Origin of the sequence: Cupriavidus phytorum, assembly GCF_003254285.1 — a bacterium.
Taxonomy (GTDB): domain Bacteria; phylum Pseudomonadota; class Gammaproteobacteria; order Burkholderiales; family Burkholderiaceae; genus Cupriavidus; species Cupriavidus phytorum.
Genome location: NZ_QKZN01000003.1, coordinates 1 through 111,679 on the forward strand (window position 1 = coordinate 1; position 111,679 = coordinate 111,679).

At 68.1% G+C, this 111,679-nt stretch carries 109 protein-coding genes and 1 tRNA gene (1 of these 110 cut by a window edge); 55 read left to right on the plus strand and 55 right to left on the minus strand.

Annotation, left to right across the window (positions count from 1 at the left end):
- The 4 genes from C7416_RS08365 to gpmA all read right to left on the minus strand — a co-directional run.
- Nucleotides 1–1,067: type VI secretion system Vgr family protein (locus C7416_RS08365; protein WP_146604257.1), on the minus strand; the 1,067-nt coding region annotated here is incomplete at its 3' end.
- A gap of 257 nt (nt 1,068–1,324) precedes the next feature.
- Nucleotides 1,325–2,122 carry a HesA/MoeB/ThiF family protein gene (locus C7416_RS08370; RefSeq protein ID WP_111518137.1) on the minus strand — a complete coding sequence of 266 codons (798 nt, stop codon included), beginning with the start codon at nt 2,120–2,122 and terminating at the stop codon, nt 1,325–1,327.
- A 31-nt stretch (nt 2,123–2,153) separates the two neighbouring features.
- Entirely contained in the window at nt 2,154–3,761 is a 1,608-nt protein-coding gene (locus C7416_RS08375; protein WP_111518139.1) for a S41 family peptidase, read from the minus strand.
- A 178-nt stretch (nt 3,762–3,939) separates the two neighbouring features.
- A complete protein-coding gene (gene gpmA, locus C7416_RS08380; protein WP_111518141.1) occupies nt 3,940–4,686 on the minus strand; it encodes a 2,3-diphosphoglycerate-dependent phosphoglycerate mutase in 747 nt (248 codons plus the stop codon).
- A gap of 200 nt (nt 4,687–4,886) precedes the next feature.
- On the opposite strand from gpmA, the gene C7416_RS08385 reads away from it, so the two are divergent.
- From C7416_RS08385 to C7416_RS08405, 5 genes are all read left to right on the plus strand, one after another.
- Nucleotides 4,887–5,300: a rhodanese-like domain-containing protein gene (locus C7416_RS08385; protein WP_111518143.1), complete on the plus strand. Its 414-nt coding sequence runs from the start codon at nt 4,887–4,889 to the stop codon at nt 5,298–5,300.
- A 76-nt stretch (nt 5,301–5,376) separates the two neighbouring features.
- Nucleotides 5,377–5,634 (plus strand): glutaredoxin 3, encoded by a 258-nt coding sequence (gene grxC, locus C7416_RS08390; protein ID WP_111518145.1) that lies wholly within the window; start codon nt 5,377–5,379, stop codon nt 5,632–5,634.
- A gap of 204 nt (nt 5,635–5,838) precedes the next feature.
- Nucleotides 5,839–6,360, plus strand: coding sequence for a protein-export chaperone SecB (gene secB / locus C7416_RS08395; RefSeq protein WP_062796574.1), 522 nt, complete (start codon nt 5,839–5,841; stop codon nt 6,358–6,360).
- 114 nt (nt 6,361–6,474) lie between these two features.
- Complete coding sequence (locus C7416_RS08400) at nt 6,475–7,491, plus strand: NAD(P)H-dependent glycerol-3-phosphate dehydrogenase (protein WP_111518147.1); 1,017 nt, start codon at nt 6,475–6,477, stop codon at nt 7,489–7,491.
- Nucleotides 7,492–7,530: 39 nt separating this feature from the next.
- Entirely contained in the window at nt 7,531–8,508 is a 978-nt protein-coding gene (locus C7416_RS08405; protein WP_111518149.1) for a Bug family tripartite tricarboxylate transporter substrate binding protein, read from the plus strand.
- 24 nt (nt 8,509–8,532) lie between these two features.
- On the opposite strand, the gene trmL is transcribed toward C7416_RS08405, so the two are convergent.
- Nucleotides 8,533–9,003 (minus strand): tRNA (uridine(34)/cytosine(34)/5-carboxymethylaminomethyluridine(34)-2'-O)-methyltransferase TrmL, encoded by a 471-nt coding sequence (gene trmL, locus C7416_RS08410; protein WP_018008667.1) that lies wholly within the window; start codon nt 9,001–9,003, stop codon nt 8,533–8,535.
- An 87-nt stretch (nt 9,004–9,090) separates the two neighbouring features.
- Entirely contained in the window at nt 9,091–9,948 is an 858-nt protein-coding gene (locus tag C7416_RS08415) for a ComF family protein (RefSeq protein ID WP_240988139.1), read from the minus strand.
- On the opposite strand from C7416_RS08415, the gene C7416_RS08420 reads away from it, so the two are divergent.
- The 8 genes from C7416_RS08420 (at nt 9,937) to C7416_RS08450 (ending at nt 16,762) form a co-directional block, all read left to right on the plus strand.
- On the plus strand, nt 9,937–10,890 hold the full coding sequence (locus C7416_RS08420; RefSeq protein WP_181461189.1) for a methyltransferase domain-containing protein: 954 nt from the start codon (nt 9,937–9,939) through the stop codon (nt 10,888–10,890). The two genes, C7416_RS08415 and C7416_RS08420, sit on opposite strands and share 12 nt — an antisense overlap.
- A gap of 269 nt (nt 10,891–11,159) precedes the next feature.
- Entirely contained in the window at nt 11,160–11,669 is a 510-nt protein-coding gene (locus C7416_RS08425; RefSeq protein WP_062796582.1) for a DUF2244 domain-containing protein, read from the plus strand.
- Nucleotides 11,670–11,727: 58 nt separating this feature from the next.
- A complete protein-coding gene (coxB, locus tag C7416_RS08430; RefSeq protein ID WP_111518153.1) occupies nt 11,728–12,990 on the plus strand; it encodes a cytochrome c oxidase subunit II in 1,263 nt (420 codons plus the stop codon).
- A gap of 38 nt (nt 12,991–13,028) precedes the next feature.
- On the plus strand, nt 13,029–14,636 hold the full coding sequence (gene ctaD / locus C7416_RS08435; protein WP_018008672.1) for a cytochrome c oxidase subunit I: 1,608 nt from the start codon (nt 13,029–13,031) through the stop codon (nt 14,634–14,636).
- A 75-nt stretch (nt 14,637–14,711) separates the two neighbouring features.
- On the plus strand, nt 14,712–14,843 hold the full coding sequence (locus C7416_RS29240) for a cytochrome oxidase small assembly protein (protein WP_217449847.1): 132 nt from the start codon (nt 14,712–14,714) through the stop codon (nt 14,841–14,843).
- A 17-nt stretch (nt 14,844–14,860) separates the two neighbouring features.
- Nucleotides 14,861–15,496 (plus strand): cytochrome c oxidase assembly protein, encoded by a 636-nt coding sequence (locus C7416_RS08440; protein WP_111518155.1) that lies wholly within the window; start codon nt 14,861–14,863, stop codon nt 15,494–15,496.
- A 40-nt stretch (nt 15,497–15,536) separates the two neighbouring features.
- The gene (locus tag C7416_RS08445; protein WP_111518157.1) at nt 15,537–15,761 is read left to right on the plus strand and encodes a DUF2970 domain-containing protein; all 225 of its coding nucleotides are present in this window, start codon (nt 15,537–15,539) and stop codon (nt 15,759–15,761) included.
- A 140-nt stretch (nt 15,762–15,901) separates the two neighbouring features.
- Nucleotides 15,902–16,762 (plus strand): cytochrome c oxidase subunit 3, encoded by an 861-nt coding sequence (locus C7416_RS08450; protein ID WP_111518159.1) that lies wholly within the window; start codon nt 15,902–15,904, stop codon nt 16,760–16,762.
- Nucleotides 16,763–16,914: 152 nt separating this feature from the next.
- Here the strand turns inward: C7416_RS08450 and C7416_RS08455 are convergent, their stop codons facing one another.
- Nucleotides 16,915–17,124, minus strand: coding sequence for a twin transmembrane helix small protein (locus C7416_RS08455; protein WP_012351630.1), 210 nt, complete (start codon nt 17,122–17,124; stop codon nt 16,915–16,917).
- 90 nt (nt 17,125–17,214) lie between these two features.
- On the opposite strand from C7416_RS08455, the gene C7416_RS08460 reads away from it, so the two are divergent.
- The 5 genes from C7416_RS08460 to C7416_RS08480 all read left to right on the plus strand — a co-directional run bounded on the left by C7416_RS08460 (nt 17,215) and on the right by C7416_RS08480 (nt 21,487).
- Nucleotides 17,215–17,970 (plus strand): SURF1 family protein, encoded by a 756-nt coding sequence (locus C7416_RS08460; protein ID WP_111518161.1) that lies wholly within the window; start codon nt 17,215–17,217, stop codon nt 17,968–17,970.
- 73 nt (nt 17,971–18,043) lie between these two features.
- A complete protein-coding gene (locus C7416_RS08465; protein ID WP_111518163.1) occupies nt 18,044–18,694 on the plus strand; it encodes an SCO family protein in 651 nt (216 codons plus the stop codon).
- Between the two features lie 9 nt (nt 18,695–18,703).
- Entirely contained in the window at nt 18,704–19,807 is a 1,104-nt protein-coding gene (locus tag C7416_RS08470) for a COX15/CtaA family protein (protein WP_111518165.1), read from the plus strand.
- On the plus strand, nt 19,804–20,748 hold the full coding sequence (gene cyoE / locus C7416_RS08475; protein WP_092307488.1) for a heme o synthase: 945 nt from the start codon (nt 19,804–19,806) through the stop codon (nt 20,746–20,748). The genes C7416_RS08470 and cyoE overlap by 4 nt, the downstream gene beginning before the upstream one ends.
- Nucleotides 20,749–20,866: 118 nt before the next feature.
- Nucleotides 20,867–21,487 carry an SCO family protein gene (locus tag C7416_RS08480; RefSeq protein WP_092307490.1) on the plus strand — a complete coding sequence of 207 codons (621 nt, stop codon included), beginning with the start codon at nt 20,867–20,869 and terminating at the stop codon, nt 21,485–21,487.
- 114 nt (nt 21,488–21,601) lie between these two features.
- On the opposite strand, the gene rpoH is transcribed toward C7416_RS08480, so the two are convergent.
- Complete coding sequence (rpoH, locus tag C7416_RS08485) at nt 21,602–22,531, minus strand: RNA polymerase sigma factor RpoH (protein ID WP_092307491.1); 930 nt, start codon at nt 22,529–22,531, stop codon at nt 21,602–21,604.
- 344 nt (nt 22,532–22,875) lie between these two features.
- On the opposite strand from rpoH, the gene C7416_RS08490 reads away from it, so the two are divergent.
- Nucleotides 22,876–23,751: a pirin family protein gene (locus C7416_RS08490; protein ID WP_111518167.1), complete on the plus strand. Its 876-nt coding sequence runs from the start codon at nt 22,876–22,878 to the stop codon at nt 23,749–23,751.
- A 19-nt stretch (nt 23,752–23,770) separates the two neighbouring features.
- Here C7416_RS08490 and ybiB read toward each other — a convergent pair whose 3' ends face one another.
- From ybiB to C7416_RS08515, 5 genes are all read right to left on the minus strand, one after another.
- Nucleotides 23,771–24,760 carry a DNA-binding protein YbiB gene (ybiB, locus tag C7416_RS08495; protein ID WP_111518169.1) on the minus strand — a complete coding sequence of 330 codons (990 nt, stop codon included), beginning with the start codon at nt 24,758–24,760 and terminating at the stop codon, nt 23,771–23,773.
- Between the two features lie 84 nt (nt 24,761–24,844).
- Complete coding sequence (locus C7416_RS08500) at nt 24,845–25,648, minus strand: ABC transporter ATP-binding protein (RefSeq protein WP_111518171.1); 804 nt, start codon at nt 25,646–25,648, stop codon at nt 24,845–24,847.
- Between the two features lie 19 nt (nt 25,649–25,667).
- On the minus strand, nt 25,668–26,558 hold the full coding sequence (gene ntrB, locus C7416_RS08505) for a nitrate ABC transporter permease (protein ID WP_111518173.1): 891 nt from the start codon (nt 26,556–26,558) through the stop codon (nt 25,668–25,670).
- A 30-nt stretch (nt 26,559–26,588) separates the two neighbouring features.
- Nucleotides 26,589–27,923 carry a CmpA/NrtA family ABC transporter substrate-binding protein gene (locus tag C7416_RS08510; protein ID WP_111518175.1) on the minus strand — a complete coding sequence of 445 codons (1,335 nt, stop codon included), beginning with the start codon at nt 27,921–27,923 and terminating at the stop codon, nt 26,589–26,591.
- A gap of 402 nt (nt 27,924–28,325) precedes the next feature.
- Complete coding sequence (locus C7416_RS08515) at nt 28,326–28,964, minus strand: ANTAR domain-containing response regulator (RefSeq protein WP_111518177.1); 639 nt, start codon at nt 28,962–28,964, stop codon at nt 28,326–28,328.
- Nucleotides 28,965–29,171: 207 nt separating this feature from the next.
- Here C7416_RS08515 and C7416_RS08520 point away from each other — a divergent pair, with 207 nt between their 5' ends.
- Together C7416_RS08520 and maiA are read left to right on the plus strand one after the other, a co-directional pair.
- Complete coding sequence (locus tag C7416_RS08520; protein ID WP_111518179.1) at nt 29,172–29,873, plus strand: fumarylacetoacetate hydrolase family protein; 702 nt, start codon at nt 29,172–29,174, stop codon at nt 29,871–29,873.
- Between the two features lie 4 nt (nt 29,874–29,877).
- Nucleotides 29,878–30,525: a maleylacetoacetate isomerase gene (gene maiA, locus C7416_RS08525; protein ID WP_111518181.1), complete on the plus strand. Its 648-nt coding sequence runs from the start codon at nt 29,878–29,880 to the stop codon at nt 30,523–30,525.
- Nucleotides 30,526–30,594: 69 nt separating this feature from the next.
- Here the strand turns inward: maiA and ftsY are convergent, their stop codons facing one another.
- Nucleotides 30,595–31,782 (minus strand): signal recognition particle-docking protein FtsY, encoded by a 1,188-nt coding sequence (gene ftsY, locus C7416_RS08530; RefSeq protein WP_111518183.1) that lies wholly within the window; start codon nt 31,780–31,782, stop codon nt 30,595–30,597.
- Nucleotides 31,783–32,009: 227 nt separating this feature from the next.
- On the opposite strand from ftsY, the gene C7416_RS08535 reads away from it, so the two are divergent.
- The 5 genes from C7416_RS08535 to C7416_RS08555 all read left to right on the plus strand — a co-directional run bounded on the left by C7416_RS08535 (nt 32,010) and on the right by C7416_RS08555 (nt 36,727).
- Nucleotides 32,010–33,566 carry a M16 family metallopeptidase gene (locus tag C7416_RS08535; protein WP_111518185.1) on the plus strand — a complete coding sequence of 519 codons (1,557 nt, stop codon included), beginning with the start codon at nt 32,010–32,012 and terminating at the stop codon, nt 33,564–33,566.
- A 10-nt stretch (nt 33,567–33,576) separates the two neighbouring features.
- Complete coding sequence (locus tag C7416_RS08540) at nt 33,577–34,959, plus strand: M16 family metallopeptidase (protein ID WP_111518187.1); 1,383 nt, start codon at nt 33,577–33,579, stop codon at nt 34,957–34,959.
- 73 nt (nt 34,960–35,032) lie between these two features.
- Nucleotides 35,033–35,680: a 16S rRNA (guanine(966)-N(2))-methyltransferase RsmD gene (gene rsmD / locus C7416_RS08545; RefSeq protein ID WP_181461191.1), complete on the plus strand. Its 648-nt coding sequence runs from the start codon at nt 35,033–35,035 to the stop codon at nt 35,678–35,680.
- Between the two features lie 233 nt (nt 35,681–35,913).
- Nucleotides 35,914–36,399, plus strand: coding sequence for a pantetheine-phosphate adenylyltransferase (coaD, locus tag C7416_RS08550; RefSeq protein ID WP_062796627.1), 486 nt, complete (start codon nt 35,914–35,916; stop codon nt 36,397–36,399).
- A 67-nt stretch (nt 36,400–36,466) separates the two neighbouring features.
- Complete coding sequence (locus C7416_RS08555) at nt 36,467–36,727, plus strand: YfhL family 4Fe-4S dicluster ferredoxin (RefSeq protein ID WP_111518191.1); 261 nt, start codon at nt 36,467–36,469, stop codon at nt 36,725–36,727.
- A gap of 122 nt (nt 36,728–36,849) precedes the next feature.
- Here the strand turns inward: C7416_RS08555 and C7416_RS08560 are convergent, their stop codons facing one another.
- The 8 genes from C7416_RS08560 to C7416_RS08595 all read right to left on the minus strand — a co-directional run bounded on the left by C7416_RS08560 (nt 36,850) and on the right by C7416_RS08595 (nt 45,166).
- Nucleotides 36,850–38,709, minus strand: coding sequence for a PhoX family protein (locus C7416_RS08560; protein ID WP_111518193.1), 1,860 nt, complete (start codon nt 38,707–38,709; stop codon nt 36,850–36,852).
- Between the two features lie 207 nt (nt 38,710–38,916).
- On the minus strand, nt 38,917–39,513 hold the full coding sequence (gene pth, locus C7416_RS08565; protein ID WP_111518195.1) for an aminoacyl-tRNA hydrolase: 597 nt from the start codon (nt 39,511–39,513) through the stop codon (nt 38,917–38,919).
- Nucleotides 39,514–39,663: 150 nt separating this feature from the next.
- The gene (locus C7416_RS08570) at nt 39,664–40,281 is read right to left on the minus strand and encodes a 50S ribosomal protein L25/general stress protein Ctc (protein WP_012351653.1); all 618 of its coding nucleotides are present in this window, start codon (nt 40,279–40,281) and stop codon (nt 39,664–39,666) included.
- A gap of 132 nt (nt 40,282–40,413) precedes the next feature.
- Entirely contained in the window at nt 40,414–41,367 is a 954-nt protein-coding gene (locus C7416_RS08575) for a ribose-phosphate pyrophosphokinase (RefSeq protein WP_018008696.1), read from the minus strand.
- 96 nt (nt 41,368–41,463) lie between these two features.
- Nucleotides 41,464–41,540, minus strand: a tRNA-Gln gene (locus tag C7416_RS08580).
- 59 nt (nt 41,541–41,599) lie between these two features.
- Nucleotides 41,600–42,478, minus strand: a complete 879-nt coding sequence (gene ispE, locus C7416_RS08585; RefSeq protein WP_111518197.1) for a 4-(cytidine 5'-diphospho)-2-C-methyl-D-erythritol kinase — start codon at nt 42,476–42,478, stop codon at nt 41,600–41,602.
- A 43-nt stretch (nt 42,479–42,521) separates the two neighbouring features.
- Complete coding sequence (gene lolB, locus C7416_RS08590; RefSeq protein WP_111518199.1) at nt 42,522–43,133, minus strand: lipoprotein insertase outer membrane protein LolB; 612 nt, start codon at nt 43,131–43,133, stop codon at nt 42,522–42,524.
- Nucleotides 43,134–43,222: 89 nt separating this feature from the next.
- On the minus strand, nt 43,223–45,166 hold the full coding sequence (locus tag C7416_RS08595) for a tetratricopeptide repeat protein (RefSeq protein WP_111518201.1): 1,944 nt from the start codon (nt 45,164–45,166) through the stop codon (nt 43,223–43,225).
- 153 nt (nt 45,167–45,319) lie between these two features.
- Here C7416_RS08595 and mutM point away from each other — a divergent pair, with 153 nt between their 5' ends.
- The 3 genes from mutM (at nt 45,320) to mutY (ending at nt 49,711) form a co-directional block, all read left to right on the plus strand.
- Nucleotides 45,320–46,210 carry a bifunctional DNA-formamidopyrimidine glycosylase/DNA-(apurinic or apyrimidinic site) lyase gene (gene mutM, locus C7416_RS08600; RefSeq protein ID WP_111518203.1) on the plus strand — a complete coding sequence of 297 codons (891 nt, stop codon included), beginning with the start codon at nt 45,320–45,322 and terminating at the stop codon, nt 46,208–46,210.
- A 259-nt stretch (nt 46,211–46,469) separates the two neighbouring features.
- Complete coding sequence (locus C7416_RS08605) at nt 46,470–48,422, plus strand: dynamin family protein (RefSeq protein ID WP_111518205.1); 1,953 nt, start codon at nt 46,470–46,472, stop codon at nt 48,420–48,422.
- Between the two features lie 113 nt (nt 48,423–48,535).
- The gene (mutY, locus tag C7416_RS08610) at nt 48,536–49,711 is read left to right on the plus strand and encodes an A/G-specific adenine glycosylase (protein ID WP_111518207.1); all 1,176 of its coding nucleotides are present in this window, start codon (nt 48,536–48,538) and stop codon (nt 49,709–49,711) included.
- 29 nt (nt 49,712–49,740) lie between these two features.
- Here the strand turns inward: mutY and C7416_RS08615 are convergent, their stop codons facing one another.
- The 11 genes from C7416_RS08615 to C7416_RS08665 form a co-directional block, all read right to left on the minus strand.
- Nucleotides 49,741–50,400, minus strand: coding sequence for an LON peptidase substrate-binding domain-containing protein (locus tag C7416_RS08615; RefSeq protein ID WP_111518209.1), 660 nt, complete (start codon nt 50,398–50,400; stop codon nt 49,741–49,743).
- 92 nt (nt 50,401–50,492) lie between these two features.
- Entirely contained in the window at nt 50,493–51,371 is an 879-nt protein-coding gene (rapZ, locus tag C7416_RS08620) for an RNase adapter RapZ (RefSeq protein ID WP_111518211.1), read from the minus strand.
- 103 nt (nt 51,372–51,474) lie between these two features.
- Nucleotides 51,475–51,867 carry a PsiF family protein gene (locus C7416_RS08625; protein ID WP_111518213.1) on the minus strand — a complete coding sequence of 131 codons (393 nt, stop codon included), beginning with the start codon at nt 51,865–51,867 and terminating at the stop codon, nt 51,475–51,477.
- Between the two features lie 171 nt (nt 51,868–52,038).
- Entirely contained in the window at nt 52,039–53,010 is a 972-nt protein-coding gene (hprK, locus tag C7416_RS08630) for an HPr(Ser) kinase/phosphatase (protein ID WP_012351664.1), read from the minus strand.
- Nucleotides 53,011–53,092: 82 nt separating this feature from the next.
- Nucleotides 53,093–53,548 (minus strand): PTS sugar transporter subunit IIA, encoded by a 456-nt coding sequence (locus tag C7416_RS08635; RefSeq protein WP_018008706.1) that lies wholly within the window; start codon nt 53,546–53,548, stop codon nt 53,093–53,095.
- A gap of 350 nt (nt 53,549–53,898) precedes the next feature.
- A complete protein-coding gene (gene hpf / locus C7416_RS08640) occupies nt 53,899–54,249 on the minus strand; it encodes a ribosome hibernation-promoting factor, HPF/YfiA family (RefSeq protein WP_010814386.1) in 351 nt (116 codons plus the stop codon).
- Between the two features lie 48 nt (nt 54,250–54,297).
- On the minus strand, nt 54,298–55,776 hold the full coding sequence (locus tag C7416_RS08645) for an RNA polymerase factor sigma-54 (RefSeq protein WP_111518215.1): 1,479 nt from the start codon (nt 55,774–55,776) through the stop codon (nt 54,298–54,300).
- A gap of 123 nt (nt 55,777–55,899) precedes the next feature.
- Nucleotides 55,900–56,700 (minus strand): LPS export ABC transporter ATP-binding protein, encoded by an 801-nt coding sequence (gene lptB / locus C7416_RS08650; RefSeq protein ID WP_111518217.1) that lies wholly within the window; start codon nt 56,698–56,700, stop codon nt 55,900–55,902.
- Between the two features lie 8 nt (nt 56,701–56,708).
- Nucleotides 56,709–57,353 (minus strand): lipopolysaccharide transport periplasmic protein LptA, encoded by a 645-nt coding sequence (lptA, locus tag C7416_RS08655; protein WP_111518219.1) that lies wholly within the window; start codon nt 57,351–57,353, stop codon nt 56,709–56,711.
- Nucleotides 57,354–57,473: 120 nt separating this feature from the next.
- Nucleotides 57,474–58,103 carry an LPS export ABC transporter periplasmic protein LptC gene (gene lptC / locus C7416_RS08660; RefSeq protein ID WP_111518221.1) on the minus strand — a complete coding sequence of 210 codons (630 nt, stop codon included), beginning with the start codon at nt 58,101–58,103 and terminating at the stop codon, nt 57,474–57,476.
- 43 nt (nt 58,104–58,146) lie between these two features.
- On the minus strand, nt 58,147–59,130 hold the full coding sequence (locus C7416_RS08665; RefSeq protein WP_111519036.1) for a KpsF/GutQ family sugar-phosphate isomerase: 984 nt from the start codon (nt 59,128–59,130) through the stop codon (nt 58,147–58,149).
- A gap of 143 nt (nt 59,131–59,273) precedes the next feature.
- On the opposite strand from C7416_RS08665, the gene C7416_RS08670 reads away from it, so the two are divergent.
- A complete protein-coding gene (locus C7416_RS08670) occupies nt 59,274–61,253 on the plus strand; it encodes a monovalent cation:proton antiporter family protein (protein ID WP_111518223.1) in 1,980 nt (659 codons plus the stop codon).
- A 43-nt stretch (nt 61,254–61,296) separates the two neighbouring features.
- Here C7416_RS08670 and C7416_RS08675 read toward each other — a convergent pair whose 3' ends face one another.
- Both C7416_RS08675 and C7416_RS08680 read right to left on the minus strand, forming a co-directional pair.
- Nucleotides 61,297–61,671 carry a ribbon-helix-helix domain-containing protein gene (locus tag C7416_RS08675; RefSeq protein WP_062802030.1) on the minus strand — a complete coding sequence of 125 codons (375 nt, stop codon included), beginning with the start codon at nt 61,669–61,671 and terminating at the stop codon, nt 61,297–61,299.
- A 96-nt stretch (nt 61,672–61,767) separates the two neighbouring features.
- Nucleotides 61,768–62,346, minus strand: a complete 579-nt coding sequence (locus C7416_RS08680) for a DJ-1/PfpI family protein (protein ID WP_111518225.1) — start codon at nt 62,344–62,346, stop codon at nt 61,768–61,770.
- Between the two features lie 231 nt (nt 62,347–62,577).
- Between C7416_RS08680 and C7416_RS08685 the strand changes: the two genes are divergently transcribed.
- The 3 genes from C7416_RS08685 (at nt 62,578) to C7416_RS08695 (ending at nt 65,678) form a co-directional block, all read left to right on the plus strand.
- Complete coding sequence (locus C7416_RS08685) at nt 62,578–63,150, plus strand: adenine phosphoribosyltransferase (protein ID WP_111518227.1); 573 nt, start codon at nt 62,578–62,580, stop codon at nt 63,148–63,150.
- A gap of 40 nt (nt 63,151–63,190) precedes the next feature.
- Entirely contained in the window at nt 63,191–63,802 is a 612-nt protein-coding gene (locus tag C7416_RS08690) for a LysE family translocator (protein WP_111518229.1), read from the plus strand.
- Nucleotides 63,803–63,998: 196 nt separating this feature from the next.
- Entirely contained in the window at nt 63,999–65,678 is a 1,680-nt protein-coding gene (locus tag C7416_RS08695) for a Na/Pi cotransporter family protein (protein ID WP_111518231.1), read from the plus strand.
- A 9-nt stretch (nt 65,679–65,687) separates the two neighbouring features.
- On the opposite strand, the gene C7416_RS08700 is transcribed toward C7416_RS08695, so the two are convergent.
- A complete protein-coding gene (locus tag C7416_RS08700; RefSeq protein WP_111518233.1) occupies nt 65,688–66,173 on the minus strand; it encodes an adenosine-specific kinase in 486 nt (161 codons plus the stop codon).
- A gap of 144 nt (nt 66,174–66,317) precedes the next feature.
- On the opposite strand from C7416_RS08700, the gene C7416_RS08705 reads away from it, so the two are divergent.
- Complete coding sequence (locus C7416_RS08705) at nt 66,318–66,884, plus strand: histidine phosphatase family protein (protein WP_240988140.1); 567 nt, start codon at nt 66,318–66,320, stop codon at nt 66,882–66,884.
- A 27-nt stretch (nt 66,885–66,911) separates the two neighbouring features.
- Here the strand turns inward: C7416_RS08705 and uvrA are convergent, their stop codons facing one another.
- Nucleotides 66,912–69,776 (minus strand): excinuclease ABC subunit UvrA, encoded by a 2,865-nt coding sequence (uvrA, locus tag C7416_RS08710; protein ID WP_111518237.1) that lies wholly within the window; start codon nt 69,774–69,776, stop codon nt 66,912–66,914.
- Between the two features lie 226 nt (nt 69,777–70,002).
- On the opposite strand from uvrA, the gene C7416_RS08715 reads away from it, so the two are divergent.
- The 5 genes from C7416_RS08715 to C7416_RS08735 all read left to right on the plus strand — a co-directional run bounded on the left by C7416_RS08715 (nt 70,003) and on the right by C7416_RS08735 (nt 75,263).
- Nucleotides 70,003–71,265: an MFS transporter gene (locus C7416_RS08715; RefSeq protein ID WP_111518239.1), complete on the plus strand. Its 1,263-nt coding sequence runs from the start codon at nt 70,003–70,005 to the stop codon at nt 71,263–71,265.
- A 216-nt stretch (nt 71,266–71,481) separates the two neighbouring features.
- Nucleotides 71,482–72,015 (plus strand): single-stranded DNA-binding protein, encoded by a 534-nt coding sequence (locus tag C7416_RS08720; protein WP_111518241.1) that lies wholly within the window; start codon nt 71,482–71,484, stop codon nt 72,013–72,015.
- 270 nt (nt 72,016–72,285) lie between these two features.
- Nucleotides 72,286–73,332: a porin gene (locus tag C7416_RS08725; RefSeq protein WP_111518243.1), complete on the plus strand. Its 1,047-nt coding sequence runs from the start codon at nt 72,286–72,288 to the stop codon at nt 73,330–73,332.
- 36 nt (nt 73,333–73,368) lie between these two features.
- Complete coding sequence (locus C7416_RS08730; RefSeq protein ID WP_240988141.1) at nt 73,369–74,331, plus strand: Bug family tripartite tricarboxylate transporter substrate binding protein; 963 nt, start codon at nt 73,369–73,371, stop codon at nt 74,329–74,331.
- Nucleotides 74,328–75,263: a BMP family lipoprotein gene (locus tag C7416_RS08735; protein ID WP_111518247.1), complete on the plus strand. Its 936-nt coding sequence runs from the start codon at nt 74,328–74,330 to the stop codon at nt 75,261–75,263. Before C7416_RS08730 ends, C7416_RS08735 begins: the two co-directional genes overlap by 4 nt.
- 35 nt (nt 75,264–75,298) lie before the next feature.
- On the opposite strand, the gene C7416_RS08740 is transcribed toward C7416_RS08735, so the two are convergent.
- Nucleotides 75,299–76,471: a GGDEF domain-containing protein gene (locus C7416_RS08740; protein ID WP_111518249.1), complete on the minus strand. Its 1,173-nt coding sequence runs from the start codon at nt 76,469–76,471 to the stop codon at nt 75,299–75,301.
- Nucleotides 76,472–76,863: 392 nt separating this feature from the next.
- On the opposite strand from C7416_RS08740, the gene C7416_RS08745 reads away from it, so the two are divergent.
- Nucleotides 76,864–77,202 carry an RcnB family protein gene (locus C7416_RS08745; protein WP_111518251.1) on the plus strand — a complete coding sequence of 113 codons (339 nt, stop codon included), beginning with the start codon at nt 76,864–76,866 and terminating at the stop codon, nt 77,200–77,202.
- 60 nt (nt 77,203–77,262) lie between these two features.
- Here C7416_RS08745 and C7416_RS08750 read toward each other — a convergent pair whose 3' ends face one another.
- Complete coding sequence (locus C7416_RS08750) at nt 77,263–77,511, minus strand: hypothetical protein (protein ID WP_111519037.1); 249 nt, start codon at nt 77,509–77,511, stop codon at nt 77,263–77,265.
- 445 nt (nt 77,512–77,956) lie between these two features.
- Here C7416_RS08750 and C7416_RS08755 point away from each other — a divergent pair, with 445 nt between their 5' ends.
- From C7416_RS08755 to C7416_RS08770, 4 genes are all read left to right on the plus strand, one after another.
- Complete coding sequence (locus C7416_RS08755; RefSeq protein ID WP_111518253.1) at nt 77,957–78,961, plus strand: collagen-like domain-containing protein; 1,005 nt, start codon at nt 77,957–77,959, stop codon at nt 78,959–78,961.
- A 216-nt stretch (nt 78,962–79,177) separates the two neighbouring features.
- Nucleotides 79,178–79,678, plus strand: a complete 501-nt coding sequence (locus C7416_RS08760) for an ion channel (RefSeq protein ID WP_111518255.1) — start codon at nt 79,178–79,180, stop codon at nt 79,676–79,678.
- A gap of 107 nt (nt 79,679–79,785) precedes the next feature.
- Complete coding sequence (locus C7416_RS08765) at nt 79,786–81,231, plus strand: HdeD family acid-resistance protein (protein ID WP_111518257.1); 1,446 nt, start codon at nt 79,786–79,788, stop codon at nt 81,229–81,231.
- A 48-nt stretch (nt 81,232–81,279) separates the two neighbouring features.
- On the plus strand, nt 81,280–81,648 hold the full coding sequence (locus C7416_RS08770; protein ID WP_111518259.1) for a hypothetical protein: 369 nt from the start codon (nt 81,280–81,282) through the stop codon (nt 81,646–81,648).
- A gap of 33 nt (nt 81,649–81,681) precedes the next feature.
- On the opposite strand, the gene C7416_RS08775 is transcribed toward C7416_RS08770, so the two are convergent.
- Entirely contained in the window at nt 81,682–82,617 is a 936-nt protein-coding gene (locus tag C7416_RS08775) for a MurR/RpiR family transcriptional regulator (RefSeq protein ID WP_111518261.1), read from the minus strand.
- A gap of 399 nt (nt 82,618–83,016) precedes the next feature.
- On the opposite strand from C7416_RS08775, the gene C7416_RS08780 reads away from it, so the two are divergent.
- The 6 genes from C7416_RS08780 to C7416_RS08805 all read left to right on the plus strand — a co-directional run bounded on the left by C7416_RS08780 (nt 83,017) and on the right by C7416_RS08805 (nt 89,543).
- Complete coding sequence (locus C7416_RS08780; protein WP_240988142.1) at nt 83,017–83,433, plus strand: type IV pilin protein; 417 nt, start codon at nt 83,017–83,019, stop codon at nt 83,431–83,433.
- A 2-nt stretch (nt 83,434–83,435) separates the two neighbouring features.
- Complete coding sequence (locus tag C7416_RS08785; RefSeq protein WP_111518265.1) at nt 83,436–83,930, plus strand: GspH/FimT family pseudopilin; 495 nt, start codon at nt 83,436–83,438, stop codon at nt 83,928–83,930.
- Nucleotides 83,927–84,547, plus strand: coding sequence for a type IV pilus modification protein PilV (pilV, locus tag C7416_RS08790; protein WP_111518267.1), 621 nt, complete (start codon nt 83,927–83,929; stop codon nt 84,545–84,547). Before C7416_RS08785 ends, pilV begins: the two co-directional genes overlap by 4 nt.
- Nucleotides 84,544–85,605, plus strand: coding sequence for a PilW family protein (locus tag C7416_RS08795; protein WP_111518269.1), 1,062 nt, complete (start codon nt 84,544–84,546; stop codon nt 85,603–85,605). The genes pilV and C7416_RS08795 overlap by 4 nt, the downstream gene beginning before the upstream one ends.
- A gap of 39 nt (nt 85,606–85,644) precedes the next feature.
- On the plus strand, nt 85,645–86,196 hold the full coding sequence (locus C7416_RS08800; protein ID WP_111518272.1) for a pilus assembly PilX family protein: 552 nt from the start codon (nt 85,645–85,647) through the stop codon (nt 86,194–86,196).
- An 86-nt stretch (nt 86,197–86,282) separates the two neighbouring features.
- Complete coding sequence (locus C7416_RS08805) at nt 86,283–89,543, plus strand: pilus assembly protein (protein WP_111518274.1); 3,261 nt, start codon at nt 86,283–86,285, stop codon at nt 89,541–89,543.
- Nucleotides 89,544–89,563: 20 nt separating this feature from the next.
- Here the strand turns inward: C7416_RS08805 and C7416_RS08810 are convergent, their stop codons facing one another.
- The 7 genes from C7416_RS08810 to ilvA form a co-directional block, all read right to left on the minus strand.
- On the minus strand, nt 89,564–91,057 hold the full coding sequence (locus C7416_RS08810) for an efflux transporter outer membrane subunit (protein WP_111519038.1): 1,494 nt from the start codon (nt 91,055–91,057) through the stop codon (nt 89,564–89,566).
- A gap of 11 nt (nt 91,058–91,068) precedes the next feature.
- The gene (locus tag C7416_RS08815) at nt 91,069–92,226 is read right to left on the minus strand and encodes an ABC transporter permease (protein WP_111518276.1); all 1,158 of its coding nucleotides are present in this window, start codon (nt 92,224–92,226) and stop codon (nt 91,069–91,071) included.
- Nucleotides 92,223–93,194 carry an ABC transporter ATP-binding protein gene (locus tag C7416_RS08820; RefSeq protein WP_111518278.1) on the minus strand — a complete coding sequence of 324 codons (972 nt, stop codon included), beginning with the start codon at nt 93,192–93,194 and terminating at the stop codon, nt 92,223–92,225. Before C7416_RS08820 ends, C7416_RS08815 begins: the two co-directional genes overlap by 4 nt.
- On the minus strand, nt 93,191–94,180 hold the full coding sequence (locus C7416_RS08825; protein WP_111518280.1) for an HlyD family secretion protein: 990 nt from the start codon (nt 94,178–94,180) through the stop codon (nt 93,191–93,193). Before C7416_RS08825 ends, C7416_RS08820 begins: the two co-directional genes overlap by 4 nt.
- The gene (locus C7416_RS08830) at nt 94,177–94,914 is read right to left on the minus strand and encodes a TetR/AcrR family transcriptional regulator (protein ID WP_111518282.1); all 738 of its coding nucleotides are present in this window, start codon (nt 94,912–94,914) and stop codon (nt 94,177–94,179) included. Before C7416_RS08830 ends, C7416_RS08825 begins: the two co-directional genes overlap by 4 nt.
- A gap of 283 nt (nt 94,915–95,197) precedes the next feature.
- Entirely contained in the window at nt 95,198–96,031 is an 834-nt protein-coding gene (gene queF / locus C7416_RS08835; RefSeq protein ID WP_111518284.1) for an NADPH-dependent 7-cyano-7-deazaguanine reductase QueF, read from the minus strand.
- Nucleotides 96,032–96,060: 29 nt separating this feature from the next.
- On the minus strand, nt 96,061–97,599 hold the full coding sequence (gene ilvA, locus C7416_RS08840; RefSeq protein WP_018008744.1) for a threonine ammonia-lyase, biosynthetic: 1,539 nt from the start codon (nt 97,597–97,599) through the stop codon (nt 96,061–96,063).
- Between the two features lie 302 nt (nt 97,600–97,901).
- Here ilvA and otsB point away from each other — a divergent pair, with 302 nt between their 5' ends.
- The 4 genes from otsB to C7416_RS08860 all read left to right on the plus strand — a co-directional run bounded on the left by otsB (nt 97,902) and on the right by C7416_RS08860 (nt 102,450).
- The gene (otsB, locus tag C7416_RS08845) at nt 97,902–98,708 is read left to right on the plus strand and encodes a trehalose-phosphatase (protein WP_111518286.1); all 807 of its coding nucleotides are present in this window, start codon (nt 97,902–97,904) and stop codon (nt 98,706–98,708) included.
- A gap of 13 nt (nt 98,709–98,721) precedes the next feature.
- A complete protein-coding gene (locus C7416_RS08850; protein WP_111518288.1) occupies nt 98,722–100,587 on the plus strand; it encodes a glycoside hydrolase family 15 protein in 1,866 nt (621 codons plus the stop codon).
- A gap of 83 nt (nt 100,588–100,670) precedes the next feature.
- Nucleotides 100,671–102,062 (plus strand): alpha,alpha-trehalose-phosphate synthase (UDP-forming), encoded by a 1,392-nt coding sequence (otsA, locus tag C7416_RS08855; protein ID WP_018008747.1) that lies wholly within the window; start codon nt 100,671–100,673, stop codon nt 102,060–102,062.
- Nucleotides 102,063–102,093: 31 nt separating this feature from the next.
- Entirely contained in the window at nt 102,094–102,450 is a 357-nt protein-coding gene (locus C7416_RS08860) for a 4a-hydroxytetrahydrobiopterin dehydratase (RefSeq protein ID WP_111518290.1), read from the plus strand.
- Between the two features lie 210 nt (nt 102,451–102,660).
- Here the strand turns inward: C7416_RS08860 and C7416_RS08865 are convergent, their stop codons facing one another.
- From C7416_RS08865 to C7416_RS08900, 8 genes are all read right to left on the minus strand, one after another.
- Nucleotides 102,661–103,266, minus strand: a complete 606-nt coding sequence (locus C7416_RS08865) for a nucleotidyltransferase family protein (RefSeq protein ID WP_111518299.1) — start codon at nt 103,264–103,266, stop codon at nt 102,661–102,663.
- A gap of 19 nt (nt 103,267–103,285) precedes the next feature.
- Entirely contained in the window at nt 103,286–104,323 is a 1,038-nt protein-coding gene (locus tag C7416_RS08870) for an XdhC family protein (RefSeq protein ID WP_111518301.1), read from the minus strand.
- Nucleotides 104,296–104,862 carry an SRPBCC family protein gene (locus C7416_RS08875; protein ID WP_018008751.1) on the minus strand — a complete coding sequence of 189 codons (567 nt, stop codon included), beginning with the start codon at nt 104,860–104,862 and terminating at the stop codon, nt 104,296–104,298. The genes C7416_RS08870 and C7416_RS08875 overlap by 28 nt, the downstream gene beginning before the upstream one ends.
- A complete protein-coding gene (locus C7416_RS08880; protein ID WP_111518303.1) occupies nt 104,853–106,112 on the minus strand; it encodes a vWA domain-containing protein in 1,260 nt (419 codons plus the stop codon). The genes C7416_RS08875 and C7416_RS08880 overlap by 10 nt, the downstream gene beginning before the upstream one ends.
- 9 nt (nt 106,113–106,121) lie before the next feature.
- Nucleotides 106,122–107,018: an AAA family ATPase gene (locus C7416_RS08885; RefSeq protein ID WP_111518305.1), complete on the minus strand. Its 897-nt coding sequence runs from the start codon at nt 107,016–107,018 to the stop codon at nt 106,122–106,124.
- A 190-nt stretch (nt 107,019–107,208) separates the two neighbouring features.
- Nucleotides 107,209–108,009 carry an FAD binding domain-containing protein gene (locus tag C7416_RS08890; protein WP_111518307.1) on the minus strand — a complete coding sequence of 267 codons (801 nt, stop codon included), beginning with the start codon at nt 108,007–108,009 and terminating at the stop codon, nt 107,209–107,211.
- Between the two features lie 26 nt (nt 108,010–108,035).
- Entirely contained in the window at nt 108,036–110,417 is a 2,382-nt protein-coding gene (locus tag C7416_RS08895) for a xanthine dehydrogenase family protein molybdopterin-binding subunit (protein ID WP_111518309.1), read from the minus strand.
- Between the two features lie 11 nt (nt 110,418–110,428).
- Nucleotides 110,429–110,926, minus strand: a complete 498-nt coding sequence (locus tag C7416_RS08900) for a (2Fe-2S)-binding protein (RefSeq protein ID WP_111518311.1) — start codon at nt 110,924–110,926, stop codon at nt 110,429–110,431.
- Nucleotides 110,927–111,245: 319 nt separating this feature from the next.
- On the opposite strand from C7416_RS08900, the gene C7416_RS08905 reads away from it, so the two are divergent.
- On the plus strand, nt 111,246–111,679 hold the 5' portion of the coding sequence (locus tag C7416_RS08905; RefSeq protein WP_111518313.1) for a YqaA family protein. The gene runs 145 nt beyond the window's last position; only the first 434 of its 579 coding nucleotides appear in the window; its start codon is at nt 111,246–111,248; its stop codon lies off the right edge, out of view.

The following is a 111,679-nucleotide window of genomic DNA, read 5'->3' on the forward strand; positions in this document are numbered from 1 at the left end:
CCGCAGTGTTCCACCGCATCGAGCAGCAGCGGATACCCCGCCGTATCGTCCGGTTGGGGCGGCAGGTGCGGGCAATCCGTGACGGTCAGGCGCGTGCCGCTGCGCAGCGTGCGTACGGAGCCGCTGCCGGTGAAGACCAGCGCGCGAACCTCGATCGCTTCCATCACCTGTTCGGCGACGCGCTGCGCGCTGGTCGTGTCCGGCGCCAGCGACAGGCTCACTGAAAAATAGGGATCCGGACTCACGGCACGGCCGGAAAAGACGCCGTAGCGCGCCGGCGCATGACCACGGATCGCGCGCTTGGCTTCGGGGTCCCAGGCGCTCACCGCCACGCCGCCGACCGCGGCACGCGTCTCACAGATCAACTGCTGGATGGCGTCAGCCGATTCCTGGCTATGCGCACGGTGGTAGCGGATACCACCGCCGGCCGCGGACTCAGGGTCTTCCGGCAATTGCGCGCTGTCGGCAAAGAAGACCACGGCATGACCGAAGGGCGCTTCGTCGTCTTCCGCCACGGTATATCCGAGACCGGCCTCGGCCAGCAGGCGCGACAAGAATTGGTAGTCGGTCTCGCGGAATTGCGCGATGTGGTCGCGTTCACCGAACGCGGCGATGCGGGCTTCGGCACCGGCGGCGTAACGCCAGTGCGCATACGGCGCATAGTCCTGAAGAACGGCTTCGATGATGCTGTCGAGCGTGCGGTTCTGGAACACCTGACTGTGGTGCTGCTGCGTGGTCAGCCACAGCCAAGGGATCACGGTCAGGCGATAGCGCGCGAGGCTGCCGTCGGCACCAAGCTTCTCGGCCTGGCGGATCAGGCCGGTGCGGCGTGACTGGCCACCGCCGGCGAGCGTAGTCAGCAGCGTGGTGCGCTGCCCCATCAGACTGTCCAGCGCGATGTCGGCATTGGCGCTGACCGCCACGATGCGCCATTCGAACAGCGCCGAGATGGCTTCGCGGCCGACCCAGGCTTCGACCGCTAGTTCGCGGATAACACCCTCGCCTTCGAGTGCAAATAAGCGATGGGCCGCGCTGAAGAGCTGCTGGTAAAGGGTGGCTGCATCCATTCGCTTTCCGAACTCCCTGCGTCCATCGCAACAATCGTGCCATCAGAATAAATGGCAAATATGTCAAAAATAGTTCGCAGTATTCTAGAGCCGTGCGTTAATGCCGGGCAGCGGAAAATTCTGCGTATGCAGCAGCCGCGCCTGCCGCATGCAGGACGGCCGTGCGGGCAGCGCGATAGGGAGAAGCGGGAGAGCGGCCCCGGCCACGCTGGCGCCTGGCAGCGCCGGCCGCATCGTTCAGCGGCGAAGTGCCGGACTCAGTGCCCGCCGCACACCGGGCAATCCGGCGTCCGAGCCAGCCGCATGGTGGTCCATTCCATCGACAGCGCATTGACCATCAGCAGCCGGCCGGCGAGGCTGTCGCCCACGTCGGCAAGCAGCTTGAGGGCCTCGGCTGCCTGCACGGTGCCGACCATGCCGACCAGTGGCGCGAACACGCCCATGGTGGCGCAGGCGACTTCCGGCGCGGGTTCGGCCGGCGGGAACAGGCAGGCGTAACACGGCGCGTCGGGCTGGCGGCGGTCGAATACGCTGATCTGGCCGTCGAAGCGCAGCGCGGCGCCGGAGACCAGTGGCACCTTGTGGCGCACGCAGGCGCGGTTGACGGCCTGGCGCGTGGCGAAGTTGTCGCAGCAGTCGAGCACCACGCTGGCCGACGCCACCAGCTTGTCCAGTTCGTCGTCCCCCACGCGCGCCGGCACCGTGACGATGTCCAGGCCGGGATTGATGCGCAGCATGCCTTCGCGGGCGGAGTCGACCTTGGGCCGGCCCACGTTGGCGGTGGTGTGGATGATCTGGCGCTGCAGGTTGGTCAGGTCGACCTCGTCGTTGTCGACCACAGTGATGCGGCCGACGCCGGCCGAGGCCAGGAAGGGCAGGGCGGCGGCGCCGAGGCCACCGGCGCCGATCACCACGGCGTGGCCGGCCAGCAGGCGGCGCTGGCCTTCGATGCCCAGCTCGTCGAGCAGGATATGGCGCGAATAGCGCAGCAGTTGTTCGTCGTCGAGGCCGTCGGACGGGTCGTCCTGCGGGCCTGCGTGGGTCGCGTCGCTCATGCCGGCAGCCTCACTGAAAGGCCTGTGGAATTTACGGTGCCTTGCCAGTCGGCGTGCCCAGCGGCTCGCCGATCGGCGCGCTGGCGGGCGGCTGCTTGCCGGGGGCCGGCGCCGCCGGCTTGGCGGCCGGTGCGCTGACGCCCCTGGCGCCGCTCTTGCCCGTGGGCTTGGCGGCCTTGCCGTTATCGGCCGGCGGGTTGGTCTCGAGCTTCGACTTCGAGCGCTTGACCGGCTGGCCGTTGAGCTGGGCGATCGCCTGCTGCAGCATGAAGTCGTCGGCCGAGCCGAATTCCACCGGCTTCTTACGGCGCTCTTTTTCGCGCTCTTCCGGGGTCTTCTTGGCGTTCTCTTCTTCCAGGCGGCGCAGTTCCTCGACGCGGCGCTGCTCGCGTTCGGTCATTTCCGGTTCTTCCGATTCCTGCTTGTTGTGCAGATGGCGCTCGGTGTCGATCTCGCGCGTGATCAGCGCGTCGTCCGGGTCGCCTTCGGGGTTCTGGTCGACCGGGATATCCGGGCGGATGCCCTTGGCCTGGATCGACTTGCCGCTCGGCGTGTAGTAGTACGCGATGGTGAGCTTGATGCCGGTGTCGTTGGTGAGCGGGCGCACGGTCTGCACCGAGCCCTTGCCAAAGGTGGTCTTGCCCATGATCTGGGCGCGGTGGTGGTCCTGCAGCGCGCCGGCCACGATCTCGGAGGCCGAGGCGGAGTAGGCGTTGGTCAGCACCACCATCGGGATCTTCTTGTACAGCGCGGGCAGGTCCTTGAGCGGATCATCTTCCAGCGACGACAGGCGGTAGTTGTTGTACGTTGCCTTGTACACGCGCTTGGCATCGGGCACCTGGCCGTTGGTCGACACCACCGTGGCGTCTTCCGGCAGGAACGCCGCGGCCACGCCGACCGCGCCCTGCAGCACGCCGCCGCCGTTGTTGCGCAGGTCCAGCACCAGGCCCTTCATGTTGGGGTTCTTCTGCGCCAGCTCGGTGAGCTTGCGCGACAGGTCGGAAATGGTGCGTTCCTGGAAGCTGGTCAGGCGGATCCAGCCGATATTGTTGTCCAGCATCTTGGCCTTGACCGACTGCACGCGGATTTCGGCGCGCGTGATCGAGACCGGGAAGGTGCGTTCCTCGCTCTTGCGGTAGATCGTCAGCGTGACCTTGGTGCCGGGCTCGCCGCGCATGCGCTTGACCGCCTGCTCCAGCGGCAGCCCGCGCACGGGCTTGTCGTCGATACGGGTGATCAGGTCGCCGGGCTGGATGCCGGCGCGAAAGGCGGGCGTGTCCTCGATCGGGTTGATCACCTTGACCAGGCCTTCTTCCTGCGAGATTTCGATGCCCAGGCCGGCAAAGCGCCCGCGCGTGCCTTCCTGCAGTTCCTTGAAGTCCTTCTCGTCCAGGTAGGACGAATGCGGGTCGAGGCTGGCGACCATGCCCTTGATGGCTTCGGTCAGCAGCTTCTTGTCATCGACCGGCTCCACGTACTCGCGCTTGATCTGCCCGAAGATATCGGCCATCAGCCGCAACTGGTCCAGCGGCAGGGGCCCCGATGAATTCTGCGCGGTCGCCGAAATCTGCAGCGTGGCGAGCACGCCGGCGACGAGGCCGACAGAAACTAGGCTGATGTTCTTGAGCGTCTTGCGCATGAGGGCTGCCTGAACTTGTACGCGAAGTACGGGTGTACGGTATGGGGATTATGCCGGCTGCGGCCGCCCGGCGCGGGCGGTTTGTCCGACAGTATAAGTGCGAGTGGAGAAATGGGCCTGTCCCGTCCCGGCTCAGGGTGGGCGGCCGCACATCCTGGCGCGGCCGCCCGGGCGGATCTCAGCGTGCCTTGCCCTGGCTGGCCACGGCCGCCAGCGAGGCGGCGATGGCTTCCTGGTCACCCAGGTAGTAGTGGCGCAGGGGGCGCAGGTCGGCGTCGAGCTCGTAGACGAGGGGGGTGCCGTTGGGAATATTGAGGCCGACGATGTCGTCATCCGAAATCTGGTCCAGGTATTTCACCAGCGCGCGGATGCTGTTGCCGTGGGCGGCAATCACCACGCGCTTGCCGGATTGGATGTCGGGGGCGATGGATTCGTTCCACAGCGGCATCACGCGGGCCACGGTGTCCTTCAGGCACTCGGTCAGTGGGATTTCGTTGCGCGGCACATTGGCGTAGCGCGGATCGTCGTACGAGGCGCGCGGATCGGTCGGCTCCAGCGCCGGCGGCGGCGTGTCGTAGCTGCGGCGCCAGACCAGCACCTGTTCGTCGCCGAACTTGGCCGCGGTCTCGGACTTGTTCAGGCCGGCCAGGGCGCCATAGTGGCGCTCGTTCAGGCGCCATTCGTTGCGCACCGGAATCCACATCAGGTCCATTTCATCCTGCACGTGCCAGAGCGTGCGGATGGCGCGCTTGAGCACCGAGGTGTAGGCCACGTCGAAGCCCATGCCGGCTTCCTTGAGCAGCTTGCCGGCCTGGCGCGCCTGGGCGGCGCCGGTGTCGGTCAGGTCGACGTCGACCCAGCCGGTAAAGCGGTTTTCGAGGTTCCACGTGGATTCGCCGTGGCGGATGAGGACGAGCTTGTACATGCTGCTGCTTCCAGAGAGTAGGTAACCTGCATGCGTCCGCGCCGTCACCTGGAGGGCCGTGAAATGAGGCCAGGACGGGATTCAGTAAGCATCCCATGTCTCGGACAGGCGACAATGGCGGATGGCCGTGCAGCGGCAGGGCCTGGACGCCAAACCGCGTATTTTATAATGCCGCCGACCCAACCTACCGGAAAGCCAACGTGAATTTCTTCGCCGACTATAACAACCTCGCCCTGATCGCCCTCGCCGTGGTGTCGGGCGGCCTGCTGGCCTGGCCCGCGATCTCGCGCAGCGCGGGCGGCAAGTCGGTCAATACGGCCACCGCGACCCAACTGATCAACAAGCGCGGCGCGGTCGTGGTCGACATCCGCGAGCCCGCGGAGTACGCCAAGGGCCACCTGCCGCAGGCCAAGAGCGCGCCGCTGGCCGACCTGCCCTCGCGCGCGGCCGGGCTTGCAAAGGACAAGGCTGCCCCCATCATCGTGGTATGCCAGACCGGCCAGCGCTCGGGCAAGGCCCAGGCAGCGCTGAAGGAAGCCGGTTACAGTGAGATCTACGCGCTCGAGGGCGGCATTGCCGCCTGGCAGCAGGCCGGCCTGCCGCTGGTGAAGTAAGCGCGGCAACCTGTCGTAACCGTCGGCGTGTCCCGGCCAGGCCAGGGCGCGCCCATTGCATTCAAGGAGAACCCACATGGCCCGCGTCGTCATGTACAGCACCGTGGTGTGCCCGTATTGCGTCATGGCTGAACGCCTGCTCAAGTCCCGCGGCGTGGAAACGATCGAGAAAATCCTGATCGACCGCGAACCGGGCAAGCGTGAAGAGATGATGAGCCGCACCGGCCGCCGCACCGTGCCGCAGATCTACATCGACGACACCCACGTGGGCGGCTTCGACGACCTCTCGGCGCTCGACCGCCAGGGCGGACTGCTGCCGCTGCTGGCCGCCTGAGCCACCGCATTGGGACGGCCTCTGCGCAGAATCGTCTGATTTCGCGCGGGCTGGTCCCGCCATCCCCTCCGGCGCGGGTGAATTCGCCACTCGCGTCATGTACCATATGCGTTTTCCAACCGGGAACCGGCCGGCCCTGCACGATGCAGGCGCTGCCGCCGCCGTCCCCGACACGCATCCAGCCCATCCTCCCGGAAGCCTTTCATGAGCGACCAGCAAAACACCCAGCAGGACGATCAACCTTTCTTCAACATCCAGCGCGTCTACCTGAAGGACATGTCGCTGGAGCAGCCCAACTCGCCGGCGATCTTCCTGGAATCGGAAGCCCCGTCGGTGGAAGTGCAGGTCAACGTCGGCGCTTCGCAGCTGCAGGAAGGCATCTTCGAAGTGGTGGTGACCGGCACCGTGACGACCAAGGTGCAGGACAAGGTCGCCTTCCTGGTTGAAGCGCACCAGGCCGGTATCTTCGATATCCGCAACGTGCCGGTCGAGCAGCTGGACCCGCTGCTGGGCATTGCCTGCCCCACCATCCTCTACCCGTACCTGCGCGGCAATATCGCCGACGTGATCACGCGCGCCGGCTTCCAGGCCATCCACCTGTCGGAAATCAACTTCCAGGCGCTGTACGAGCAGCGCCTGCAGGCCGCCATGGAAGAGGCGCAGGGTGGTGCCGAAGGCGGCAACAGCGGCATCGTGATGCCCGACGGCAGCCAGGCTCGCCACTGATCCCGGCGTTCTGCGCCATCCACTGAAACGGGGCTGCGGCCCCGTTTTGCCTTTGGGCTACCATCGTTGGCGCAAGCGGCCAAAGCGCTTGCGCCAACTACTGTTCGAGCTGCCATGAAACTGACCTTCCTGGGTGCCGGGGCGTGGGGCACCGCCCTCGCCAGCCATGCCGCGGCCACCAATGACGTGGTGTTGTGGGGACGCGACCCGGCGCAGCTCGCGGCGCTCGCGGCCACGCGCGAGAACGCTGCCTACCTGCCCGGCGTGACACTGTCCGAACGGCTGGCGGTGCAGGCGGATTTCGAGCAGGCGGTGGCGCACGCCGCCGACGATGCGGACGGCATCGTGGTGGTGGCGACGCCGGTGGCGGGCTTGCGCGAGATGACGCGCCGGCTGGCCGCGCGCGGCGCGAAGCCGGTGTCGATGCTGTGGCTGTGCAAGGGCTTCGAGGCCGGCACCCACCTGCTTCCGCACCAGATGGTGCGGGCCGAGCTCGACGCCGTCGGGCGCACCGAGGGCTTTGCCTATGGCGTGCTGACCGGCCCCAGCTTCGCCCGCGAGGTGGCGCTGGGGCTGCCGTGCGCGCTGACCGTGGCCGGCACCGAGCCCTCGCTGGCGGACCGCGCCCAGGCGGCCTTCCACCATCACGCCATGCGCATCTATGGCAGCGATGACCTGACCGGCGTGGAAGTCGGCGGGGCGGTCAAGAACGTGCTGGCGATCGCCACCGGCGCCAGCGACGGGCTGGGCCTGGGGCTGAACGCGCGCGCGGCGCTGGTGACGCGCGGGCTGGCCGAGATGACGCGGCTTGGCCTGGCGCTGGGCGGCCGGGTCGAGACCTTCATGGGCCTGGCCGGCGTCGGCGACCTGATCCTGACCGCCACCGGCGATCTGTCGCGCAACCGCAAGGTCGGACAGCAACTGGCGGCGGGGCAGAGCCTGGAGCAGATCCTGGCCGGCCTGGGGCATGTTGCCGAAGGCGTGCGCTGCGCGCAGGCGGTGGCCGAACTGGCCGCCACGCATGGCATCGAAATGCCGATCGCGCGCGCCGTCTGCGCGGTGCTGTTCGACGGGCTCAGCGCCGCCGACGCGGTGGCGCAGCTGCTGCAACGCGACGCGCGCGACGAATGACAGGCCGTGTATCCACTGATTCCTGAGCTTCTGCATCGCATGTCAACACGACGCCAGGCGCTGATCGCGCTCGCTGCCGCCTGCGCCGCCGGGGCCTCCGGCAGCGCTATCGCCCAACCCTGGCCGGCGCGGCCGCTGCGCATGGTGGTGCCGTTCCCGCCGGGCTCGTCGCCCGACCTGATCGCGCGCATCCTGACCGAAAAGCTGGCCGCCGCGCTCGGCCAGCCGGTGGTGGTGGAAAACCGCCCGGGCGCCGGCGGCAACATCGGCACCGGCATGGTCGCGCGCGCGGCGCCGGACGGCTACACGCTGCTGTTCACCATCAACGGCCCGCTGGTGACCGCGCCCACACTGTCGCGCAACCTCAACTACGATCCGTTCCGACAGTTGGCCCCGGTCACGCTGGTGGCGACCTCGCCCAATGTGCTGGTGGTCGATGCAAGACTGCCGGTGCACAACCTGCGCGAGTTCGTCGCGCTGGCGCGGTCCCGGGCGGGGGAACTGAACTATGGCTCGCCCGGCAACGGCAGCGCCTCGCACCTGGCGATGGAGCAGCTGAAGGCGATGGCGGGCGTCGACCTGCAGCACGTGCCGTATCCCGGCTTTCCGCAGGTCGCCACGGCGATGGTCGGCGGGCAGGTGCAGGCGGCTTTCATGGTGCCGGCGATCGCGATGCCGCAGGTCAACGCCGGCAAGCTGCGCGTGCTGGCGGTGACCACCACGGGGCGCACCGCGGTGCTGCCGTCGGTCCCTACGGTGGCGGAGTCGGGCTACCCCGGCTTCGAGGCGATTTCCTGGCAGGCCGTGCTGGCGCCCGCGGGCACGCCGCAGGCGGTGATCGACCGGCTCTACCGCGAACTGGTGGCGATCATCGGCAACGCCGACGTGCGCGACAAGATGCGCGCGCAGTATTTCGTGCCGGCCGGCACCGCGCCGGCATCGCTGCGGCAGACCATGGCCAGCGAGAAGGCGCGCTGGGACAAGGTGATCCGCGCAGCCGGCGTGCAGCCGGAGTAAGCCGGACTGGCCCTGGGGGCAGCGTCAGCTGCCGCCCGCGAAGCCGTTCTGCCGCCAGGCTTCGAATACCACCACGGCAACCGTATTGGACAGGTTCAGGCTGCGGTTGTCCGGCCGCATCGGTAGCCGGATGCGCTGCGCGGGAGGGAACCACTCGCGGCGCTCGGGCGACAGTCCGCGCGTCTCGGAGCCGAACACGAACCAGTCGCCCGGCCGGAACGCCACCTGGCCGAACGGCGTGGAGCCGCGCGTGGTCAGGGCAAACATGCGCGTCGGGTCCGGTTGTTCGCTGGCCATCAGCGCATCCCAGCTGTCGTGCACGCGCATGGTGGCGTACTCATGGTAATCCAGCCCCGCGCGGCGCATGCGTGCGTCCTCCAGCGGAAATCCCAGCGGTTTGACCAGGTGCAGCTGCGCGCCGGTGTTGGCACACAGGCGGATCACATTGCCGGTATTGGGCGGGATTTCCGGTTCGACCAGGACGACGTGGAACATGATGCGGGGCGATGGCGGGCGCGCGGGCGCCCTTCGTCAGAACGGTGCGCAGCTTACCGCGCGCCCGTGCCCCTGTCATCCCGCCCGCTACGGCGTGCGCAGCGCGACGATCACGCTGACCCGGGCCGCGCCCCGCGCCTTGAGCACGGCGGCGGCCTCTTGCAGGGTCGCGCCGGAAGTCATCACATCGTCCACCAGCGCCACGTGCAGGCCATCGAGCCGCGTGGCGCGCGTGGGCGCGAACGCGCCGCGCAGGTTCACCTGCCGCGCGGCCAGGTCCAGCGCGCGCTGGCTGCCGGTGTCGCGCTGGCGTTGCAGCAGCACCGGGTCGGCGCGCAGGCCCAGGAGGCGCGCCAGCGGCCGGGCGATTTCCCAGGCCTGATTGAAGCCGCGCGCGGCCAGCCGTTGCGGCGACAGCGGCACCGGCACGATCAGGTCGGGTGCGGCATGCCGGGCCGCGGCCCAGGCCCCGGGCAGGCCCTGCGCCAGCCTGGCGGCGAGCCAGGCCGCCAGCGGCAAGGCGTGGCCGAACTTGAGCGACAGCACCAGCTGGTCCTGCGGCGAAGCGTAGTCGCCCAGCGTATGGGCGTGGTCGAAGGCGCGGGGCGAGGCGCCGCAGGCCGGGCAGTGGAAATGCCGCCCCAGCGCCAGCGCGCATACCGGGCAGCGCCGCACCGGGCGCAGCAGGTCGGCGGCGCAGGGCGCGCACACCACCTGCCGCTGCACCGCCCCGCACAGCGCGCAGGCGCTGGGCAACAACTGTTCGCGCGCACTGGACCAGGCGCGGCCGGCGGCGCCGGCAGCCTGCGCGGCGCGCGCGTATACTTGCCGTCCGGTCGCGGCCCATCGGGCGCGGCGGCCTTGTTCGTCCGGCGCCTTGGGCAGACCCTGCCCGCGCGCCGGTTCCTGTTTTCCTTGCTGCCCTGTCTGCCCGTGTCCCTGCATGCCGCCGATTCTCCCGATGCCTTCCTGCCGCCCGCGCGCCTGACCCGGCTCGCCTTCGACCGGCGCAGCCGCGGCTTCGGCCAGCTCGATTTCCTGCTGGGCGAGATCGGCCGCCGCATGCAGGAGCGCATGGAGGTGATCCGCCTGGCGCCGCAGCGCGCGCTCGATATCGGCTGCGGCCACGGCCAGGGCCTGGCGGGGCTGCGCGCGCGCTTTCCGGATGCGCAGATCGCCGGCCTGGACATCTCCGGCGCGATGCTTGCCGAGGCCGGCCAGCGCGATCCGCAGCGCCGGCCGGGCTGGATCGGCCGCATGCTGGGCAAGCGGCCGCTGTTCGACCTGGTCCAGGGCGATCTTGCCACACTGCCTTTTGCGCCCGCGAGCTTCGACCTGCTGTGGTCCAACCTCGCCCTGCACTGGCATCCGGAGCCGCACCGCGTGTTCCCGGAGTGGCACCGGGTGGCGCGCGACGAGGGACTGGTGCTGTTCTCGCTGTTCGGCCCGGACACGCTGAAGGAGCTGCGCGCGGCCTTCGCCGAGGTCGACGACGCGGCCCATACGTTGCGCTTTGTCGACATGCATGACATCGGCGACATGCTGGTGCACAGCGGCTGGTCGACCCCGGTGATGGACATGGAGACCCTGACCGTGACCTACGAGTCGCCCGTGACGCTGCTGCGCGAGGTGCAGGCCTTCGGCGGCCTGCGCGTGCCGGCCGGGGCGCCGCCGCAGGGTCTGCGCGGCCGCGGCTGGTACCAGGCGCTGATGCAGGCGGTGGAGCGGCGGCGCAACGCCGACGGCGTGATCCCGCTGAGTTTCGAGATCGTCTACGGCCATGCCTGGAAGCTGGCGTCGCGCGGCGCGCAGGCGCGTGACGGCGAAGGCCGCGCGGTGGTGCCGCTGGACCAGATCGGCCGTGCAAAACCGCGTCGCGCAGGTTAAAACTGAGTTAACTTGCGCCGGCTCGCGATTGCCGCAAACATAGAGCCGGCGCGGCGGGCAGGGCGATGGCAGTATTTCGGCCCATGCACAGAATCAGGCGGCGCGCAAGCCTTGCGGTCAAGTCGCGCCCTTGTCCGTGTATGGGAAGCGCCCTATAATGCGCCAGTTTGTCGCAGTGGTCCCCTGGCACAAGAACGTCCTGGTTTGCACGCACTGTGCGGTCCGGACGCCATCGTCCCGGGTGTGCATCCGATGCAGAGTGGTTGGCGATGCAAGACTTGGGTATCGCATTCCAGACGGCAGGTGGTGACTCCGGCGGAAATCTCGACGGACCTTCCTCCTCGCCCCACGACTGGCTGATGAAGCGGAACTGCTCGCTGAGTCCACGCCAGGTCGGCTGGTTTTACCTCTCGATCCTCACGGTTTCGCTTGCCATCGCGTTGTTTTTCGCCTGGCAAGGGTCGTGGCTCGTGCTGCCCTTTGCCAGCATCGAGCTGATCGGGCTGGGCATCGCCCTGCTTGTGTATGCGCGCCATGCGACAGACTATGAGCGCGTCAGCATCACCGACGGCACGCTGGTCGTGGAGACAGCCAGCGCCGGACGGGTGACGCGCCAGGAATTCAATCCGTGCTGGGTGCGGATCGAACTGGGTGAATCGTTCCGCGCGCTGGTGATACTGCGCTCGGGCAGGCGTGCGGTACAGGTGGGGTGTTACGTGGACCCGTACCGGCGACGCAAGTTCGCGCAGGAGCTCGCAGCGGCCTTGCGCCGCCTCTGAGAGGCGGCGGAAGCGGCGGCGGGGACAGATTTGAATCTGTAAATTGGGTAGATAACAAATGAAAATGTGGAAGAAGGCATCCGCAGTTTGTCTGGCCGGCGTGTCCCTGCTTGCCAGCCAGGCGGCGTCCGCGGTCAGCGACATGCCGGGCGGCCCCGCCGTGCGCCAGCTCAACCTGACCGAGCCGGTTACCAAGATCGCCGAACAGATTCACTGGCTGAACTGGATGATGCTGATCATCTGCACGGTGATCTTCATCGCGGTGTTTGCCGTGATGTTCTATTCCATCTTCACGCACCGCAAGGCCAAGGGCGCCAAGCCCGCCTCCTTCCACGAGAGCATCACCGTCGAGGTGGTGTGGACCATCGTCCCGTTCCTGATCGTGATCGCGATGGCCCTGCCGGCCACCAAGACCGTGGTCGCGATGAAGGACACCACCAACTCCGACGTCACCATCAAGGCCACCGGCTACCAGTGGAAGTGGGGCTATGACTACCTGAAGGGCGAAGGCGAGGGCATCTCCTTCGTCTCGACCCTGACCACCCCGCGCGAGCAGATCAACAACGAGCAGGCCAAGTCGAACACCTACCTGATGGAGGTGGACAACGAGCTGGTGGTGCCCGTCAACAAGAAGATCCGCATCGTCACCACCGCCAACGACGTGATCCACGCCTGGATGATCCCGGCCTTCGGCGTCAAGCAGGATGCGATCCCCGGCTTCGTGCGCGACACCTGGTTCAAGGCCGAGAAGATCGGGGTGTACCGCGGCCAGTGCGCCGAGTTGTGCGGCAAGGAACACGCCTTCATGCCGATCGTGGTGCGCGTGGTCTCTGACGCCGACTACACCAAGTGGGTCGACGGCAAGAAGAAGGAGCTGGCGGCCAAGGCCGACGATCCCAACAAGACCTGGACCCTGGACGAAGCCAAGGTGCGCGGCGAGAAGATCTACGCGGCCAACTGCGCGGTCTGCCACCAGCCCAACGGCAAGGGCGGCGGCGCGTTCCCGGCGCTGGACGGCTCCAAGATCGTGAACGGCCCGAAGGCCGGCCAGATGCACATGCTGCTGGAAGGCAAGGGCGGCATGCCGTCGTGGAAGCAGCTGTCGGACACCGAGCTGGCCACGGTCATGACCTATACGCGCAACGCCTGGAGCAACAAGACGGGTGAAGTGATCCAGCCGAGCGAATTCGTGGGTGCCCGCGCGGGCAAGTTCCCCGAAGGCGGTGGCGCGGCCGGCGGCGAAGCGCCGAAGGCCGAAGCCAATCCGGCCGCCCAGGCTGACAAGCAGGCCAGTCTCGCGGGCAACCGCGTCGCCGGCTGACCCGCTGAAGACAGAACAGGATTAGAGGAGCATTTGCGATGAGTACTGCTACCCCGGACGCACTCGCCCATCCGCACGATCACGCGCATGACGACCACGCGCACGATCACCCGCATGGCTGGCGCCGCTGGCTGTTCGCCACCAACCACAAGGACATCGGTACGCTGTACCTGCTGTTCTCGTTCATCATGCTGCTGTCGGGCGGCGTGCTGGCACTGCTGATCCGCCTGGAACTGTTCGAGCCGGGCCTGCAGTTCTTCCGCCCCGAGCTGTTCAACCAGTTCACCACCATGCACGGCCTGGTGATGGTGTTCGGCGCGATCATGCCGGCCTTCGTCGGCTTCGCCAACTGGATGATCCCGCTGCAGATCGGCGCTTCCGACATGGCGTTCGCGCGCATGAACAACTTCAGCTTCTGGCTGATGCCGCCGGCCGCGCTGCTGCTGGCCGGCTCGTTCTTCGTGCCGGGTGGCGCCACCGCCGCGGGCTGGACCCTGTACGCGCCGCTGTCGGTGCAGATGGGCCCGGGCATGGACATGGCCATCTTCGCCATGCACATCATGGGCGCGTCGTCGATCATGGGCTCGATCAACATCATCGTGACCATCCTCAACATGCGCGCCCCCGGCATGACGCTGATGAAGATGCCGATGTTCTGCTGGACCTGGCTGATCACCGCCTACCTGCTGATCGCCGTGATGCCGGTGCTGGCAGGCGCCATCACCATGGTGCTGACCGACCGCCACTTCGGCACCAGCTTCTTCTCGGCCGCCGGCGGCGGCGACCCGGTGATGTACCAGCATATCTTCTGGTTCTTCGGCCATCCCGAGGTCTACATCATGATCCTGCCGGCGTTCGGGATCATCTCGCACGTGGTGCCGGCGTTCGCGCGCAAGCGCCTGTTCGGCTACAGCTCGATGGTGTACGCCACCGCCTCGATCGCCATCCTGTCGTTCATCGTGTGGGCCCACCACATGTTCACGACCGGCATGCCGGTAACCGGCCAGCTGTTCTTCATGTACGCGACCATGCTGATCGCGGTGCCGACCGCGGTGAAGATCTTCAACTGGATCGCCACCATGTGGCGCGGCTCGATGACCTTTGAGACCCCGATGCTGTTCGCGATCGGCTTTATCTTCGTGTTCACCATCGGCGGCTTCACCGGCCTGATGCCGGCCGTGGCCCCGATCGACATCCAGCTGCAGGACACCTACTTCATCGTGGCGCACTTCCACTATGTGCTGGTGGCCGGCTCGCTGTTCGCGCTGTTCGCGGGCTTCTACTACTGGGGTCCGAAGTGGAGCGGGTTCATGTACAACGAGGCTCGCGGCCAGATCCACTTCTGGGGTTCGCTGATCTTCTTCAACGTGACCTTCTTCCCGATGCACTTCCTGGGCCTGGCCGGCATGCCGCGCCGTTATGCCGACTACCCGACCCAGTTCGCCGACTTCAACGCGATTGCGTCGATCGGTGCGCTCGGCTTCGGCCTGATGCAGGTGTATTTCTTCTTCTTCGTGGTGCTGCCGTCGTACCGCGGCGGCCAGCAGGCCTCGGACAAGCCCTGGGATGGCGCCGAAGGCCTGGAGTGGACCGTGCCGTCGCCGGCGCCGTTCCACACCTTTGAAGTTCCGCCGCAGGTCCGCTAAGGCGGCATCCGCGTAACCAGGCCGTGGAGGGGCGGCAGCGTCCGCCCCTCCGCGCCGGCAGGTATCAAGACCGTTATGCAGTCTCCAGACAAAAGCCCGTCACGCCCGGACCACAAGGCCGCCAACCGGCGCCTTGGCCTGATCCTGTTGTCGATCGTGGTGGTTTTCTTTCTGGGGTTCTTCGCCAAGATGAAGTTCCTTGGCTGAGGCGGCAGGGTAGCGAGATGAGCATCGAGCAGCAGTCGCGCAGGGAAGCTGACAAGGAAGCGGACAAGCAAGCGGACAAGCGGTTCAACCGCGGCATGATGCTGCGGCTGGTGGTGATCGTTGCCGTGATGTTCGGCTTTGGCTACGCGCTGGTGCCGCTGTACAAGAAGATCTGCGAAATCACCGGCATCAACGTGATCACCACGCGCGAGCTGCATGGCGCGGTCAAGAACACGCAGATCGACAAGAGCCGCACCATCACGGTGGAGTTCGACTCCAACGCGCGCGGGCCCTTCGCCTTCCGGCCGGTCAAGAACAGCATGGAAGTGCATCCCGGCGAGATGGCGACGATCGTCTACGAGGTGGCCAACGGACAGCCGCGCGATATCTCGGCGCAGGCGATCCCGAGCTACGCGCCCAAGCAGGCGACCCAGTATTTCATGAAGCTGGAGTGCTTCTGCTTCAAGCAGCAGACGCTCAAGGCGAACGAGGCGCGCGAGATGCCGGTGGTGTTCGTGATCGATCCCGCGCTGCCCAAGGATGTAAAGAGCATTACGCTGTCGTACACCTTTTTCGAGGTGGGCACGCCGGTGGCGCAGGCGCCCGAAGGCCAGCTGGCGCCGCAGCCCGCGCCGGCCGGCAAGGGCATCTGAAGCGGACCGCGGCGGAAGCCGGTCGGGCGGAGGACGGGCGATGGACGAGATGAAAGACGCGGTCAAGCGCAAGCTGTCTTTTGCGCAGACCATGCGCGCGGTGCTGTGGTCGTTCATCGGCTTGCGCAAGGGCGCGGAGCACGAACGCGACATGGCGCGGCTGAACCCGGTACATGTGGTGATCGCCGGGTTGATCGCGGCGGCGGTGTTCATCGCGATCCTGGTGGTGATCGTGCGCATGGTGGTGAGCCAGGCGGCGGCGTAGCAGGGCAGGAAGGGTAGACAAAGCAGTCGCAGAACAAAGCAACCGCGGCGGCGGGGCGGCCCAGAGGAGGCGGGCGGCCTGCAGTGCCAAGGCGGGGACAACGAATACTGAATCAAAGACTCTGAGCTGGAGATAAAAGAATGAGTGCGAATCGCGCAAACGCTCCGTACTACTTCGTACCGGGCCCGTCGCGCCACCCCATCACCGCTAGCTTCGGCCTGCTGATGACGGGTGCCGGCGCCGCCGGTTGGGTAAACGGGCAGCCCTGGGCGCCGTACCTGTGCGGCTTCGGCCTGCTGTGGTTCCTGTTCGTGCTCAAGAGCTGGTTTGGCGACGCCATCCGCGAGTCCGAGGGCGGCATGTACGGCAAGAACATCGACCTGTCGTTCCGCTGGTCGATGGGCTGGTTCATCTTCTCCGAAGTGATGTTCTTCGCCGCGTTCTTCGGCGCGCTGTTCTATGCCCGCGCCATCGCCATGCCGTGGCTGGGCGACCTGAACAACAAGATCCTGTGGCCCGACTTTGCCGCGGTATGGCCCAACACCGGCCCGGCCGGCGTGGTGGAAAACTTCCAGACCATGGGCCCGTGGCCGATCCCGACCATCAACACCGCGCTGCTGCTGATGTCGGGCGTGACGCTGACCTGGGCGCACCACGCGCTGCTGGCCGGCAAGCGCAGCCAGCTGATCCAGGGCCTGGCGCTGACCATCCTGCTGGGCGCGATCTTCATGGGCTTCCAGGTGTACGAGTACATGCACGCCTACTCGGACCTGAACCTGAAGCTGAGCTCGGGCATCTACGGCTCGACCTTCTTCCTGCTGACCGGCTTCCACGGTTTCCACGTGACCATGGGCGCGATCATGCTGGCGGTGGTGCTGATCCGCGTGCTGAAGGGCCACTTCACCCCCGAGCACCACTTCGCTTTCGAAGGCGCGGCCTGGTACTGGCACTTCGTTGACGTGGTGTGGCTGTTCCTCTACATCGTGGTGTACTGGCTGTAACCGGCTGCCGTACCGGCCGGCGGGCCCCGCAACCGAGCGGGACCGCCGGCGCCAACGCAAAAGAGAAACGCCGCAGGGGCCTGGCCAGCCTGCGGCGTTTGTCTTTTGCGGGCCGGGACGGGACCCATCGCGGGCCGCCGCGGCGCGCCGGTTCAGGGCGCCATGCGGATGCCGGTGCTGTGGATCCAGCCCATCCAGCTCGAGAACAGGATGAACAGGAACAGCGCCACCGAGAAGCCCACGCGCAGCATCAGCGAACGCATCATGTTGGGCGTCTTGCCGCGGTCGCGCATCATGAAGAACAGGGCCGACGCCAGGCTGGCGATGATCAGGATGAAGGCAATGATGATGACAAAGCGCATGGCGGGGCGGTTTGGGGGCAGGCGCGGCGCGACGTGCGGCGCACAGGCCCATTATCGCACCGGGGCGCGCTTCACAGTGCCGCAGGGACGATGAGCTGGCGCCGCTTCGCCAGCCCGTTGCCGCTGGCGGCCGCACTGGTCGTGGTCGCGGTGACTTGCGCGCTGGGTAACTGGCAGCTCGGTCGCGCGCATGAGAAGGAAGCGCGCGCCGCACGGCTGCAGGCGCTCGCAACGCAGCCGCCGGTGGTGCTGGGCACGGCGCCGCTGTCACAAGTTGTGACCGACCGCGCGGTGCGCGTGACCGGGCGCTTCGACGCATCGCGCACCGTATTGCTGGATAATCGCCCCCACGGCACCGGCGGCCGCAGCGGCGACAGCCGCGCCGGCTTCCTGGTGGTGACGCCGCTGGTGATCGGCGCGGCGCCGGGCGAGGCCGGCGCCATGCGCGCGGTGCTGGTGCTGCGCGGCTGGCTGCCGCGCGATGCCGGGGACCGCACCCGGATCGCGCCGTTCCCGACGCCTGCGGGCGAGGTGACCGTCACGGGCACGGCACTGGCCGGTGTGCCGCGTGTCTATAGCCTGGGCCAGGAGGCAGCCGGCAGCAGTATCCGCCAGAACCTCGAGATCGCGCCGTATGCCGCCGAAACCGGGCTGGCCCTGCACCCGCTGGTGATCGAGCAGCGCAACGACAGCGGTGACGGCCTGGCGCGCGACTGGCCGCCAGCCGACGCCGGCGCCGAGCGCCACTATGGCTATGCCTTCCAGTGGTTCGGGCTGGCCGCGCTGACGGTGGTGCTGGTGGCCGTGCTGGGCTGGCGCCGCGCACGGCGGCTGCCAGCGCCCTGATCGAATGAATTGACCGCCCTTGCGCCGCGTACCGGCGTATCGGTTTGCCGAAGACAAAGGACAGACGTACTCCATGGCACAGCAAGACTCCGCCCCGGCCGCCGCGGCCTCGCCGCGCGACCCCCGCATCGACGCGCGCACGCGCCGTGGCCGCCTGCAGATGCTGATGCTGCTGCTGGTGTGCGCGTCGCCGGTGATTGCCTCCTACTTCACCTATTACGTGATCAAGCCGCGCGGCGGCGCCACCAACTACGGCACGCTGGTCGACCCGCAGCGGCCGATGCCGCCGGTGCGCGTTACCGACGAGCAGGGCCAGGCCGTGCCGCTGGAGCAGTTCCGCGGCAAGTGGCTGCTGCTCAGCGCCGATGCGTCGGCCTGCGACGAGGCCTGCGCCAAAAAGCTGTTCACCATCCGCCAGATCCGCGCCGGGCAGGGCCAGGACCGCCTGCGCATCGTGCCGGTGTGGCTGGTCACCGACGAGGGCAAGATCGACGAGCGGCTGGTCGCCGCGTACAACGAGCCCTACGCGGGCGTGCGTTTTCTGCGCATCGACCGCCAGGCAGCGCAACAGTGGCTGCCGGCCGAGCCGGGCAAGCGCGCCGAGGACACCCTGTTCCTGGTCGACCCGCTGGGCAACCTGATGATGCGTTTCCCGCAGGACCCCGACCCGAAGAAGATGAGCGGCGACCTGAAGAAGCTGCTCAAGGTCTCGCGCATCGGTTGAGGGGACGGCATGCTGCTGCAACTGGCCATCATCGGCGTCCTGATCGCGCTGTTCCCGCTGTCCTACGTGATGGTGAAGGGCGATCGCAACAAGTACCGCAAGCTTGCCTGGATCACGGCGTTCCTGACGCTGGACCTGATCATGTTCGGCAGCTTCACGCGGCTGACCGACTCCGGGCTGGGTTGCCCGGACTGGCCGGGCTGCTACGGGCATTCCAACCCGCACGCGGCGATGGAGCCGATCCGCGCGGCCGAGACCGCGATGCCCAGCGGCCCGGTGACGCTGGCCAAGGCCTGGATCGAGATGATCCACCGCTACTTCGCCATGGCCGTCGGCGTGCTGATCATCACGCTGATGGTGCTGGCGTGGGTCAAGCGGCGCGAGCTGAAGCAGTCGCCGTGGTTCGCCACCGGCGTGCTGCTGCTGGTGTGCGTGCAGGGCGCCTTCGGCGCCTTCACCGTGACGCTGAAGCTGCAGCCGATCATCGTCGTCACGCACCTGATGCTGGGCATGGCGCTGCTGGCGGTGCTGATCCAGCTGGGCTCGCGCAACGACCCGCCGCACCCGGTCGCGCCGCAGGCGGCGCGGCTGCGCTGGCCGGTGCGCATCGGCCTGCTGCTGCTGGTGATCCAGATCTTCCTGGGCGGCTGGGTCAGCACCAACTACGCGGTGCTGGCCTGCACCGACTTCCCGCTGTGCAACGGCCAGCTGGTGCCCGAGATGGACTTCCGCCATGGCTTCACGCTGTGGCGCCAGCTGGGCATGACCGCGGACGGCGACTACATCCCGCACGCGGCGCTGGTGGCGATCCACTGGGTCCATCGCGGCTTTGCCGTGATCGTGCTGGGCTACCTGGCATGGTTCGGCCTGCGTGCGCGCCGGCTCGAAGGGCTCAGCCGCGCCGCTGGCTGGCTGCTTGCGACGCTGGTGCTGCAACTGGCCACCGGGCTGTCGAATATCGTGTTCGACTGGCCGCTGGTGGCGGCGGTCGCGCACAACGGCGGCGCCGCGGTGCTGCTGCTGCTGCTGGTCCGTCTCCACTACAATATCGGGCTGACGACCCGGGCCGCCGGCGCCCCCGCTGCCGTGCCGACTGCCGCCCGCGCCACATGAAAGACAAGACTCCTTCCGTGGTTACCGCTACCCATCCCCATTCCCTGGGCAAGTTGAGCCGCATGCGGCACCTGGCCCGGCAATATGCCGCCCTGACCAAGCCGCGCGTGACGCAGCTGGCCGTGTTCTGCGCCATCATCGGCATGTTCCTGGCCACGCCCGGCATGGTGCCGTGGCCGGTGCTGATCGGCGGCGCGGCCGGCATCTGGCTGCTAGCCGGCGCGGCTTTCGCCATCAATTGCCTGGTCGAGCAGAAGATCGATGCGCTGATGCGCCGCACCGCCTGGCGCCCGTCCGCCACCGGCGAGATCACCACGCGCCAGACGCTGGTGTTCTCCGCCATCCTGGGCGGCGCGGGCATGTGGCTGCTGCACGTCTACGCCAACGACCTGACCATGTGGCTGACCTTTGCCACCTTCCTGGGCTACGCGGTTGTTTACACCATCCTGCTCAAGCCGGCCACGCCGCAGAACATCGTCATCGGCGGCCTGTCCGGCGCGATGCCGCCGGCGCTCGGCTGGGCCGCGGTCGCGGGCGAGGTGCCGGCCGAGGCGTGGTTCCTGGTGCTGATCATCTTCACCTGGACCCCGCCGCACTTCTGGGCGCTGGCGCTGTACCGCCGCGCCGATTACGCCAAGTCCGGGCTGCCGATGCTGCCGGTCACGCACGGCGAGCGCTACACGCTGCTGCATATCCTGCTGTACACGCTGGTGATGATCGCGGCGACGCTGCTGCCCTTCGTCTACGGCATGAGCGGCTACATCTACCTGGCCGCCGCGCTGGCGCTGGGCGCGGGCTTCCTGGCCTATGCCTGGAAGCTGTACCGCAACTATTCGGACGAACTGGCGCAGCGCACCTTCCGCTTCTCGATCCTGTACCTGTCGCTGCTGTTTGCCGCGCTGCTGATCGACCACTACTTCAAGTTCGTGCCGCAGGTCTGACCTGCACCGGGGCATGCCCCGGCCCCGGCTGCGGCATCTTGCCGCGCCGGCGCGAGCCCGGCAGCATGATCGGCGATACTGCATGCTGTTTCCTTCTCATCCCTGACCCGTCCCCCGCATGCCACGCCTCAGCTCCGCTTCCGGCCTGTTCGCCGCCTTCCGCCGCTTTTCCCTGCTGGCCGCGCTGGCCCTGGCCGTTGCCGCCTGCGGACAGCAGAAGGCGTCGTTCCGCAATGTCGATATCACCGGCGCTGCCGACTTCGGCAAGGACTTCTCGCTGACCGACCACACCGGCAAGGTGCGCACCCTGGCCGACTACAAGGGCAAGGCGGTGGTGATGTTCTTCGGCTACACCCACTGCCCGGACGTCTGCCCTACCACCATGGCCGAACTGAAGGCGGTCGTGGAGCAGCTGGGACCGGATGCGGACCGCGTGCAGGTGCTGTTCGTCACGGTCGACCCGGAACGCGATACGCAGGCGCTGCTGGCGCAGTACGTGCCCGCCTTCGATCCGCGCTTCGTCGGGCTGCGCCCGGCCGACGAGGCCGCGCTGCAGAAGCTGGCCAAGGACTTCAAGGTGTTCTACGCCAAGGTGCCGGGCAGCTCACCCAACAACTACACCGTGGATCACTCGGCCGGCAGCTATGTGTTCGATCCGCAGGGCAAGCTGCGGCTGTTCATCCGCCACGGCCAGGGGCCGGAACCCATTGCGCACGACCTGAAACAGCTGTTGTCCTGACGCAGCGGGGGCGAAAGGGTGCGGCATAACGTCGCACCAGCGGTCGCACCAACGCTCCGCGGGCAACAAAAAAGGCCGGTCCATGGACCGGCCTTTTGCATGGTTGCGGTGGGATCAGGCAAAGGCCTGCAGCGCGCCCTTCATCTTCTTCATCGCCGCCGCCTCGATCTGGCGGATGCGCTCGGCCGACACGCCGAACTCGTCGGCCAGCTCATGCAGCGTGGCGCCGCCCGAGCCGTCGTCCTCGACGTTGAGCCAGCGCGCCTCGATGATGCGGCGGCTGCGTTCGTCGAGCTTGCCCAGCGCTTCTTCCAGCCCCTCGACCTGCATGCGGTCGTGGCGCTTGGCTTCCATCACGCGGGTCGGCTCGTTGTGGTTGTCGGCCAGGTAGGCGATGGGGGCGAATTCCTCTTCGCCGTCGTCTACCTGCCCTTCGAGCGCCAGGTCGCCGCCCGACAGGCGGGTTTCCATCTCCATCACTTCTTCGGGCTTGACGTTCAGCTCGCGCGCGACGGCCTCGACCTGTTCCGGCGTGAAGGTGTGGCCGCCCTGCTTGTGGCTGCGCAGGTTGAAGAACAGCTTGCGCTGGGCCTTGGTGGTGGCCACCTTGACCATGCGCCAGTTCTTCAGCACGTATTCATGGATTTCAGCCTTGATCCAGTGCATCGCGTACGACACCAGGCGCACGCCCTGGTCCGGGTCGAAACGCTTCACCGCCTTCATCAGGCCGATATTGCCTTCCTGGATCAGGTCGGCGTGGGGCAGGCCGTAGCCGAGGTACTGGCGGGCGATCGACACCACCAGCCGCAGGTGCGACATCACCAGGCGGCGCGCCGCGTCGACGGAATCGTGGTCGCGCAGTTCGCGCGCAAGGCGTTGCTCTTCCTCTGCGGTCAGCAGCGGAATCCGGTGGACAGCCTGGATATAGCTGTCGAGGTTGCCCACGGTCGCCGGAAAGGTCAGCGCAAAGCTGCCCGTGTTCCGGGGCACCGTCGGCAGACGGTTGTTCGTCAGGGTTTGGTCGGCAGACAAGACTGCGTTCACTCAATGGCTCCTTTCGCGTCCGGCGGTTTGGTTGCCGGTGCGCCGCGGCCCCTCGGGGGATCGGCGGCACTGCAACACATCTTAGCACTCTGGCCGGGTGAGTGCTAATTGGAGTTCCGATGGTTCTGATAGTTCCCGGATATCACCTTTCGTGTTTGGATAGTCGGGAAGATCGTAATGAGACGGCAACGATACCGCTGTCATCGCGCACTGGTAGTTAGAGCGCAGCGTGGCAAGGGGGTTCTGCCTGCCGTTGCAATGCTCTGTTCCACCACCGGCTACACTCGACCGGCGAGCGGCGCACTGGCATGCTTGCGAGCCTCTCTTATCGGATCGGAGGAGTTATGTCTGCTATCGAACACTTGCTCAAGCCGCATGTGCGCGACCTGGGCGATTTCACCGTGCGTCGGCTGCTGCCGGCCGCGGCAACCCAGACCGTGGGACCGTTCATCTTCTTCGACCATATGGGACCGGTGCAGCTGCCGCCGGGCCAGGGCGCCGATGTGCGTCCGCATCCCCATATCGGGCTGGCTACCGTCACCTACCTGTTCGAGGGCGAGATCATCCATCGCGACAGCCTCGGCAGCGACCAGGCGATTCGCCCCGGCGACGTCAACTGGATGACCGCCGGCCACGGCATCGTGCATTCGGAGCGCTCACCCGAGCATGTGCGCCCGGAGGGCGCGCGCCTGCATGGCATCCAGACCTGGGTGGCACTGCCGCAGCAGCATGAGGGCGCCGAGCCGTCGTTCTTCCACCATCCCGCCGCGACGCTGCCGCGTATCGAGCGGCCCGGCCTGCGCATGGTGGTGATTGCCGGCGATGCGTTCGGCCAGACCTCGCCGGTCAAGGTGTTCAGTCGCACGCTGTACGTGGCGATCGAGCTGGACGCGGGCGCCAGCGTGGAGATTCCCGCCGACCACGCCGAGCGCGGCATCTATCCGGTCGACGGCGCGGTCTCGCTCGACGGCGAACCGCTGCCGGCGGAACACATGGTGGTGCTGACGCCGGGCCAGCCGGCGACGCTCACTGCCACGGCGCCGTCGCGGGTGATGCTGCTGGGCGGCGACCCGACCGACGGGCACCGCTTTATCTACTGGAATTTCGTCGCCAGCAGCAAGGTGGCGATCGAGGCCGCGGCCCAGCGCTGGGAGGACGACCAGTTCCCGCACGTGCCGGGCGAGACCGAGCGCATTCCGCTGCCCCCGCGCAAGCCCTGACGGTTGTGCCGGGGCCGGCTCAGACCGGGCTGGCCCAGGTCACGCGCGTGCCCTGGCGCAGGCACTCGCGGATGGCCTCGATCTGGATGGTGATGGGCGCCGGCACCGGCACTGCGCCGTCGAGCACGCGCCGGATCCAGGCCACGGTCAGGCCCGCATCGCTGCCCGGCGGCAGTTCCGGCACCTCGCCGATCGAGCCCCCGGCCTGACCCACCAGCGTCTGCTGGTGGCCTTCATGCAGCCAGTCGATGCGGCCCGTGCGCCGGGCATCGGCCACCACCTCGCCCTCGGTGCCGCGTGCCAGCAGCACGTTGGCGGGCTCGTGCGAGAAGTAGTCGGTCAGCGTCTCGCGGTATTCGGGGTGCGTGTAGCTGTACAGCCGCAGGCCTTCGGCGGGTGTGTGCTCGCCCACCGGCTGCAGCATCTTGGCGACCGTATGCGACGAATTGCGCAGGCCGATCACGGTGCGCCGCTCCAGCAGCCGCGACAGCCCGGGCGACAGCACGTCCACCGGCAGTACCGCCAGCGGGCCATTGGCATCGCCATCCCGCAGCCTTGCCGACGCCTCGTCGGTGCTCGCGCACAGGGGTACGCCCAGCGCCTCGAACAGCGCCATGCTGGTCACGCGCCCCTCGAACTCGCGTGTGCCGTGCACCAGTACGGGGACGCCTTCGCGGGCAAGCAGCAGCGCCAGCAGGGGCACCAGGTTGGGCTGCTTGCGCGCGCCGTTGTAGCTGGGAATCACCACCACCTGCCGGTCCTGCGGCGCCGGCAGCGGCTGGCAGTGCGCATGGGCGGCCTCGAGCATGCCGGCCAGCTCGTGCGGCGCCTCGCCCTTGATGCGATACGCCATCAGGATGGCGCCGAGTTCGAGGTCGGACACGCGCCCGGCCAGCATGGCGTCGAACAGGGCCTGCGCGTCCTCGCGCGGCAGCGCGCGCGCGCCGTTGACGCCGCGGCCGATCTCCTTGATATAGCGGGCGGCGGGAAATGGGGCGGTGGTGGTCATGGCGGCGTGGGGTAGTGTGTTCTGGGTTCATGATAGCGGAGCGCGGCGGCCGCGCCCATGGCCGCCTGGCGCGCCGCTACACCGCTACGCCGCTTCCTGCAGCGCCGGATTGCGCTGCTTGCGGTAGAGGAAGTCCAGCACCGCGGTGCGGCAGCGGTGGTAGGTCGGGTCATCCGCCAGCGCCACGCGGTCGCGCGGGCGCGGCAGGTCCACCGCCAGGATCTCGCCGATGGTGGCGGCCGGGCCGTTGGTCATCATCACGATGCGGTCGGCCAGCAGCACGGCCTCGTCGACATCGTGCGTCACCATCACCACGGTGCTGCGCGTGGCTGCCACGATCTTGATCAGCTCGTCCTGTAGGTGCGCGCGCGTGAGTGCATCGAGCGCGCCGAAGGGCTCGTCCATCAGCAGCACCTTGGGCGCCATCGCCAGCGCGCGGGCAATGCCCACGCGCTGCTTCATGCCGCCGGAGATTTCGTGTGGATACTTGCCTTCGGCGTGGCTCAGGCCCACCAGCGCCAGCGTGTCGTGCGTGCGCGCCCGGAGCTGCGCCTTGTCCTCGCTGGCCGCGAACACACGCTCCACACCCAGGTAGACGTTCTCGAAACAGGTCAGCCAGGGCAGCAGCGAATGGTTCTGGAACACCACCGCGCGCTCCGGCCCGGGTCCGGCGATTTCGCGCCCGGCGCAGATCAGCGCCCCGGTGGTGGGTGTGGCCAGCCCCGCCAGCAGGTTCAGCAGCGTGGACTTGCCGCAGCCGGAGTGGCCGATCAGCGTGATGAACTCGCCCTCGGCGATGTGCAGGTCGATGTCGCGCAGCGCGACGAACGGGCCCTTGCGGGTCTTGAAGGTCTGGCCGACGTTTTCGATGCTGACGAACTTGTCCATGGCGTTTCTCCCGGTCGGATCAATGGGTGCCGTAGCTGAAGCGCCGGGCCAGCGCCAGCAGCGCATGTTCCAGCAGCAGGCCGATCAGGCCGATGACGAAGATCGCGATCACGATGTGCTCGACCTTCAGGTTGTTCCACTCGTCCCACAGCCAGAAGCCGATGCCGGTGCCGCCGGTCAGCATCTCGGCAGCGACGATCACCAGCCAGGCCGTGCCGATCGACAGCCGCACGCCGGTCAGCATGTAGGGCAGCACCGCGGGCAACAGCACGCGCGTGAACACCTTCCACTCGGACAGGTCGAGCACGCGCGCCACGTTCAGGTAGTCCTGCGGCACGCGCGTGACGCCCACCGCGGTGTTGATCACCATCGGCCAGATCGAGCAGATGAAGATCGCCCAGATCGCGGCCGGATTGGCCGCCTTGAACAGCAGCAGCCCGATCGGCAGCCATGCCAGCGGCGACACCGGCCGCAGCAGGCTGATCACCGGCGCGGTCATGGCGTTCAGGAAGGCGAAGCGCCCGATCACGAAACCGGCCGGGATGCCGACCAGCGCGGCCAGGCCGAAGCCCGCCGCCACGCGCGCCAGCGACGCCAGCACGTTCCATCCGATGCCCTGGTCATTGGGCCCGTTGCGGTAGAACGGGTCGGCAAACAGCGGCACCGCCGCGTTCCACGTCGCGCCCGGGGTGGGAATGGCCGGGATCATGGTGGCGATGCCGTGCCAGGCCAGCACGAACAGGGCGAAGCCCAGCAGCGGCGGCACCGCCTTGAGCACCAGCGCGGCGGCGGCGTCGCGGCGTGCCGCGCGCCGGGCCTGCGCGGAGATTTCCTGTTCGCGCCGGCGTGTCCGTTCCTTGGTGTCGGGGTCGGCTGCGGCTTCGGGCGTGGTGGAGGCAATGGCATTCACGTCGGGCTCCTTTGGTCAGGGCACTGCGGTTCAGGCCGCAGGCGTGCCGGCGGCCTTGATCTTGAAACCGTCGGCGTAGGCTTTCGGGTCCTTGCCGTCCCAGATCACGCCGTCGATCAGCTTCGAGCTGCGCATGTCGCTCTTGGGTAGCGGCACCTGCGCGGCAGTGGCGGCCTGCTTGTAGATGTCGATGCGGTTGACCTGCCTGGCCACGGCAAGGTAATCCGGATGGGCCTTGAGCAGGCCCCAGCGCTTGTGCTGCGTCAGGAACCACATGCCGTCGGACAGGTATGGGAAGTTCGCGTTGCCGTCCTGGTAGAACTTCATCGCGTCGGGGTCGTCCCAGGTCTTGCCCAGCCCGTTGGTGTAGCGGCCCAGCATGCGGTCGAGGATGATGTCCATGTCGGTATTGACATAGGACTTGGCGGCGATGGTCTCGGCGGTCTTGCGGCGGTTGGAGGCCGATGCATCGATGAACTTCGACGCCTCCAGCACCGCGGCCACCATCGCGCGCGCCGTGTTGGGATACTTCTGCACGAACTCGGCCGTGGTGCCCAGAGTCTTTTCCGGATGGTTTTTCCAGATCGCCTGCGTGGTCTCGGCGGTGAAGCCGATCTTGTCGGCAATCGCGCGCGCGCCCCACGGCTCGCCCACGCAGAAGCCGTCCATATTGCCCACGCGCATGTTGGCCACCATCTGCGGCGGCGGCACCGTGATGGCCTTGGCGTCCTGCATCGGGTTGATGCCGTTGGCCGCCAGCCAGTAGTACAGCCACATCGCATGCGTGCCGGTCGGGAAGGTCTGGGCGAAGGTGTAGTCGCGCTTTTCCTTCGCCATCAGTGCCTTCAGGCTGGCGCCGTCCCGCACGCCTTTCTCGGCCAGCTTGGACGACAGCGTGATGGCCTGGCCGTTGTGGTTCAGGCTCATCAGCACGGCCATGTCTTTTTTTGGCCCGCCGATGCCGAGCTGCACCCCATAGACCAGGCCGTAGAGCACGTGGGCCGCGTCCAGCTCGCCGTTGACCAGCTTGTCGCGCACGCCCGCCCACGAGGCTTCCTTGGTCGGCGTGATCTTGATGCCGTACTTCTTGTCGAGCCCCAGCGTGGCCGCCATCACCACCGAGGCGCAGTCGGTCAGCGGGATAAAGCCGATGCGCACCTCGGTCTTCTCCGGCGCGTCTGAGCCCGCGGCCCAGGCGCCGGCGCGCACCAGCGGATCGACCAGCGTCATCACGCTGGCACCGGCGATGGTGGCCAGCGCACGGCGCCGGCCGCTGCTGGCCGGGACCGCGTCGGCGGCGGCAGTGGCGTCGGAGTGCTGGACGGCCGGGTGCAGCGGCCTGGCATGGCTGAGGCGAGAGGGCATTGCGTGGCTCCAAGAAAAAAGCGTCCCCTCGCGCGGCCGGCTTCGCCAGAAGACCGGTGCGCTGCAGGGACGCCGTTGTCCGTGGCGTGACGCGGCCCGCGTTGGCCGTGTCCGCCTGAATTGTCGATCGGCCGCCGTTGGCCGATGCCTGCATGACGCAAGGCGTATGCCAGCACTGTGCGGTGCAGCATTTCGGGGAGTGTTGTACCGGAACGGGGCGGAATGGACGAGGTCGGTGCGTAAGTGACGCGGTCTGGACACGTTCACCGCAGTCCCGCGGCAATGGATCAGCGAAGCGGGAATGCGGCGTGGTGCCACGAACGTGCAGCGCACCAGCCGCGTGCGGCGTTGCACCGCAACGGCCGCCGCCGGGCGTTCAGCCCGGACGTCCAGCCCCGACGTTCAGCCCATCACGTCGATCACGCGCTGCGCCGCATCGACCAGCTTCAGCCCGCGTTCCATCGCCATGCTGCGCAGGCGCTTGTAGGCGTCTTCCTCGCTGAGCCCGCGCGCCTGCATCAGCAGGCCCTTGGCGCGCTCCACCACCTTGCGCTCGGCCAGCTTCAGCCGCGTGGCGTCGAGTTCGGCGCGCAGCTGCTGGTCCAGCTCGAAGCGTGCATAGGCGACGTCGAGCACGGTCTTGACGCGCTCCGCGCGCAGGCCGTCGACGATATAGGCGGTAATGCCCGCGCTGAGTGCGGCCTTGATGCGCTGGCTGTCGTCGTTGTCGGTGAACAGCACGATCGGGCGCGGTGCATGCTGGGTCGAGACGCACACATGCTCGATGGTGTCGCGCGCGGCGGACTCGGACGCGATGATCAGCATGTCGGGCTGGCTAGCGGTGATCACATCGGGCAGCCGCAGGTCGGCATCGACGATCTGGATCTCGGTGAAGCCAGCGTTCACCAGCCCGCTGCGGATGGTCTCGACGTTGAGGGGATCGGCGTCGAGCGGGTCGCGTACGAGCAGGATGCGCAGCACCCGGCCGGTGGGGGCCGCGGGCGCCGGCGTGGGCGTGGGGGGCGGATGGCGTCGTGTCATGGCTGGCTCTGTTGCAGTGCGCCATGCAAGATTCGCGCCGGCAGCGCCAGGGAGGACGCCCCAGTCCGGTGCGGCGGCGCTGCGAGCGTGCCTGGATTCATTGTATGCGGCCGTACGCAGGCCCCGGCCCGCGGTGTATCCTGTTGCCCTGCTGCGCCCGGCACCGGGCCCCGTCGCAGCACCGATCAGAACTATCTGGAGAGATGCATGACCGAATTCGTGTTCGCCCCGCCCGCGCCCGTTGGCGTGCCTGTGCGCGGCAGCCACGCGAGCTTTCCGGTCCGGCGCGTGTACTGCGTCGGCCGCAACTACGCCGCCCATGCCCGGGAAATGGGTTCGGACCCCGACCGCGAGCCGCCGTTCTTCTTCTGCAAGCCGTCCGATGCGGTCAGCTACGTCGCCGACGGCGCCGAGGGCGCCTTCCCGTACCCGCCGGGCACCAGCAACTGCCACTATGAAGTGGAACTGGTGGTGGCGATCGGCAAGGGCGGCCGCGACATCCCGGTCGAGCAGGCCGCCGGCCATGTGTTCGGCTATGCCGTGGGACTGGACATGACGCGCCGCGACCTGCAGAACGAATCGAAGAAGACCGGCCGCCCGTGGGAGACCGGCAAGGCCTTCGACCGCTCCGCCCCGATCGGCCCGATCGTGCCGGTGGCGGCCATCGGCCATCCCGAGAAGGGCGAGGTCACGCTGTCGGTCAACGGCGTCGAAAAGCAGCGCGGCGATCTCTCGGACCTAATCTGGTCGGTGCCGGAGATGGTGTCGTACCTGTCGAAACTGTTCGAGCTGCAGCCCGGCGACCTGATCTTCAGCGGCACGCCCGAGGGCGTGGGGCCGGTGGTCAAGGGCGATGTCATGCAGTGCCACGTCGGCGGCGTGGGCGATCTCACCATCAAGGTAGTCTGAACCGATGCTCAAGCTTTACAGCTATTTCCGCAGTTCCGCCTCGTTCCGCGTGCGTATCGCGCTGGAACTGAAGGGCCTGTCCTATGACTACGTGCCGGTGCACCTGCTCAAGGAAGGCGGCCAGCAGCTCAAGCCGGAGTTCCGCGCGGTGAACCCCGATGGCCTGGTGCCGGCGCTGGCCGACGGCGAACACGTGCTGCAGCAATCGCTGGCCATCGTCGAGTACCTCGACGAGGTCCATCCCGAGCCGAAGCTGCTGCCCGGCACGGCGCTGGATCGCGCCTATGTGCGTGGCCTGGCGCAGGAGATCGCCTGCGAGATCCATCCGCTGAACAACCTGCGCGTGCTCAAGTACCTGAAGCACACGGTGGGCGTGACCGACGAGGTCAAGGACGCCTGGTACCGCCACTGGATCGAGCTCGGCTTTGCCTCGCTGCAAGCCAATCTCGAGCGCAGCGGCAAGGCCGGGCGTTTCTGCTTTGGCGACACGCCCACGCTGGCCGACCTGTGCCTGGTGCCGCAGGTGTTCAACGCCCAGCGATTCAATATCGACGTGGCGCGCTATCCGGCGATCGCGAAGATCTATGAAGCGTGCATGGCGCTGCCGGCGTTCCAGAAGGCGGAGCCGAAGTCGCAGCCCGACGCGGAATAGTATTGCGACCCGGCAAAACGCAAACGCCCCGGCACTGCCGGGGCGTTTTGTCTTGCAGGACGGCGGGATTTACCCCAGCAGCGCCTCGGCGAACTCCTCCGCCTTGAACGGCTGCAGGTCTTCCACCTTCTCGCCCACGCCGATGAAGTAGACCGGCACCGGGCGCTGGCGCGCGATCGCCGCCAGGATGCCGCCCTTGGCGGTGCCGTCGAGCTTGGTCACGATCAGGCCGGTAAGGCCTAGCGCGTCGTCGAAGGCACGGGTTTGCTGCAGGGCGTTCTGGCCGGTATTGGCGTCGATCACCAGCAGCACCTCGTGCGGCGCGCTCGGCATGGCCTTGCTGATCACGCGCTTGACCTTCTTCAGCTCTTCCATCAGGTGCAGCTGCGTCGGCAGGCGCCCGGCGGTGTCGGCCATGACGATGTCGATGCCGCGCGCCTTGGCGGCGTTGACGGCGTCGAAGATCACCGCCGCGGGGTCGCCGCTTTCCTGCGCCACCACGGTGACGTTGTTGCGTTCGCCCCAGATCGCCAGCTGCTCGCGCGCGGCGGCGCGGAAGGTGTCGCCGGCGGCCAGCAGCACCTTCTGGTCGTAGCGCTGGAAGTGCTTGCACAGCTTGCCGATGCTGGTGGTCTTGCCGGCACCGTTGACGCCCGCGATCATCATCACCAGAGGCTGCTCGCGGCCCAGCGCCATGGTCTTTTCGAGCGGGCGCAGCAACTGCGTCAGCAGCTCGCGCAGCGCCGCCTTGACGCCCTCGGCGGTTTCGATGCGCTCGGACCTGACGCGCTTGCGCAGTTCGCCCAGCAGGTATTCGGTGGCCTCGACGCCGGCGTCGGCCATCAGCAGCGCGGTTTCCAGTTCCTCGAACAGGTCCTCGTCGACCTTGACGCCGACGAACAGCGTACCGAGGTTGCGGCTGGTCTTGGACAGGCCGGTGCGCAGGCGCTGCATCCAGCCCTGCCGGGCTTCGGCGCTGGGGGCGGGCGGCGGCACCAGTTCCAGCGCCTCGGCGGCGACCGGCGCTGGCGCGGGCGGGGGCACTTGCGCCGGCACCGGGACGGGCACGGGAACCGGCACGGGCGCGGGGGCAGGGGTGGGCGTTGGCGTGGGTGTCGGGGACGGTGCCGGGGCGGGTGCGGGTGCGGGGACCTCCGGCGCGGGGGCCGGGGCTGGTGCGGGCGCCTCGACGGCGGCCTCCGCTGGCGCCTCGACGGGCGCCGGCTCGGCCTTGCGCTTCTTCCAGAAACTAAACATTGGGGAACGGGGTCAATACCGGGGCCGAAACCCTGGCGGCAGCCACTGCCGCAGGCAACCGGTGATTAATCAATGGGTTACGCAGGCTTCGCAAAGGCTGGGGAGAAACCGTTGTGGTCCCGGCCGGCGATTGCGTATAGTTCGCTACATGCATTCACTACATGGCAGATTCGCGCGCAGCGTCGCGCACGCGGATCGATCGGCAAAATTTTAGCAGACGGGGTCGCATGAACCATTGCGCTGTCATGACCGCAACGGGCGCAGCAGGCGCACCGGGCAGCAACGCCGCCACCCAAGCGCGCATCCAACGCCACGCACCGCCGTGGCAGGCACCTTCCGTACGCGCCGCACGGCTGGCGCGGCGGGCCATCCCCGCGCTGCTGCTGGCGCTGCTGCCCTGGTCGCTGACCGCGACGGCGCAAGGCGTGGTGGCCTCGCCGATGCCGGCGGCGCAGACCGCGCCGGCGGGCGCCACCGCCCACGGCACGACCGAGTACCGCCTGTCCAACGGACTGCGGCTGATCGTCAAGGAAGACCACCGCGCCCCGACCGTGGCACACCAGGTCTGGTACCGCGTGGGCGGCATCGACGAGGTCAGCGGCACCACCGGCGTGGCCCACATGCTGGAACACATGATGTTCAAGGGCACGCCCAAGGTCGGCGTGGGCGAATTCTCGAAGCAGGTGGCGGCCCTGGGCGGGCGCGAGAACGCCATGACCAACCGCGACTTCACCATGTACTACCAGCAGATCGGCAAGCAGTACCTGCCGAAGATGATGGAGCTGGAAGCCGACCGCATGGCCAACCTCGTCATCACCAAGGACGAGTTCGAGCGCGAGATGAAGGTGGTGATGGAAGAACGCCGCCTGCGCACCGACGACTCCGCGCGCGGCACGGTCTATGAGCAGCTGCTGGCCACGGTCTACACCGCCGCCGCCTACCGCCATCCGGTGATCGGCTGGATGGATGACCTGGTCAACATGCGCGTCGACGACGTCAAGGACTGGTATCGCCACTGGTATGTGCCCAACAACGCCACCGTGATCGTCACCGGCGACGTCAGGGCCGACGAAGTGCGCACGCTGGCCGAGCGGTACTACGGCAAGCTCAAGCCGCGCGCGCTGCCGGTACGCAAGGACCAGGAGGAGCCGGCGCAGAAGGGCATCAAGCGCATCTGGGTCAAGGCGCCCGCCGAGAACCAGTACATGGTGATGGCCTACAAGGTGCCGCGCCTGCGCGACGTCGAGAAGGACGTCGACCCCTACGCGCTCGAGGTGCTGGCGGCCGTGCTCAACGGCTACGACAACGCGCGCCTGACCCGCGAACTGGTGCGCGAGCAGCGCCTGGCCGACGACGTCAATGTCGGCTACGACAGCATCAACCGCGGCGAGTCGCTGTTCGTGCTCGACGGCACGCCGGCGGCGGGCCACAACACCGACGAGATCGAGCGCGCGCTGCGCGCGGAGATCCAGCGCATCGCCCGCGAAGGCGTGTCGCCGGAGGAGCTCAAGCGCGTCAAGGCGCAGGTGGTGGCCGGCCAGATCTACAAGCGCGATTCGGTGTTCGGGCAGGGCATGGAGATCGGCGTAGCCGAGATCTCGGAGATCTCCTGGCGCCAGATCGACCGCATGCTCGACAAGATCAAGGCCGTCACGCCGGCGCAGGTGCAGGCCGTCGCCGCGAAGTATTTCAACGACGACAACCTGACCGTGGCCACCCTGGTGCCGCAGCCGATCGATCCGAACAAGCCCAAGTCCCAGGCCCCGTCGGGCCTGCGCCACTGAGAACAAGGCGATGACCCAGTCCGTCACTTCCGCGCCGCGCCCGCTGCGCAAACTGGCCGGCGCCGCGTTGGGCGCCGTGGTGCTGCTGGCCGCGCAACTGGCGCAGGCAGCGATCCCGATCGAGCACTGGACCGCGTCCACCGGCGCGCGCGTGTTCTTCGTGCACAGCCCGTCGATCCCGATGCTCGATATCAATATCGACTTCGACGCCGGCAGCCGCTATGACCCGCAGGGCAAGGCCGGGCTGGCCACGCTGACCGCGGCCCTGCTCGACAAGGGCGCCGCCGCGCAGGACGGCCAGCCGGCGCGCGACGAGGCCAGGATCGCCGATGCCTTCGCCGATACCGGTGCCGCCTTCGGCGGCGCGGCCGGCGGCGACCGCGGCGGCATCGGGCTGCGCACCCTGACCGCGCAGCCGGAGCTGGACCAGTCGGTCGCGCTGGCGGCGCAGCTGATCAAGGCGCCGACCTATCCGGATGCCGTGGTCGGGCGCGAGAAGCAGCGCCTGATCACCGCCATCCGCGAAGCCGATACCAAGCCGGGCGTGATCGCCGACAAGGCGCTGGCCCGGGCCATGTATCCCGACCATCCCTACGGCGTCGCCGCGACCCCCGAGAGCGTGGCGTCGATCACGCGCGACGACATCGTCGGCTTCTGGCGCGACAACTACGGCGCGCAGCGCGCGGTGGTGACGCTGATCGGCGCGGTCGACCGCAAGCAGGCCGAAGCCATCGCCGAGCAGCTGACGCGCGGGCTGCCGCCTGGCCGTGCCGCCCCGACGCTGCCGCAGGTGCGGCTGAAGATCGCGCCCAGCGAGCAGCGCCTGCCGCACCCGGCGCAGCAGTCCAGCGTGGCGCTGGGCCAGCCGGCGATCGCGCGCGGCGACCCCGACTATTTCGCGCTGCTGGTGGGCAACTACGTGCTCGGCGGCGGCGGCTTCAGCTCGCGCCTGACCGACGAAGTGCGCGAGAAGCGCGGCCTGACCTACGGCGTGGACAGCTATTTCGCGCCGTCCAAGCAGCCGGGGCCGTTCGGCATCAGCCTGCAGACCAAGAAGGCCCAGACCGACGAGGCGCTGGCGCTGGTGCGCCAGGTGCTGGCGCGCTTTGTCGCCGAGGGCCCGAGCGAGAAGGAGCTGCGCGCGGCCAAGGACAACCTGATCAACGGCTTCCCGCTGCGCATCGACAACAACCGCAAGCTGCTGACCAACGTGGCCAATATCGGCTGGTACGGGCTGCCGCTCGATTACCTCGATACCTGGACCGCGCAGATCGGCAAGGTCACGCGCGAACAGGTCAGGGCGGCGTTCCAGCGCCATGTACACCCGGACAATATGGCCACGGTGATCGTTGGCGGGCCGGTGGGCAGCGCGCCCACGGCTTCGCGGCAGTGATGTCAGCGAGGATGTCGGCGGTGACGGCGGCATCGCCTGCGGCGGAGCCCGCCGCAGGCTCTACAATCACGGCATGAATTCGCGTTCCCGATTGCCCTCGCCCGCGCCTCGCGGGCGATCTCCCGTCTCTTCCGTGCCGCGCCAGGCACCCGCGCAGGTCCGCATCATCGGCGGCCGCTGGAAGCGCACGCTGCTGCCGGTGCCTGACGCCCAGGGCCTGCGCCCCACCCCCGACCGCGTGCGCGAGACCCTCTTCAACTGGCTGGGGCAGGACCTGTCCGGGCTGGAATGCCTGGACCTGTTCGCCGGCTCCGGCGCGCTCGGCTTCGAGGCCGCCTCGCGCGGCGCGGCCGTGGTGACGCTGGTCGAGTCCAATGCGCGCGTGGCCAGGCAGTTGCGCGACAACGTGACCCGGCTCGATGCCGGGCAGGTGCGCGTGCTGCAAGGCGACGCCTTCGCCATTGCCGCGCAGCTGCCGGATGCCAGCTTCGACGTGGTATTCCTGGATCCGCCGTTCGCCGAGGACTGGATCGGGCCGTCGCTGGCGCACGCGGCGCGGCTGTCGCGGCCGGGCGGGGCGGTCTATGTCGAGACCGACCATCCTCTGACCGGCGCCGATGCCCCGGTGCCGGCCGCGCTCGAGATCGTGCGGCACGCGCGCGCCGGAGCGGTGCATTTCCACCTGCTGCAGCACCGCGTGCCGGGCAACGGCGCCGGCTGATCCGCCAGGTCGGTGGCGCGGCGGTTCCGGAACGGGGAAGGGACCCTTCCTGATTGCGGAACCGGTTCTTGGGTGCACTGCCGCAAAACGGTGCCTGCGGCGACTTCCAAGCGGGGCATTTAGGGTTACACTACGCCGCTGTCACAACGCTCGCGACGCAGCACCCACGCCGGCCCGGCCGGCGCAAGAGGCGGCCCTTCCACGGCCGGCAGCGGGCAGATCAAGGAGGAAGTATGGTCAGCGCGGTCTATCCCGGCACCTTCGATCCAATGACCCGGGGACACGAGGATCTGGTCCGCCGTGCGTCGAATATCTTCGACGAACTGGTGGTCGGCGTGGCGCACAGCCCCAACAAGCGCCCGTTCTTTTCGCTCGAGGAGCGCATCAGCATTGCCCGCGAAGTGCTCGGGCACTATCCCAACGTGCGCGTCGAGGGCTTCTCCGGGCTGCTCAAGGACTTTGTCCGCAAGAACAATGCGCGCGTGATCGTGCGCGGCCTGCGCGCGGTGTCCGACTTCGAGTACGAGTTCCAGATGGCGGGCATGAACCGCTACCTGCTGCCGGATGTCGAGACCATGTTCCTGACCCCGTCGGACCAGTACCAGTTCATCTCGGGCACTTTCGTGCGCGAGATCGCGGTGCTGGGCGGGGACGTCAGCAAGTTCGTGTTCCCGTCGGTGGAGCGCTGGCTGCAAGAGAAAATCGGCAAAGCGGAATAAAATACGGCTTCAGACACGTCAGACCGCGGCCAGTCGGGCGCGGGCGTGTCCGCAGGAAGGAAACACCATGGCGCTGATGATCACCGACGACTGCATCAACTGCGACGTTTGTGAACCCGAGTGCCCGAACGAAGCCATTTCGATGGGGCCCGAGATCTACGAAATCGACCCCAACAAGTGTACCGAGTGCGTCGGGCACTTCGACGAGCCGCAATGCCAGCAGGTCTGCCCCGTCGCGTGCATTCCCAAGGACCCGAACCGCGTCGAGACCCAGGAGGTCCTGATGCAGCGGTACCGGCTGCTGACGGCTGCCCGGCACGCGGCCTGATAACGCTCGCTATCCAGTCCCCGTTACCCCGGCTTCGGCAGTCAAAAAAAAGCCCCCGGCACCGCAAGGTGACGGGGGCTTAACCTTTCCCCAATTACTACGGTTACTGCCTACTGCACTGGTCAGGCACCGATCGGCTTGCCGTCGGCACGGCGCACCACGATGGTGGACGAGCGCGGCGGCTTGGTGGCGTCCGGCCACTTGCCGGTCGGGTGCTGGATGTTGATGAAGCAGGTGGTCAGGTCCGGGGTGTAGGCGATGCCGGTGATCTCGCAACCGGTCGGGCCCGCAAGGAAGCGTTTCGACTGGCCCGTCGGCGAGATGTAATACATGCTGTTGTTGCCGAAGGTGCCGGTGTAGGTGGCGCTGGTGCTCGAATCGGTCTGCACCCACAGGCGGCCCTTGGGATCGACGCGCAGGCCGTCCGGGCTCGAGAACGTATCGCCGTTGATGTTGCCCTTCAGGTTGTCCGTGGCCAGCGACGGGTCGCCGGCCTGCAGCAGGATGCTCCAGGTGAAGGTCGTGGCCAGCGGCGAATTGCCGGCTTCCTTCCACTGGATGATATGGCCGTGCAGGTTGTTCTTGCGCGGGTTGGCGGCGTCGGTCTGCTGGCGGCCGCTGTTGTTGGTCAGCGTGCAGTAGAGCGTGTTGTCCGGTGCCGCGGTGATCCACTCGGGGCGGTCCATCAGCGTGCCGCCGGCCACGCGTGCGGCCGACTTGGTGTTGATCAGCACGTCTGCCTGGGTGGCGAAGTCGACCGTGGTCGGGGCCGGCGACACCGCCGACTGGGTCCAGTTGCCCGGGTCCGAGGCACCGACGGTCAGGCCGTTCTTGCCTTGCGACAGTTCGATCCACTGGCCGCTGCCGTCGGCATTGAACTTCGCCACGTACAGCGTGCCGGTGTCCAGCAGGTTGGCGTTGGCGGCGCGGTTGTTCGGGTCGAAGGCCTTGCTCGGCACGAACTTGTAGATGCAGCCCGGGGTGCCGTCGTCGCCCATGTAGAAGGCCACGTTGTTGTTGGCATCGGTGATGTAGGCGACGTTCTCGTGGTCGAAGCGGCCCATCGCGGTGCGCTTGGCCGGCGCGCCCAGCGTGCCGTACGGGTCGATCTCCACCACCCAGCCGTAGCCGTTGTCGGCCTGGGTCGGGTCGATGTAGTTGTCGGTGCTTTCCTCGCAGGTCAGGTAGGTGCCCCACGGGGTGTGGCCGCTCGAGCAGTTGTTGAGCATGCCGACCACGGTTGCGCCGACCACCGATGCGGCCGGGCCGCCGACGCGGTACAGCGTGTTGCCGGTGTAGCGCTTGTTGTAGACCGAGTCGCGCTTGACCTGCCACTTGCCGCTGGCGGCCAGCTCCACTTCGATCACGGAAATACCGACCGCCGACAGGGCGATGCGCTTTTGCTCCGGGCTCGCGGTGGCGGCGTCGTAGGCGGTCGGGAACAGGATGCTGTAGTCCGGCAGCTCGTGGTTGATCGCCAGCAGGCCGCCCTTCTGCGGATCGACGCCAGGCAGTGCAAAGTAGTGCATGCCGTCGTGGTTGCCGCCGGCCTGGCGTTCGGTCTCGGCCGACGACTGGAAGGCGCCGGCATAGCCGGTGGCGCCGGCTTCGACCGGGTCGCCGGCGGAGAACAGCACGTCGACGCTGTAGCCGCTCGGCACCACCACGGTATCGGCGGTGGACTTGGCGATCGGCTCGAAGGTGACCTCGTAGCTCGGCGTGGCGGGAGCCGGTGCCGGAGCGGGTGCCGGGGCAGGGGCCGGTGCGGGCGCCGGAGCCGGGGCGGGATCGTCATCGCCGCCGCAGGCGGCCAGCAGGCCGCTGCCGAATGCCGACACCAGCGACAGGCCCAGGCCGCCGCGCAGCACCCGGCGGCGGGCCGGGTTGGCGGCGACGATGTCTTCGAGCATCTGGCCGGGCACGTCAACGTCGGGCTTGGCGGCGCGGCTTGCGGCGCGCGCTTCGTCGGTCAGGTACGACATGGGCTTTCCTCCTGTGGGATGTCATGCGCATCGGCAACCATGCGATACCGACGCGATTGGAAACCCCGCAATTTAGGTGGTGCCCATGGCACTTTGATGACACTATGTCTGCAACTGCAGACCGGTGCGGCCAAACGACGACGGGCCGCGGATGCGGCCCGTTTTCATACTGCTGTCCCAGAAATATGCTGGCTGGCGTGCCGGCGCTCAGCGCGCGGTGTGCAGCTGCGCCATGGCGCGCTCGGCATCGCCGCGGGCCAGCAGGCCGAGCGGGTCGATGCAGCGGTCGATCGCGGCATCGATCGCTTCCTGCTCCTCGCGCCGCGGTGGTTTTAGCACGAAGTTGACCACGTCCTCGCGGCCCGCGCCGGCACCGCCGGGCGCATTGCGCGGATGGCCCACGCCCAGGCGCAGGCGCCAGTAGTCCTGCGTGCCCAGGTGGGCCGAGATGTCCTTCAGGCCGTTGTGGCCGCCCGCGCCGCCGCCGCGCTTGAGCTTGGCGGCGCCGGCCGGCAGGTCCATCTCGTCATGCACGGTCACGATCTCGTCGGGCAGGATCTTGTAGAAGCGCGCCAGCGACACCACCGCCAGGCCGGAGCGGTTCATGAAGGTCGACGGCTTGAGCAGCCAGATCTCCTGGTCCCAGAGCCGTGCGCGCGCGGCCAGCCCGTGGAAGCGGCCCTCGACGCGAAGCGTGGCGCCGCCCATGCGGGCCAGCTGGTCCACCAGCCAGAAGCCGGCGTTGTGTCGGGTGGCCTCGTACTCCGCACCGGGATTGCCGAGGCCGACGATAAGCTTGATCATGCGTGTGACTGTGTCGTTGGCGCGCGGGACTGCGCCACAGGCGCCAAGGATACCGAAAAACCGGCAGTCCGCTGCCGGGCGAAAAAAAACCGCCGCAAGAGCGGCGGTTTCTTGGTGGCGCGGCCCGCGGGCCGCCACCGCTGCGGCAGCTTAGGCGGCCGGGGTTTCGCCAGCGGCTTCGCCGCCTTCGGCAGCTTCCGACACGGCACCAGCCGGTTGCGAGATGCTGGCGATGGCCGGGTTGTCGTCACCGTGGGTGATCACGGTCACGCCCTTCGGCAGCTTCAGGTCCGACAGGTGCAGGGTCTGGCCCAGTTCCATCGCGCCGACGTCCACTTCGATGAACTCAGGCAGGTCGGCCGGCAGGCACGACACTTCCAGGTCGTTGACGATGTGGTTGACCAGGCCGTGGCCCAGCTTCACGCCAGGAGCGGTTTCCTGGTTCATGAAGTGCAGCGGCACCTTGACGTGGATCTTGTCGTTGGCCGACACGCGCTGGAAATCGACGTGCAGCACCAGCGGCTTGAACGGGTGCATCTGGAATGCGCGCAGCAGCGCCTTTTCCGACTTGCCGGCGACTTCCAGGTCGAGGATCGACGAGTGGAACGCTTCCTTCTTCAGGGCGTGCCACAGGGCGTTGTGATCCAGTTCGATCATCTTCGGCTCGGCGGCGCCGCCGTAGATGATGCCGGGGGTCTTGCCCGAATTGCGCAGGCGGCGGCTCGCACCCGTTCCCTGTACGCTACGCTCGAAAGCGACAACTTTCATGATGACTCCAAAAGTAAGAAGGCTGTCCGCGACCAGACAGCCTCGTTGCGGCGCAAAGGCAAAAATATGCGCCGATCAAGTCACGTTGATCACCAGACAACGATGATCAACGCAGTAAAGCCTTAGATTCTATCAGGAACCCGCGAACAGCGACATGATCGAGTCGCCCTTGATAATGCGGGTGAAGGTCTCGGCCAGCAGCGGGGCGGTCGAGAGCTGACGGATCTTGGTGCACTTGGCGGCTTCTTCCGACAGCGGGATGGTGTCGCACACCACCACTTCGTCCAGCGCCGAATCGGCGATACGGGCCGCCGCGCCGCCCGACAGCACGGGGTGCGTGCAGTAGGCGAACACCTTCAGCGCGCCGCGCTCCTTCAGCACCTGGGCGGCCTTGCACAGCGTGCCGCCGGTGTCGATCATGTCGTCCATGATGACGCAGTTGCGGCCTTCGACTTCACCGATGATGTTCATCACCTCGGCCACGTTGGCCTTGGGACGGCGCTTGTCGATGATGGCCAGGTCGCAGTTCAGTTCCTTGGCCAGCGCGCGGGCACGGACCACGCCGCCGACGTCGGGCGAGACCACCAGCAGGTCGCCGTAGTTCTTCTCGCGCAGGTCGCCCAGCAGTACCGGCGAAGCGTAGATGTTGTCGACCGGGATATCGAAGAAGCCCTGGATCTGGTCGGCGTGCAGGTCCATCGTCAGCACGCGCTCGACCCCGGCCACTTCCAGCATGTTGGCCACCACCTTGGCCGAGATCGCCACGCGCGCCGAACGCGGGCGGCGGTCCTGGCGGGCATAGCCGAAATAGGGCATGGCGGCGGTGATGCTGCGTGCCGACGCGCGCTTGAGCGCATCGACCATCACCATCAGTTCCATCAGGTTGTCGTTGGTCGGCGCGCAGGTGGACTGCAGCACGATGACGTGCTTGCCGCGAACGTTTTCCTGGATTTCGACCTGGACTTCACCGTCGGAGAAACGGCCAACCTGAGCCTTGCCCAGCGGAATGCCGAGGTGCTGTACGACAGCCTCCGCGAGTTTGGGGTTGGCGTTGCCGGTAAATACCATCAAGCCTTCGCTGCTCATTCGGGGCACCTGTCTTGCTGCTGGGGGAGCTTGGTGTCACCGGCGAAGCCGGTGACTTGGAGATATCGTGTTCCGTTAGGACACTATAGGAAGTAATGGCAGGGGAAGAAGGATTCGAACCTTCGAATGCCGGAATCAAAATCCGGTGCCTTGACCAACTTGGCGACTCCCCTACACAACCGGGCCGTTCTTCGTGGTACCAGACTGCCGTACCGCGCCGAACGAAAACTTGCTATGCGAACGTCGCGAGCGGGTGTTGTGCCAGACTCCTCACACACCTGCCATCCCATTCGGGCGGCAACCTTTCCAAAACCTGCTGCGCTGTTTTTGCGTCAGGAAAACGCGCAAACACGCAGGCTCCGGAACCGGTCATCCGGGCATGCTGATTGTGTTGCTTCAGCCATGCCAGGGCTCGGGCGACTTCGCCGAACTTCGCTGTTGCTATCGGTTCCAGGTCGTTGCGACCGAAATCGAATTTGTTTGTGCGAGCAGCGAAGACCGCAATTATGGAGATCGGTGTATCCCTTGTCAAGCACTCGTCCGAAAAAATTTCAGCGGTCGGCACGTGCTGCTTCGGGTGGATGATCACGAACCAGCTGTCGGGCAGTTCGACCGGCGTGAGCTCCTCGCCGATGCCCTGCGCAAAGGCGTTCTGCCCGAGCACGAACACCGGCACGTCGGCGCCCAGCGTCAGCCCGATCCGCATCAGTTCGGCGCGCGTCAGCCCCAGGCCCCACAGGTGGTTCAGCGCCAGCAGCGTGGTGGCGGCGTCGGAAGAACCGCCGCCGATGCCGCCCCCCATCGGCAGCACCTTGTCGAGGGCGATGTCGACGCCGAAGCTGGTTCCGGACGCGGCCTGCAACGCGCGCGCTGCCCGCACCACCAGGTCGGTCTCGGCCGGCACGCCGGGCACCTCGGTGACGCGCGTGACCACGCCGTCGTCGCGGCGCCGGAAATGCAGCATGTCGCACCAGTCGACCAGCTGGAACACGGTCTGCAGCGTGTGGTAGCCGTCGGCGCGGCGGCCGGTCACGTGCAGGAACAGGTTGAGCTTGGCCGGCGCGGGGCAGTCGCGCAGTTCGGGCGGTGGCAGGGGATGGCTGCGTGGCATGGTGGGCTGATCGGGGCAGTGGTTGGGCTTGTTATGGCGGCAGTCAAGGTGTCCGTGGATCGATCACCAGCCGCACCGACAGTGGATTGCTGCCGGCATCGCGGGCCAGGTCGATGCGACGTGGCACCTGGCTGGCTGCGGTGCCGGCGGCTGGTGTCTCCTGCCAGGCGACGTAGCGCACGGTCCAGCCGTTCTGCGCCAGCGTCTCCAGCCGGCCCTGCTGGTCGCGCGTGGCACGCGCCGGCGTGCCCTGGGTGGGACGCCCGTGCAGCCAGTCGCGCATGCCGGCCACCGGCAGCGCGAAGCCCAGAGCTTCCTCCATCAGGGTATCGACTTCGGGCGCGTTGCGCGGCGGCTGGTTGGGCAGGTCGAGCGTGGCGCCCGACGGCGTCGCGGTGACCACGGCCAGGGTCTGGCCGAGCGGCGAGACCAGGTCGAGCCGCACGTTGCGGCCCTGCTCCTCCCAGCGGAAGCTGCCCTGCACGCCCTCGTCGCGCCCGTAGCGCACGTAATTGGCGGAAAAGCGGCCGGTGTACTGCTGGCTCGCGGCGTCCTGGTCGACATCGAAATTGCGCGACGGCGCCACGCTGGCGCACGCCTGCAGCAGCAGGGGCGCGCCAAGGCAAAGCAGCGCCAGGCGTCGGGATCGGTTCATGGGCATGATCGTGAGGACGGCGGCGCGGCGGCCGCCGGGCTGACGGGAATGCGGCGCCGCGGACCGGCGTGCCGGCCGCGGCGCGCGGGCTACCTGGATGGCTGCACGTTGACCTTGTAGCGGCGCAGCGTGTCGATCAGGGTCTCGTTCTCCGGATCGATGCGCACCGCCTCGGTCCACGTCTTGCGGGCCTCGTCGTGTTCGCCGAGCTGCCACAGCACCTCGCCGAGGTGCGCGCCGATTTCAGCCTCGGGGGCCTTGGCATAGGCGTTGCGCAGCAGCGCCGCCGCGGGCTGCAGGTCGCCCATGCGGAATTTGACCCAGGCCAGGCTGTCCATGATGTACGGATCGTCCGGACCCAGCTCGGAGGCACGCTCCAGCAGCTTGAGCGCCTCGGGCAGGCGCTCGTTGCGATCCGCCAGCGAATAGCCGAGGGCGTTGTAGCCCTGCTTCTGCTGCGGCTGCAGCGCAATCACGCGGCGCAGCCCGGTTTCCATGCTGGCGTAGCGCTTCTGGCGCTCGTCGAGCATGGCCAGCTCGTAGATCCAGTCGGCGTTGTCGGGCTCCGCCGCGATGCGGTCGTTGAGCACCTTGCGGGCGCGGTCATAGGCCTTGCTCTCCATCAGCGTGGCCACTTCGGCCTGGCGGATGGCGGTCACGCGCTGCGAGCGCTGGCCGGGATCGGGGATGTCCTCGGCGTCGCTGAGCATCTCGCCGAACAGCGCCTGGGCGTCGTCGAACTTGCCCATGCGCGCCAGCAGCTGGGCACGCTTGGCGGTGGCCGCCGGCGCGAGGCGGATGTCCTCGATGCGGTCGAGCCAGCGGATCGCGCCGGCGTAGTCCTTGCGCTCCTCGGCGATCTGCGCCAGGTACTGGTAGGCGATATCGGGATTCGCGCTGGGTTGTTTTTCGACCAGCTGCAGGTATTCCTGCAGGTACTGCTCGGCCTCGCCGTAGTTCTTCGCCTGCAGGCTGGTCAGGCCCAGCGCCAGCGGCACGCGCGGGTCGGCGGGAGCCACCTTGCGCAGCGTCTCGAACTCCTGGCGGGCCGCCGGCATGTCGTTCTTCAGCAGGTACAGCCGCGCCAGCGTGATATGACCGTTGACCGATTCGGGCGACTTTTCCAGGAAGCGCTTGAGCACCGCCACGGCTTCGTCGGGCTGCTTCTCGGCACGCAGTTCGGCCGACATCAGCGCGGCCGCTTCATAACTAGGCCGCAGCCGCAAGGCCTGGTCGAGCGCGGCCAGCGCGCCCGGCTCGTCGCCGGCGACTTCGCGCGCGCGCGCCAGCGCCAGCTGGGTTTCGGGCAGCTTGGTTTCGTTGCGGGTCAGGTCCTGCAGCAGCGTGGCCGCGCCGGCCGGATCGCTGGTGCGCGACAGCTGCTGCTGCAGCTGCAGGATGGCATCGCCGCGCTGGCTGGCGGGCACCGCAGCCAGTTGCTGCTGCAGCAGCGGGCGGGCGTCGTCCCAGCGGCCGTTGAGTACCAGCAGCGTCGACAGCACCTGGCCGGCCGCCGGCGAGGACGGAGAAATCTCTTTCCACAGGCGCGCGGCGTCAAGCGCCTGCTGCGGGATGCGCGCATTGAAGGCGATCTCGGTTGCACGCTGGGCGAAGCGCGGGTCGCGGGTCTGGCGCGCCAGTTCCAGGTAAGTGCGATAGGCCGGGCCGACCAGGCCGCGCTGGATGGAAATCTCGGCGGCCAGCACCATATAGACGATATCGTCGGTCAGCTCCAGCGACGGCAGTGCCGGCCGTGCGGGCTTGGCCGCCGGGGTGTCCGCCGCGGCCAGTTGCAGCATGGGCAGCGAACCGGCGCCGACCGGCGGCGCGGCATGGCTGGTGCCCGCCGCCGCGGCCAGCAGCGTACCGGCGGCCAGTGCGCGCACGTGGCGCCGCGGCGCCTGCCACCAGCGGGCCAGGGTGCCGGCACGGCGTGCCGTGCGCGAGCCGGCGCCCGGCGATGTGGTCAGGCCGCCGCCCGCGGTGGCTTGCAACGTGGAGTCCGGCATCAGGTCCGGCATCAGGTCCGACATGTATTGAGTGCTCCGGGGCGCGCTGGCGAAGGATGGGAGTTTGCGCATTGATAAGGGCATTGTAGCCTGCCGCTACAATGCGCTGCTTGGCGCCGCAGGCCGGCGCTGCCAGGCGCTGCAGGAGTTTTGAGCGGTAACCAACGGAGAGGTTCGATGCCTGAATTGCCCGAGGTCGAGGTGACCCGGCGCGGCTTGCTGCCGCATGTGGTGGGGCGGCGCATCGCCGCGGTCACGGTACGCCACCGCGGCCTGCGCTGGCCGGTCGACCCCGAACTCGAAGCCTGCCTGGCCCAGCGCCTGGTGCGCCGCATCGAGCGCCGCGGCAAGTATCTGCTGCTTGAATGCGTCAGCGCTGACGCGGCGCAGCCGACCGGCTGGCTGCTTGTGCATCTCGGCATGACGGGCACGCTGAGGGTGCTGCCCGAGGCACCGCCGCCTGGCGCGCACGACCACTTCGACCTGGTGCTCGACGCCGGGCCAGGCGCAGCGTCGACAGCTGTGCCAGGCCAGCAGCCAGGCACCATCGTGCTGCGCTTTCGCGATCCGCGCCGCTTCGGCGCCATCCTCTGGACCACGCTGCCGGAGGCGGAACTGCCATCGCATCCGCTGCTGAGCACCCTCGGCATCGAGCCATTCGATCCGGCCTTCGACGGCGCCTGGTTGCACCGCCATACGCGCGGCCGCAATGCCGCGATCAAGACCGTGCTGCTGTCCGGCGCGATCGTGGTGGGCGTGGGCAACATCTACGCGTCCGAGAGCCTGTTCCGTGCCGGCATCCACCCGACCACCCCGGCAGGGCGCCTGAGCCGCGCGCGTTGCGACCGCCTGGCGCAGGCGGTGCGGGACACCCTGGCGCAGGCGATCGAGCGCGGCGGCAGCACGCTGCGCGACTTTGTCGGCAGCGACGGTGCCAGCGGCTACTTCCAGCTCGATTGCTTTGTCTACGACCGCGCCGGCCTGCCATGCAAGGTGTGCGCCAAACCGGTGCGCCAGATCGTCCAGGGCCAGCGTTCGACCTTCTATTGCACCAACTGCCAGCACTGACCAGCGCGCGGAGTGCTTAAGGGACCGCCCGCTGCCGCGGGTCGATGGGTCGGCGCAACAGTGGCGGGGTGACTGCCATCCAAGGGACGCGAATTCCACAAAAGCGTCTTGGAAACCTGTATCGTGTGCGCAGTCATAAAAAGTTACAAAATGGCCGGCCGCGCAAGAACGGCAGGGGGCGGACCGGCATTGCGTGAACACGGGCATGCCGCGCAGGGTGGCGGGCCCCGAGGCAAAACCAAGTCAGCCCAACAGGTCCATGACAACGCTCGCCCACCAATTCGAACAATACGGCGCCTGGAGAACCGGGGTCCTCCAGTCACTGGCCGAATTCCAGTCCTGGCTGCAGCAGACCGACCTGTACGATGCGCAGGCCGACGACCGCGTGCAGCGCATCCAGAGCGTGCTGCGCAGCGACCGCCTCAAGGTTGCCTTCATCGCCGAGTTCTCGCGCGGCAAGAGCGAGCTGATCAACGCCATCTTCTTTGCCGACTACGGGCGCCGCATCCTGCCGTCTTCGGCGGGGCGCACCACCATGTGCCCGACCGAGCTGCGCTACGACGAGGCCGAGCCGCCCAGCATCCGTCTGCTGCCGATCGAGACGCGCCTGCAGGACGCCTCCACCGCCGACTTCATCGAGGCCGGCACCTCGGCTTCGCACTGGCATTCGGTGCCGCTGGATCCGTCGTCGCCCGAGGGCATGCTCGAGGCGTTCCAGCACGTGGTGCAGACCATGCGGGTGCCGCCGGAGCAGGCCGAGGCGCTGGGGCTGTACCACGAGAACGACCCCGATGCCGCCTATGCGGTCGATGCCGAGGGCATGGTCGAGATCTCGCGCTGGCGCCACGCTGTCATCAATTTCCCGCATCCGCTGCTGCGCCAAGGCCTGGTGATCCTCGACACGCCGGGCCTGAATGCGATCGGCACCGAGCCCGAGCTGACGCTGCGGCTGATCCCGGATGCGCACGTGGTGGTGTTCGTGCTGGCCGCCGACGCCGGCGTGACCAAGAGCGACCTCGAGCTGTGGCGCAGCCATGTCGGCGCCGGGCACCGGCGCGGCTGCCTGGCGGTGCTCAACAAGATCGACGGGCTGTGGGATCCGCTGCGCCAGCCCGGCGAGATCACGCAGGAGATCGCGCGGCAGGTGTCGACCACCGCGCAGGTGCTTGGCATCGAGCAATCGCGCGTGTATCCGGTGTCGGCGCAGAAGGGGCTGGTGGCCAAGGTCACGCACGACGACACCCTGCTCGCGCGCAGCGGCCTGCCGGAGTTCGAGCATGTGCTGTCGGACCAGCTGATTCCGCGCCGGCGCGAGATCGTCTCGGACCAGGTGTACCGGCTGGTGCAGGACATGGCGCGCGCCGCGCAGCAACTGCTGCAGAGCCGCCGCCGCGATATCGTCGAGCAGCTGTTCGAGCTGCGCGGCCTGCGCGGCAAGAACCATGCGATGGTCAAGCACATGCTGATGCGGGTGCAGGGCGAGAAGGACGAGTTCGAGCAGAGCATCAGCAAGTTCCAGGCGCTGCGCCTGGTCTTCGGCCGGCACAGCGCCGACATCATCAAGAGCCTGCAATTGCGCGACGTGCGCCGCACCATGCGCAGCGCGCGCGAGCAGATGAAGGAGCGCTTCTTTTCGCGCGGCCTGCGCGAGGACATGGACGCCTTGTTCGCGCAGCTGAGCGGGCTGGTCAGCGATGCCGACAACAAGATCGGCCAGCTGCACCAGCTGATCGAAAGCATGTACCGCCGCTTCAATGCCGAGCACGGCTTCACGCTGCCGGCGCCGATGCAGTTCACCGCCGAGCGCTACCTGGCCGAGCTGCAGGAAACGCTGCGGCTGGTGCAGGCGCATTTCGGCACGGTCAACATGCTGACGCGGTCGCGCCCGCAGCTGGTGCAAAGCGCGTTCAACACCATGGCCAGCCGCGTGCTGGAGAATTTCCGCGGCCTCAACCGCGATATCGAGGTCTGGCTCAAGTCGGTGATGACGCCGCTGGAAGCGCAGGTGCGCGAACATCAGAAGCAGCTGCGCCGGCGTGTCGATTCGATCGAGCGCATCCATGAGGCCACTGACACGCTGGAAAGCCGCATCGCGCAGCTGGAGGAAGTGCTGAACGGGCTGGACGAACGCAGCGGGCACATCGAGAGCTTCGCGCAGCGGCTGATGCGGCCGGCGGCCGATGCAGACAACGCCAGCCTGGCGGTAGCGTAGCCGCGCCTGGCCCGTCCCGCCGGCCGGTATATCATGTGGCGCCGCGCCTTGCGGCGCCTTTTTCTTTGGCGCGCCGATGCCCAATGTCCGCTCGCCACGCAGTTGCCACACCGATGCCCCGCAAACCAGCCCCCCGTACCGCACCAGCCCTGCCTGATGACCTTTGTGTGCCCCCCGACTTCGGCGCGCGCGTCGTCACGTGGCAGCGCCGGCACGGCCGGCACGACCTGCCGTGGCAGAACACCCGCGACCCGTACCGGATCTGGCTGTCCGAGATCATGCTGCAGCAGACCCAGGTCAGCGCGGTGATCGACTACTTCCAGCGCTTCGTCGCGCAACTGCCCACGGTGCAGGACCTGGCCGCTGCGCCTGCGGACCAGGTGATGGCGCTGTGGGCCGGGCTGGGCTATTACTCGCGCGCGCGCAACCTGCACCGCTGCGCCATGCAAGTGGTCAGCGAGCATGGCGGGCGCTTCCCCACCGACCCCGCGGTGCTGGTCACGTTGCCGGGCATCGGCCGCTCCACCGCGGCCGCCATTGCCGCGTTCAGCGCGGGGGTGCGTTCGCCGATCCTGGACGGCAACGTCAAGCGCGTGTTCGCGCGCTGCTTCGGCATCCATGGCCATCCGGGCGAGCGCGCGGTGGAAACGCGCATGTGGCAACTGGCGGAACTGGCCTTGCCCGTGCCCGGCCCGCGGCAGGCCGACGACATGGTCGCCTATACGCAGGGGCTGATGGACCTGGGCGCGACGGTGTGCTCGCGCGGCAAGCCCGCCTGCCTGGCCGATGCCTCGGCGTGCCCGCTGTCCGCCGATTGCGTCGCGCGCCGCGACGGCCTGACCGGCGTGCTGCCCGCGCCCAGGCCGCGCGCGGCGATCCCCGAGCGCAGCACGGTGATGCTGCTGGTGCGGCGCGAGCGCGAAGTGCTGCTGCGCCTGCGTCCGGACAGCGGCATCTGGGGCGGCCTGTGGAGCCTGCCGGAGATGCCGGTCGACACCGTGCCCTTCGACGCGGAAGACGCCGAGGCCCGCGCGCTCGACTACGCGCGCGCGTTCGGCACCCCCGCGCGCGCCGTGCTGGCCGGCGAGCTGACCCATGTGTTCACGCACTTCCGCCTGCTGATCCGCGCCATCCGGGTCGACCTGAATGCGGAGGCGAACGTGGCGCGGCAGGACAGCGCGACACCGGCCGGGCAGCGCTGGCTGTCGCTCGACGATCTCGATGCGCTGGGCACCCCCGCGCCGGTGCGCCGCCTGCTGGAGGACCAGGCGCGCGTGGGTTTGTTCTGAAGCTGGGCAGGGCGGGGAGGACGGCCGCCCTAAAGCATGTGGTTCTGTCGCATGTAGCGGTGCACGATCTCGATGCGCATGCCCGCGTCGGGCAGGGCCATCAGCATCTGCTTTGCCTTCAGCGGCACCGGCAGCAGTTCGCAAAGCCGGTTGGCGACCCAGCTCGGGTCGTCCCACAGGTAGGGCTCGTCGAACGGCATGCGGTCGGGCTGCTCGGCGTGCAGCCGCGTGACGATGCGGCGCAGTGCGTCCAGGCATTCGCCCAGCAGTTCGAGCTTGCAGTCGATGATGTCTGGCGGTAGCACGTCGGCGCGCGCCACCAGCAGGCCGTCGTCGCGGGTTTCGTGGCTGATGATATGGAAGCGCTCGCGGCCGCGCGCGCGGATCAGCAGCACGCCAAGCTGCTCCATGTTGCAGTCGACGATTTCCGCGAGGCAGCCGACCAGTTCGGGCACGGTGGGCTGGTTGGGCCGGGCCACTTCCTCGCCGCTGGCGATCAGGCAGACGCCGAACGGCGCGCTGTCGCGCAGGCAGTTGCGCACCATGTCGACATAGCGCGCCTCGAACACGCGCAACGGTAGCCGTCCACCGGGAAACAGCACCGTGTGCAGGGGGAACAGCGGCAGGTTTTCGAGCGTCCGGGGCGGGTCTTCGGATCCTGCCGGACGGTAGAGGTCGGTCGAGGACATGCGGTGCAGGCTTGGGGTCGCGCAGCATTGGGCCGCCAGGCCGACGCCGCGCTCAGAGGCCCCATGCTGCCCGGGGTGCGATGCCGCGTGCGTCAGCCCGCCGGTGCGAGCTCTCGGTGTCTGACCAGCACATTACCATGTGCCCGGAAATAGTTGGCGAGCCTTTCGGCAATATAGACCGAGCGATGCTGTCCGCCGGTGCAGCCGATCGCCACGGTCAGGTAGCTGCGGTTGTCTGCAATGAAGCTTGGCAGCCACTTTTCCACGTAGGCGCGGATATCCTCGGCCATCGCCAGCACCATCGGCTGGGCCTGCAGGAAGTCGATCACCGGCACGTCGCGGCCTGTCAGCGGCCGCAGCGCCAGGTCGTAGTACGGGTTGGGCAGCGAGCGCACGTCGAACACCATGTCGGCATCGCTGGGCACGCCGTGCTTGAAGCCGAACGACTCGAACAGCAGCGTCAGGCGCTGGCTGTCGTCGCGGATCAGCTCCTTGATCCAGCTGCGCAGCGTATTGGTGCGCACATTGCTGGTGTCGATGCGGTGCGCGGCCTCGGCAAGCGGGCTCAGCAGCGCGCGCTCCATCTCGATCGCTTCCATCAGCGCCGTGTCGTTGAAGGCGCCGCCGCCGCCGGCTGCGCCGTCGGTGCGGGCCGACAGCGGATGGCGGCGGCGCGTCTCGGAGTAGCGCTGCACCAGGGCATCGGTGCTGGCGGTCAGGAAAATCACCTCGACCTGGTGCTCGGCGGCCAGCGCGCGCACGGTGTCGGGCAACTGGTCGAGCGACTCGCGGCTGCGGATGTCGGTAGCCACGCCCAGGTGCGTGTAGCCCTGAGCGTCGAGGTAGCGGGTCAGTTCAGGGATGAACTGCGCCGGCAGGTTGTCCACGCAGTAATAGCCTGCATCTTCGAGGACGTTCAGTGCGACGGACTTGCCGGAACCGGATATGCCGGTGATGAGGATGATGCGCATAGCAACTGAAGCATAGCATCAGGTGCCGGCTGCGTCATGACAGCTGTTTGACAGCAGAAAAAATGGCGAACCTCCAGGTTCGCCATTTCGCCAGTGGTGGCGCTCAGGCTGCCTTCGACAGGCATTCCTTCATGTAGGCCTTGTATTCGTCGCCCTTCTTGCCCTTGCCCGACTTGCTGCAGGCCGCCATCTTGTCCTGCTGGGTCTTGGGCGCGCCGGACTTCGACAGGCATTCCTTCATGAATGCCTTGCGTTCGTCGCCTTTCTTGCCGGAGGCCTGCGCGTTGCAGGCCTTCATCTTGTCCTGCTGGGTGTTGGCCGCGGGCTTGTCCGGGTTGGCCGGGGTAGCAGGCGTGGCCGGCACGGCAGGCGTTGCCGGGGCCGCGGCCGACGGCTTGGCCGGCGTGGCAGGGGTGGCCGGCGTGGCGGTCTGCGCAAAGGCGCTGGCGGCGAACAGCGGGGTCACCAGCGCGCACACTGCAATCAGGGTCTTCATGCTTGCTCTCCTCGGGGGTGGACAACCTTATCGCCGCGCGCCGGGGTCGGCGTTGCAGCTTCCGTAACGGGCGTGATGCCCATTACAGCACAAAACGGAGCACGCCTGAGAAACGTTGACGAATGCTTGCCACGCCGTTGTAAGCAATTGAAAACCGCGGCGGACGAAGGCTTACAGCAGCCGGCCCTGGCCGCGCGAGACCGCATCGGCCTGCATCGCGGCGCGCTGGCGGTCCATGAAGTCGCGCAGCGTGTCGATGCCGCGCAGGCGCAGGATGGTGTTGCGCACGGCGGCCTCGACCAGCACGGCAAGGTTGCGGCCGGCCGCCACCTGGATCTTGACCATGTGGATGGGGAGCCCGAGCACGTCGAGGTACTGCGAATCCAGCGGCAGCCGCTCGAATTCGCCGTCGTTGCGCCGCACCAGCTGCACCACCAGCTTGATCTTCATCTTCCGCCGCACCGCGGTCTCGCCGAAGATGGTCTTGATGTCGAGCAGCCCCAGGCCGCGCACTTCAAGAAGGTTTTGCAGCAGCGGCGGGCAGCGGCCCTCGATGAAATCCGGCCCCAGCCGGACGAAATCGACGGCGTCATCGGCCACCAGGCCGTGGCCGCGCGAGATCAGTTCCAGGCCCAGTTCGCTCTTGCCCAGGCCCGATTCGCCCATGATCAGCACGCCCATGCCGAGGATGTCGAGGAACACGCCGTGCATGGTCACGCGCGGCGCCGAGATGCGCGACAGGTACAGGCGCAGGTGGTCGATCACCGCGGCCGACGACACCGGCGTGGTGAACAGCGGCGTCGACGAGCGCGTGCAGCGCAGTTCCAGGTCCGGCGGCGGCTCCATGCCGTCGGCGATCACCAGGAACGGCGGCTCCAGCAGGATCAGCTCGCCCATCTGGCGCTTGCGGGTCTCGTCGTCGAGCCGCTGGTAGTACGTGATTTCGGGCTTGCCGAGGACCTGGATCCGGTTCGGGTGGATCAGGTTGAGGTGGCCCACCAGGTCTGCGGCGGAGGTCGCTTCGCGGGCAAATTCTACGTCAAAGGCGCGGTCCGCGCCCTCCAGGCCAGCGACCCACGAGAGTTTGAGGTCGGCTGCGTTGTCGTCGAAGATGGACTGGGAGGTGACGCCGGTGAGTTCCATGCGGTATGGCTGGTAAGGCGGTGTTCGAAGCGCGTGGCGCTTGCCCGGTCTGGTGCCGGCCCGCTGCGGGGGAGTCAGTGGATCAGGGATGCCATGCGATCAGCAGTTCGTGCACGGCATCGGGCGTGGGCAGGGTCGCCAGGCCCTCGCGCATGTCGCGATCCGACAGCAGTTGCGCGATCTCGGACAGGATTTCCAGGTGCTGCTGCGTCGCCTGTTCGGGCACCAGCAGGAAGATCAGCAGCGAAACCGGCTTGCCGTCCGGCGATTCGAACGGAATCGGCTCGGCCAGGCGCATGAAGGCGGCAAGGGGCTGCTTCAGGCCCTTGATGCGCCCATGCGGAATCGCCACGCCGGCGCCCAGTCCGGTCGAGCCCAGCGACTCGCGCGCGAACAGGTTGTCGGTGACGATGGCGCGAGCCACGCCATGGTTGTTCTCGAAGAGGAGCCCGGCCTGCTCGAACACACGTTTCTTGCTGGTGACGCTGACGTCGAGGGTGATGTTGCCGGGTGGCAGCAATTTGGCCAAACGATTCATGGGCGATGCGCAGGATTTCAGTTAGCGGGCGGATCGTTCCGCCGGGCAGCGGCTGCCTCCCTGACCGCCGCCAGCGCGGGGAAGACGTCCGGCCCATTATAGAGCAGCGGCTACCCTTGCATTGTGCGGTGCAGCGCGTGCAGGCGCGGCCACGATTTCTCTCTCTTTGTATGGCGCAGCATACACCTTGACGCTGCGCTTGCGAACATTTCGGCTTCCATGCGTGGCAAGGTTTGCTCCGCTGCCACAGCCGGCACTGTGCCAGGGCGCAAAAAAGCCGCGCTTCGTGGCGCGGCTTGCCTGTGGAATCCTTGGTTCAGCAGCCCTCTGCGGAGCTGCCGGGCACGGGTTTATTGCTGCATTTGCGCTGCGGCCATCTGGTACTTGACCGCTTCACGGTCGTGGCCTTGCACGCGATCCTTGTAGCGAATCACCTGACGGTCCAGCTTGTCGACGAGTGCGTCGATCGCCGCATACAGGTCTTCGTGATGCGCCTCGACAAAGATGTCCTTGCCCTTTAGATGCAGATTGATTTCCGCGTACTGACGCCGGTCCTTTTCCTTGTGATTGTCGACAGAGAGCAGCACGCTAACGCCAATGACTTGATCGAAATGCCTGACGATTCGCTCCAGCTTCGTTTCCACGTACTCACGCAGAGGGGGCGTGATGTCCAGGTGGTGTCCACTGATCTTGAAGTTCATAGCGCTTCTCCTTCTGAAAGAGCCTCACCAGGCAGGCGGTGGGCTCGGCTACAAAGACTTGCGGAGATTCACTGCGGGGATCTTCAGGGCTTCGCGATATTTGGCAACGGTGCGGCGTGCGACAACGAAGCCTTGCTCACCCAGCAGTTCGGCGATGCGACTGTCGGAAAGGGGATTCCTCGGGTCTTCGGCTCCTATCAGTTGCTTGATCAAGGCGCGGATGGCCGTTGATGAAGCCGCGCCACCGGTTTCGGTGGACACGTGGCTGCCGAAGAAGTACTTCAGTTCGAAAGTACCCATCGGCGTGGCCATGTATTTATTGGTCGTCACCCGGGAGATGGTTGACTCGTGTAAACCCAGTGTATCGGCAATCTCCCGCAAAACCAAGGGGCGCATGGCGATTTCACCGTGGGTGAAAAAGTTCTTTTGACGCTCGACAATGGCCTGCGAGACACGCAGGATGGTGTCGAACCTTTGCTGGATATTCTTGATCAGCCAGCGTGCCTCTTGCAGCTTCTGCTGCAGTCCCGCGGTGCCGGTCTCGCCTTTGGCGCCGCGCAGGATCTGCGCATACATATCGTTGATGCGCAGCCTCGGCATCACATCCGGATTGAGCTGTGCGATCCAACCGCCGCCGCTCTTGCGCACGAACACGTCGGGCACGACGAAATCGGCTTCGGGGCGGCTGTACGCGTGCCCCGGGTAGGGCGCCAGCGAGCGGATCAGATCATGCGCGGCCTTCAGCGCGACTTCATCGACCTGCAGGGCCTTCTTCAGTCGCGTGTAGTCGCGTACCGCAAGCAGTTCCAGGTGATGGGTGACGATGGTCAGCGCCAGTTCGCGCTGCGGGTGGGTCAGGCGGCGCAATTGCAGCGCCAGGCATTCGGCGGCATTGCGCGCGCCCACGCCGGCCGGGTCGAAGCTCTGCAGCAGCGTCAGGATGGCGTGGACTTCGTCGGGGTCGAACTCGAGTTCTTCGGGCAGTTCCGCGCAAATCTCTTCGAGCGAGGCGCTCAGGTAGCCATCGTCGTCGAGCGATTCGATCAGGAAGATGGCGAGCCCCTTGTCGCGCGCCGAGATCTTCAGCGGCGTCAGCTGCTCCATCAGGTATTCGCGCAGCGTGGGCTCGGCATCGCGCAGCTGCATCGGCGTCTTTTCGTCCTCGTCGCCTTGCGGCCGGCGGGCGAAGTCGTCCAGGCTCCAGTCGCTGTTGCCGTAGTCGTCGCCGCTACTGTTGTCGCCGTAGCTGTCATCGGCGGCGCCTTCGGCGCGGGCGTCGCCATTGCCCTGGGGCTCGGCGGGGGCGGGCGCGGGCGCGCTCTGTACGTTGACCGAGCCATCGGCGGCCACGCGCAGCGGGCTTTCGATCCAGTCGTTCTCCCGCTCGAGCAGCGGGTTTTCCGTCAGCGCCTGTTCGACTTCCTGCTGCAGTTCCAGCGTGGAAAGCTGCAGCAGCCGGATCGACTGCTGCAGCTGCGGGGTCAGTGCCAGGTGCTGGGAGAGGCGGAGCTGTAGCGACGGTTTCATGCGACCTATTTTATGCGCATCTTTCCGATGTTGGAACGGAAATTGCTATCGCTTATGCGCCGTGATCGCCGCTGGCTCTCCCCGCCGCGCGGCCATGGCTGCCCGCGCCGGGCAGCCGTCTTGTCACATGCGGAAGTTCTCGCCCAGGTAGACGCGCCGCACGGCGTCATTGGCGATGATGTCTTCGGGCTGGCCCGCGGCCAGCACCGTGCCTTCGCTGATGATGTAGGCGTGGTCGCAGATGCCGAGCGTCTCGCGCACGTTGTGGTCGGTGATCAGCACGCCGATATTGCGCGCCTTCAGGAAGCTGACGATGCGCTGGATCTCGCCCACGGCGATCGGGTCCACGCCGGCGAAGGGTTCGTCGAGCAGGATGAAGCGCGGCGACGACGCCAGCGCGCGCGCGATTTCCACGCGGCGGCGCTCGCCGCCGGACAGCGACAGCGCCGGGTTGTTGCGCAGGTGCGCGATCTGCAGGTCGTCGAGCAGGGAGTCCAGGCGGCGCTCGATCTCGGCCTTGGCCAGCGGCTTGCCCTTGTCGATCTGCAGCTCGAGCACCGCGCGGATGTTCTCCTCGACGTTGAGCTTGCGGAACACCGAGGCTTCCTGCGGCAGGTACGACAGCCCCATGCGCGCGCGCTCGTGAATCGGCAGGCCGCTGATGTGGTCGCCGTCGAGCACGATGTCGCCTTCGTCCAGCGCCACGAGGCCGACGATCATGTAGAACGACGTGGTCTTGCCCGCGCCGTTGGGGCCGAGCAGCCCGACCACCTCGCCGCTCTTGACGTCGAGCGAGACGTCCTTGACCACCGTGCGCGAGCCATAGCGCTTCTTCAGGTGGCGCACGACCAGCGTGCTGCCGCCGGGCAGGACGGAGTTGGCTTCGACGACAGGCTTGTCGGCAATGGTGGCGGTATCGGTCATGGGTACGGTCAGGGTTTGTTGGCGGGCGCGGGCGCCGACTTCAGGTCCAGCGGCGAGCCGCCTGCGGTGCCGGACTTCTGGTCCTGACGCGGCGACAGCACCGCGCGCACGCGGCCGGACGGGTTGGCCGCAGCGGCATCGCCGCTGCCGCCGCCCGCCGCGGTATAGAGTTCCTTGCGGCTGTCATAGGTCAGCACCGCGCCGCGGATCTCGTCGAGCAGCTTGGCGCCCTGCAGCCGCGCCATGCGGGCATTGCCGATCAGCTTGGAGAATTCCTGCTTGCCGTCGTACTCGATGCGGTCGCCCCAGCCGTCGATGTATTCGTCGACGCCTTCGCGCTTCTGGCGGATATAGGCCTGCTTGCCCGGCTTCGACGTCGCCACGGCGAACTGGTAGCCCTCGGGGTCGGTGCGCAGCTCGGCGGCGTCGGACTTCAGGATCATGGTGCCCTTGGTCAGCACCACGTTGCCGGTCAGCGTATAGATCTGCTTGACGTCGTCATAGCTGGCGTTGTCCGCCTCGAGCACCATCGGCTTGTCGCGGTCCGCGCGCTCGGCAAGGGCAGGCTGTGCCAGCAGGCCGAAGGCCAGGGCCAGCGCGATCAGGGCCGGGGCGGTGCGTCGACGGGACGATGTCGTCAGGGAAGCGGTCATGTTGGCAGGGTTGCTTGAGGGCGTCTGGATGCGTGGTGGTGCGGTTTGCGCGGACTTTGGCGCGTGCGCTGCAGGGCGGTGCCGGCCGGCACCGCGTGGGCGGCTGCGCCGGACCGGGAGTCAGGACCCTGGCGCACGGCCGGGGGACGGCCCGGTGATGATGGTGCCGCGTACGTTGCCGAGCAATTGTACTTCGCGGGTGACGTTGTTGAAGATCAGTCCATTGGCGGTCATGACCGACGGGCCGCGCGTCAGCTTGACCGGCTTGTCGGTCTTGACGATGTCGTCATTGACCAGCAGCTGGAAATAGCTCGATGCCGCGGTCAGCTGCGGATCCTTGGACGGATCCTTGCCCTGCTGGCGCAGCACGTAGCCATTGCCGTACAGGTCGATCACCGTGCCTTCGGCGTTCATGCGGCCGATGTCGGCGCGCGCGGTCACCGGCGGGCGGTCCGGCTCGTACGCGCGCATCGCGGGACGCGTGACCTCGTAGGTCTGGTCGTCCTCGAAATGGACCATGCGCTCGCCGGTGAAGCGGATCTTGGTGCTGCCGTCCGGTGCCAGCTCGGTGGCCGAGAAGCGGTCCATGAAGTAATCCGGCTCGTGCTTCTTGGCGGTCTGCGCGGCCTGGTCTTCCTTGGGGGAGTTGATCTGGACCAGCCAGAACGTGCTGCCCGCCACGATGGCCATCAGCAGCAGCGGCAGCAGCCGCATGACGATGCCGCTGAGGGAGGCGAGAAGTGCCTGCATGGTGTCCTTGGCGTTGTGCTGCCGGTGCCGTCGGTGCGCCGGCTCAGATGACCTTGGCGCGGGTCAGGTCGTGGATATGCAGCGCGCCGGTCAGGCGCCCGTCGTCGTCCACCACCAGCAGCTGGTTGATGCGGTTGGCTTCCATCACCTGCACGGCTTCCACCGCGAGCTGGTCCTGGTTGACCACGTGCGGGTTGCGGTGCATGACCTCGCCGATCGGCACCGTCTTCCAGTCGCGCGGGGTTTCCAGCAGGCGGCGCAGGTCGCCGTCGGTGAACACGCCGATGGCGCGCCCGTCGGGATCGACCACCGCGGTCATGGCCATGCCCTTGCGCGTGATTTCCATCAGCGCCTGGGCCAGCGGCGTGCTTTCGCGCACTTCGGGCACGGCGTTGCCGGTGCGCATCACGTCGCGTACGTGGGTCAGCAGCTTGCGCCCGAGCGCGCCGCCGGGGTGGGAGCGGGCGAAGTCTTCCTCGCCGAAGCCGCGCGCATCGAGCACCGCCACCGCGAGCGCGTCGCCAAGCGCCAGCGCGGCGGTGGTGCTGGCGGTCGGGGCCAGGTTGAGCGGGCAGGCTTCCTTCTCGACCGCCGCGTCCAGGTGGACGTCGGCCAGCTTGGCCAGATTGGAGTCCGGGTTGCCGGTGACCGAGATCAGGCGGGCGCCGATGCGCTTGACGATCGGGATGATCGACAGCAGCTCGCCGGTCTCGCCGGAATTGGAGAAGGCGATCAGCACGTCGTCGCGCGTGACCATGCCGAGGTCGCCGTGGCTGGCTTCGGCCGGGTGCACGAAAAACGCGGGGGTGCCGGTCGAGGCCAGCGTGGCCGCGACCTTGCGGCCGATATGGCCGGACTTGCCGATGCCGGAAACGACCACGCGCCCGGTGCATTGCAGGATCAGCTGCACGGCATGGGCAAAGTCGCCGTTCAGGCGGCCGGAAAGTGCGGAAACCGCATCGGCTTCGGTCTGGAGCGTGTCGCGGGCGAGCCTGAGTGCTCGATCCGCATCGAAATTAGCTATCATGGCGACGAAGTATACCAACGAATGCGACCGCACCTTGGCCGACCCACGGCGCGCGTCGCGCTCGCCCGTGCTCGCCGTAGTTCCGCCGGCAGGGTGCCCGTGCCGGGTCGGCCGCGCGCCTTGCCGGTCACCCTGACCGCCTGATGCATTCTCCGCTGGAACTGACCCTGGTGCTGCTGGCCGCCGCCGTGTTCGGCGTGGTCGCGTTCCGCATGTTGCAGCTGCCGCCGATGCTGGGCTACCTGGCCGTCGGCATCCTGATCGGGCCGCATGCGCTGGGGCTGGCCAGCGACACCGCGCAAACCAAGTACCTGGCCGAATTCGGCGTGGTCTTCCTGATGTTCTCGATCGGGCTGGAATTCAGCCTGGCCAAGCTGCGCGCGATGAAGCGGCTGGTGTTCGGCCTGGGCGGCTCGCAGGTGGTGCTGTCGATGCTGGCGGTGGTGCCGGCCAGCTGGGCCTTCAACTGGCTGTTCCCGTTGTCGTGGCAGGCCTCGGTGGCGCTGGGCGGGGCCCTGGCCATGTCTTCCACCGCGATCGTGTCCAAGATGCTGTCCGAGCGCATGGAGCTGGAAAGCGAGCACGGCCGCAACATCATCAGCATCCTGCTGTTCCAGGACCTGGCGGTGGTGCCGCTGCTGATCGTGATTCCGGCGCTGTCGCGCGATCCGGGCGACCTGGTGATGGCGCTCGGCCTGGCCACGCTCAAGATCGTGGTGGCACTGGGCGCGATCTTCTTCCTGGGCCAGCGCCTGATGAGCCGCTGGTTCCATGTGGTGGCCGCGCGCCGCTCGCAGGAACTGTTCATGCTGAACCTGCTGCTGGTCACGCTGGGCATGGCGGCGCTGACCGAGCGGCTGGGCCTGTCGATGGCGCTGGGCGCCTTCATGGCGGGCATGCTGATCTCCGAGACGCCCTACCGCCACCAGGTGGAGGAAGACATCAAGCCGTTCCGCGACGTGCTGCTGGGGCTGTTCTTCGTCACCATCGGCATGCTGCTCAATATCCGCGTGGTGCTCGACCATATCTGGCTGGTGCTGGCGCTGCTGGTGGTGCCGGTGCTGTTCAAGCTGGTGCTGATCGCGGCGCTGGCACGCGTGTTCGGCTCGCGCCAGGGCGTGGCCATCCGCACCGGGCTGGGGCTGGCGCAGGCGGGCGAGTTCGGCTTCGTGCTGCTGAACCAGATCGACGGCCTGAACCTGGTCGACCCGGTGCTGATCCAGGTGATCCTGGCGTCGATGCTGCTGTCGATGCTGGCGGCACCGTTTCTGATCCAGTACAGCGACGCCATCGTGCTGCGCTTTGCCGCCAACGAATGGCTGATGCAGTCGCTCAACATGACCCGCATCGCCGCGCAGAGCCTGCAGACGGAAAAGCACGCCATCATCTGCGGCTTCGGCCGCAGCGGGCAGAACCTGGCGCACATGCTGGAGCGCGAGGGCATCAACTACGTGGCGCTCGACCTGGACCCCGACCGCGTGCGCGAGGCCGCGGCCGCTGGCGATACCGTGGTCTACGGCGACGCGGGCCGGCGCGAGGCGCTGATCGCCGCGGGCCTGCACCGCGCCGCCGCGGTGATCGTGACCTATGCCAACACGCCGTCGGCGCTGAAGGTGCTGCACCACGTGCAGGAGCTGGCGCCGGCGCTGCCGGTGATCGTGCGCACGGTCGACGATTCCGAGCTCGACACGCTGCAGAAGGCCGGCGCCACCGAAGTGGTGCCCGAGATCATCGAAGGCAGCCTGATGCTGGCGTCGCACGCACTGGTGCTGCTGGGCGTGCCGATGCGCCGGGTGGTGCGCGGCGTGCAGCAGGCGCGCGACGCGCGCTACAGCCTGCTGCGCGGCTATTTCCACGGGCGCGACGACGAAGAAGACATGGTAGAGCGCGACTCGGTGCGGCTGCATTCGGTGTCGCTCGGCCCGCAATCCACCGCGGTGGGCAGGCGCCTGGGCGTGCTGGGGCTGGAGCGCATCGGGGTCGAGGTGACCGCGGTGCGCCGGCGCGGCATCCGCGCCTTCGACCCCCAGCCCGAGACCGTGCTCGAGCCCGGCGATATCGTCGTGCTGCGCGGCCCGCCCGAGGCGCTGGAGGCCGCGGAGACGCGCATCCTGAACGGCTGAGCGCCGGAACCGCGCTGCAGCAAGCCAATTTAAGCCGCAGGCCTTAGTGCGGGCGCGGCTCGACCCAGGATTCCGGCAGGTTGTCGAGCACCGCGCGCGGATCCAGCGAGCGGATCGGCACGTCGCGATCGGCCGGGATGCGCCCCTCGCCCTGCAGCATCAGGTAGCGCAGGCAGCACACCCGCAGGAAAGACGAGAAATTGCCCGCCACGGCTTCGCTGCCGCGGTGTTCGGTCAGTTCGTCATGCAGGCGCGTGATCAGCTGGTTGACGGTCATGCCGTCGCGCTGCGCCAGTTCTTCCAGCACTTCCCAGAACAGGCTTTCCAGGCGGATGCTGGTGGCCGCGCCGTGCAGGCGCAGCGAGCGCGACTGGCTCTGGTAAGACGCCGGATTGGCGCGGATAAAGATTTCACACATCAAGGGCTCCCTGGCGGGCGGCGCGGCCGGCAGGCTGTGCATGGCCGGCCTCGGCAAGCCATGCATCACGCGTGGGGGCGCCGCGTGCGGAAAGCACTAATGTACGATCCGCGTGCCCAGCACCGCAAGAAACTGCGCGAGCCAGGCCGGATGCGCCGGCCAGGCCGGGGCGGTGACGAGGTTACCGTCGGTGTGGGCCTGGTCGACCGGGATCTCGGCATAGGTGCCGCCGGCCAGTTTCACTTCCGGCGCGCAGGCCGGATAGGCGGAGCAGGTCTTGCCCTCCAGCACGCCCGCGGCCGCCAGCAGTTGGGCGCCGTGGCACACCGCGGCAATCGGCTTGCCGGCCTGGGCGAAGTGCCGCACGATTTCCAGCACGCGCGCGTTCAGGCGCAGGTATTCGGGGGCGCGCCCGCCGGGAATGACCAGCGCGTCGTAGCCGGCCGGGTCGATCTCGGCAAAGGTGGCATTGAGGGTGAAGTTGTGGCCGCGCTTCTCGCTGTAGGTCTGGTCGCCCTCGAAATCATGGATAGCGGTGGCGCACGCGTCCCCCGCCCGCTTGTCGGGACACACGGCATCGACGGTGTGGCCCACCATCTGCAGCGCCTGGAACGGCACCATGGTTTCGTAGTCCTCGGCGTAGTCGCCTACCAGCATCAGAATCTTTTTTGCCATCGTGGTCTCCTGTATGGTTACGGATGTCCGGCGGGTGCCGGACGCGGCAAGCCGGCGCGGGCAGCCCGTCCGGCCGGCAGGGCCATTGTGCTGGGCGCCCCGGTGGCGCGGGTGGTAATGGGTTACCGCGCCGCTTACCACGCCGATTTCCACGCCAATTACCGCGCACCCCCGCATGCCGCTGCCACCGCTTTCTGACCGGCGCGCCGCGCGCCCATCCTCCCGATTACTATGGCAGATTCCATCATCCAGTCCCCCGATCTCGGCGACGTCACCGGCTACCTGCGCGAGCGCATCCGGACCGTGCCGGACTGGCCCCAGCCCGGCGTGATGTTCCGCGACATCACGCCGCTGCTGCAGGACCCCAAGACCCTGCGCGTGCTGATCGATGTCTTCGTGCACCGCTATATGGATGCGCAGCTGGACCTGGTCGCGGGCATCGATGCGCGCGGCTTTATCCTGGGCGCGATCGTCGCTTACGAGCTGAACCTCGGCTTCGTGCCGATCCGCAAGAAGGGCAAACTGCCGTTCCAGACCGTGGCCGAGGAATACGAACTGGAATACGGCAGCGCCACGGTCGAGATCCACGCCGACGCCTGCAAGGCCGGCGACCGCGTGCTGCTGGTCGACGACCTGATCGCCACCGGCGGCACCATGATGGCCGGGCGCAAGCTGCTCGAGCGCCTGGGCGCGACCGTGGTCGAGGGCGCCGCCATCGTCGACCTGCCCGAGCTGGGCGGGTCAAAGCTGCTGCACGGCGCCGGGCTGCCGCTGTTCACCGTGTGCAAGTTCGAAGGACACTGAGCGATGCGCGCCCGCGTAAAGACCCACACAAGGAGTCTCCATGCCTGACCTGCTGCTGTTCCTGCTGACCTCCGTCGCCGTGACCGTGGCCCCGGGGCCGGACAACCTGCAGGTACTTGCGCGCGGCATGGCGCAGGGACGCCGTGCCGGGCTGGTGGCGGCGCTGGGGTTTTCGGTCGGCTGCCTGTTCCATACCGTGATCGCCGCGGTAGGGCTGGCCGCGGTGCTGCGCTCCTCGCCGCTGGCCTTCCAGCTGATCAAGTACGCCGGAGCCGCCTACCTGATCTGGATCGGCATCCAGGCGCTGCGCGCGAAGGGCGGGCTGGCGCAGGGCGGCGAGATCGATGCCGTGCCACTCGCGCGTGTGTTCCGCCAGAGCGTGCTGGGCAACATGCTGAACCCCAAGGTGACGCTGTTCTTCCTGGTGTTCCTGCCGCAGTTCGTTCGCGCCGATGCCACGCATCCCGGCCTGCAGTTCCTGCTGCTGGGCGTGGTCTTCATGCTGCAGACCGCGGTAGTGTTCTCGCTGTTCGGGCTGTGCGCGGGCTGGCTGGGCGCCTGGCTGCGCCGGCGGCCGGCCACCGGGCGCTGGCTGGACCGCGCTGCCGGGGCCATCTTCGTCGGGCTCGGCATCAAGGTCGCGCTGCCCTGAGCGCGACCCTGGCAGCGCCGCCGCATCGGCGCGGCGACTGCCGATGGCGGCGTTGCCATGTTGCCCGCGCCCCGCAGCGGGGGCCCATGCCGTTGCCGGTGCCGGGGGCCGGGCGCATAATGAGCCCTTGACAACGACACGATGACCGGGCGGAGCCTCCAGTCAGTATTCGGCACCGGTCACACAAAGGCGCACCATGGGCGTTCTCCTTCACCTGTTATCGGGCGTGGCCCTGCTCGTCTGGGGCACCAACATCGTCAAGGTCGGCATCCTGCGCGTCTATGGCGCCAATTTGCGCCACGTGCTGTCGACCAGCGTCTCCAACCGCTTCACCGCCTTCCTTGCCGGCCTGGGCGTGACCGGGCTGGTCCAGAGCAGCAACGCCACCGCGGTCATCGTCAGTTCCTTCGTCGGCCAGGGCCTGATCGCCGTGGCGCCGGCGCTGGCGATCATGCTGGGTGCCAACGTTGGCACCGCGCTGATGGTGCAGGTGTTCTCGCTGGACCTGTCATGGCTGTCGCCGCTGCTGATCTTCGTCGGCGTGATCTGCCACCTGACCTGGAAGGGCAGCAAGCCCGGCCACGTCGGCCGCGTGCTGATCGGCCTGGGCCTGATCACGCTGGCGCTGGAACTGATCTCGATCGCGACGCGGCCGGTGGTGCAGGCCGCCGGGGTCAAGGTGCTGTTTGCCTCGCTGACCGGTGATTCGGGGCTCGACATGCTGGTCGGCGCGTTCCTGACCATCCTGTGCTACTCCAGCCTGGCCGTGGTGCTGTTCTGCGGCGCGCTGGCGTCGGCCGGGGTGGTGTCGATCCACGTGGCGCTGGCGCTGGTGCTGGGCGCCAACCTGGGTTCGGGCGTGTCGGCGCTGCTGACCACCTCGGGCAACAACCAGCCGGGCAAGCGCGTGACGCTGGGCAACCTGCTGTCGCGCCTGCTGGGCTGCCTGATCGCGCTGCCGCTGCTGGGCCAGGCCGAGGAACTGCTGGCGCTGGTCGACCATGAGCCGCAACGGCTGATCGTCAACTTCCATCTGCTGTTCAACGTCGCGCTGGCGGTGCTGCTGCTCGGCGCCACCGCGCCGCTGGCGCGCCTGTGCGAAAAGGTGCTGCCCGGGCGCAATACCGGCGACAGCCAGGTCACGCCGCGCCATCTCGATACCGCCGCGCTGTCGACGCCGACGCTGGCGCTGTCCAACGCCGCGCGCGAGGTGCTGCGCATCGGCGACCGCATCGAGCAGATGCTCGACAACATGCTGCGCGTGCTGCGCACCAACGACGCCAAGCTGGCCACCGCCACCTGCCGCATCGACAACGAGGTCGACGACCTCTACACCGCGATCAAGCTCTACCTGACCCGCATCAGCCTGGAAGCGCTGGACGAGCGCGACGGCCAGCGCTGGACCGAGATCATCTCGCTCACCATCAACCTCGAACACGCGGGCGATATCATCGAGCGCATCCTGCTCGATACCAAGGACAAGAAGATCGCCCACAACCTGATGTTCTCCGAGGCCGGCATGCAGGAGATCGCCGAGATGCACGCGCGCCTGGTTGCCAACCTGCGGCTGGGGCTGTCGGTGTTTCTCAACGGCGACCTGAAGAGCGCGCAGGCGCTGATGGCGGAGAAGGCCAACTTCCGCGAACTGGAGCGCAAGTACGCGCGCACCCATTTGCAGCGCGTGGCGGTCCAGACCGCGGAGAGCGTCGAGACTAGCTCGCTGCACTTGGACGTGATCAGCGAGCTGAAGCGGCTGAACTCGCTGTTCTGCGCTACCGCCTATCCGGTGCTGGAGCAGGCCGGCGTGCTCAACCGCAGCCGCATGAAGGAAGACGACGTGACGCCGGTCTCGACCGTGCAGGCGGCGCGGCCCTGAAAGAAGCGGCTACAGCTTGTAGCCAAACTTCCGCAGCAACGCCTTTCGTTCTGCCACATCGGCCTCGGTCTCGATCCCCACGGGCGAGGCGCCGTCGATCACTCCCACCACGCCGCGGCCGGCATCGGTCTGCGCGATGATCACCTGGGTCGGGTTCGCGGTGGCGCAATAGATCCGGCAAACCTCTGGCACGGCGCGCACCGCGCCCAGCACGTTCACCGGGAAGAAGCCGTCGCCGAGGAAGATCAGGAAGCTGTGCCCAGCGCCGATGGCGCGCGCGTTCTCGCAGGCCATGTCGATCAGGTGCTCGTCGGTGCCCGACCAGCGCACCAGCCGCTTGCCCGACGCCTCGCAGAACGCCAGCCCGAAGCGGATGCCGGGCACCGTGCCAATCAGCGCCTCGTGCAGGTCTTCCACGGTCTTGATGAAATGCGACTGGCCGAAGATGAAGTTGGTGGCTTCCGGCTTGGTAACCGGTACGACCGTCAGTTCCATGGCGTGGCTCCTGTGCGATGGGTGTCGCCGTCCGCTTCATGGTAGGGCGCGAGGTAGCGAAAGCAAGCCGGCGCCTGCTATACCGGATGGGTTGGCCCACCACCCGAGGAGCCGCCCATGCCCGCCTGTTGCAGATGGCTTGCCATGCTTGCCATCGTCCCGACGCTTGCTGCCGCGCAGGTCGCTCCGGCATCACAGCGCGAGGTCGCGCTGACCGAGCTGCGGCAACCGAATGTCGTGGTGGTCTTGCGCCATGCCAGCGCGCCGGGCGTGGGCGATCCGCCCGGATTCCGGCTGGCGGATTGCGCCACCCAGCGCAATCTCGACGCGCGCGGACGCGAGCAGGCGGTGCGGCTGGGAGAGAGCTGGAAGGCTGCCGGCTTCCGGCCGACGCAGGTGTGGAGCAGCGCCTGGTGCCGCTGCCAGGACACCGCGCGTCTGATCGGGCTGGGACCGGTGCAGGTGCAGCCGCTGCTCAATTCCTTCTTCGGCGCCGATGCGCAGCGCCGCGAGACGCAGGTCGCGCAACTGTCGCGGCTGATCGACGGTCTCGACCCGCGCGGCGGGCCTTACCTGATGGTCACGCACCAGGTGGTGATCACCGCGCTGACAGGGCACGGGGCCGACAGCGGCGGCGGCGTGGTGATCGAGTTGCCGCAGGGTGGCGCGGCGCGGCGCACGCGGGTGTTGCCGGCTGGCGGATTGGATTGAGCCTCGGACTGCCGGCCAACCCGCACATCACGCGCGCTTGAGCAGCGGCGCCAGATACTTCCCCGTAAAACTCGCCTTGCTCTTCGCCACCGCCTCCGGCGTGCCGCGCGCGATTACCTGGCCGCCGCCGGCGCCGCCTTCGGGCCCCATGTCGATCAGCCAGTCGGCGGTCTTGATGACGTCGAGGTTGTGCTCGATGATGACGACGGTATTGCCCTGGTCGCGCAGCTTGTGGATGACCCTGAGCAGCAGTTCGATATCGTGGAAGTGCAGGCCGGTGGTGGGCTCGTCCAGGATGTAGAGCGTGCGCCCGGTATCGCGCTTGGACAGCTCCAGCGACAGTTTGACGCGCTGCGCTTCGCCGCCGGACAGCGTGGTCGCCGACTGTCCCAGGCGGATATAGCCCAGGCCCACGTCGAGCAGCGTCTGCAGCTTGCGCCGCACCACCGGCACCGCGCTGAAGAACTCGTGCGCCTGCTCGACGGTCAGGTCGAGCACCTCGGAGATGTTCTTGCCCTTGTACAGCACCTCCAGCGTCTCGCGGTTGTAGCGCTTGCCGTGGCAGACGTCGCAGGGCACGTACACGTCGGGCAGGAAGTGCATCTCGACCTTGAGCACGCCGTCGCCCTGGCATGACTCGCAGCGCCCGCCCTTGACGTTGAACGAGAAGCGGCCCGGATCGTAGCCGCGTTCCTTGGCCGACGGCACGCCGGCGAACAGCTCGCGGATCGGCGTGAACAGGCCGGTGTAGGTGGCCGGATTCGAGCGCGGGGTGCGGCCGATCGGGCTCTGGTCGACGTTGATGACCTTGTCAAAATGCTCCAGCCCCTCGATGCGGTCGTGCGCCGCCGGCTCCGGGGTCGAGCCGTACAGGTGGCGCGCCACCGCGTGGTAGAGCGTGTCGTTGATCAGCGTCGACTTGCCCGAGCCGGACACGCCGGTGATGCAGGTCAGCAGGCCCACCGGCACTTCGGCGGTGACGTTGCGCAGGTTGTTGCCGCTGGCGTTGACGATGCGCAGCAGCCGCTCGTCGTCGGGCGCGGTGCGCTGCTTCGGCACTTCGATGCGGCGCTGGCCAGACAGGTACTGACCGGTCAGCGAAGCCGGTGATGCCTCGATCTGCCGCGGCGTGCCCTCGGCCACGATCATGCCGCCGTGCACGCCGGCGCCGGGCCCGATATCGACCACGTAGTCGCAGGCGCGGATCATGTCCTCGTCATGCTCGACCACCAGCACCGAGTTGCCGATATCGCGCAGGTGCTTGAGCGTGCCGATCAGGCGGTCGTTGTCGCGCTGGTGCAGGCCGATCGAGGGCTCGTCCAGCACGTACATCACGCCAGTCAGGCCGGAACCGATCTGCGACGCCAGCCGGATGCGCTGGGCCTCGCCGCCCGACAGCGTGTCGGCACTGCGCTCCAGCGACAGGTAGTCCAGGCCCACGTTGTTGAGGAAGTTCAGCCGCGCGGTGATTTCCTTGACGATCTTGTCGGCGATCTCGCGCTTGGCGCCGTGCATGTCCAGCGTCAGGAAGTAGGTCAGCGCATCGCGCAGCGGCCAGCCGTTGATCTCATAGATCGCGCGCGCCTGTTCGCCGTCGCCGAGCTTGACGTGGCGCGCCTCGGTGCGCAGCCGGGTGCCGTGGCAGGCCGGGCAGGGCTGGTTGTTCTGGTACTTGGCCAGTTCCTCGCGCACCGCGACGGAATCGGTCTCGCGGTAGCGGCGTTCCAGGTTGGGGATGATCCCTTCGAACACATGCTCGCGCACCGTGGTGCGGCCGCGTTCGTTGATATAGGTAAAGGGGATTTCCTGCTCGCCCGAGCCGTGCAGCACCACTTGCTGCACCTTTTCGGGCAGGGCCTCGAACGCGGTTTCGGTGTCGAAGTCGTAGTACGCCGCCAGGCTTTGCAGCATCTGGAAGTAGAACTGGTTGCGGCGGTCCCAGCCCTTGATCGCGCCCGACGCCAGCGACAGGTTGGGGAAGGCCACCACCCGCTTCGGGTCGAAGAACGTGATCTGTCCCAGCCCGTCGCAACTCGGGCACGCGCCCATCGGGTTGTTGAACGAGAACAGCCGCGGCTCCAGTTCCTGCAGCGAGTACGAGCAGATCGGGCAGGCAAAGCGCGAACTGAAGGTGTGCTCCTTGCCGCTGTCCATCTCCAGCGCCAGCGCGCGGCCGTCGGCCAGCCGCAGCGCGGTCTCGAACGACTCGGCCAGGCGCTGCTTGATGTCGGCGCGAACCTTGACCCGGTCGACCACCACGTCGATGCTGTGCTTCTCGGTCTTCTTCAGCTTGGGCAGCGCGTCGACCTCATAGACCCGGGCCTGCGCCTCGTGCGCGGTGCCGCCGCCCGAGCGGATGCGGAAGCGCACGAAGCCCTGCGCCTGCATGCTGTCGAACAGGTCCGAGTGCTCGCCCTTGCGGTCGACCACCACCGGCGCCAGGATCATCAGCTTGGTGTCTTCCGGCAGCGCCAGCGCCGCGTCGACCATCTGCGACACGCTCTGCGCCTGCAGCGGCAGGTTGTGGTCGGGGCAGTAGGGGGTGCCGGCGCGCGCGTACAGCAGGCGCAGGTAGTCGTGGATCTCGGTGACGGTGCCGACGGTCGAGCGCGGGTTGTGGCTGGTGGCCTTCTGCTCGATCGAAATCGCCGGCGACAGCCCTTCGATCAGGTCGACATCGGGCTTCTCCATCAGCTGCAGGAACTGGCGCGCGTAGGCGGACAGCGATTCCACGTAGCGGCGCTGACCCTCGGCATAGAGCGTGTCGAAGGCCAGCGAGGACTTGCCCGAACCGGACAGGCCCGTGATCACGATCAGCCGGTTGCGCGGCAGGTCGAGATTGATGTTCTTCAGGTTGTGGGTACGCGCCCCACGGATCTTGATTTCTTCCATATGCCGAAAAGTCGTCGCCAGGCGGGCCGCCCCGGCCGGAATGCGCGCCCGGGCGCACCTCTCGGGGGCAGCCGGCATGGCCAGGTGACCCGGGAAGCGCGAAGGAGCAAACCTGTTAATATACCCAACTTCGGTTTCCGGGGTTGTCCGGCCACCAGCGGACCCGACCATTGCCGCCCAACGGCAAGCAGCCCGACCCCGAATCCCACACGATCCCACGATCGCAATGCCGTCGATCCCTTCTTCTTCCCCGGAAACTTCCCCGGAAACGGGTGCCGCCGACGTATCCCAGGCCCCCGTGCGCGAACGCATGACGCGCGCCGAACTGCGCGCGGCGGTGTCGCTGGCGAGCATCTTTGCGCTGCGCATGCTCGGCCTGTTCCTGATCCTGCCGGTCTTTGCCGAATACGCCCGGGCGCTGCCCGACGGGCAAGACGCCCAGCGCGTCGGCCTGGCCATGGGCATCTACGGCCTGATGCAGGCGTTCCTGCACATCCCGCTGGGGTGGCTGTCCGATCGCGTCGGGCGCAAGCCGGTGATGGTGGGCGGCCTGGTACTGTTCATCGCCGGCGGCCTGGTGGCGGCGTTCTCCGACACGCTGTCCGGCATCATCGCCGGGCGTGCGTTGCAGGGCATGGGCGCGATCTCCGCCGCCATCACCGCCTGCATCGCCGACCTGACCCGCGAGCGCCATCGCACCAAGGCCATGGCGATGGTGGGCGGCAGCATCGGGCTGACCTTCGCGCTGTCGCTGGTGATTGCCTCGCCGCTGCTGCACAGTATCGGCATGTCAGGCATCTTCGGGCTGATGTCGGTGCTGGGCCTGGTCGCCATCGGCGTGACCGTGTTCCTGGTGCCGACCCCGCCGCCGCCGCACCCGGTGCGGCTGCCGTTCCGCAAGGTACTGCTCAACGGCGACCTGGCGCGGCTCAACGTCGGCGTGCTGGCGCTGCATGCGTCGCAGGTGGCGATGTTCATGGTGGTGCCGGCGATGCTGGCCGATGCCGGCATGCCGCTGGACCAGCACTGGAAGGTCTACCTGCCCGTGGTGCTGGTGTCGTTCGTGCTGATGCTGGGCCCGATGATGGCGGCCGAGCGCTACGGCCGCGTGCGCCCGGTGCTGCTGGGCGCGGTCGCGCTGATGACCGCGGTCCAGTTGCTGTTTGCCGCGGTGCACGGGCTGTGGGCGATCGTCGGGGTCTTGCTGCTGTTCTTCGTCGCGTTCAATGTGCTGGAGGCAATGCAGCCTTCGCTGGTGTCGCGCTACGCCGCGGCCGCGCGCGGCGCGGCGCTCGGCGTCTACAACACCACCCAGGCGCTGGGCCTGTTCCTGGGCGGTGCCGCGGGCGGCTGGCTGCTCCAGCACGAGGGCCGCAGTGCCGTGTTCGTGGGCTGCGCGGCGGTGCTGTTGCTGTGGCTTATAATCGCCTGGAGCATGAAGGCGCCGCCGGCGCGCGGGCAGGAAGCCGCACCGGCGACCGCGGCCTGAGCCGGCGCCTGGTTTCGCATCATTTCGTAAAGCATTCGGGCCGGAAAGAGGCCTAGCATCATCGCGCCACCCGGCATTCTGGCGGGGGCGCGATGTTCGTTTACGTCGCGTGTTCGTTTACGTCGCGGCACGATCGCGTCAAACTACAACCCGCTTTCACCGTCATCGTATTGCCACGCTTTTCAACACCGCGCGTGGCTTTTGGAGAACATTCACATGGCATCGGTCAACAAAGTCATTCTCGTCGGCAACCTCGGCGCAGACCCCGAAACGCGCTACATGCCCAGCGGCGACGCCGTCACCAACCTGCGCCTGGCCACCACCGACCGCTACAAGGACAAGCAGTCCGGCGAGATGAAGGAAGCCACCGAATGGCACCGCGTGGCGATGTTCGGCAAGCTGGCCGAGATCGCCGCCCAGTACCTGCGCAAGGGCTCGTCGGTCTATATCGAAGGCCGCATCCGCACCCGCAAGTGGCAGGACCAGTCCGGCCAGGACAAGTACTCCACCGAAATCGTCGCCGACCAGATGCAGATGCTGGGTTCGCGCCAGGGCGGCGGCGGTGGTGGCGGCGAGGAAGGCGGCTACGGCGGCGGTGGCGGCGGTTATCAGCGCGAGTCGTCGGGCGGCGGCTATGGCGGTGGTCGTGGGGCCCAGGGCGGTGGCGGCCAGCAGGGCGGCGCGGCACGCCGTCCGCAGCAGCCGGCCTCGAATGGCTTCGAGGATATGGACGACGATATTCCGTTCTGAGTATCGCGACAGAAGTCCGCGAGTATTGCCCTCGAACCCCCGCGCTGCGGGGGTTTTGTTTTTTTGGGCCTGGCACGTACGAGCGTGCAGGACTTACAGCCTCTTCGCCAATTCTCGCCACGCTCAGCCGAGGCCCCCGCGCAAACCGCATGACCTCATGCGAACACATTCGTATGCGCACCATCGGGCAAGCCCTATATTTTGCGTTCTGATTTTGTATGCAAAATGGAGGTGCCCGTGGGGGTGTGGAATGCAGGACGTAGCTATGCGATGCCCGTGGCGTTGGCCGGCATGGTGGCGGGCATGGGTTGCGGTGTCAGCCATTCGGTGCACGCACAGCCGGCGCCATCGGTTTCGGTTTATGGCCTGATCGACACCATGGTTCGTTACTCTGACAACAACCGCGCGGACCAGCGGCTGGCCGAGCTGGGCGAGGGATACTTCAGCGGCTCGCGCTGGGGCATGCGCGGCACCGAGGCGCTGGGCGGAGGCTGGGCTGCGCTGTTCACGCTGGAAAGCGGTTTCGACCTCACCACCGGCACTTCGCTGCAGGCGACTGCGACCTCCAACTACGGACAAGTCGGCACGCAGGGCGCAGGCCGTTTGTTCGGCCGCCAGTCGTACCTGGGCATCGAGCACCAGAGGTGGGGCAAGCTGACCTTCGGCCGCCAGTTCACCACGGCCTACGATGCCACGTTCCGCTTCCAGCCCTATGGCCATCCCAACCTGGATGCGGTGGCCATCCTCAACGGCTACACCGGTCCGCGGCAGGACAACATGGTCAAGTACGCGGGCCGGCGGGGCGCGTTCTCGGCGGCCGCGCACTATACCTTCGGCGAAGTGCCAGGTGATGCGACGGCGGGCAGCAGCCGGGGACTGGCGCTGGCCTGGACCACGGCGCGGATCGACGTGGGAGCACTGCTGCAGCGTACCGATGCGCTGCCGACCGCCGAAGCACGCACTATCTGGGGCATCGGCGGCAGCAGCCAGCTGGGCCGCGTCAAGGTGGCGCTCGGCTACCTGGACCACCGCTACCGCCTCGGCCCGACCCGCAACCATGTGCTGACCGGCGGCGCCACGCTGCAGGCGACGCCCGCGCTGGCGCTCTCGCTCGCCGCGGGCTATGACCGGCAGAGCGCCGCCAGCGGCCATCGGCTGATGCTGACCGGCGTGGCCGAGTACGTGCTGTCGCGACGCACCAGCGTCTACGCCGAAGCCGACTTCAACCGCATCAGCGGTGCCTATGCGCTGCCAGCCTTCATGGGCGTGCGCGGCAACAAGTTTGGTGGCGGCATCGGCCTGCGCCATCGCTTGTAAGGCGAGGAATGCATCATGGTTTCCAGAAGACAATGCATGGCGCGCCTGCTTGCACTGCCGGCCCTGGCCGGGCTACCCGCGCACGCGGAGCACGGCGCGGCATGGCCGCGGCATCCGGTGCGGCTGGTGGTGACGTTCCCGCCCGGCGGGTCCAGCGACATCGTCGCGCGCCTGCTGGCGCCGCTGCTGCAGGAGCGGCTGGGACAGCCGTTCGTGACCGACAATCGCCCGGGAGCGGGATCCACCATCGGCGCCGCGGCCGTTGCCTCCGCGCCGAACGATGGCTACACGCTGCTGATGTCGAACTCGGCCGCGCTGAGCATCTCGCCCTTCCTGCTCCGGCGGCCCAGCTACGACCCGGTGCACAGCTTTACGCATGTGCATTACATCGGCGCGGTGCCGATGGTGTTCGCGGTGCATCCGTCGGTGCCCGCACGCAGCCTGGCGGAACTGGCGGCGTGGATTCGCGCGCAGCGCGATCCGGTGCCGTTCGGCAGCGGCGGCGCGGCGTCCGTGGCGCATATCGTCGGCGAACTGTTCGGCCAGCAGGCCGGGCTGAAGCTGACCCACGTGCCCTACAAGGGCGCGGGGCCGATGCGCGCCGACCTGCTTGGCGGGCGGATCCCGTTCGCAGTGGACGCATTGCCGCAGAACCTGCCGTTGCTGCAATCGGGCGACCTGCGCCTGCTGGCCGTGACCTCGGCCCAGCGCGTACCGCAGGCGCCGCGGCTGCCTACCGTCGCGCAAGCCGGCTATCCCGGCCTGGTCGCCGAAAACTTTGTCGGCGTCTCGGCGCCGGCCAATCTTCCCGAGGACATCGTGCAACGTTTGCATCAGCCCCTGCAGGACATCCTGCAACAACCGGCCGTGCGCGGCCGCCTGGAAGCCCAGGGCTTCGTGCTGGCCGAGCGTCGGCCCGAGGCCTTCGCCGCCTACGTGCGGCAGCAGGTGCAGGCATGGGGGCCGGTGGTCGCGGCCACCGGGGCGACGCTGTCATGAGCGCGCGCATCCAGGTAGTGCTGTTCGGGCCTGAGGGTCGCGGCAGCTTCAACGAGGCCGGACATGCCGGTGCCGTGCGCGCGCGGGATGCCGGCCACGATGTGGCCGTGGCATGGATTGCCGACCCTGAGCCGCAGGCGCGCGCCGCGGCCGTGCTGTCATTGTGCGAAAGCGAACCGGACCTGGTGGTGGCCCACGGCGGCCAGGGCGACTATCCGGTCGCAGTGGCCGCCGCGCGCCATCCGCTGCGCCGCTTCGTGGTCACGCAGGGCAGCGTGCTGTCCGCCAATACCGCCAGCTACACCGTGCTGCAGGAACAGTCGGCCTTCCTTGCCGGCGTGCTCACGGCAACGGATTCGCGCACCGGGGTGGTGGCGCATCTGTCCGGCGAGAAGGTGCGCCCGGGACTGAAGGGCCGCGCGGCGTTTCTCCATGGCGTGCGCAGCGCCACGCCGGGCGTGACGGCGCTGACCACCTTCTGCGGCAACCAGCATGACCCGGATCTTGCTGCCCGCGCCGTCACCGCGCAGGCCCGGGCGGGCGCCGATATCGTCTTTGCGATGATCGACGGCGGCCGCGACGGCGCCATCGCCGCCTGCCGCGCCAGCGGCATGCGCCAGATCGGCAACGTGCTGGACTGGACGCGCCGGGATCCGGAGGTCTTCCTGGCATCGGCCGTGGCCGACAGCGGCCTGTGCGTCGAGCGCGCGATCACGGATTTTGCGCGCGACCGCATCGCATGGGGCACGGCGCGCGCGTTCGGACTCGAGACGCCGGCCGCGGTGCGGCTGGCGCCGGGCCGCGATGTCAGCCAGGCCGCGCGCGTGGCGCTCGACCACTGGAGCCAGCGGCTGCTCGATGGCGGCGTGGCGGTGGACGAGGACTATGCCGGCCCCGAGTTCCAGACCGGCGGCATACCTGCGGTCGCGTAGTCATCGCATTGACGGAAGGCCACCACGCAGAGATTTCACACCAGCGCCGGCAAGCCGGCCTCCCGCTCCCACTCGACGCAGTTGCGTCCGTTGTTCTTGGCCGCGTACAGCACGTTGTCCGCGCGCATCAGCAGCGCTTCCAGGTCTTCGCCGGGCCGCAGCGTGGCCACGCCAAAGCTGGCGGTCACGTTGCGCATGCCGGGCAGGGCCTCCATGCTGGTCTGCTCCAGCGTCTCGCGCAGGCGCTCGGCCAGTTGCAGCGCCGCTTCGTGCGGGGTGTCTGGCAACAGCACGACGAATTCCTCGCCGCCCAGGCGCGCGGCGATATCGCGGCGGCGGATGCCCGCGGCGATGACGCGGCCGACTTGCGCCAGCACCGCATCGCCGGCGCCGTGGCCGTAGTTGTCGTTGATGAACTTGAAGAAGTCCAGGTCGCACAGCAGCACGCTCAGGGCCTCGCCCGGGCGCGGCGGGATCTGGCGCGCGGCCAGGGTCTCGAGGCTGCGGCGCGTGTGCAGCTGGGTCAGCGGATCGGTATCGCGTTCATGGCGCAGGTCGTCGATCACGTCCTGCGCGGTCGCCGCCAGCAGGGCCAGTCCGAGCGCCAGCAGCAGCAAGGCCAGTGTGGCCTGCAGCCATAGCCAGTAGGTGGTGGGCAGCAGCGCGGCGGCATCGTGCGCGGCGCCCGGCGCCAGCGCCAGCAGCGTGCGCGGCAGGAACTGCAGCGCGAACACCACGAACACCCAGAACAGCACCCGGTCCACGGTGCGGCCGGTGCGCAGCGGGGCCAGCGGCGCCACCCCCGCCAGCAGGATCATCGCGACGCCGACGTTCAGGATGTAGATGCGCGCGACCAGGCTGGGATGCACCAGGTCGAACCATGCCACCATGCCGAACAGGGCCAGCGGCAGCGCCACCGCCGCGCAGCGGTCGGGACGTGTGCCGATGCGGGCCAGCATGCCGCGCAACAGCAGCACGGCGCTGCCCAGGTAGAGCGCGCCGGCAACGGTGGCAGGCCCGCCGCCAGCGCGCGGCGGCCACAGTACCTGCAGGCCGATGGCCGCGGCGGCCAGCAGATAGCAGGCGCCCAGCTGCAGCAGGTGGGGCCGCGTGCGCTCATGGCGCCATGCAAACAGGAAGCAGAGCGCAAGCAGCAAGGCAATGGCGGGATTGACCAGTGCCAGGAATCGACCGGCATCGTGCAACACGGAGAGTCCCCTGTCTTGGTGTTCTCTGGCAGGGGATGAAGCCCGCGTGCGAAGCGCGTCGAAGCGCGCAAGCCAGGGAACATGGATAGCCGCAGGCGCCGCGCGGGCGCGGTGCACCGCCGCGGGCGGGCCCCGCAGTGCGGCCCGCAGCAATGAACTGGGCGGCAACTGCTGGTAACAAATTGTTTCTGTGCGAGCATTCTAGACACGGGTGGCGCCTAAGGCGCCCCCCCGAATGGGGGCCTGACCGGCAAACAATTGTGAACACGGGCGGCCCGCGCTTGCCCATCGCCGCAGCCGCCGGATGCCCGCTTGGCGGCATTTGTGACTAATCTGGTAGATGCTGTCGGATCCTCCGGCAGTTCGGTTTTCCCGTACGCAAGGAGATCACGATGAAGACCAAGAAAGCGATGCCAGTGTTGTTGCTGGCGGCAAGCGTGCTGGCGGCGCCGTTCGCGATGGCGCAGGGCGGTGCCAGGTCCAGGCCGATGACCGAACCCATGGCCGCGTCCGCGCCGATGGCGCAGAGCTCGCCCTATATGCAGGTGCAGCAGTGGAAGAAGGGCGACCGGCTGCCTACCGAGTTCCGGGACCGCCAGTATGTGATCGACGACTACAAACAGTACAACCTGCCCGCGCCGCGCAAGGGTACGCGCTGGGTCGGGATCGGCGCCGAGTATTACCTGGTGGCGCCCAACGGCGTGATCCAGCAGGTCGGATCAGGCTCCTGAGGCCACAAAAAAACCGCCACGCCCGACGCGTGGCGGTTTTTTTGTGGCCGGAATCGGCGGTCAGATGCCCAGGATCTTTTTCGCCTCGAGCAGCGACTTCATCGATTCATCGTGCTTGCCGGCCTTGTGATAGGCCTCGCCGTCGGCGCGCAGCTTGGAGACCTTGGCGGCGTCCTCGGTCGAGAGCTTGGGGTTGGTCGACAGCTTGGCATCGATGGCCTTCATCTCGTTGGGACAGTTATGGGCGAATGCCATGCCGGTGGCGCCGCACAGCACGATGGCGGTGGCGAGGGGAAGGAACTTGTACACGGTGGCCTCCACGCAGAACTGTTGGAGCCTTCAGCATAGTGCATGGCACCGCCATTGGCGGCAGGCCGGCCGGCGGCGCGGAACATACCCTCTCGAAGGGGTAAATCGCGCGGTTTTGTTTCTCGTTTGAACGCTGTCGCGCCGGCCTTTTTCCGGCCCTGCGGTGCGCCATTCATCCGATATTCAACCATTTGGCCGAAGCCGGCGCCGGGGCCCGGCAGGGCCATTCCAATGGCCTGGTCCCGCATTTTCACTGGCCTTTTTGCAGGCTGACCCGACTGCCGGGCATGGCAAGGGCCGGGGCATTCTTTGTGTTCTGGCTGGCGCTTCAGGGTTGAAACAGCCCATGCCAATGCACGATTTATCGCAATCGCCTCCCTTTCTAGATTGGAGCTACCCGGCATCGCACCGGGACTTCAATCCATGAAAACGGGGGGCTTCCACCATGCAACAGATCGACCTGAAACGGGCGGCGCTTCCGCTCGCCTGCCTTGCCATCCTGCTCGCCGGTTGCGGCGGCGGCGGTGGCGATTCCACCACCGCCGGGGCCGGCCCGGCCGCCAGCGTGCCCGGCCCCGCCGGCGCCGATGGCAAGACCATGCTGTCCGGCACCAATGCACCCACCGCGGACATGGGCAGCGATGGCGATTTCTACCTCAATGTCTCGAGCTCGACGCTGTACGGCCCGAAGGCCGGCGGCGAGTGGCCCGCCGGGGTGTCGCTGATTGGCCCGCAAGGCGTGGCCGGGGCGCCGGGCGCCACGCTGCTGCATGGCGCGGCCGATCCGACCGCGGCGGACGGCGCGGTGGGCAGCTTCTACCTGAATACCACCACCAGCACGCTGTTCGGGCCGAAGACCGCGGATGGGTGGCCGGCCGGGATCTCGGTGGTCGGCCTGACCGGCCCGGTCGGGCCCGCGGGCCCCGCAGGTGCCGACGGTGCGCCCGGTCCGGCCGGAGAGAAAGGCGAGCAGGGCGAGCAAGGCGAGAAGGGAGACAAGGGCGACCCCGGCGAGCCTGGCACGGGCGCCACCGTCTACACCGCCAACTTCGCCGTCACGGCGCCGCCGGGCGGCGTCGGCACCTATGTCATGACCGGTACCGGGCTGACGCTGCAGAGCAGCGACCCGTACTTCGGCGCAGTGATGCCGGTGGCCTGCGAGGGCGGCTTCACCCTGACCGCGATCCTGGCGGGCCAGGTACCCGCCAAGGCGGCGTACACCGTCACGGCGCACCGTGTCGCCAGCGGCACGGCGCTGGACCAGGTCAACGTGCTGCCCATCACCGACGCGTCGCAATGCATGCTCGACAACAGCGAGCGCACCTGCTCGGCGCCGGCGACCACACCGGTGGCCGCCAACGACGTGGTACAGGTCCAGGTCAGCGGCAACAACAGCTTCAACTGGGGCGGCGGGCTGTACGTGAACCTGTCGTGCAAGTCCGGTAGCTGAACCACGGCGCCGCGTCGCGCCATTCAAAAACAGCGGCCGCCAGGCCGCCTCCCGACCCTCTGCCAGGGCCGCCGGCGCACGACGCGCGCGGGCCACGTAGCGCGTCCTGGTTTTCCCCCACGCCTTCCGGTGTTATTTTGGAGGGCGTCATTTTTTTGCCCGTCCCTACCCGTACCATCCCGATTGCACCGACGTCATACGGGAGCGCCCCCGCGCATGGAAACCTCCGCCGAACATTATTCGCTGGCCCTGCTGTGCGCCGCCGTGCTGACCGTGACGGTGGTCGGCATCCATTACGAGGCGCTGCGCCTGTTGTCCGCGATGCATCCGCGGCGCTGGAGCGGGCGCATGAATATCGGCGTGCTGATCGTCTGCATCATCCTGGTCCATTGCCTCGAAGCGATGGTGTTTGCCGGGGGCTTCTGGTTTGCCGACCGCGTGCTGGGACTGGGCGGGCTGGCCGGGGTCGCCGTGCCCGGAGTCGAGGCCGCGCGCGCGCAGCCGGACGCGCTGCTCTACGCCTACTTCGCGCTGGAAACCTTTACCACCCAGAGCCTGGGCGATATCGTGCCGGTGGGCGCCAGCCGCCTGATCGCCAGTATCGAGCCGCTGGTCGGCCTGATCCTGATCGGCTGGTCCACCTCGTTCACCTACGTCATGATGCGCCGCGACTGGGAACTGGAGCGCGAGGAGGGCGGCGAGCATCGCCGCGGCTAGTATCTGACGGCATCGTTCCGGCTTCCTCGGCGCCTTGCGTCTGTGTTCAAACCACGGGCCGCGGCCAACAACAAGCGGCGGCCGACAACAAAAGGGAATAAGCGCACATGGCAAGACTGGTAATGATCCTGCTCGGCGTCGACTACCTGCGCACGCGCTGGCGCGGCCTGCTGTGGCTGGGCTGTGTGAGCGTGCTGCTGGGCGTGGTGGCGTTCGTCGATGCACTGGACAACGCCATCTACTTCCCGATGACGCCGTTCGCGGTGGTGCTGCTGCTCGAAGGCCTGGCCACGCTGGTGGTGGCGCGCAGCGGCATCGGCGGGCAGCGCACGCTGCGCCAGGTCAAGGGCGTGTCGTTCTGCTTTGCCGCGTTGCTGATCCTCGCCGGCCACCATCACGGCCACTTCGTGCTGTCGATGATCTTCGCCACGCTGTTCCTGGCCGACGGGCTGCTGCAGATCGTGTCGGCGCGGGTGGTGCGCTTCCGCACCTGGCGCCTGGCGATTGCCGTGGGCGTGTTCGAGATCCTGGTCGCGATCTTCTTCTATCAGCCGTACCCGACCCACTATGTCGGCACAGTGCCGTATTGCCTTGGCCTGGGGCTGGTCTTCGGCGGCTGGAACCTGTTGCTGCTGGCCTCGCGCCTGCGCCGGCTGGACCATAACCCCGGCATGGACCCGGCCGACGCGGCGCCGGCCGATACCGCGCCGACGCTCCATACGGCCAGCGACGCGCCCGACCTGACGCTGTGGGACGGCCCGCCCGGGCCCGGCGAGCATGCGCTGACGGTGCATGTCTGGACCCCGGTCGGCTCCGCTCGCGGCGAAGCGCGCCGCCAGCCGCTGGTGGATCGCTATATCGCCGCGGTGGACCGCGACGGGGTCATCTCCACCGGCCATGCCGCGCTGGAATCGCCCGAAGGCATCTACATCAGCCTGTACCCGGCCGAAGAGATCGACCGCGCGCCCGACGAATTCACCCGCATCCTGCGCGCCACTCGCGAGAACGACGTGCCGGGCAAGTTCCAGCCCGACTACCAGACCGAGGCGCGCGCCTGGTGCCCATCGACGGTACAGGTGCGCATCCGCAACTACGACCCCGAGCGCCTGCGCCGCTTCTGGGACGCGTACCGGCAGGACACCACCTACAACCTGACCTACCGCAACTGCTCCAGCACGGTCTCGCACGCGCTCGAAGCGGCGCTGGAAGGCGCCTCGGCCCGGGTCTGGCGTCAGGCGCGGGGCTGGCGGCCGCTGTGGCGCCTGCTCACCACGCCGGAGTTATGGGTGGCGGCGCAGATCCGCAAGCGCGCCAAGACCATGGCCTGGACCCCGGGGCTGACGCTGGATTACGCCCGCGCGCTCAGCATGCTGGCCGATCCGCGGCCGTCCGGCTGGGCCAGCATGACGCGCATGGCGCTGGGGCAGATGCGGCGCCAGCGCCAGGACTGGCGCGAGGCCGCGCAGCGTGCCGAAGCCGGAGAGGCCCCGCAGGCCGGCAATGTCGCAAGTGCCGCAAATGCCGGTAGTGCCAGGCCGCGCGGGACCGATTAAGCTCGCGGTATTTGCCAGAAACCGTCGAGCCAGAGGAGACATCGCATCATGCCAAGACGCCAGCGAATCCTGAACCGCTTTGCCGCCCTAGTCGCCCATTGCGCCCTTGGTGCCCTGGCGGTGGCGTGCGGCGCGCATGCGCAGACGCAGGACCAGGGCGGTGCCGCCGCCGCTATCAATGAAGCGGTGCAGCAAGGCACCAACCCCTATCGTCCCGACCCGTCGGCGACACCGGCCAGCATCCAGTCGGACGAGTGCCGCGCGCTGGCCGAGCAGATTGCGCAGGCGCCCAAGCGCGAGTACCGCGCCACCGAGCCGGCCATCGAAACCGCCCAGGGCCGCATGGTGCCGGAGCTGGAACGGGACCGGCCGAAGCAATCGCTGCAGCAGGCGTACCGGGAGAAGTGCACGCAGTAAGCGCCCGGCTGCGCTGTCGAACGGGCCGCGGGCTCAGCCGTGCCCGGGCGTCACATACGCCCCGGTGCGATGCAATTCGCCCTCGGCCTGCTCCAGCGCGCGGATGGCGCCCTTGCCCTTGCGCGCCAGCAGTTGTTCGACCAGCGCCTCGACCACGGCCACGCCGGCCGTGATCGACGGAAAGAACGACGGGCTTTCGACCGAGAACAGCAGCGTGCAGTCCGCGGCCAGCGCGATCGGCGCGACCGTGCTGTCGGTCAGCGCGATCACCTTGCAACCGCACTCGCGCGCGGCCTCGGCCACGCGGATGCTTTCCTGCGAATACGGGGCGAAGCTGACCACCACCACCGCATCCTTGGGCGCCAGCCCGCGCAGCTCCATCTCCAGCGTGCCGGCATCGGCGCGGATCAAATGCACGCTGCTGCGGAACAGCCGGTAGACATAGTGGAAGGTGAACGCGATCGGAAAGCATGAGCGGAAGCCCGCCACATGCACGCAGGCCGCGTGCGACAGCAGCTCGGCGGCTTGCGGCAGCGTTTTCTCGTTGCTGGTGGCGATTCGGTCCAGGTTGTGGTGTTGTGCCTCGAGCATCTCGCCCAGCATGCGGCTGGCACTGCTTTCGCGCACCACCTTGCGCGCGCGCCGCGCATACGGCTGGGTACCGCCGCGCAGCGCGTCGACAAACAGCTCGCGCATGGCTTGCCAGCCCTCGAAGCCGAGATGCTGCGACAGCCGCACCAGGGTGGCGGGCTGCACTCCGGCGCTGGCCGCGATCTTGCGCATCGACAGCACCGGCACGTCCTGCGGATGGTCGAGCAGGTAGCGGGCACCGCCCTGGAATTGCGTGCTGAGGGTGGGAAAGCCGCGGCGCAGCAATTCCAGCAGTGCCTCGAGGTCGTGGGGCGGCGCTGGTGGCGGTGTTGGCGTTGGTGTCCCGGGCCGGGAAGAGGCGGGGGGATCGGACGACATGGGTGCTCCGGCTTCAGGGATGTAACGATTGTTGCACAGGTGCGGCCGCCTGCGCACCGCGTCGGGGCGATGGCGGGCGCATTAACGTCCGCGCCGGCCGGAATCTTTACACCTCATGACACCCGGCCACGCCACTGTCACTTCGCTACAACGCCGGTCCACCGGCATCGTATTTTCCTTACCCGCTTAACGGATCGTGACTTACACTCCGCGCCATAACCTCCGGAATTCGGTCGTCCGGAACATAATGAGTAGCGGAGCGCGAGCATGGGACATAGAAGCCCGGCAGTGCGACACGGTGGGAGGGTCAACCCGCCGTTTCGGGTCATATTCAGGGTCATCCCGGGGGTCGGATCCTACGCAGGAATCCGGGCGGTCGGGACTCAGGGGGCTGCCGGCATGCGATGCCGGGGCAGGCCGCCGCATGGCTTCACGCTGATCGAAGTCATGATCACCGTGGCGGTCATCGCCATTCTTGCCGCCGTCGCCATTCCCAACTACAGCCGTTACGTGGTGCGCTCCAACCGCGCCGCGATCGAGTCCTTCATGCTGGAGGTCTCGGGCGCGCAGGAGCGCTTCCTGGTCGACAACCGCGCCTATGCCGCCAGCCTCGGCGCGCTCGGCATGTCGGTGCCTGCCGGTCTGGCCACGCGCTACGACGTTACGGTGACACCGGGCGCGGCGCCGCCGCCGCGCTACAGCATCGTCGCCACGCCCAAGGGCAGCCAGCTCAGCGACACCGATTGCGGCACGCTGACGCTGACCAGCGCCGGCGCCAAGTCCGCCTCGGGTGCGGGCACCGACTGCTGGAACTGACCATGCGGCCCAATCTTCCCCGCGCGAATCATCGCCGGCGGCGTGCGCGCCGCGGCTTTACGCTGATCGAGCTGCTGTGCGCCTTGTCGGTGCTGGCGATCCTGGCGGTCGCGGCGGCGCCTTCCTTTGCCTCGCTGATCGCCGGCCAGCGCGTGCGCAGCGCCTCGCTCGACCTGGCGTCGGCGCTGGTGCTGGCGCGCAGCGAAGCGGTCAAGCGCAATGCCACGGTCTCGCTGGCCCCGGCCGGCGCCGCCTGGACCGCAGGGTGGACCGTGAGCGTGGGCGCCGAGACGGTACGTTCGTTCGGGCCCTATGGCGGGCTGGCCATCACGCCCAGCGCGGCCGGCGGCCTGGCAGTCGGCAACGACGGCCGGCTGACCGGCGCGGCGATGACGTTCGAGTTCGCGCCCGGGGGCGATACCTCGGCCACCACGCGCGTGTGCGTGCAGGTCAGCGAGACCGGCCGCATCGCCTCCACCAACGGGGCCTGCACATGACGCGCATCGCCATATTGCGGCAGCGCCGCCCTGCGCACCGTGCGCAGGACGGCTTCCTACTGATCGAAGTGCTGGTGGCGGTGGTGATCCTGCTGGTCGCGCTGCTGGGCACCGCCGGACTGGTGGCGCGCTCGGGCCAGACCGAGATGGAGTCCTACCAGCGCGTGCAGGCGCTGGCGCTGCTGCAGGACATGGCCGCGCGCCTGAACGCCAACCGCCAGGTGGCCGCGTGCTATGCCAACGGCGCCGCCGGCATGCAGCTGGGCAGCGCGGCCGCGCCGCCGGCCGCATGCACACAGGGCAGCGCCGCGCAGAACGCCACCGCCAACGCCGACCTGCAGGCCTGGAACGCGGCCTTGCTCGGCAGCGCCGAGATGCGCCCGGGCGCCAGCTCGGTCGATCCCGCGCAAGCGGTAGGCGCGATGATCGGCGCGCGCGGCTGCATCGAGACCGTCGACGCGGTCAACCAGGTCTACCGCATCACCGTGGCGTGGCAGGGGCTGGCCACCACGGCCGCGCCGGCGCTCGGCTGCGGCAAGGACCAGTACGGCAACGACGCGTATCGCCGCGCGGTCAGCACGCAGATCCGCATCGGCACCCTCGGGACCGTGTCATGACCGCGCCGCATTTTTCCGTGCCTGCATCCCGGGCCCGCGCCACGCGCCTGCGGCGCCAGCGCGGCATCTCGCTGATCGAGCTGATGATCGGCATCACCATCGGCCTGGTGCTGCTGACCGCGCTGGCCAGCCTGTATTACGCCAACAGCCTGTCGCGCACCGAGTTCGCCAAATCGGCCGAACAGGTGGAGAACGGGCGCTATGCGCTGGAGCAGATCCGGCGCGAGGTGGAGCTGGCGGGGTTTTTTGGTGTGGGCAGCATTGCGCGCGGCGCGACCCTTGCGGGTCCGGCGCTGTGTGCGACCGATCCAGCGGCATTGGGATTCGATGCCGGCACCACCGTGCCGCTTGCGCTTGCCGGCTATGCCCCAGGCGTGGTGGCTCCGTGCCTGCCCGATATGTCGGCCAACTCGGAAGTGCTGGTGGTGCGGCGCGTGTCGACCACCGCTGTGGCGGCGCCGGTGCCCGGCGTGCCCTACCTTCAGGTCTCTGCCTGTCCCGACGACAGTGTGTCCTTCGTTTTCGACGCCAGCGCAGCAGCGGCTTTCCCGCTGCGGACCAAGGCTTGCGATCCCGGCATGCGCGCTGAGTTGCGCCAGGCCGTGGTGCGCGTCTTCTACCTTGCCGGGTGCGACCGCTGCACCAACGGCGGCGACGGCATTCCCACCCTGAAGATGGCAGAGCTGGTCAATGGCGCATTCCAGGTGCGCTCCGTCGCGCAGGGTGTGCAGGACATGCACGTCCGCTACGGCATGGATCTCGACAGCAATGGCTCCGCCGACTGCTATGTGGAAGACCCGGGCGCCAACAACGCCGCCGCCTGTGCGGTCGTGCCGGGCTACGACTGGACCAATGCGCTCGCCAACTGGGGAAACGTCACCACTGTGCGTGTCGACGTGCTGGCCCGCACGCTGCGGCCTTCCGGCGGCCAGGCGGACAACCGCACCTATGACCTGGGCCGCGCGATGGCGAGCGGACCCTTCAACGACGGCTACAAGCGCCATGTCTACGCCCAGGTGGCGCGCGTGGTCAACGTCGCCGGGCTGCGCGAGCAATAGGACGAAGGCCGTCATCACCCGATATCGTCAAGGCATGCAATGAAAAGGTCATCCGGCACGGCGCCGCGCCGCAGGCAAACCGGGGTCACGCTGGTCGTGACGCTGGTGTTCATGGTGTTGTTCCTGCTGATCGCGGTGGCGATGGTCAACTCCGGACTGATCAACGTCAAGGTGGCGGCCAACCAGCAAAACGCGATGGAGGCGCGCGACGTCGCGCAGCAGGCCATTGAACAGGTGATCTCCGACGACTTCACCAAGGCACCTGCGGCGCTTAGCGTGCCGGTGGACGTCAGCGCCGATGGCAGGGCCGACTACGTTGCCCAGGTGGCCAAGCCGGAATGCGTAGCCAGCAAGCCGATGAAGAACGTCGAGCTGGACCTGGGCGATCCGGACGATGTGTCCTGCTTCGTCGGCAGCAACGTGCAGAACACCGGCATCGTCACGGCTGGCAACAACGCCGGCAATTCGCTGTGCAATGCGACCCAGTGGGACGTCGCCGCCACGGTGAATGACGCCGCCACCACGGGTGCCGCGGCCACCGTCCACCAGGGTGTGGCGGTGCGGATGCCGACCGGCTCGGTATGCCCGTGACGTCGAAGCCGCAGCGCCACCCTTTCACCATGCCTAGCACGGGAACCCGCATGACGAACCCTGCCCGCCGCCGTTGCGCCTCGAACATGACCCTTCGCCTGCGCACCTGTTTCGCGCATGCCGGCTTCGCCGTGCTGCTGACCCTGGCCGGATCGCAAGGGGCGCGGGCGGAAGACATTGACCTGTTCACCGGCCTGCAGACCAATGCCGGCACCAAGCCCAATGTCCTGTTGCTGCTGGACAATGCCTCGACGTGGAATGCATCGACCACCATCAAGGGTTGCGATACGGTCGATTCGAACGGCGTCAGTGTGGTCAGCGCCAACAACGCGGGCACCGATGTCGGCGCGATCCAATGCGCGTTGTATCGCGCGGTCAACACGCTGGTGACCAACCCGCAGCTGACCGGCAACATCAACATGGGGCTGATGATGTTCGGCACAGGCAACAACGTCGGCGGCAGGTTTCGCCATCCGGCGGCGGCCCCGTACACGCTGCCGGTGATGAACGCCACCAACGGCGCCGAATTTCTCAAGTACATCACCACCATCGATCGCCAGGCCGACAACTCCAACAATTCGCAGGTCGGCGCCGGCATGCAGGAGGCGTGGGCCTTCTTCGGAGGCCGGAAGGGGTTATCTGGCACGCAGTACACCTCACCCATCACCAACCCCTGCCAGAAGAACTTCGTCATCTATATCGCCAACGCGGTCAACAACGGCAAGCCGCAGGACACCGGATCGGTGGCCTACGACGCGCTGGTGGCCGCCGGTGCCACGACCAGGCAGCTGACCCCGCTCAAGCTCGAGGCCGGCAAGGACAAGTACGCCAGCAACTGGGGCGACGAGTGGGCGCGGTTCATGTACGAGACCGACATCAACGGTAATCTCGACAACAACCAGAACATCATCACCTACACGATTGCGGTCACCGACGGCAGGAACCCGGACTATGTCGAATCGACCCGCAGCATGGCCGACAACGCCGGCGGCAAGCGCTATGTGGTCGAGCTCGGCGATGTCCAGGCAATGGTCGACGCCTTGCTGCAGATCTTCAACGAGATGCAGGCGATCAACAACGTGTTCTCGTCGGTGAGCCTGCCGGTCAGCGTCAATGGGCAGGGTTCGTACCTGAACCAGATCTATATCGGCATGTTCCGGCCCGACGCCACCGCGGCGCCGCGGTGGATGGGTAACCTGAAGCAGTACAAGCTCGGCTACGACAACAAGAACCAGATCGTGGTGCTGGACGCCAATCCGCCCGGGCCAAACCAGCAGAGTGCGATCAGCAGTGCCGGTACGGGTTTCATCTCGCCCAACGCCAAGAGCTTCTGGACCGCCGAGCCGCCCCAGGGGTTCAGCGGCAACAGCTATACCGGCAGCGCCGTGGCGGGATGGCCGGCCAAGGGCTTCTGGGTCAATAGTCCATCGGGCGCCGCGGGCGCGCTGGATTCAGCCGACGGTGTCAGCGGCACCGTCGGCGGCGACGGCGAGATCGTCGAGAAGGGCGGCGCGGGCGAGATGCTGCGTGCGCAAATCATCAGGGACCAGTCGGCGCGCAAACTCTATACCTGCCCCAGCGGTGGCTGCAGCAAGACCAGCAAGGCGCTGGTGTCGTTCGATACCGGCAATGCCGCGTTGACCGGCGCGACCGGGCAGTCGGCGCTGAACAGCACCGCGGGCGATGTCGCCAACCTCATCAACTGGGTGCGCGGCCGCGACGTGTACGCGCTCAAGGAAAGCACGGTGGCCGGCAAGGAACTCCAGGCGGGTCCGGGCGGGGACGTGACGGTGCGCGGTTCCGTCCACGGCGACGTACTGCATTCACGGCCGGTGGTGATCAACTACGGCGGCAGCACCGGCGTGGTGGTGTTCTACGGCGCCAACGATGGCGTGTTCCATGCGGTCAACGGCAACCAGGCCACCGGCATCGGCGGCGTGCGTCCGGGCGGGGAACTGTGGGGCTTCGTCCCGCCGGAGTTTTACGGCAAGCTCAGCCGGCTCTATACCAACGCGCCGGAGGTGCAGTTGAGCGGATCACCGACGGGCTCTGGCGCCAGGCCGCGCGATTACTTCTTCGACGGCACCACCACGGTGTACCAGGACCTGCGCGACCCGTCGAAGCCGCGTGTGGTGATCTACCTGACCGCGCGGCGCGGCGGGCGGCTGGTGTATGCGCTGGACGTGACCGATCCGATGGCGCCGCAGTTCTTGTGGAAAGCCGACAGCAGCGCGATTGCCGAACTTGGCCAGACCTGGTCGCAACCGCGCGTGATCCGCGTCAAGGGCTATGACAACCCGCTGGTGGTGATGGGTGCCGGCTACGATCCGGGCGAGGACGCGGAACCGTCGAAGGGCGGCGGCAGCGGCGCGCAGGGGCGCGGTGTCATTGTCTTCGACGCGTTCGAAGGTAATGTGGTGTGCGCCTGGCTGGCGAATTGCTCCGGCCTTGCCGACACGGTCTGCAGCACGCCGGCCGGCATGAGCCGCGCGATTCCGTCCGACGTGGCGGTGGTCGATCGCAACGGCGACGCACTGATCGACAAGGGCTATGTCGGCGACGTCGGCGGCAATATCTGGCGGCTCGATTTCGAGACCGCGGCCGGCACCGGCCCGGCGGCGTGGACGCTGGGCAGGTTCGCCGCACTGGGCGGCGCACAGGCTACCAACGACGCGCGCAAGTTCATGTACCCGCCCGACGTCATCACCACCGGGGCCTACGATGCGGTGATGATCGGCAGTGGCGACCGCGAGCATCCGCTATACACCACCAGCACCACGCCGGGACTGGCCTACAACGTCGTCAACCGGTTCTACATGCTGAAGGACACCGCACTCACCGGCGGTTTGCCGTCGACCTGGACGCCACTGACCGAGAGCAGCCTGTTCGACGCCACCAGCACCGAATATGCCGATGCGACCACCGCCAAGGGGTTCTACCTGACCCTGGGCGCCGGCGAGAAAGTGGTCAACGCACCCCTCACCGTGGCCGGCTATACCTACTTCGGAACCAACCAGCCAAGCGTTCCCAAGGCCGGCGCCTGCTATCCCGACCTTGGCATTGCGCGCGGGTATGCGGTGTCGTTCCTGACCGGCAAGGGCATCAACAACAACCGCCACGTGGTGTTCAACAATGGCGGCCTGCCGCCGTCGCCGGTATTCGGCGTGGTTGCGGTCACGGACAAGTCGGGCAACACCAGCAACGTGCCGGTGCTGATCGGTGGCGGCAACCAGACCGGTCCCGGGGGCGGCGACAATACTTCGTCGCTGGGCGCGCAGAAGATCTCGCCGCCGGGCATCGGCAAGCGCAAGCGCACTTACTGGTACACCCAGACCGACAGGAAGTGAATGCCGATGGCGCTGCCGTGCTAGCGTGATGACAGCGCCGCCGCGTTCGTATCCGGCGACTCCTGCCACCACCCACCCCCCAGCGCCTGCAGCAGCGCCGCCGAATCCGCCAGCCGGTCCGCGCGCGCCTGCGCCAGATCCAGCGCGGCCTGGCGCGACTGCCGTTCGGCGTCCAGCAGCGCCAGCTGGCTGACGCCGCCGAGGCGGTACTGCTCCGACACCACCGCCAGCGTATCGCGCGCCTGGCGCGCGCTGTCGGCGCGTTCGCGCAGCGCGGCGGCGTCGGCCTCGAGCGCGCGCAGCGCGTCGGCGACATTCTGCAGGCCCTGCAACACGGCTTGCCGGTATGCGGCCAGCGATTGTTCGTACGCGGCTTCCGCGGCGCGCTTGCGCGCCTGCAGTTCGCCGCCGCGGAATACCGGCTGCACCAGGCCGGCGGCCAGGCTCCACACGTTGAGGCTGCTGAACAGGTCGCGCGCCGCGGTAGCCTGCGTGCCGCCGCTGGCGCTCAGCGTGACCTGCGGATAGAGGTTTGCGGTGGCCACGCCGATATTGGCCGAGGCCTGGTGCAGCAGCGCCTCGGCCGCGCGGATATCGGGCCGGCGCCGCGCCAGCGTGGCGGGCAGGCTCAGCGGCAGCGTATCGGGCAGGTGCAGCGCGTCGAGGTGGAATTCCGGCAGCGCGGCCGCGGCCGGGGTCTGGCCGGTGTAGATCGCGAGCTGGTGCCGGGTGGCATCGAGCTGGCGCTGCAGCGCCGGCACCAGCGCCTGGGTTTGCGCCAGCTCGGCGCGCCGGCGCTGCACCTCGACGCGGGCGACCCCGCCCGCGCGCAGGCGGGCCTCGGTGATGCCGAGCTGGCGCTGCTGCGCCGCCACCATCGCGGCGGTGTCGGCCAGTTGCGCGCGCAGGCCAGCTTCGCGGATCGCGGCGGTGGCGACATTGGCGGCCAGCGCCAGGCGCGCGGCCTCGAGCTCGTAGCGCTGGTAGTCGACCGCGGCCAGCAGGCCTTCCAGCTCGCGCCGCTGGCCGCCGAACAGGTCCAGCGCATAGGACACCTGCACCGTCGCGCCGTACAGCGTGAACGGGCCGGGGCTGGGGATGGCGGTGATGCCCATCGACTGGAAATCGACCTGCTGGCGCGCGGTGTCCAGCTTTGCGTCGATGGCCGGCCAGCGCGTCGCGCCGGTGCGGGCGGCCAGGTTCTCCTGGGCTTGCGTCAACCGCGCGCGGGCCTGCGCCAGCGTCGGGCTGGCGGCGAGCGCGGTACGGATGGTGGCGTCCAGCGCGGGGTTGCGGAACAGCGTCCACCACTGCGCCGGGACATCGGCGCCCGCGGCCAACGTCTGCGCGTGGGCCTGCCCCGCAGCGTCGGCACCGTCCGCCGCAACGGTCGCCATCGGCTGTGGACCCGGCACGTAGCCGGCGTCGTCCGGCGGCGCGGGCACCTGGAAATCGGGGCCGACCGCGCAGCCGCACAACAGCGCGGCGGCGAACAGGGAGGTGAGACGTTGCATGGCCAGCTCCTTCAATCAAGCGTGCGCCGGTAGAAGCGCACCGCGATTGCCATCACCACCACGATAAACAGTGCCATCGGCCATACATTGGGCCACAGCTCGAACCAGCCGTTGCCCTTGAGCAGGATGCCGCGCACCATGCGGTGGAAGTAGGTCATCGGCAGGATGTTGCCGATCGCCTGCGCCCAGCCCGGCATGCCGGCAAACGGGAACATGAAGCCGGACAGCAGGATGTTGGGCAGGAAGTAGAAGAAGGTCAGCTGCATCGCCTGCAGCTGGTTCTGCGCCAGCGACGACAGCGTGATGCCCACGGTCAGGTTGGCCGCGATGAACAGCAGCGCCGCCAGGTACACCGCCAGCACCGAACCGACAAAGGGCACGCTGAAGACCCAGCGCGCGGCCAGCAGCACGATGGTCGACTGGATCAGGCCGATGAAGATGTACGGCACGATCTTGCCGGTCATCACCTCGATCGGCCGCACCGGCGTGGCGAGCAGGTTCTCCATGGTGCCGCGCTCGCGCTCGCGCGTCATCGCCAGGCCGGTCATCATCACCATGGTCATCGACAGGATCACGCCCATCAGCCCGGGAATGATGTTGTACTGGGTGATGCCCTCGGGGTTGTAGAGCCGCTGCACCTGCACCTCGAACGGCGGCTTGCCGCCGGCCAGCGGCGCCAGCGCCCCCTTCAGGTCGTGCGCGGCGACGCGGTAGGGCAGTTGCGCCAGCGCCGCGATGGCCTGGCCGGTGGCGCCCGGGTCGGTGGCATCGGCCTCGACCAGCAGCGCCGGCCGTTCGCCGCGCAGCAGCCGGCGCGTGAAGTCGGGCGGGATGGTCAGCACGAACTGCACCTCGCCCTTCATCAGCGCCTCGCGCCCGGCGCGCTCGTCGGGCAGCGTGCCGACCAGGCGGAAGTAGGTCGACTGTTCCATGCTGGCGATGAACGAGCGCGTGAACTCGCTCTGGTCGGCCGCGATCACCGCAGTTGGCAGCTGGCGCGGATCGGTGTTGATGGCAAAGCCGAACAGCAGCAGCTGCATGATCGGCAGGCCGACGATCATGCCGAAGGTGACGCGGTCGCGCCGCAGCTGCAGGAATTCCTTCAGCACGATGCTCCACCAGCGCTGCAGCGAGAAGCGTGCCGACGTTGAAGCGTTGGCCGGCGTCATGACGCGTCCTTTTGCTTGCGCGCCATGTTGTCCTCGGCGCCGCTCATCATGTGGATGAACACGTCTTCCAGGCTGGTCTGGGCCTGTTCGATGTGCCGGCCCGGGCCGGCCAGCCGCGCGAGGGTGTCGGCCAGCGCCTGCGCATCGCGCCCGGTCACGTGCAGCGCGGTGCCGAACGCCACGGTCTGCTCCACGCCGGGCGCGCCTTGCAGCTGCGCCGACAGCGCCGCGAGATCGTCGCCTTCCACGCTCCAGGTCGACAGCCGCTGGCTCGCCACCACTTCATCGGCGGTGCCCTGCGCCAGCAGCCTGCCGTAGGCGATATAGGCCAGCTTGTGGCAGCGCTCGGCCTCGTCCATGTAGTGCGTGCTGACCAGCACCGAGATGCCGCGCGCGGCCAGCTGGTGCAGCTGCTCCCAGAAGTCGCGCCGCGCCTTGGGATCGACGCCGGCGGTGGGCTCGTCGAGCAGCAGCAGCTCGGGCTCGTGCAGCAGGCAGGCCGCCAGCGCCAGGCGCTGCTTCCAGCCGCCCGACAGCGCACCGGCCAACTGCGCCGAGCGCGTCGCCAGCCCCAGCTCTTCGAGCGCGCGCTCGACCGCCTCGCGCCGGTTGGGCATGCCGTACACGCGCGCGACGAAGTCCAGGTTCTCGCGGATCGACAGGTCGTCCCAGTACGAGAACTTCTGCGTCATATAGCCGACGCGGCGCTTGATCTGGTCGGACTCGGTCAGGATGTCGTAGCCCAGGCAGGTGCCCGCGCCGGAGTCGGGCGTCAGCAGCCCGCACATCATGCGGATCGAGGTGGTCTTGCCACTGCCGTTGGGGCCGAGGAAGCCGAAGATCTCGCCGCGCGCGACCTGCATGCTGAGGTCGTTGACGACGTGCTTGTCGCCGAAGTGCTTGTTCAGGCCGCGCACGTCGATGGCAAGGCCGAGGTTGTTGCCGTTGCGGTTGGCGGTCGTGTTCATTGCCGCACCACTTCGACCGGCTGGCCCGGCCGCAGCCTGGGGGCATCGGCGGCCGACGGGCGCGCCTCGACCAGGAACACCAGCTTGCGCCGGGTCTCGTTGCTGTAGATCACCGGCGGCGTGTACTCGGCCTCGTTGGCGACATAGCTGATGGTGGCGGCCACCGGCGCGGCACAGCCGTCGCAGCGCACCTGCAGCGCCTGGCCGTTGCGCAGCGCGCCGACCACGGTTTCCGGCACATAGAAGCGCACCTTGACGTTGCCCGGCGGCAGCATGCGCACCACGGGGCTGCCTGCGGGCACCCATTCGCCCAGGCGGTAGGGCACGTCGTAGACCAGCCCGGCCTGCGTCGCGGCCACGGTCTTGCGCGACAGTTTCCACTGCGCCTGCGCCAGCGCGGCGCGTGCGGCCGCCACCTGCGCGGCCTGCGCCGCCTGCTGCGCCTCGCGGCCCGGCAGGCGCGCCACGTCGATATCGCGCTGCAGTTCGCGCACGCGCGCGGCGTCGCTGCTGGCCTGCGCGCGCGATTCGTCGAGCTGCGCCTGGGCGATGCCGCCGATCTCGTACTGGCGCTGGTCGCGCCGCAAGGCCGCGGCGCTGCGCTGGGCCTGGGCCTGCGCCTGCGCGAGCTGGGCCCGGCTGACCTCCACTTCGAGCGGGCGCTTGCCGGTCTTCAGGTCCTGCAGCGTGGCTTCGGCGGCGCGCAGCTGGTCCTCGGCCTGCTGGCGCGCGGCGCGCTCGTCGTCGGCTTCCAGCGCGAACAGCGCGGCGCCCTGGACGACCTGCTGGCCCCTCTGCACCGAGAGCGCGTCGAGGCGCCCGGCGAAGGGCGAGGCCACGCTGACGAATTCGCCTTCGACGTAGCCTTGCCAGCTATCGGTGCGGTCGTTGCCGCAAGCAGCGGCAAGCAACGCACCTCCGAGCAAGGCAGTGCCGCGCAGAGCCGTGCGCAGGCGCGAACGATGGATGGAAGCAGCGTGGTTCATGCGGACTCCGGAGAATGCCGGGCCGTGCGGCCCTTCCGTCTGGCGGCGGCTGCGGGCGTGTTCGGGTTCGCCGTTGCCGGCGCCGCGGACAGCCCATGCGTCAGCAGCGCCGTGACATGGCGCACCAGCGCGTCGGTATCGACCGCTTCCGCGCCGGGCAGCCGGCGCCAGATATGCGTGGTGGCCAGCGGCAGCAGCGTCAGCCCGATCAGCGACGGCACCACCAGCGCCGGTTGCAGCCCGGGATTGAGTTGGCCGCGCGCAATCGCCGCCGCCAGCGGCGCCATCAGCGCGCCGGCACGTTCCAGCGCAAAGCGCTTGAGCACGCGCTCGCGCAGCGCGCCGTCGTCACTGGCCACTTCGCGGATCCACAGGCCCGGAAACCAGGGGGCGTCGGCGACGGCGCGGATCAACCGGGTGGCGATGCCGACCAGCATCGCCAGCGGCGCGTCGCCGTGCTCGCTGCCGGCAAAGAAGCGGGCCACCAGCGGCTGCACTTTCTCTTCGATCACGGCATCGAGCAGCAGGTCGCGGTCGCTGAAGTAGTAGTGCACCAGTGCCGGGGTGACGCCGGCCAGCGCCGCGATGGCCTTGACCGGCGTGCCGGCCACGCCCTGCCGCGAAAACAGCTCGGTCGCCGCGTCGAGAATGCGCTCGCGCTGCCCGGGTTGGCCCGCCGCCGGTCGGCCCGGGCTGCGCCTGGGGGGCTTGGGAGAGGCGGGTTTGCGGGGCATGGCGGCTGGCTCGGGGGAACTGGGATGTTCAGCTCATATTAATTTTTTCGTTAATTAATTCAAGGACGGTTACAACTTCGGGCGCTGACGGATGGCCGGCGTTGTCAGGGGTGCTGTATCAGGGATTTCTTGAACGGGGCCAGCAAGCAACGTTGCCGCTGCACGTGGCGCAGGACGGTCCCCTCTCCCGCTTGCGGGAGAGGGAAGCAAACCGGCGCGGTAAAGAGCTACCGCCGCGAACTACGAGGAGAACTACGGTCGAGACCTACCGGAAAACGCCGGCCTACTGCCGCGCATTCCTCTTGTTATCCGGCCACGCCGTATTGAAGTTGGTGCGGAACGGGTTGATATCCAGCCCGCCACGGCGCGTGTAGCGCGCATACACCGCCAGCTTGACCGGCTTGCACTGGCGCATCACGTCCATGAAGATGCGCTCGACGCATTGCTCGTGGAACTCGTTGTGGTTGCGGAACGAGATCAGGTACTTGAGCAGGCCTTCCTGGTTGATCGGCGCGCCGACGTAGCGGATCTGCACGCTGCCCCAGTCCGGCTGGCCGGTCACCAGGCAGTTTGACTTGAGCAGGTGCGACACCAGCGTTTCTTCCACCGGCGTTTCTTCCTGGTCGGCGCTGAGCAGTTCGGGTGCGGGCTCGTAGCGGTCCACCTCGATGTCGAGGCGGTCGAGCAGCAGGCCGTCGAGCTCGCCCATCTTCTGCGTGCCGAGGTCCGCTTCGGTCACCAGCCGCACCTGCACGGTGCCGCCGGTGGCTTCGGACAGGTCGTGGTGCAGCAGCTGCTGCAGTGCTTCAGGCGACGCGATCCGGGTCTGGTTGAACGAGTTCAGGTAGAGCTTGAACGACTTGGACTCGATGATGTTGGGCGTATCCGACGGGATGATGAAGGTGGCCAGCGCCACCTGCGGCTTGCCCTTCAGGTTCAGCCACGACAGCTCGTACGCGTTCCAGATGTCGACGCCGAAGAACGGCACCGGCCTGCCCTCGGGCAGGCCGATCTCGGTGCGCTTGGGCTGGCGCGGGATCGGGAACAGCAGGGTGGCGTCGTACTCGGTCTTGTAGGCCGAGGGCTTGCCCAGCGGCGAGTGTTCGGGGAGGCTCATGGGGCGCTCGGCGGAATTCAGGGCAGCAATCAGGACAGGAACAGCTTGTACACCGGGTTGTCGGTCTCGTCCCAGTGTACGTAACCCAGCGTCGAAAGAAAGGCGCGGAAGGCGCGCTTCTCGTTCTTCGGCACCTGGATGCCGACCAGGATGTTGGAGGTGTCGGCCCCCTGGTTGCGGTAATGGAACAGGCTGATGTTCCAGTTCGGGCTCATGCTCGACAGGAATTTCATCAGCGCGCCCGGGCGCTCGGGGAACTCGAAGCGGTACAGCAGCTCGTCGTGCGCCAGCGCCGAGCGGCCGCCCACCATGTAGCGGATATGCTGCTTGGCCAGTTCGTCGTTGGACAGGTCGAGCGTGTCGAAGCCGTGCTTGCGGAAGCTGGCGGCGATCTTGTCGTTCTCGGCGCGGCTGGCGATCTGCACGCCGACGAAGATATGCGCCATGCTGGTGTCGGCGATGCGGTAGTTGAACTCGGTCACGTTGCGCGTGCCGACCAGCTCGCAGAAGCGCTTGAAGCTGCCGCGCTCTTCCGGGATGGTCACGGCGAACACGCCTTCGCGGGCCTCGCCCACCTCGGCGCGTTCGGCGACGAAGCGCAGGCGGTCGAAATTCATGTTGGCGCCGCAGGCAATCGCCACCAGGTGCTCGCCCTTGAGCTTCTCGCGCTCGGCGTACGCCTTCAGGCCCGCCACCGCCAGCGCGCCGGCCGGCTCGAGGATGCTGCGGGTGTCCTGGAACACGTCCTTCACGCCCGCGCAGATTGCGTCGGTATCGCACAGGATGATGTCGTCGACCAGTTCGCGCGTGATGCGGAAGGTCTCCTTGCCGACCAGCCGGACCGCGGTGCCGTCCGAGAACAGGCCCACTTCCTTCAGCTCGATGCGCTTGCCGGCATCGACCGAGCGCTTCATCGCGTCCGAATCGACGGTCTGCACGCCGATGACCTTGATCTCGGGGCGCACCGCCTTGATGTACGCGGCGACGCCGGAGATCAGCCCGCCGCCGCCGATGGCGACGAACACGGCATGGATCGGGCCCGGGTGCTGGCGCAGGATTTCCATGGCGATGGTGCCCTGGCCGGCGATCACCTCGGGGTCGTCGAACGGGTGGATGAAGGTCAGCTTGTGCTTCTTCTCCAGCACCGCGGCGTGGTTGTAGGCGTCGCTGTAGGACTCGCCGTGCAGCACGATCTCGACCCACTGGCCGCCGCGCTCGCGCACGGCGTCGATCTTCACCTGCGGCGTGGTCACCGGCATGGCGATGATGGCCTTGCATTGCAGCCGGGCCGCGGCCAGCGCCACGCCCTGCGCGTGGTTGCCGGCCGACGCGGCGATCACGCCGCGCTTGAGCTCTTCCGGCGACAGCGAGGCCATCTTGTTGTACGCGCCGCGCAGCTTGAAGGAGAAGACCGGCTGGGTGTCCTCGCGCTTGAACCAGACCGAATTGCCGGTGCGGGCCGACAGCTGGTGCGCATAGGTCAGTTCGGTTTCCTGCGCCACGTCATAGACCTTGGCGGTCAGGATCTTCTTCAAATAATCGGGTCGGGCGGCGGACTGGCGGGTCATGGTCTCGGGGCTGGCCGGCGCGCGCCCTGCAGGCGCGCAAAAAAGCCGGGAAATTCTGGCGGAAACCGTCAATGATAAAGGATGCCGGCCTGGCGCACCCGGGCGGGGCGACGCAGCCGCCGCCTGGCGGCAGTGCCGCGACGCGCATGCCTTGCCGGTGGAGTGGATCGGCATTCACTCGGGCATGGCACGGCGGCCCGCCGGACCGGCGCCGGACTTGCATCGGCGCCAGGTTGCGCTTGCGCCATGTAGGACGGCGCCCGGTGGACGCCGGTCAAAACGACGTGTTACGGTTTCACGCGATGCCACAGCTACCGCTAATCGAACCCAATACCGCCCTGTTTCTCGACTTCGACGGCACGCTGGCCGACCTGGCCCCGCGGCCCGAACTGGTGCAGGTCGAACCAGAACTGGTCGGCACGCTGCGCACGCTGTACCAGCGTCTGGACGGCGCGCTGGCCGTCATCTCCGGGCGGCCGATCATCGAACTCGACCACTTCCTGCAGCCGCTGCAATTACCCGCGGCCGGCATCCACGGCGCCGAATTCCGCACCGACGGCGGCATGGTATCCAAGACCCACGCCCCGGGCCTCGAACCGCTGATTCCCCACCTGGAAGCGCTGGTGCGCGCCTATCCGGCGCTGCGGCTGGAGCGCAAGTCGGTCGCGGTCGCCATCCACTACCGGCAGGCGCCGGAGCTCGCCGGCATCGTCGATGCCGCGGTCACTGACGTATTGCGCCATGCCGTCGGCCTGGAAGCGCTGCCCGGCAAGATGGTGGTCGAGATCAAGCCGGCCGGCGTCGACAAGGGCGATGCCATCGCGGCCTTCATGAAGGCCGCGCCGTTTGCCGAGCGCGTGCCGCTCTTTGCCGGCGACGACATGACCGACGAGCCCGGCTTCGCCGCGGTGCGCAAGCTGGGCGGGCTGGGCGTGCTGGTGGGCCAGCGCGAGACCGTTGCCGCGGTGAGCGTGCCCGGTCCGGCGGCGCTGCGCAGCTGGCTGCATCGCTCGGCGCATGCGCTGGCGTCATCCGCAAGCGCGGGCGCACCGCGCGCCGTGCCACACGAAGCCGGGCCAGGCCGGGGCCGGCGCCCCACGACATCGTAACGGAGAACCTGCCGTGACCAACCCGAGCAGCCCGGCCGAGCTGGGCAAGCCGCCGACCGAAGGCGTGAACCGAACCGTCGACGGCGGCACGCGCTTCGCCAACCCGTCGCTGTCGCTTGGCATGATCGGCAACTGCGCCATCTCGGCGCTGGTCGATTGCCGCGGACGCATCGTCTGGTCCTGCCTGCCGCGCTTCGACGGCGACCCGGTGTTCAATGCGCTGCTGGACCCGAGCGAGAACGCCGGCCATTTCTCGATCGAGATCGAGGACTTCCATTCGTCGCGGCAGTGGTACGAGCCCAATACCGCGGTGCTGCGCACGCGGCTGACCGACATCCACGGCAACTGCCTGGAGATCACCGACTTCGCCCCGCGCTTTTTCCGTCTCGGGCGCTATTTCCGCCCGACCACGCTGATCCGCCGCATCCGCCCGGTTCGCGGCGCGCCGCGCGTGCGCGTGGTGGTGGCACCGCGCTTCGAATGGGGCCGCAAGGCGCCGCAGATTACGCGCGGCAGCAGCCACGTGCGCTACATCGGCGACGACATGACCCTGCGCATGACCACCGACGCGCCGCTCGCCTACGTGCTGTCGCACACACCGTTCCTGGTTACGCGCGGGCATAACTTCATCCTGGGCCCGGACGAGACCCTGGCGCACGGCGTGGAAGAGACCGCGCGCGATTTCGAGCAGGAAACCACCGCCTACTGGCGGCTGTGGAGCCGCCGGCTGGCGGTGCCGCGCGAATGGCAGGACGCGGTGATCCGCGCCGCCATCACGCTGAAGATGTCGCTGTACGAAGAGACCGGCGCCATCGTCGCGGCCATGACCACCAGCATTCCGGAAGCGCCGGGCAGCGGCCGCAACTGGGACTACCGCTTCTGCTGGCTGCGCGATGCCTTCTTCGTGGTGCGCGCGCTCAACAGCCTGTCCGAGGTCGGCACCATGGAGGACTACCTGCGCTGGCTCTCCAACGTGGTGATGCAGTCGCAGGACGGCCATATCCAGCCGCTGTACGGCATCGGCCTGGAGCGCGAGCTGCCCGAAAGCATGCTCGACCACCTGCCCGGCTACCGCGGCATGGGTCCGGTGCGCGTCGGCAACCAGGCGCAGGAACACTTCCAGCACGACGTCTATGGCAACGTGGTGCTGGGCGCGGCGCAGGCTTTCCATGACCACCGGCTGCTGCATCGCGGCGGCCCGGCCGAGTTCGGCCGCCTCGAAGCGGTGGGCGAGCAGGCGGTGCGGGTGTTCGGCACGCCCGACGCCGGCATGTGGGAGCTGCGCACGCGGGCGCGCGTGCATACCTCGTCGGCGCTGATGAGCTGGGCTGCGTGCGACCGCCTCGCCAAGGTGGCCGAGAAGCTGGTGCTGCCCGAGCGCGCCGCCTACTGGCACGGCCACGCCGGGCGCATGAAGGAACGCATCCTGGCCGAGTCGTGGAGCGAGTCGCGCCAGGCCTTCGCCGAAAGCTTCGGCGGGCGCGAACTGGACGCCAGCGTGCTGCTGATGGCCGAGGTCAATTTCATCGACCCGCGCGACCCGCGCTTCATCGCCACCGTCAAGGCGCTGGAGACCTCGCTGTGCGATGGCCCCTACATGCGCCGCTACGAGGCCCCGGACGATTTCGGCAAGCCCGAGACCGCCTTCAATATCTGCACCTTCTGGCGCATCGACGCGCTCGCGCGCATCGGCCGCCGCGACCAGGCGCGCGAAATCTTCGAGGCCATGCTGGCGGCGCGCAATCCGCTCGGGCTGCTGTCCGAGGATACCCATCCGGTGACCGGCGAGATGTGGGGCAATTTCCCGCAGACCTATTCGATGGTCGGCCTGATCAATGGCGCCATGCGGCTGTCGGCGCCGTGGGATACGGTGATCTGAGCGGCGAGGGACGAGTGGGGGGCGGCATCCGCGCACGGCAGGCAGTGCCGGCACCAAGAACAAGGAACTGAAGAAAAACATCTATGCCAAGACTTGTAGCGGTATCCAACCGGGTCGCAGATCCACGCAACGTCGCCGCGGGCGGCCTGGCCGTCGCGCTGTCCGAGGCCCTGCGGCAGACCGGCGGCCTGTGGTTCGGCTGGAGCGGCAAGGCGCTGGAAACCGCCCAGGGTGGCACCCCCGGCGAAGGCGACCTGCACCTGCAGCAGGCCGGCAATGTCACGCTGGCCACCGTCGACCTGAGCCGCGAGGACCACGACGCCTACTACCTGGGCTACAGCAACGGCGTGCTGTGGCCGGTGTTCCACTACCGGCTCGACCTGGCGGATTTCGATTCCAACTTCCTCAACGGCTACCGGCGCGTGAACCAGCTGTTCGCGCGCAAGCTGGCGCCGCTGCTGCAGCCCGACGACATCATCTGGATCCACGACTACCACCTGATCCCGCTGGCGTCCGAGCTGCGCGCGATCGGCTGCGGGCAGAAGATCGGCTTCTTCCTGCACGTGCCGCTGCCGCCGCCGCTGATCCTGGCCGCGATCCCGCAGCACGAGTGGCTGATGCGCGCGCTCTTTGCCTACGACCTGCTCGGTTTCCAGAGCCATGCCGATGTCGAGCATTTCTCGCGCTACGTGCAGGCCGAAGCGCAGGCCGAGCCGATGGGCGAGCACCGCTACCGCGCCTTCCACCGCACGGTGCGGGCGCAGGCGTTTCCGATCGGCATCGACGTCGACGAGTTCATGGAGCTGGGCCGCGGCGAGGAAGCGCAGGAAACCTACGAGATGATGTGCGCGCAATACGCGCGCCGCCGGCTGCTGCTGGGCATCGACCGGCTCGACTATTCCAAGGGCCTGCCGCAGCGGCTCAAGGCGTTCTACCGGCTGCTGGCCGAATATCCCGAGAACCGCTCGAGCGCAACGCTGGTGCAGATCGCCGCGCCCTCGCGCGAATCGGTCGATGCCTACGTCGACCTGCGCCGCGAGATGGAGCAGCTGAGCGGCTCGATCAACGGCGAATTCGGCGAACTCGACTGGATGCCGGTGCGCTATATCCACCGCACCACCGCGCGCAAGCGGCTGCCCGGGCTGTGCCGCGCCAGCCGCGTGGCGCTGGTGACGCCGCTGCGCGACGGCATGAACCTGGTGGCGAAGGAATTCATCGCGGCGCAGGACCCGGAGGATCCGGGCGTGCTGGTGCTGTCGCGCTTTGCCGGCGCGGCCGAGCAGCTGCGCGAGGCGCTGCTGGTCAATCCCTACGACACGCGCGCCACCGCGCAGGCGATCCAGCAGGCGCTGCACATGCCGCTGGCCGAGCGCCAGCAGCGCCACCAGAAACTGCTGGAGCGCATCCGCGCGCAGGATGTGCACTGGTGGAGCCGTGAATACCTGCGCGCACTGACCGAGACCGAAGGCGCATAGCGACGGCGCGCTGCGGTCGGGGAGCAAGACCATGAGCGAAGAAAACCTGGCAGCGCAATCGTGCACGCCTTGCCGCGGCGGCGTGCCGCCGCTGACACCTGACGAGGCCGAGGCTCTGTTGCAGCAGGCGCCGGGCTGGGAACTGGCCGATGGCGCGACACGGCTCGAACGGCGTTTCAGCTTCGGCAATTTCGCGCAGGCGCTGGCCTTCGTGACCGGCGTCGGCCAACTGGCCGAGGCGCAGGGGCATCATCCCGAGGTCAGCTTCGGCTGGGGACATGCGACGGTGTCGTGGCGCACCAAGAAGATCAAGGGCCTGCACCGCAATGATTTCATCATGGCGGTGAAGACGAGCGAGCTGGCCGAGGGGCAGGACGCGGGCGGCTGAGGCGTCTTGCAGATCGCCTCGCAGCGTTGCCTGGAGCGCTCCAAACTCCCGCTTGTGTACTCCCTCTCCCGCTTGCGGGAGAGGGTCGGGGTGAGGGCCGGAGCATCAACGAAGTAAAGGCGTCGGTATGCCACCGCCTGCCCTCACCCCCGGCCCCTCTCCCGCGCGCGGGAGAGGGGAGCACACCTGCGGGACTCGTGCGCCTCAGCCTCAGCGCAGATCCGCCGGCGTATCGATATCCCGGAACGCGCCCTCGTCCTCGGTCAGGATCCGCGTCACCGGCTTGTCCTTCAGCAGCGCACGCGCGCCTTCGTCGCCGTCCAGCGCCAGCAGGGCGTCGCGCCAGGCTGCGCCAAAGCCCACCGGATGGCCGCGTTGTCCGTTGCGCCACGGCGCGGCGATGGTGTCGGGGGTGGTGATGGTCAGCGCCACCGCGCGGATCAGCTCCATCGGCAGCCACGGCATGTCGGCCAGCGCCACCACCCAGCCGCGCGCTTCCGGCGTTGCCGCCACGGCGGCGCGCAGCGCCGCGCCCATGCCGGCTTCGGCCTCGGGCGCTTCAAGCACGCGGCAGCCGCCGCGGCGCAGTTCTTGCGCCAGCGCCGGGTTGCCGGGGCGGATCACGGCGATCGATTCCGGCAGCGCCGCGGCCAGCGTGCGGGCGCTGCGCCAGGCCACGGAGCGCCCCCCGGGCAGCAGCTCGAGCAGCTTGTTGCGCTGGCCGGCGGCATCGAAGCGGCGGCCGAAGCCCGCCGCCAGCAGGATGCCGGTGGGCAGGTCGGTGCGGAGCAGGGGTGCGTTGGGGGCGGCGGTCATGGCGGCACTCGCGGGGTCGTCAGGCAGGATCGGGCGCCACGTCGCAGCTGCTGCCGGTGCTGGCAGCCATTTCGCGCGCGGCCTTGGCGCCTTCCACCTGCAGGATGTCGGGCAGCGACACGTGGTTCTTGGCCGCGATCACCTCGGCCAGGATCGAGATCGCGATCTCCGGCGGCGTGCGGCTGCCGATATAGATGCCGACCGGGCCGTGCAGCCGTGCCAGCTGCAGCTCGGTCAGGTCGAATTCCTTGAGCCGTTCACGGCGCGCCTGGTTGTTGCGGCGCGAGCCCAGCGCGCCGACATAGAAGGCGCGGGTGCGCAGCGCCTCCATCAGCGCCAGGTCGTCCAGCTTGGGGTCGTGCGTCAGCGCGATCACCGCGCAGCGCTCGTCCAGCTTCATGTCGGTGACGGTGTCGTCCGGCATGGTGCGCACCATGGTGACGCCGGGGATGTCCCAGGTCTCGGTGTACTCCTCGCGCGGGTCGCACACGGTGACCTGGAAGCCCAGGCCGACAGCGATCTGGCACAGGTACTTGGACAGCTGCCCGGCGCCGATCACCAGCATGCGGTAGCGCGGGCCGTGGATGGTCAGCAGGGTCTTGCCGTCGAACGCCAGCCCGTCGGTGGCATTGGCCGGCCCCAGCGTGGCCATGCCCGTGGCCATGTCCAGCGTGCGCGCGACCAGGCGCCCGTTTTCCACGGCGTCGAGCAGTTCGGCAATGCCGCTGGCCGGCTTGAGCGGCTCCGCAACCAGCTCGATGGTGCCGCCGCAGGGCAGGCCAAAGCGGTGCGCCTCCTCGGCGCTGATGCCGTACTTGATCGCTTCGGGCCGGTCCGAGGTGATGCCTTGCCGGCGCACGCGGTCGATGATGTCGTCCTCGATGCAGCCGCCCGAGACCGAGCCCACCACCAGGCCGTCGTCGCGCACCGCCAGCATCGCGCCCTCGGGCCGGGGCGACGAGCCCCAGGTCCGCACTACCGTCACCAGCAGCACGCGATGGCCTTGCTGCTGCCACTGCACGCTGTTCTTCAGGACTTCGAGATCCACGCTGTCCATGATCGTTTCCGCTTCGCTTGTTCTGTCGGTTCGTTATCGGAGTTATCGCCGGCGGCTGCGGCGGGGGCGCCCTCGGCCGCTGGCGTGCTGTCTGTGGCGTCAGGGGTGACGGCCTCGGTGAAGCGCGCAAAGAAGGTGTCAGCCATCTTGCGTGCCGCGGCGTCCACCAGCCGCGAGCCGATCTGGGCGATCTTGCCCCCCACCTGGGCGTTGACGGTATAGGTCAGGACAGTTTCATCGCCGTCTGGTTCCAGCCGGACCCTGGCACTGCCCTTGCCGAAGCCTGCCGCGCCACCCTGGCCGTCGAAACGGATGGTGTAGCTGTCGGGCGCCTGGATGTCTTCCAGCGCCATGCGGCCCTTGAAGCGCGCCTTGACCGGGCCCACCGCGGCCGTCATGGCCAGCAGGTAGGCGTGGTCGCCGTCGGGCTCGATACTCTCACATCCCGGGATGCATTGCTTGAGCAGCTCGGTGTCGTTGAGCGCTTCCCATGCCACCTGCTGCGGGACCGGCAGGCGCTGGCTCTGGTTCATTTCCATGGCGGGGCTTCCTTGTTGGGCGTGGCGGGAGTGGCGGATCTGGCAGCCCGGGCCGGCCCGCCGTGGTCGGACAGCAGCGTCTCGAGCGCCAGCAGGCTGTCCAGGTTATGGGCCGGCCGCAGCGCGTCGACGTGCGGCAGGATGGCCTGCACGCCACGCGCCTGCGGCGTGAAGCCGGGGTAGCGCAGCAGCGGGTTGAGCCAGACGATGCGGTGGGCAAAGCGGCGCAGCCGCGCCATCTCCTCGCCGAGTAGGTCGATCTGCTCGTGGTCGAGGCCGTCGGTGACCAGCAGCACGGTGGCGCGCCCGGACAGCGTGCGCCGCGCCCAGTGGCGGTTGAAGCTCGCCAGCGCGGCGCCGATGCGGGTGCCGCCGGCCCAGTCGCGCACCTGGCCGGTGATGACCGCGACGGCTTCGTCCGGGTCGCGTTCGCGCAGCGAGCGGGTGATATTGGTCAGCCGCGTGCCGAACAGGAATACTGCCAGCCGCTCGCGCGACTGCATCAGCGCGTGGCAGAAGTACAGCACCGCGCGCGAGTACTGGCTCATCGAGCCGGAGATGTCGAGCAGCAGCACCAGCGGCGGCTTGCGCTCGGCATGCTTGCGGAATTTCCAGCGCAGCCACTCGCCGTGCTGGCGCACCGCCAGGCGCGCACTCGCGCGCAGGTCGGCGTGGGTGCCGCAGGTGGCGGCGCGCAGCCGGCGCGTGCGCTGCAGCGCCAGATGGGTGCGGCGGGTGCGCACCAGGTGCTGCAGCGCGCGCCATTCCTGCGCGCTCAGGGTCTCGAAATCGCGCTGCGCCAGGCGTTCCTGGTCGGAGAAGGTCAGCGGCACGTGGATGCGTTCCGCCTCGGCCTGCGCCGGGCGTGATGGCATTTCCGGCTGGCGCGCGGCCAGCGCGTCGGCCAGCCGGTTGCTGCGCTTGGGCGGCGGCGCGCCCGCGTCGACGCGCGGCAGCAGCAGCGCGCGCAGCTTGCCTTCCCAGTCGGGATCGCGCCAGAACAGGTCGAAGGCCGCATCGAACAGCGGCCGCTGGTCGGGGCCGGACAGCACCAGCGCCGCCAGCGCGGCGCGCACCTCGTCGCGCTGGCCGACATCGACCAGCCGCAGCGCGGTGAGCGCATCGATCGCGTGCGCCGGCGACAGCGCAAAGCCGCCATCGCGCAGCAGCCGCATGAAGTGGGTGACGTTGCGCGCCAGCACCGGCAGTCCGGCCTGCGGACCGCCGCTGCGCGCGCCGGCGTGCAGCATCGGCACGGCTCAGCCTCCCGGCGTGGCGCCTGCCAGCAATTCCGCCACGGTGGGGCCGTCGACCCGCGCCAGGTCGTCCTGGTACTTGAGCAGCACGCCCAGCGTATCGCGAACGGATTGCGGATCGAGCTCGGTGGTGCCCAGCGCGGCCAGCGCGCGGCACCAGTCGATGGCCTCGGCGATGCCGGGCGCCTTGAACAGGTCGATGCCGCGCAGCCGGTGCACGAAATCAATCGCCTGCGCCTGCAGCGCGGCCGCGGCCTCGGGCGCCCGCGCCGCGACGATCTGCAGCTCGCGCTCGCGCTCCGGATAGCCGACCCACTGGTACAGGCAGCGGCGCTTGAGCGCGTCATGCACCTCGCGGGTGCGGTTGGAGGTGATCACGATCAGCGGCGGACGCTCGGCGCGGATCACGCCGATCTCCGGGATCGACACCTGGAATTCGGACAGCACTTCGAGCAGGAACGCTTCAAAGGGTTCGTCGGCGCGGTCGATCTCGTCGATCAGCAGCACGCGCGGCACGTCGGGCGCGGCGGGGTCGGGCAGCAGCGCCTCGAGCAGCGGGCGCTTGAGCAGGTAGTCGTCGTGGTACAGCGATTGCGCCTCGGGCCGCTCGCCCCGCGCCTCGGCCAGGCGCAGCGCCATGATCTGGCGCGGATAGTCCCATTCGTAGAGCGCGCTGGCGGCATCGAGCCCCTCATAGCACTGCAGCCGCAGCAGCCGCGTGCCGAGCACCCCGGCCATGGCCTGCGCCAAGGCGGTCTTGCCGACACCGGGCTCGCCCTCGAGGAACAACGGGCGCTGCATGCGCAGCGCGAGGTAGAGCACCGTGGCGGTTTCGCGGTCGGCGAAGTATTGCTGGCGGGCGAGCTGGGCGAGGGTGTCGTCGATGGAGGTGGGGAGCATGAAGCGATCGTGTGTGCTGACGCAACCCGTGCGCCGTCGGTTTGCTCCCCTCTCCCGCTTGCGGGAGAGGGGCGGGGGAGAGGGCAGGAGGTTCGCCCGCGACAACGCCTGATTCAAGCTCCGGCCCTCTCCCCCGCCCCCTCTCCCGCCTGGCGGGAGAGGGGAGACAACATGCGGCAGTGGAGAAGCACTAACCCTTCAGCGCCACCTCCACCGCCCTCGCCGCCAGCACCGGAATCAAATGCGCCCGGTACTCCGCCGACCCATGCAGGTCGCTGTTCAGCCGTCCCGCATCGACCTTCACCCCGCGTGCCGCCTGCGCGGTGAAGTTTGCCGACAGCGCCTGCTCCAGCGGCTGGCAACGGAACACGCTGTCCGCCGCGCCGGTGACCGCGACGCGCACCGCGTTGCCGGTGCGCGCCACCAGCACGCCGACCAGCGCGAAACGCGACGCCGGGTTGGCAAACTTGGCGTAGGCGGCCTGGTCCGGTATCGGGAAGCGTACCGCGGTGATCAGCTCGTCGGCTTCCAGCGCGGTCTCATAGAGGCCCTTGAAGAAGTCGTCGGCCGCGATGCTGCGGCGGTCGGTGACCACGGTCGCGCCCAGTCCCAGCACGCCGGCGGGGTAGTCCGCAGCGGGATCGTCATTGGCCAGCGCGCCGCCGATGGTGCCCATCGCGCGCACCTGGCGGTCGCCGATGCCGCCGGCCAGCGTCGCCAGCGCCGGGATGCGCTGGCGCACCTCGGCGTTGGCTTCGACGTCGGCATGGCGCGCGGCGGCGCCGATCACGATCTCCTTGCCTTCGACGCGGATCTCGGCCATGCCGGGGATACGCGCCACGTCGACCAGCGTCGATGGCGATGCCAGCCGCAGCTTCATCGCCGCCAGCAGGCTCTGGCCGCCGCCGAGGAACTTGGCGTCGGGTTCGGCCTTGAGTTTGGCCACCGCCGCCTTGGCATCCGCGGCGCGTTCAAAGTTGAATGCGTACATGTCGGTTTCCTTTGCGCTGCGGGGGCTCAGGGTTGGGGCTGCGCGGCCTGGATCGCCTGCCACACGCGGTGCGGCGTGGCGGGCATTTGCACGTCCTTCACGCCCAGCGGCGACAGCGCATCGACCAGCGCGTTGATGAATGCCGGCGGCGAGCCGATCGCGCCGGCCTCGCCGCAGCCCTTCACGCCCAGCGGGTTGTGCGTGCACGGCGTGCCGCTGGCGGTCTCGACGGTGAAGTCGGGCAGGTCGCCGGCGCGCGGCATGGCGTAGTCCATGTACGAGCCGGTCAGCAGCTGGCCGCTGTCGTTGTCGTAGACGCATTGCTCCAGCATGGCCTGGCCCAGCCCCTGGCCGATGCCGCCGTGCACCTGGCCCTCGACGATCATCGGGTTGATGATGTTGCCGAAGTCGTCGACCGCGGTGAACTTGACCACCTCCGACGCGCCGGTGTCGGGGTCGACCTCCACCTCGCACACATAGGCGCCGGACGGGTAGGTGAAGTTGGTCGGGTCGTAGAACGCGTTTTCGTTCAGGCCCGGCTCGAGCTTGTCGAGCGGGTAGTTGTGCGGCACGTAGGCGCTCAGCGCGACCTCGCCAAAGGTCTTGGTGCGGTCGGTGCCGGCCACGCGGAACACGCCGTTGCTGAACTCGATGTCGCTGTCCGACGCCTCCAGCAGGTGCGCGGCGATCTTCTTGGCCTTGGCCTCGATCTTGTCGAGCGCCTTGACGATGGCGGAGCCGCCCACCGCCAGCGAGCGCGAGCCGTAGGTGCCCATGCCGAACGGCACGCGCCCGGTGTCGCCGTGCACGATCTCGACCTGGTCGAGCTGCAGCCCGAGGCGGTCCGCCACCACTTGCGCGAAGGTGGTTTCGTGCCCCTGTCCATGGCTGTGCGAGCCGGTGAAGACCGTCACCGTGCCGGTCGGGTGCACGCGGATCTCGCCCACCTCGAACAGGCCCGCGCGCGCGCCGAGCGCGCCGGCGATGTTGGATGGCGCCAGCCCGCAGGCTTCGATGTAGCAGGAATAACCGAGGCCGCGCAGCTTGCCGCGCTGCTTCGCCTCGTCGCGCCGCGCCGGGAAGCCTTTGACCTCGGCCAACTCCTGCGCGCGCGCCAGGCAGGGCTCGTAGTCGCCGGTGTCGTACGTCAGACCCACCGGGGTCGCGTACGGGAACTGGCGGATAAAGTTCTTGCGACGCAGCTCGGCCGGATCGATGTTCAGCTCGCGCGCGGCGGTTTCGACCAGGCGTTCGACCACGAAGGTCGCTTCGGGCCGCCCTGCGCCACGGTAGGCATCGACCGGCGCGGTGTTGGTGAACACCGCCTTGACCTCCGCATAGATCGCCGGGGTGGCGTACTGGCCGGCCAGCAGCGTTGCATAGAGGATGGTCGGCACGCTGCTGGCGAAGGTCGACAGGTAGGCGCCCATGTTGGCGACGGTATGCACCCGCATCGCCAGGAACTTGCCGTCGGCGTCGAGCGCCAGCTCGGCGCGGGTCACGTGGTCGCGGCCATGCGCGTCGGTCAGGAAGGATTCGCTACGATCCGCGGTCCACTTGACCGGCCGCCCGACCTTCTTCGAGGCCCACGTCAGCGCCACGTCCTCCGGGTACAGGAAGATCTTGGAGCCGAAACCGCCGCCGACGTCGGGCGCGATGATGCGCAGCCGCGATTCGGGGAGCCCCAGCACGAACGCGCCCATCAGCAGGCGCTCGACATGCGGGTTCTGGCTGGCCACGTAGACGGTGTAGCTGTCGTCCTGGCGCGCATAGCTGGCGTTGACCGCGCGCGGCTCGATCGCGTTGGGAATCAGCCGGTTGTTGACGATCTCCAGCGTGGTCACGTGCGCGGCCGTGGCGAAGGCGGCGTCGGTGGCGGCCTTGTCGCCGTGGCCCCAGGTGTAGCAGGTGTTGGCCGGCACGTCGTCATGCACCAGCGTCGATGCCGATGCGGCATCGGCGGCGCCGACCACGGCCGGCAGCTCTTCGTAGTCGACGTCGATCTGCTCGGCGGCGTCGCGCGCCTGCTGCAGGGTCTCGGCGATCACCAAGGCCACCTGGTCGCCGACGTGGCGCACCTTGTCGTGGGCGATCACCGGGTGCGGCGGTTCCTTCATCGGCGTGCCGTCGATGCTGTGGATCAGCCAGCCGCAGGGCAGGCCGCCGACCTTGTCGGCGGCAAGCTCGGCGCCGGTCAGCACGGCGATCACGCCGGGCGCGGCCTCCGCCGCGCTCTTGTCGATGGCGCGGATGCGCGCGTGCGCGTGCGGCGAGCGCAGGAAGTACCCGTAGCTCTGCTGCGGCAGCACGATGTCGTCGGTGTACTGGCCGTTGCCGGTCAGGTAGCGGTAGTCTTCCTTGCGCTTGACGGAGGCGCCCACCAGGCGCTGGTTGTCGGGTGCGTTCATGGCGTCTCCCCTTATTCAGCGCTCGCGGCCGTGCCCTGCATGGCCGCCTGGCCCTGCTGCACGGCACGCACGATGTTGTGGTAGCCGGTGCAGCGGCACAGGTTGCCTTCCAGGTGCTTGCGGATGGTGGCGGCGTCGGCGTCGGGATGTTCCTGGACCAGTGCGGTCGCGCTCATCACCATGCCCGGCGTGCAGAAGCCGCATTGCAGCCCGTGGCATTCGCGGAAAGCTTCCTGCATCGGGTGCAGGCCGTTGCCAGCCTTGTCGCGGGCGAGTCCTTCGATGGTGGTCACGGTGGCGCCGTCCGCCTGCAGCGCCAGCAGGTTGCACGACTTGACCGCGCGGCCGTCCAGGTGGACCGTGCAGGCGCCGCACTGCGCGGTGTCGCAGCCGACGTGGGTGCCGGTCAGGCGCAGCTGTTCGCGCAGGAACTGGACCAGGAGGGTGTTGGGTTCTACCTGCGCGTCAACGGGCTTGCCATTGACCGTCAGGCGGATCGGAATCGCCATGCTTGTCTCCATGTGGGGTGGACGCGCATGACCAATACCCAGATCCCCAAAGCAAAGCGCGGGACTGGCCACGACGCGGTACTGCCGCTTAAGACGGCTATAGGACGGCTAATTCGTGATATTGGTGCTGCCGCTGCAACTGCGGTTGGTGCGCCAGCGAACCTTGCGGCCGGCGCATCGGCACGGCCGGCGAACGTTTGGCCGCGACAGGCTCTAACAGTTAATCACAAATCCCGCACAGGTGCCATGTGGTTTGCCCGCGCCCCGTTTGGGGCACGGCCCGCTAGAATGAGCCGCGCCACCGGCCCTGTCCCCTTACATGGAAGCCTTCTTCGACTGGCTGTTCGAAACCATTGCCTTGCCCAAGGTAGGCCTGCCCGCGATTTTCGTGGTCAGCTTGGTGTCGGCCACCTTGCTGCCGCTCGGCTCCGAGCCCGCCGTGTTCGGCTACGTCAAGCTCAATCCGCAGATGTTCTGGCCGGCGATCCTGGTGGCCACCGCCGGCAACACGGTTGGCGGCGCGATCGACTGGTGGCTGGGCTACGCGGCCAAGCTGGCACTGGTGCGCTACCACAAGCGGCGCCGCGCGCGCGAGCACGAGGCCGAGCACCTGGAGCACCGCGCCCACGCGCGCAAGCCTCCCAAGCCCAAGCTCGATGCGCGCTACTTCCGCTGGATGCGCCGGCTGGGCCCGCCCACGCTGCTGATGTCGTGGCTACCCGGTGTCGGTGATCCATTGTGCACTCTGGCGGG

Bases quoted from the DNA above. Each gene is read 5' to 3' on its own strand.
- gpmA (WP_111518141.1), bottom strand. From the start codon at position 4,686: ATGTACAAGCTCGTCCTCATCCGCCACGGCGAATCCACGTGGAACCTC.
- C7416_RS08895 (WP_111518309.1), bottom strand. From the start codon at position 110,417: ATGAACGCACCCGACAACCAGCGCCTGGTGGGCGCCTCCGTCAAGCGC.
- C7416_RS08805 (WP_111518274.1), top strand. From the start codon at position 86,283: ATGACCCTTCGCCTGCGCACCTGTTTCGCGCATGCCGGCTTCGCCGTG.
- C7416_RS08480 (WP_092307490.1), top strand. From the start codon at position 20,867: ATGCCACGCCTCAGCTCCGCTTCCGGCCTGTTCGCCGCCTTCCGCCGC.
- C7416_RS08425 (WP_062796582.1), top strand. From the start codon at position 11,160: ATGCAAGACTTGGGTATCGCATTCCAGACGGCAGGTGGTGACTCCGGC.
- ilvA (WP_018008744.1), bottom strand. From the start codon at position 97,599: ATGACCCGCCAGTCCGCCGCCCGACCCGATTATTTGAAGAAGATCCTG.
- pilV (WP_111518267.1), top strand. From the start codon at position 83,927: ATGACGCGCATCGCCATATTGCGGCAGCGCCGCCCTGCGCACCGTGCG.
- C7416_RS08455 (WP_012351630.1), bottom strand. From the start codon at position 17,124: ATGCGCTTTGTCATCATCATTGCCTTCATCCTGATCATCGCCAGCCTG.
- C7416_RS08820 (WP_111518278.1), bottom strand. From the start codon at position 93,194: ATGAACACGACCGCCAACCGCAACGGCAACAACCTCGGCCTTGCCATC.
- C7416_RS08715 (WP_111518239.1), top strand. From the start codon at position 70,003: ATGCCGTCGATCCCTTCTTCTTCCCCGGAAACTTCCCCGGAAACGGGT.
- C7416_RS08605 (WP_111518205.1), top strand. From the start codon at position 46,470: ATGACAACGCTCGCCCACCAATTCGAACAATACGGCGCCTGGAGAACC.
- C7416_RS08880 (WP_111518303.1), bottom strand. From the start codon at position 106,112: ATGCTGCACGCCGGCGCGCGCAGCGGCGGTCCGCAGGCCGGACTGCCG.
- lptC (WP_111518221.1), bottom strand. From the start codon at position 58,103: ATGCAGGCACTTCTCGCCTCCCTCAGCGGCATCGTCATGCGGCTGCTG.
- ctaD (WP_018008672.1), top strand. From the start codon at position 13,029: ATGAGTACTGCTACCCCGGACGCACTCGCCCATCCGCACGATCACGCG.
- mutY (WP_111518207.1), top strand. From the start codon at position 48,536: ATGCCCCGCAAACCAGCCCCCCGTACCGCACCAGCCCTGCCTGATGAC.
- C7416_RS08680 (WP_111518225.1), bottom strand. From the start codon at position 62,346: ATGGCAAAAAAGATTCTGATGCTGGTAGGCGACTACGCCGAGGACTAC.
- C7416_RS08570 (WP_012351653.1), bottom strand. From the start codon at position 40,281: ATGAAAGTTGTCGCTTTCGAGCGTAGCGTACAGGGAACGGGTGCGAGC.
- maiA (WP_111518181.1), top strand. From the start codon at position 29,878: ATGCTCAAGCTTTACAGCTATTTCCGCAGTTCCGCCTCGTTCCGCGTG.
- C7416_RS08405 (WP_111518149.1), top strand. From the start codon at position 7,531: ATGTCAACACGACGCCAGGCGCTGATCGCGCTCGCTGCCGCCTGCGCC.
- C7416_RS08890 (WP_111518307.1), bottom strand. From the start codon at position 108,009: ATGTACGCATTCAACTTTGAACGCGCCGCGGATGCCAAGGCGGCGGTG.
- trmL (WP_018008667.1), bottom strand. From the start codon at position 9,003: ATGTTCCACGTCGTCCTGGTCGAACCGGAAATCCCGCCCAATACCGGC.
- rsmD (WP_181461191.1), top strand. From the start codon at position 35,033: ATGAATTCGCGTTCCCGATTGCCCTCGCCCGCGCCTCGCGGGCGATCT.
- C7416_RS08720 (WP_111518241.1), top strand. From the start codon at position 71,482: ATGGCATCGGTCAACAAAGTCATTCTCGTCGGCAACCTCGGCGCAGAC.
- lptA (WP_111518219.1), bottom strand. From the start codon at position 57,353: ATGACCGCTTCCCTGACGACATCGTCCCGTCGACGCACCGCCCCGGCC.
- C7416_RS08465 (WP_111518163.1), top strand. From the start codon at position 18,044: ATGGCACAGCAAGACTCCGCCCCGGCCGCCGCGGCCTCGCCGCGCGAC.
- C7416_RS08865 (WP_111518299.1), bottom strand. From the start codon at position 103,266: ATGACCGCCGCCCCCAACGCACCCCTGCTCCGCACCGACCTGCCCACC.
- coaD (WP_062796627.1), top strand. From the start codon at position 35,914: ATGGTCAGCGCGGTCTATCCCGGCACCTTCGATCCAATGACCCGGGGA.
- C7416_RS08520 (WP_111518179.1), top strand. From the start codon at position 29,172: ATGACCGAATTCGTGTTCGCCCCGCCCGCGCCCGTTGGCGTGCCTGTG.
- C7416_RS08755 (WP_111518253.1), top strand. From the start codon at position 77,957: ATGCAACAGATCGACCTGAAACGGGCGGCGCTTCCGCTCGCCTGCCTT.
- uvrA (WP_111518237.1), bottom strand. From the start codon at position 69,776: ATGGAAGAAATCAAGATCCGTGGGGCGCGTACCCACAACCTGAAGAAC.
- C7416_RS08770 (WP_111518259.1), top strand. From the start codon at position 81,280: ATGCCAAGACGCCAGCGAATCCTGAACCGCTTTGCCGCCCTAGTCGCC.
- C7416_RS08375 (WP_111518139.1), bottom strand. From the start codon at position 3,761: ATGCGCAAGACGCTCAAGAACATCAGCCTAGTTTCTGTCGGCCTCGTC.
- secB (WP_062796574.1), top strand. From the start codon at position 5,839: ATGAGCGACCAGCAAAACACCCAGCAGGACGATCAACCTTTCTTCAAC.
- ispE (WP_111518197.1), bottom strand. From the start codon at position 42,478: ATGCCACGCAGCCATCCCCTGCCACCGCCCGAACTGCGCGACTGCCCC.
- C7416_RS08745 (WP_111518251.1), top strand. From the start codon at position 76,864: ATGAAGACCAAGAAAGCGATGCCAGTGTTGTTGCTGGCGGCAAGCGTG.
- ybiB (WP_111518169.1), bottom strand. From the start codon at position 24,760: ATGACCACCACCGCCCCATTTCCCGCCGCCCGCTATATCAAGGAGATC.
- C7416_RS08775 (WP_111518261.1), bottom strand. From the start codon at position 82,617: ATGTCGTCCGATCCCCCCGCCTCTTCCCGGCCCGGGACACCAACGCCA.
- C7416_RS08665 (WP_111519036.1), bottom strand. From the start codon at position 59,130: ATGATAGCTAATTTCGATGCGGATCGAGCACTCAGGCTCGCCCGCGAC.
- C7416_RS08785 (WP_111518265.1), top strand. From the start codon at position 83,436: ATGCGGCCCAATCTTCCCCGCGCGAATCATCGCCGGCGGCGTGCGCGC.
- C7416_RS08810 (WP_111519038.1), bottom strand. From the start codon at position 91,057: ATGCAACGTCTCACCTCCCTGTTCGCCGCCGCGCTGTTGTGCGGCTGC.
- C7416_RS08725 (WP_111518243.1), top strand. From the start codon at position 72,286: ATGCCCGTGGCGTTGGCCGGCATGGTGGCGGGCATGGGTTGCGGTGTC.
- C7416_RS08700 (WP_111518233.1), bottom strand. From the start codon at position 66,173: ATGGAACTGACGGTCGTACCGGTTACCAAGCCGGAAGCCACCAACTTC.
- C7416_RS08625 (WP_111518213.1), bottom strand. From the start codon at position 51,867: ATGAAGACCCTGATTGCAGTGTGCGCGCTGGTGACCCCGCTGTTCGCC.
- C7416_RS08875 (WP_018008751.1), bottom strand. From the start codon at position 104,862: ATGGAAATGAACCAGAGCCAGCGCCTGCCGGTCCCGCAGCAGGTGGCA.
- C7416_RS08670 (WP_111518223.1), top strand. From the start codon at position 59,274: ATGCATTCTCCGCTGGAACTGACCCTGGTGCTGCTGGCCGCCGCCGTG.
- C7416_RS08415 (WP_240988139.1), bottom strand. From the start codon at position 9,948: ATGCAGGGACACGGGCAGACAGGGCAGCAAGGAAAACAGGAACCGGCG.
- C7416_RS08705 (WP_240988140.1), top strand. From the start codon at position 66,318: ATGCTTGCCATCGTCCCGACGCTTGCTGCCGCGCAGGTCGCTCCGGCA.
- C7416_RS08490 (WP_111518167.1), top strand. From the start codon at position 22,876: ATGTCTGCTATCGAACACTTGCTCAAGCCGCATGTGCGCGACCTGGGC.
- C7416_RS08780 (WP_240988142.1), top strand. From the start codon at position 83,017: ATGCGATGCCGGGGCAGGCCGCCGCATGGCTTCACGCTGATCGAAGTC.
- pth (WP_111518195.1), bottom strand. From the start codon at position 39,513: ATGATCAAGCTTATCGTCGGCCTCGGCAATCCCGGTGCGGAGTACGAG.
- C7416_RS08860 (WP_111518290.1), top strand. From the start codon at position 102,094: ATGAGCGAAGAAAACCTGGCAGCGCAATCGTGCACGCCTTGCCGCGGC.
- C7416_RS08885 (WP_111518305.1), bottom strand. From the start codon at position 107,018: ATGCTCCCCACCTCCATCGACGACACCCTCGCCCAGCTCGCCCGCCAG.
- C7416_RS08830 (WP_111518282.1), bottom strand. From the start codon at position 94,914: ATGCCCCGCAAACCCGCCTCTCCCAAGCCCCCCAGGCGCAGCCCGGGC.
- C7416_RS29240 (WP_217449847.1), top strand. From the start codon at position 14,712: ATGCAGTCTCCAGACAAAAGCCCGTCACGCCCGGACCACAAGGCCGCC.
- otsB (WP_111518286.1), top strand. From the start codon at position 97,902: ATGCCACAGCTACCGCTAATCGAACCCAATACCGCCCTGTTTCTCGAC.
- queF (WP_111518284.1), bottom strand. From the start codon at position 96,031: ATGAGCCTCCCCGAACACTCGCCGCTGGGCAAGCCCTCGGCCTACAAG.
- C7416_RS08540 (WP_111518187.1), top strand. From the start codon at position 33,577: ATGACCCAGTCCGTCACTTCCGCGCCGCGCCCGCTGCGCAAACTGGCC.
- C7416_RS08815 (WP_111518276.1), bottom strand. From the start codon at position 92,226: ATGACGCCGGCCAACGCTTCAACGTCGGCACGCTTCTCGCTGCAGCGC.
- C7416_RS08535 (WP_111518185.1), top strand. From the start codon at position 32,010: ATGAACCATTGCGCTGTCATGACCGCAACGGGCGCAGCAGGCGCACCG.
- C7416_RS08765 (WP_111518257.1), top strand. From the start codon at position 79,786: ATGGCAAGACTGGTAATGATCCTGCTCGGCGTCGACTACCTGCGCACG.
- C7416_RS08555 (WP_111518191.1), top strand. From the start codon at position 36,467: ATGGCGCTGATGATCACCGACGACTGCATCAACTGCGACGTTTGTGAA.
- C7416_RS08675 (WP_062802030.1), bottom strand. From the start codon at position 61,671: ATGTGTGAAATCTTTATCCGCGCCAATCCGGCGTCTTACCAGAGCCAG.
- C7416_RS08510 (WP_111518175.1), bottom strand. From the start codon at position 27,923: ATGCCCTCTCGCCTCAGCCATGCCAGGCCGCTGCACCCGGCCGTCCAG.
- C7416_RS08685 (WP_111518227.1), top strand. From the start codon at position 62,578: ATGGCAGATTCCATCATCCAGTCCCCCGATCTCGGCGACGTCACCGGC.
- ftsY (WP_111518183.1), bottom strand. From the start codon at position 31,782: ATGTTTAGTTTCTGGAAGAAGCGCAAGGCCGAGCCGGCGCCCGTCGAG.
- C7416_RS08615 (WP_111518209.1), bottom strand. From the start codon at position 50,400: ATGTCCTCGACCGACCTCTACCGTCCGGCAGGATCCGAAGACCCGCCC.
- C7416_RS08870 (WP_111518301.1), bottom strand. From the start codon at position 104,323: ATGGACAGCGTGGATCTCGAAGTCCTGAAGAACAGCGTGCAGTGGCAG.
- C7416_RS08370 (WP_111518137.1), bottom strand. From the start codon at position 2,122: ATGAGCGACGCGACCCACGCAGGCCCGCAGGACGACCCGTCCGACGGC.
- C7416_RS08445 (WP_111518157.1), top strand. From the start codon at position 15,537: ATGGACGAGATGAAAGACGCGGTCAAGCGCAAGCTGTCTTTTGCGCAG.
- C7416_RS08730 (WP_240988141.1), top strand. From the start codon at position 73,369: ATGGCGCGCCTGCTTGCACTGCCGGCCCTGGCCGGGCTACCCGCGCAC.
- cyoE (WP_092307488.1), top strand. From the start codon at position 19,804: ATGAAAGACAAGACTCCTTCCGTGGTTACCGCTACCCATCCCCATTCC.
- C7416_RS08825 (WP_111518280.1), bottom strand. From the start codon at position 94,180: ATGAACCACGCTGCTTCCATCCATCGTTCGCGCCTGCGCACGGCTCTG.
- C7416_RS08440 (WP_111518155.1), top strand. From the start codon at position 14,861: ATGAGCATCGAGCAGCAGTCGCGCAGGGAAGCTGACAAGGAAGCGGAC.
- C7416_RS08575 (WP_018008696.1), bottom strand. From the start codon at position 41,367: ATGAGCAGCGAAGGCTTGATGGTATTTACCGGCAACGCCAACCCCAAA.
- otsA (WP_018008747.1), top strand. From the start codon at position 100,671: ATGCCAAGACTTGTAGCGGTATCCAACCGGGTCGCAGATCCACGCAAC.
- C7416_RS08735 (WP_111518247.1), top strand. From the start codon at position 74,328: ATGAGCGCGCGCATCCAGGTAGTGCTGTTCGGGCCTGAGGGTCGCGGC.
- C7416_RS08470 (WP_111518165.1), top strand. From the start codon at position 18,704: ATGCTGCTGCAACTGGCCATCATCGGCGTCCTGATCGCGCTGTTCCCG.
- C7416_RS08450 (WP_111518159.1), top strand. From the start codon at position 15,902: ATGAGTGCGAATCGCGCAAACGCTCCGTACTACTTCGTACCGGGCCCG.
- C7416_RS08515 (WP_111518177.1), bottom strand. From the start codon at position 28,964: ATGACACGACGCCATCCGCCCCCCACGCCCACGCCGGCGCCCGCGGCC.
- C7416_RS08500 (WP_111518171.1), bottom strand. From the start codon at position 25,648: ATGGACAAGTTCGTCAGCATCGAAAACGTCGGCCAGACCTTCAAGACC.
- C7416_RS08560 (WP_111518193.1), bottom strand. From the start codon at position 38,709: ATGTCGTACCTGACCGACGAAGCGCGCGCCGCAAGCCGCGCCGCCAAG.
- C7416_RS08900 (WP_111518311.1), bottom strand. From the start codon at position 110,926: ATGGCGATTCCGATCCGCCTGACGGTCAATGGCAAGCCCGTTGACGCG.
- lptB (WP_111518217.1), bottom strand. From the start codon at position 56,700: ATGACCGATACCGCCACCATTGCCGACAAGCCTGTCGTCGAAGCCAAC.
- C7416_RS08635 (WP_018008706.1), bottom strand. From the start codon at position 53,548: ATGAATCGTTTGGCCAAATTGCTGCCACCCGGCAACATCACCCTCGAC.
- coxB (WP_111518153.1), top strand. From the start codon at position 11,728: ATGAAAATGTGGAAGAAGGCATCCGCAGTTTGTCTGGCCGGCGTGTCC.
- C7416_RS08695 (WP_111518231.1), top strand. From the start codon at position 63,999: ATGGGCGTTCTCCTTCACCTGTTATCGGGCGTGGCCCTGCTCGTCTGG.
- C7416_RS08645 (WP_111518215.1), bottom strand. From the start codon at position 55,776: ATGAAACCGTCGCTACAGCTCCGCCTCTCCCAGCACCTGGCACTGACC.
- C7416_RS08760 (WP_111518255.1), top strand. From the start codon at position 79,178: ATGGAAACCTCCGCCGAACATTATTCGCTGGCCCTGCTGTGCGCCGCC.
- C7416_RS08690 (WP_111518229.1), top strand. From the start codon at position 63,191: ATGCCTGACCTGCTGCTGTTCCTGCTGACCTCCGTCGCCGTGACCGTG.
- hprK (WP_012351664.1), bottom strand. From the start codon at position 53,010: ATGGAACTCACCGGCGTCACCTCCCAGTCCATCTTCGACGACAACGCA.
- mutM (WP_111518203.1), top strand. From the start codon at position 45,320: ATGCCTGAATTGCCCGAGGTCGAGGTGACCCGGCGCGGCTTGCTGCCG.
- C7416_RS08800 (WP_111518272.1), top strand. From the start codon at position 85,645: ATGAAAAGGTCATCCGGCACGGCGCCGCGCCGCAGGCAAACCGGGGTC.
- C7416_RS08595 (WP_111518201.1), bottom strand. From the start codon at position 45,166: ATGTCGGACCTGATGCCGGACCTGATGCCGGACTCCACGTTGCAAGCC.
- C7416_RS08460 (WP_111518161.1), top strand. From the start codon at position 17,215: ATGAGCTGGCGCCGCTTCGCCAGCCCGTTGCCGCTGGCGGCCGCACTG.
- lolB (WP_111518199.1), bottom strand. From the start codon at position 43,133: ATGAACCGATCCCGACGCCTGGCGCTGCTTTGCCTTGGCGCGCCCCTG.
- C7416_RS08400 (WP_111518147.1), top strand. From the start codon at position 6,475: ATGAAACTGACCTTCCTGGGTGCCGGGGCGTGGGGCACCGCCCTCGCC.
- C7416_RS08795 (WP_111518269.1), top strand. From the start codon at position 84,544: ATGACCGCGCCGCATTTTTCCGTGCCTGCATCCCGGGCCCGCGCCACG.
- hpf (WP_010814386.1), bottom strand. From the start codon at position 54,249: ATGAACTTCAAGATCAGTGGACACCACCTGGACATCACGCCCCCTCTG.
- rapZ (WP_111518211.1), bottom strand. From the start codon at position 51,371: ATGCGCATCATCCTCATCACCGGCATATCCGGTTCCGGCAAGTCCGTC.
- grxC (WP_111518145.1), top strand. From the start codon at position 5,377: ATGGCCCGCGTCGTCATGTACAGCACCGTGGTGTGCCCGTATTGCGTC.